Source organism: Pseudoxanthomonas sp. PXM03, assembly GCF_014852005.1.
In the GTDB taxonomy this organism is placed as follows: domain Bacteria; phylum Pseudomonadota; class Gammaproteobacteria; order Xanthomonadales; family Xanthomonadaceae; genus Pseudoxanthomonas_A.
Genome location: NZ_JACVAU010000002.1, coordinates 54736 through 168797, shown reverse-complemented (window position 1 = coordinate 168797; position 114062 = coordinate 54736). Strand labels below are relative to the sequence as shown.

The following is a 114062-nucleotide window of genomic DNA, read 5'->3' as shown; positions in this document are numbered from 1 at the left end:
GTGCGGCTCATGGGGTGCTTCGCGACGGGGGAGCGCGATTATCGCATGGACCGGTGCGCGCCCTTCCTGCGCCCGGAACGCGACGGGCCCGGCATGACCGGGCCCGCAGCACTGCTGGAACAGCGGTTACTGGCGGATCCAGGTCTGCGACTTGCAGATGAAGGCGATGCAGCCGGAGACCTCCAGCTTCTTGCCGCCCTCGATCAGTTCCATCTTCGACTTGTACACCTTACCTTCGTCGGGCTTCAGGATCGTGCCGCCGCTCCATTCGTTGGCACCGTCGGCCTTCATGCCGCGGATGATCTCCATGCCGGTGATGGGCTTGTTCTTGCGGTCGTCCTTGCACTTGTCGCAGACCGGATTCGGCTTGCTCGGATTGAGCAGCTCGATGATCCGGCCGCTCAGCGTACCGTTGGCGGCACGGGTGATTTCCACGATGGACTTGGGCTTGCCGGTATCGCTGTCGATGGTCTTCCAGCGCCCGGTCGCGTCGGCAGCGGCGGCCGACAGCGACAGGCCAAGCAACGGAACGGCCAGGCAGGCGGCCAACAGGGTCTTGCGCATGTTTCCCTCCCAGGGATATTGGTCAGGCCCGTCGACCGGAGCCGGCGGGATGCGGCTGTTATACCGCATCCGTGGGCGTATGGAAGGTGCCGAAAAGAAACCCGGCGCAGGGCCGGGCTGCTTTCAGAGAGGGAAGCGAGGATGGATCAGAGTCCGCCACCGCCACAATCCTTGGTCAGGTAGTCGTCGATCACGCGCAACTGGTCGCCCATGATCTTGCGCGTCCAAGCCGGGCCATGCGCGTAGTCCTTGATCTCGTGATAGACCACGGGCTTGCCTGCGGCCTTCGCTTTGTTCACGAACCACTCGGACTGTTCGATCGGCACGATCTGGTCGCGGTCGCCGTGGTAGACCATCAACGGAATTTGAATTTGATCCGCCTTGGTTAGTGGGCTGAGGCCCTCGACGGTTGGCGCCTGTGCCTGCCGGAAGAATGGGTTTGTGTAGTAACGCGACCAGATACGCTTGATGTCCGACACGCCCGCGCCAGCGATCGCGCACTTGTACAGGCCGTTCGGGCGCACGGCTGCAGCAAAGCTGGAGTAACCGCCATAGGAAAATCCGAACATGGCGATATGGCCAGGCTGTGCGATCCTCTGCTCGATCAGCCATTTCGCACCATCGTCCTTGTCATCCTGCATCTTCTGGCCCCATTCGGCGTCGCCGGCCATCCACAGCTTGCGCCCCCAGTCGGCGGACCCACGGAACTGCGGTTGTAGCACCGCCATGCAGCGCGACGCCATCAGCGGCACCCACATGGATCCATCGAAATCCAGATTGTCGCGTCCCCATGGGCCGCCATGAGGGTGGATGACGGCCTTCCAAGGGCCGGCGCCGCACAGTTCGGTGTTGGGGGTGGTCAGGATGGCGGGAATGTCTAGGCCGTCGCGCGCCTTGTAGTACACCATCTTGCCAATGCCCAGCGCGCGCATGTCAATCTGCGGGTATGCCTTGGCCAGCAGGGAAAGCTGGCCGTTGCGTGCCAAGTAGTATTCCGGCGGATGCGCGGGACCCGTCACCGCGATCAGCAGGGTCTTCATGTCGCGACTGCGACTGATCAGCCGGTAGTTCGCGTCGCTGTCGTATGCGATGTTGGCGGATTCGCCGGTGGCGGGATCGACCACGCGCAAAGGCTCCGGCTCGATCTTCAGCGCCTGGCGCAGCCCCTTGTCCAGCGCCTGCATGTAGCCTGACGTCCAGACAATATCGTCGCCACGCGGACCTGCATAGCTGACGCCCATGATCTCGCCCTGGGCCAAGCCTTCGATGCCATGCTGTCGGTTGACCAACACGTTGCTGGCATCGAACATCTTGTTCTCGAACAGGATCTCCTTTCGCTTCCGCGCCGTAATGTCGTATTCATATATCACTGCCTTGTCGCGACCGGTGTTGCTAAGCAGGAACGCAATGTTGGCGTCATCGGCGAAGCCGATGACTTGGTTAATGTCACGATCCTTCACGTGCGAACGGAAATGTTCTTCCCAAGCATCGGTCGCGACATTGCGGAACTCGGTCGAGATATAGGCGCCAGTACCGTCAATATCGTTGCGCAGGCGTGCGCGCAGTTCACCTTTGAGGTCTGTAATGTACCCCGCCACGCGCTCCTCGGTCTTCTGGATGCGACGCGAGGTGAAGTTGCGCACATTGACCTTGTATACGTCGCCTGAATTGTTGCCCGAGCCGCTGATGACCAGGATGTGGTCAGGATCATTGGGCAGCGTGTCGAGGACGCTGGGATTGGACAGCGCCTGCATGAGCTCTTCCGAGCGGCTGGTGGCGCGTTCTTGCGGTAGCGGCTCCTTCCACTGCTTGCCTTCGATGTCGGTAATGAAGAATTTGTTGACGAAGGTCTTGGTGACGCGGTCCACGCGCAGGTCGTACGGCTGCCACAGTGAAACCGCCAGCAGGCCGTCCTTGATGAACGACACGGACGAGAACTTCATCCGGTCGCTGCCGATACGGGTCGGGGGCTTGTCGAGTGCATCGGTACGGTAGACAACGATGACGCGGTTCTCGCCATTGGCTTCCAGTCCTGCTATACGCGAGCCATCCGGAGACACCGTCAGACTGGTGAGTGCTGGAAAGGCCGACAGTTGGTCGATTGTGGGCACGGCGGGCGGTGCCGTGCGCGCCGGGCTCGCGAACAGGGCGGCTGCGCCTGCTGCAAGGGCAATAACGATTGCTCTCATAGCGAATGGATCCCCATGGATGGTGCTGTCTAGATTAAACGGAAACTGAGTGGCGCGCGCCAACTTGATGGACATTTTTCTTGCGGAAAAGAACTAGCTTCGCAAGCAGTTCTCGTACGACCAGATAACAAGGGTGCATGGAAACGTCGCGATCGACGCGCAAAAAAAACCGCCGCTCCAAAGAGCGGCGGTCTCATTCCTGACTTGACGCCAGATCAGAAGTCCTTCGTGAAATTCACGAAGAACGTGCGGCCAAAATAATCGAGGCCGCTGTAGAGGGGAGCATTACCGACCATGTTGACCGCGCCACTGGCGGAGATGCGCGGCGGTTCCTTGTCGGCAATGTTGCGGACGCCGCCGGTAATGGCCCAATCATCGCCGCTGTACTGCACGGAAGCGCTATGCAGGAAGTAATTGCCCGTCTGCATTTGGTAGGTATCGCGGTAGTCGGTGTCGAAATACTTCTCGTAGTACTCGTAACCGTTGATCGCATCCACCCAGTCCAGGCCATAGCGCACACGCCAGCCACGCAGCTTGTAGGACAGATCCAACTGGCCGGTGAACTCGGGGGCGTTCAGGCTGCCTGCGTAGTCTCGCACCGGATCGGTCGGGAACGTCTGGCCCAACTGCTCGAGGTAATGCGAGACTTGGGCCGTGGCACGGAACTCGCCCTGACCGATGTCGCGCACGTAGCGTGCGGTGAAGTCCCAGCCGCGCACCTTGTCCGTGGCGACGTTGATGTAACCCGTCGTGACGTTCAAGGTGTTGTTGGCATTGCGGACCACCAAGTTGCAGAAGCCTGTGCCGGCGCTGAAATCGGCCGGGTTGCTGCCGTAGCACAGGTTCAGTACCTGCGCGCCGGAGGGCCGTGCGACGCCGTTGTTGACTTGGACGTCGTAGTAGTCGGCAGCGAACGAGAGGTCGCCGAACCACTCCGGGAATTCCGGCTGGATGATGACGCCAGCCGTCAGCGCGGTGGAGGTTTCTGCGGACAAGCCGGTTTCAGCGCCACCACGCGTCAGCACGGTGATGCTGTTGTTCTGCTGGAAGTTGTTCGGCAGACCCAGCGAGGCGCAGTTGTCGCGAACATTGCCGGTCTTGCTCGCCCAGTTGTTGCAAGGGTCGCCCGAACTGGCCGTAAAGCCGCTGGTGGCGCCCAGGTACTGCTCGAACAGGGCGGGCGCACGGAACGACGTGCCGCGGGAAGCGCGGAACGACAGCCAGCTGACCGGCGTGTACAGCATGCCGATCTTCCACGTGGTGTCATCGCCGTAGGAGTCGTAGTCGGTATAGCGGCCGGAAAGGTTGACGGTCAGCTCTTCGGCACCAGGCAGGCCCGACAGCAGCGGGAACTCGATTTCGGCGAAGGCTTCCTTCACGGAGTCTTTGCCGCGGGTCGGCTGCGATGCCGTGAACCCGTAGAGGTTGTTCGCGACCGAGTTCGGGTCCGGGGTATCGTCGATTTCCGCGCGACGGTACTCCACGCCGAACGCGCCGTTCACCGAACCGTAGGGCAGGTCGAACAACGGGCCGTTCACGCCGAAGTTGACGGTCGATTCGGTGTAGACCGTATTGCCGTGGGTGACCTGCATGATGTAATCGCGATAAGCCTGCGGCAGTTCGCCACGCAGCGTTGCCGCGGTGAGCATCGGAGCTGCAACGCAGCCATCCGAGGTGTCGCGGCAGCGGAAACCGCCGTTGCCGTCCGGCACGACATCCAGCGTCTTGGCGTAGCGGTCAGTGAGGCGGTTCTCGGTGTAGTAGTCGGCTTCGGAACGCGCGTGGCTGAAGTAAGCGTCATAGCTCCATTCCGCGCCCAGGTTGCCACGCAGGCCGGTAGTGGCACGGAAGAAGTCCACTTCCTGCCAGTTGTCGTAGAGGCCCCAGCCGATGAAGGCGCGCGCGGCGATCGGGCGGCCGTTGGTGGAGCCGTCGGCCGGCGCAGCGGCATAAGCCGGCAGGAACGAATAGGCGCCCAGCAGGGGACTGCCGGCGGCGTAGTCGATGGTGTGCTGCAGGTAGCCGGTCTGGCGGGACTCGCGACGCGTGGCCAGCAGCTCGAAGTAGAGTTCTGCGTCGCCCATCGCGTTCAGATCAACGCCACCCTGCAGGAAGCCGGTGTAGTTGGTCGTCGGCGAGACGAGCGATTCCTTCTTCATGCGCGGATCAAACGTGTCACGGCCGAAGTAGTCCACGCCCTCGAAACCGGGCAGGTCGCCATCGGTAATGGAGGCGTTGGGGCGCCAGCGGTTGAAGTAGTCGAAGCCGCCCAGCGACGGCAGCACTTCAGGTGCGTAGGTGCCGTAGTAGCCCAGGTTGCCCAGGCCCGGGCGACCCAGCAGGTAAGCGGTGCCCAGGGTATTGATGGTGACGCCGCCGGCATCCAGGCCCCAACACTTCGGCTCACCCGTCACCGGGTCGATGTAGTCATCGGCACCGTAGCGGCCATCTGCACCGCGGCCCACGAGCGGAACCGGACACTTGCTGGCCCAGTCCTTGTCGCCAAGGGTCATCTCGGAACGATCATAGATCTCGAACGAGCCCGATACCCACCAGTTGTCGCCGGTCTTGCCCATCAGCGCGGACCAGCGGGTTTCGTCGCCGCCGCCATTCTGGGTGGCGTTGTGCTGGAACTCCACGGTGGCACCGTCGACTTTGGTCTTGGTGATGATGTTCACCACGCCGGCTACGGCGTCGGAACCGTAGATCGACGAAGCACCATCCTTCAGGATTTCGGTGCGGTCGACCATGATGTTCGGAAGCACGTTCAAGTCGGCCGAGCCGACCGAGCCACGCGAGCCCGCCGGTGCGATGCGGCGGCCATTCAGCAGCAGCAGGGTGCGCGTCGGACCGAGGCCGCGCAGCGACAGCGTGTTGGCGCCCGGACCGCCATCGGTGACATATCCACCAAATGCGTTGTTGATCTGCTCTGAACCACCGGTCACGGTGTTGCTCTGCAGGACGGCCGCGGTCGAATTGAAGCCGGCAAGCGTGGTTTCTTCACGATGGATGAATTGCACCGGCGACACCGAGTTGAACGTGTCCTTCGCGATGCGCGAACCGGTTACCGTCACGCTCTGCAGCGTGGTGGCCTTGGTGGAGCTGGTTTCTTCCTTCTTTTCCTCGGTCTGCTCCGCGTTAGCCGTGGCGTTCTGGGCGTACGCCGCGCCTACGGGCAGCAGCAGCGCAGTGGCAAGTGCCAAAGAGAGAGGGTTCTTATGGGGGCGGTTCTTGATGCGGCTGCTGGTGGGCATCTGAATCTCCATTGAAATCAGCAAGTTAAAGGTTTTTCAGGCTCTTGTTCGAGCACTGGTGGCCGACTGTAACACTAAATTCACGCTGAACACCATGAGCTTTTAACAATATTTTCCCGACATGTGAACATATTCGAGCGTGATGGCCGTCTCGTAAGGCGCGAGCGTCGCAGACTGGAGGCGTTGCATCGCCGCGTATAGACTCATTCACATGAGCAATCGATCCAGCAGTACCGTGGCCGCGGCGGCCACATCCTCCGTCATGCAACACATTGCACAAGGAAATGCTCTGCTGAGGCAGGGAAAGGTCGACGACGCGATCGCAGTGGTGGGGGGGCTTCTTCAAACCTACCCGGACGAAGCTCGCGTCTTCGCATTCCTGGCCGAAGCCAGTCGCGTCAAGGGCGAACTGGACGCAGCCGTCAGCTGGATAGACCGAGCCATCCGGGCCAGTCCGGATCCACAGCACAAGATCAAGAAGGCCTGGTTGCTATCGCGGCTGTTGCGTCGCGACGAAATCTTGCCGCTGGCAGATCAGGTGGCCGCGCAAGCAGGGGATGACCGGACGCTGCGCTGGCAATTGGGCAAGCTGTACTACCACCACAATTTTCTCCGCGAAGCTATCGGGCAATACGAAGTGGCGCTCGCGACAGGACCGGACAACCCGAGTTGGCGCTACGACTTGGCCATCGCGCGCTTCTACGCGGGAGATGCCGACAAGGCGGAAGCCGACCTCAACAGCGTACTGCAGGCCTCTCCACAGGCGGGCGCGGTCATCTATCTGCGTTCCACGCTGCGCCGCCAGTGCCAGGGACAGAATCACGTGGCGGATATCGAGTCGCGGTTGCGTTCGCCCTTCCGCACTGCAGAAGACGAAGCTGGCGCGCTGTATGCGTTGGCCAAGGAATTGGAGGATCTTGGCGAGCACGAGAAGGCCTTTATCTCTTTGCTCGCCGGCGCGAAGAAGAAGCGGAGTACCATCCAGTACGACGCCGCCGCCTTCGACAAGATGACGGAGGAGGTACGTGCCGTGCAGAGCGTTTCCGCCATGGCGGTGCCGGTCGCCGGTCACGATGGAGAAGGGGCGATTTTCGTCCTCGGCTTGCCGCGGACTGGTACCACGCTGGTCGAACGGATCCTGTTGCAATCCGGGAAGGTGAAGGACGCGGGCGAGCTGATGGACTTCGGTTTCCATCTCACTGCTGCGATACAGCGGACTCGAGCGAAGGCGCCGGAGCTGTCGCCTACCGAGGCGACGATGAAAGTGGATTTCGACGCGCTCGGCAGGGACTACATGCGTGGCGCGCGGCAGATGGCGGGGGGGAGCGAACGTTTCATCGACAAGTTGCCCGCCAACTACCTTTACTGCGGGATGATCCACAAGGCGCTGCCCAAGGCGAAGATCATCCACCTGGTACGCGATCCGCTGGACAGTTGCTACGCGATCTTCAAGACGCTGTTCTTCAATGCCTACGATTTTTCCTACGACTTGGAAGAGCTTGCGGCCTACTACATTGCGTATCGCCGCATGATGCAGCACTGGCGTGAAGCCATGCCTGGCGTGATCCTGGACGTGCGGTACGAAGACCTGGTGGCGGATACCGAGGCCCAGGCCAGACGCATCTATGATTGGTGCGGACTGGAATGGACGCCGGAGGCGCTGAGTGTTCCTGATTCAAAGGCAGTGTTCGCGACGGCGAGTGCCGCCCAGGTACGCGAGCCCGTGCATACGCGCTCGGTCAACAGTTCGCGCAAGCATGTTGACGGATTGGCGCCGCTGATCAAGAAGTTGGAAGAAGCAGGTTTTCTCGAGGCTTGAGCCTGGGGCGATCGCTTGCAGTGCTGCCAAACGATGAGAGTGTGATGACTCAGATTATTTCCCATGCCGTGCAGGCCAATCTCCGGCCCCACCCCCGCGTCCGCAACGTCATCGCGGTCGGTTCCGGCAAGGGTGGCGTGGGGAAATCCACCACGGCGGTGAACCTGGCCTTGGCGCTGGCCGCTGACGGGGCGCGGGTCGGCGTGCTGGACGCCGACGTCTACGGGCCCAGCGTGCCGGCCATGCTGGGCCTGTCGGGGCGGCCGGACAGCCCGGACAACAAATCGATCGAGCCCATGCGGGCGTTCGGGGTGGAGGCCATGTCCATCGGGCTGCTGGTGGACCAGGACACCCCCATGATCTGGCGCGGACCGATGGCCACGTCGGCACTGATGCAGTTGTTCAATGACACCCTCTGGGGCGATCTGGACTATCTGCTGATCGATCTGCCGCCGGGTACCGGCGACATCCAGCTGACGCTGGCGCAGAAGATTCCGGTCGCGGGGGCCGTCATCGTGACCACGCCCCAGGACATCGCGACGCTGGACGCCAAGAAGGCACTGAAGATGTTCGAAAAAGTCGAAGTGCCTGTGCTGGGCATCGTCGAGAACATGGCCGTCCACACCTGTTCGAACTGTGGCCACGTGGAGCACCTGTTCGGCCAGGGCGGCGGCGAGCGGATGGCGGCGCAGTACGGCGTGCCGCTGCTGGGGTCCTTGCCGCTGGACATCGCCATTCGCGAGCAGGGGGATGCGGGGCAGCCTGTCGTCGTGGCCGCACCGGATTCGGCGGCGGCGCAGGCCTATCGGCAGACCGCGCGGGTGATGGCGGCGACGCTGGCGCTCAGGCCGCGGGCGACCGTGCCCATCGCCTCGTCGCTGGTCTAGCCGCCAGCCGAAGACGGCGGGCCGGGGCCCGCCCTACAATTCCCCGTCCGTCGCGCGCCGCCCGCGCGACCTTTGTCCTCCAGACCAGGAATTGCATGAGCATCAAGAGCGACCGTTGGATCCGCCGCATGGCCGAACAGCAGGGCATGATCGAACCGTTCGAGCCGGGGCAGGTGAAGCAAGTCAACGGCGAGCGGATCGTCAGCTACGGCACTTCCAGCTACGGCTACGACGTGCGCTGTTCGCGCGAGTTCAAGGTGTTCACCAACATCAATTCCACGATCGTAGATCCCAAACACTTCGATCCGAAGAGTTTCGTGGACATCGAAGCCGACGAGTGCATCATCCCGCCGAACAGCTTCGCGCTGGCGCGCACGGTGGAGTTCTTCCGCATCCCGCGCGACACGCTGGTGGTCTGCCTGGGCAAGAGCACCTACGCGCGTTGCGGCATCATCGTCAATGTCACCCCGCTGGAACCGGAGTGGGAAGGCCATGTGACGCTGGAATTCAGCAACACGACGCCGCTGCCGGCGCGCATCTACGCCAATGAAGGCGTGGCGCAGATGCTGTTCTTCCAGTCCGACGCCGACGACGTCTGCGAGACCAGCTACAAGGATCGCGGCGGCAAGTACCAGGGCCAGACCGGCGTGACGCTGCCGCGCACCTGAGCGTCTCTCGATCACGTTGAAAGGAATCAGCATGCAGACACCGCCGCAGATGCCGCAAGATCCCTACCACGCTCCCGACGCCGACGTTGCCGGTCCGCACGGCGCGGGGGCACCGGATTCCGATTTGCGCTGGCTACGGTTGGCCGCCGTGCTGATCGATGGCTGCATCGGGCTCGTGGCGATCGTGCCGCTGATGTTTGTCGGAGGCTACTGGCAGGCGGCATTCGAAGCGGGACGGTCCGGTGGTCTCGGGCTGATGCCGTTTGGTACGACGCTGCTATGGGCCGTGATTGGCTTCGTCGTGTTCGTGCTCATCCAGGGTTACCCCTTGCACGCGACGGGCCAGACCTGGGGCAAGAAGCTGCTGTCCGTCAGGATCGTCGATCTGCAGGGCAACAAGCCTTCGTTGGTGGACCTGTTGGTGAAGCGCTACCTGCCGACGCAAGCCATCGCCAATATCCCGTGCCTGGGAATGCTGTACGTGCTGGTCGATTCGCTGATGATCTTCCGCCAGGACCAGCGCTGTCTGCACGACCTGATCGCGGGCACGCGCGTCATCCGCGCCAACTGATAGAACGTCGTCGCGTCAGTGCTCCGCGCCGGCCGCAAGGCGGGCATCCATGCGTGTATTCAGCGCCACCTTCACGGCAAGACGGAGCGCTTCGGTCACCGTCTCCACCGCCACACTGGGTGTGCCGGGATGCATGGATGCCTGGGCAGGCGAGTAGGGGATGTGGATGAAGCCCGCGCGGACGATGCGTTGGCGCCGCAGCGCATGCATTAGTCCGTAGAACACGTGGTTGCAGACGTAGGTGCCGGCGGTCTGCGAAACCTCCGCTGGAAATCCCGCTGCGCTCAGCGCGTGGCGCATCGCTTTGACCGGTAGCGTCGAAAAGTAAGCGGCCGGACCCTCCGCGACCACCGGCACATCGACCGGTTGCTGGCCCGTATTGTCGGGAATGCGTGCATCGTCGATGTTGATCGCCACGCGCTCGAGCGAGAGCTGCGCGCGACCGCCGGCCTGGCCGACGCAGATCACCAGCGCAGGGCGCATGTCCCTGAGCGCGGCGCGCAGCGCTTTCAGTGACGCGCCGAACGCGACCGGCAACTCGCGCGCCACCACACGATGCCCGGCGATGCGCGTGCCGTGCAGCGCGGACACCGCCTGCCAGCTGGGATTGACCTGTTCACCACCGAACGGCTGGAAGCCGGTCAGCAGCACAGTGCGCGTCATCGTCATAGGATATCCCGGCGGCGGAGGATCAACGGAAACACAGCCAGGCCATCAGCAGTACGTTGGTGCCCATCAGCCACAGTCCGGTGGCGGCCTGCGCGCGGATCACGCCGTACTGGTCGTCCAGCCCCAGCAGCACCGCCGGCACGATGTTGAAGTTGGCGGCCATCGGCGTCAGCAGTGTGCCGCAATAACCCGTCAGCATGCCGATCGCCCCCAGGCTGGCCGCGTCGGCACCATGCCGTTGCACCAACAGCGGCAGGCCGATGCCGGCCATCATCACCGGGAACGCGGCAAACGCATTGCCCATGATCACCGTGAACACCACCATGCCCAGCGCGAAGGCCAGCAGGCAGGCCATGCGATTGTCGGCGGGAATCACCATCGAGACCAACGACGCCACCGCTTCGCCCACGCCACTGGCCGCGAATACGCCGCCCAGTGTCGCCAGGACGAGCGGCAGCAGCGCCGCCCAGCCCAGGGTGTCCAGCAGCCGTCGGCCTTCATCCGCGGCCCGCAACGGACGCTGGCGCGTCACCACCACCGCCGCGAGCGCAGAGACCGTGCAGGCCAATGCCAGTCCGGTCAGCGTGAGGCCGGCGGAAGCGAACAGCGGCGTTCCGCCGAGTGATACATGCGGTCCGGCCAGCACCACCAGAATGGTCAGCGCGGGTATCAGCAGCGCGGGCAGGAACAGGCGATGTCCCAGTCGCAGCGCGGAGGCGAGGCGTTCGGATTCGGGTGCTTCGTCCTGGGGCTCGCGGCGCATGCGCGTGGCCAGCAGGGCGAGCGCGATCACTGCGGCACCGGCCAACTGCGCGGGCAACGCGTCGCCGGCCTTGCTCGCGCGCAGCACGTGCCCGCCACCCGCGAACAGCAGCGCGATCAGCCCCCAGAAGGCGGCGTGCGAATACCGGTTCTGGCGGAGGTTCCGCCAGCCGGCATAGGCCAGGAAGGCCGCCAGCAGCAGGTAGAACTGGTCAATCGACAGCATCGCTGCGCTCCTTCGGCACGGCGTGGCGATCCAGCCGGCGCTGGAACAGCGCGATGCGCACCGCGTGGATGACGAATGCGGCAATCGCCGTCGGCAGCGCCCAGAGTGCGATCTGCAGTGGCTCCAGCGCGATGCCGTGCTGGGCATAGAAGCCCTGGATCAGCAGCACCGCGCCGAAGGCCAGGAACACGTCTTCGCCGAAGAATCGGCCGATGTTGTCGGTGGCGGCGGCCATCGCATGCACGCGTTGCGCTTCCTCGCGCTGCAGGGGCGCACGGGTCTTTTCCGCGGCCGATTCGGCCATGGGGGCCAACAGCGGGCGCACGGTCTGCGCATGGCCGGCGATGTCGATCAGCCCTACCATGCTGAGTCCCTGACGCACCAGCAGGTAGCCCGCCAGCAGCCGCGACAGTGTCAGCCCGCGCAGCCCCGCGATCCAGCGCAGCGCATGCTCGCGCAGGCCGGCGCGTTCCAGCAGTCCGATGGTGGGCAGGGTCAGCGCAAACATCAGCAGCGCGCGATTGGAGACGAAACTTTCCCCCAGCAACGCCAGCAGGTCGGGGATCGACTTGCCGGCGGCCACGCCGCTGACCAGGCCTGCGCCGACCACCACGATCACCGGGTTGAAGCGCAGCACGAAGCCTGCGACCACCACCGCGATGCCCAGCAATGGCCAGTAGTTCATGCGCGGCGCTCCATGCTGCGCACCGCGAAACCGGCCGCTTGGATGGCTTCGCGCAGCGCACGCGCGAAGGCCGCGGCATCGACGCGGTCGCCATGCAAGCAGATGCTATCGGCCTGCAGGGGTACTAGAGGTCCGGTGCGAGAGACCACTGCACCCTCCCGCAACATCCGAGTGACCTGCGCCACCGATGCTTCGACGGAAGGCAGGCATGCATCCGCATGCGTGCGCGGCGTCAGGCTGCCATCGGATTCGTAGCGACGCTCGGCGAAGGCTTCATGCGCCACCTGCAGTCCCAGTCGTTCACCGGCGGCAGTGAGCGCGCTGCCGGAAAGTCCGTACAGCACCAGGCCGGGGTCGTGGTCATGCACGGCCTGCGCGATGGCGTCTGCGAGTGCCGCATCCTGCGCCGCCTGGTTGTACAGCGCGCCATGCGGCTTGACGTGGTGCAGGCGTCCACCGGCGGCGCGCACGAAGCCATCCAGCGCCGCGACCTGATACAGGGTGAGTGCATATGCGGCGGCGGGTTCGATCGCATGCGCAATGCGGCCGAAGTTGTCGCGGTCCGCATGCGACGGGTGCGCGCCGATCGCCACGCCGTTGGCCAGGCACAGCGCCACTGTCTTCTGCATGGTGAGCGGCGACCCGGCATGGAAGCCGCAGGCGATGCTGGCCGAACTGATGAAAGGCAGGAGCGCGGCATCATCCCCGCAGTCCTCGCCCAAGTCGCAGTTGAAATCGATGTCGCGCGTTGCGTGCATGCGTTGAGCGTACTCCAGGCTTACAGGCGTTGTGCGATGGCCAGCCGCAATCGTGCCAGCCGGTGCTGGTATCCGAGCGCGAGTGCGCGGGCTTGCCGCAGGTCGATGGGTTCGAAGTGGACGGATTCGCCGGGGCGCAGCTGTGCCGCCCGGCCCAGGTCGCAGGCAATCACATGGCCCAGGCGCGGGTAACCGCCCACCGTCTGTGCATCGGCGAGCAGCAGGATCGGCTGCCCGTCGGGAGGAAGTTGCAGCGTGCCCACCGCTACCGGCTCGGAGATGCCGCTGCCGTCCTGGGCTTCAAGCGGCGCCCCGTCCAGTCGAAGACCCTGCCGGTTGCTGTTCGGATGGACGCGCCAGCGCTGCGTGCCGAGCGCCGACGCTGCCGCGTGATGCAACGGGACATAGCGCAGCACGTGGCGATCCACGGTCCACGGATCGTCGGGATCTATCCACCAGGTCGGAAACCGCGGCTGCGCTGTGGCGGCACCGGCGCTGCCCGCCGGCAGCAGATCGCCGGCACGCAGAGCACGCCCCTCATGACCGCCGAAGCCGCCGCGCAGGTCGGTGCTGCGGCTGCCCAGCGTCGGTGCGACATCCATGCCGCCGGTCATCGCCAGCCAGGCGCGCGCGCCGTCACGTACCGCACCCAGTTTCAGCTCTCCGGCCGGCACATGGATCGGTCGACCCATCGGCAAAGGCAGGTCGTTCCACGAGGCCTGCACGTGTGCGCCTACCAGTGCGATGAGGGAGGGTCGGGGCAGGCGAAGGCGTGGCCCCTGCAGCACGATCTCCAGCCCCGCGCAGGATTCCGCGTTGCCAACCAGCCGATTGGCCAAGGCGAGTGCTGACGGATCCAGCGCGCCGGCGCGCGCAACGCCCAGGTGACGCCAGCCGGTGCGGCCCTGGTCCTGCACGGTGGTCTGCACACCCGGTGACAGCACTTCCCAGCGGCTCATGCGGCACCCGCCAGCGCGGCGAAGGCTTGCGCATCGATCGGCACGAAGCGGACCTCATCACCCGGCAGCAGCAACGAGGGCGCATCGCGCCGCGCATCGAACAGCACCAGCGGCGTGCGTCCGAGCAGGCGCCAGCCACCGGGGCTCGCATGCGGATAGATGCCGGTCTGCGCGCCGCCCACGGCCACGGAACCGGCGGGTACGCGTGCGCGCGGCGTCGCCAGTCGCGGCAGCGCGAGCGCGGGATCCAGTCCCAGCAGGTAGGGGAATCCCGGCGCGAAGCCGATCATTGCGACGCGATAGCGCGGTGCGCTGTGGCGCGCGATCAGCTCGGCTTCTGCCAGCCCGAGTTCACGTGCGGCCACCGCGAGGTCCTCGCCGAAACCGGCGCCGTAGCACACCGGGATTTCGTGCAGCGTAGGCATCGCATTCTCGAGGGGCGACGGCGGATCCGACCACCCGGCCACCGCCTGCGCGATCACCTCACGGGGATCCTCGCCCGGCATGTACGCGCTGTCGAAAAACACGCCGAGGCTGGCGTAGGCCGGCACCAGGTCGCGCAGCCATGCGGGTGCCAGGCGGCGCAGGTGAAGGGCCAGCGCATGCACGCGCTGGTTGGTGGCGCCGTCGATGCCATCGCCGAAGCGAAGCAGCAGCGCATCGTCACCCAGCAGTTCGATCAGGGGGCCGCTCATCGCAGCCGTTGCTGCCAGCGGGCGACCTCGTCAGCCAACGCCCCGGGGGCGTACCGGACCGCCGCGCCGCTACCCCACACCGGCCCCGGCCATGCCGCATCGCCCTCATGCCGCCCGACCAGGTGGACGTGCAGTTGCCGCACGATGTTGCCGAGCGCACCGATGTTGAGTTTCTGCACGCCATCCTGAGCACGGATCAGGTTGCCGGCTTGGTTGATCTCCGCCAGCAGCAGGCGTTGCTGGCCGCCGTCCAGTTCCAGCCATTCGGTGACGTCTGCGACGCGCGGCACCAGCACCAGCCAGGGGAAACGCGTGTCGTCCATCAGCCGGACTTGCGACATCGGGCCGTCGGCGATGAAAACACTGTCGGCGGCCAATCGCGGGTCGAGGACGAAGTCGCTCATGAAAGGTGGGTCCTGAAGAAATCTAGCGTTCGCTGGCGCGCCCTCTGGGCACTAGCGGGATCATAGTCGGCGCGCAGGTCGCAGTTGAACCCGTGTCCGGCAGGGTAGGTATGCACAGCCATCTGCGGAAGGGCGTCGCGATGCGCCTGCACCATGTCCGGTGGGATGGAGGCATCTTGTTCGCCGAAATGGAACATTACCGCTGCGCGGGGCGTCTCGCCCAGGAACGGCAGGTTGCGCGCGCCGTAGTAGCTGACCGACGGCAGGCCCAGCCGCAGCGCGGCGAGCAGCGCGACCGTACCGCCCCAGCAATAGCCCACGCTGCCGATCCTGCCCTGGCCCGCCAGCGCATCGGCCGCGGCGCGTGTGATGTCGGATGCGCGCTCCAGGCCCAATGCACCGATCAGGACCTTGCCACGCGCGATGCCGTCGGCATCGTAGTCCAGTTCCACGCCGTGCTCGACCGGGTCGAAGTAGGCCGGTGCCAGTGCGACATAGCCGTCGCGCGCAAATCCTTCGGCCACAGTGCGGATATGCGGATTGACGCCGAAGATCTCCTGCACCACGACCAGCGCGCCGCGCGGTGTTCCCTGAGGATCGGCCCGCCAGGCATGGATGCGGCCATGCGGGGAATCGAAATGGGTCCAGTAGCCCATGCATGCGCTCCGCTCGTGAGGAACGGGACAGTGTAGGGCGCGCGCGGCAGGGCTGTGTGCCGGGGCTGGCTGAACGCTCCAGCCCTGGCCGCCCGTGGCCGGAGGCTATAATCCGCGCCCCGTACATGCCGCCGCCGTACTCCCCATGTCCCTGCAGAACCCCAAGGTGGGCTTCGTCAGCCTCGGCTGCCCGAAGGCCCTGGTCGACTCCGAACGCATCCTCACCCAGCTTCGTGTGGAGGGATACGACATCGTGCCGACCTATGACGCAGCCGACGTGGTGGTGGTCAACACCTGCGGCTTCATCGACTCCGCCGTGGCCGAATCGCTTGACGCCATCGGCGAGGCGATGAACCAGAACGGCAAAGTCATCGTCACCGGCTGCCTGGGCAAGCGCCCGGAGCAGATCCGCGAGCAGTACCCCGATGTGCTGGCGATCAGCGGCCCGCAGGACTACCAGAGCGTCATGGAAGCACTGCATGCGGCGCTGCCGCCCAAGCACGACCCCTTTGTCGACCTGGTGCCGGACTACGGCATCAAGCTGACGCCGCGGCACTACGCCTACCTGAAGATCTCCGAAGGCTGCAACCACCGCTGCAGTTTCTGCATCATCCCGTCGATGCGCGGCGACCTGGTGTCGCGTCCCGTCGACGACGTGCTGCGCGAAGCCGAGCGCCTGGTGCGAGGCGGCGTGAAGGAACTGCTGGTGGTGTCGCAGGACACGTCGGCCTATGGCGTGGACGTGAAGTACGCCGAGCGCGAATGGCGCGGCAAGGCGTACCAGACGCGCATGAAGGCACTGTGCGAAGGACTGGGCGAACTCGATGCCTGGGTACGCCTGCACTACGTCTATCCCTATCCGCACGTGGACGACGTTGTCCCGCTGATGGCCGAAGGCAAGGTGCTGCCGTACCTGGACATCCCGTTCCAGCATGCCAGCCCGCGCATCCTCAAGCTGATGAAGCGCCCCGGCGCCGTCGACAAGACACTGGAGCGGGTGAAGCGCTGGCGTTCCATCTGCCCCGACATCACCCTGCGCTCCACCTTCATCGTCGGTTTCCCGGGCGAGACGGACCAGGAATTCGAGGAACTGCTGCAGTTCCTCGACGAAGCGCAATTGGACCGCGTCGGCGCATTCGCCTATTCGCCGGTCGAAGGCGCCGCCGCGAACCTGCTGCCGGATCCGGTTCCGGAAGAAATCAAGCAGGAGCGCCTGGCGCGCTTCATGCAGAAGCAGGCGGAGATCTCCGCCGCGCGTCTTGAAGCCAAGATCGGCACCGTGCAGCAGTGCCTGGTGGACCTGATCGAGGACGATATCGCCGTGGCGCGCTCGAAGGCCGATGCGCCGGAGATCGACGGCCTGGTGCACATCCAGAATGGCGGCGAGCTGGGTTTGCGCGTCGGCCAGTTCGTCGACGTCGAGATCACCGAGAGCGACGAACACGACCTGATCGGTGATGCCATCGCCGGAACGGCGGGCACGCCGCTCGATCTCAAAGTGCTGTGACCGCGCCAGCGACAGGAGCACACGCGGGCAATGGCCGGCGTCGTTTTGTCGCACCCTTGCGTGAGCAGGTGGATGCCACGTGTTTCCGGCATCCCTTGTTTGGCGGGTATGGCGAGCACCTGGACCTGATGACGGCCACGCGATGGCCGGATATCGAAGCCCTCAATGCGCGAATGCCGCCGTCGGGGCATCGCTTCGTGATGCAGGACGCGGCCTTGCTCGCCGACGGGCTGCACTACGAAGCACGCATCGCACAGGGACGCATCGCCACGCGCGCCGAGAACTGGCACGACCTGTTCAATGCCATGGTCTGGATGCGTCACCGGGCCCTCAAGCACGCCCTCAACCAGCAGCAGTGCCGACATATCGCACGAATGGGGACACGTGAGCGCAGTCCTGCCCAGCAGGCGCTGACCCAGTTCGATGAAGCCGGCGTCATCGTGCAGGTGCGCGAAGCGGCGCTGCTCGATCTGTGGGACCGACACGACTGGGCGTCGCTGTTCCATGCGAATGCCGGGCGCTGGCGCAGCGGCGACATCGTGGTGGCTGCCGTGGTGGGGCATGCGCTGATGGAGCAGATGCTGGTCCCGGGGCGCCTGCTGGTCGGCAAGTGCCTGGTGGTGCTGGGCGATCCGGTCGACGGTGTCGCGCGCGTGGCCGATGCGATTTCAGCCGGTGCGATCCTCGTCACTCCGGCGGAGCTGCGGCCCCTGCCGTTGGCCGGTATCCCGGGGTGGCACTCGGGACAGAGTGAAACGTTCTATGCGCAGGGCGACTACTTCCGGCCGTTGCGGAATGGTCGCGTCTATCCGCGACCGCTGTGAGGATCAGCCCACGTAGCTGACATCCACCAGCACGAAGTGGGTGATGCCGGCGGGTAGCTCCACGGCGAACTCGTCATCGACACGCTTCTTCAGCAGTGCGCGTGCCAGCGGCGAGTCGATGCTGATCCAGCCGAGGGTCGCGTCGGTCTCGTCGGGTCCGACGATGCGGTAGCGCGAGACTTCACCGCTGGCGAGGTTCTCCAGCTCGATGGTGGCGCCGAAAAACACGGCTTCCGGATCGCTGGGTGCGGTGTCGACCACGCGCAGCGCTTCCAGCCGCTTGCTCAGGTAGCGCACGCGACGGTCGATCTCGCCGAGCTGCTTCTTCCGGTACGTGTACTCCGCATTCTCCGAGCGGTCGCCCTCGGCGGCGGCGGCGGCGAGCGCCTTCACCACCTCAGGGCGCCTGATGCGCCACAGATCGTCCAGTTCCGCTTTCAGGCGGTCGTGGCCTTCGCGAGTGATCAGGGCGGTGCTTTTCTCGCCCGGCGGGCGCCAGCGCGACACGTCAGCGATCCCCGGCGGTGTCCGCGCGCCGCAGCGTGCGTCCGCGCGGATCGTCGACCGGTTCGATGCAGCTGCCTGCGGTCAGTGCCAGCAGGTCGTCGTCATGGATGGCGAATTCCTGCGTCGGCTGATCATCGTCCGGCGTGAGCTGCACGCAGGTGCCGTTCCAGGTCACCGACCAGCGGCCGGCATGTGTCGGCGCAGCCTGCAGGTCGTCCTGGCAATGCGCCTGAAGGGTGTAGCGCCCGTCGGCGCGCAGGTCCAGCAGCACGTTCTGCGTCACGCAGCCGGTGGACGGCAGGCTGCCGAAGAACGGACCGGCGAAGGTCGCGGGTGTGGGGTTGGCGGCCGAAGCCGCCAGCGACATGGCGATGCCTGGCAGGGCGAAAAGCCACTTCATGCGCATGCGATCAGCGGCGCCCGCCGAAGATGCTGCCCAGGATGCCGCGCACGATCTGGTTGCCCAGCTTGGTGCCGATGGTGCGGGTGGTCTGCTTGGCCATCGTCTCGATCATCCCCTGGCGGCGCTTGGTGCCGAACACCGCATCCTTCACCGTCTGGCCGAAACCGCCGGCATCCGGATCGTCCTGCTCGGTCTTCGCGGCGGGCGCATTCGCGGTTTCCATCGCCGATTCCGCACGCTTGGCCAGCATCTCGGCGGCGGATTCGCGATCGATGGCGGTGTCGTACTTGCCGCCCACCGGACTGCCGTTGCGCACCTGCTGCCGCTCGCTCTCGTTGATCGCCCCCATGCGGCAGCGGGGTGGCGACACCATCGTCTGCTGCACCGGAGACGGAATACCCTTGTCCTGCAGCGTGGACACCAGCGCTTCGCCGGTGCCCAGCTTGGAGATGGCCTGGGCCACGTCCAGCTTCGGGTTCGGCACGAATGTTTCCGCCGCCGTCTTGACCGCCTTCTGGTCGCGCGGGGTGAAGGCACGCAATGCATGCTGCACGCGGTTGCCCAGCTGGCCCAGGATGTTGTCCGGCACGTCGTCGGGAAACTGCGAGCAGAAGTACACGCCCACGCCCTTCGAGCGGATCAGGCGTACGACCTGTTCGATGCGCTGCTGCAGGGCGGCGGGAGCATCGTCGAACAGCAGATGTGCCTCATCGAAGACGAACACCAGCTTGGGCTTGTCCAGGTCGCCGACTTCCGGCAGCGTCTCGAACAGCTCCGACAGCAGCCACAGCAGGAAGCTGGAATACAGCCGCGGCTTCATGATCAGCTGGTCCGCGGCCAGGATGCCGATCACGCCGCGGCCGTCGGTGTTCGTGCGCATCAGGTCGGCCAGTTCCAGCGCCGGCTCGCCGAAGAACATCTCGCCGCCTTCCTGTTCCAGACGCAGCAGGGCGCGCTGGATCGCGCCCACCGACTGCGTGCTGACCAGGCCGTAACTGGTGGAGATGTCCTTGCGCTCGGCGGCAACCAGGCCCAGCAGCGCACGCAGGTCTTCCAGGTCGAGCAGCAACAGGCCGCGGTCGTCGGCCAGTTTGAACACGATGTCCAGCACGCCGCTCTGGGTGTCGTTCAGTTCCAGGATGCGCGAGAGCAGCGTGGGACCCATCTCGCTGACCGTGGTGCGGACAGGGTGGCCCAGCTTGCCGTACAGGTCCCAGAAAATGACCGGGTTTGCACCGGGGGTGTAATCGGCGATGCCGATGTCCTTCGCGCGCTGCATGACGCGCTCGCTGCCGTCGCCGGCAGCGGCCAGACCGGCCACATCGCCCTTCACGTCGGCCATGAACACGGGTACACCCATGCGCGAGAAGCCTTCGGCCAGCGTCATCAGCGTGACCGTCTTGCCCGTGCCTGTCGCGCCGGCCACCAGACCGTGCCGGTTGCCGAACTTCGGTTGCAGCGTGACCGGAATGTCGTCCGTGACGCCCTTGCCCAGCAGGATGGGATCCATGTTCAACCTCGCGTGATGATGCCCGGATTCTAGCGGCTGGATGCGGCATCCGGGGAAACGTTCCATGACCTACGACCTTGCCCGGGGCGCACGGCGGGGGCTACCCTCCCGACTCACACTCTGGATGCTCACCTGATGTCGTTTGCGGTTCCTTCCTGTCTGCGCTATTGGCCCATTGCGGCCGCCCTTTCCCTGCTGCTGGTCTCGCCTGTGTCACTGGCCCAACGGGTGTCCGCGCGTGACCGCGCTGCCGCCGACGCGCTTGAACAACGCATGGCGGCCGCGGAAAAGCGTTACCGCGATGGCCTGGTGCTGGTCGCCAACAGCGATCCGCGTGGCGCCAGCGAGAGCGATGCGGCGCTGGAGGACATGGAAGACGTGCTGGATGCCTGCATCAAGCAGCGCGGCTGCCAGGTGCCCACCTTGCTGGCAACGTACAAGCGCCTGCTCAAGGGCAACGCCGATGCACAGGGTGAAGATGATGCGAGCGAGGGCGATGCGATCGATGCGCTGGACGACGGTACCGACCACGCCATTCCGGCGGGCACGCCGGTGCCGGAGACGGCCCGCACCACGGCGTTGCTCAACGATCAGCGGCACGCGTTCGATCGCATGGTGGAGTACAACCCGGCGGTCCAGGCCGGCATCCGCCGTTGGCTGACCGACATGCGCCCGGCGTTGATCGACAGCTACGAGAACTACCAGAACATGCGTTCGGACCTGTATCCCGCGTGGGAGCGTAGTGGTCTGCCGGAGGCCTTGCTGTTCGGCATCATGGCCAAGGAGTCGAACGGCCGCGTGCATTCGACTTCGCGCGCGGGCGCGGCGGGCCCGATGCAGTTCATGTTCCACACCGGTGCTCGCTTCGGACTCGGCCGCGATGCGAGCGGCTTCGATACGCGCTACGACCCGTATGCGTCCGGCCAGGCCAGTGCGGAATACATGAACGAGCGCATGCGCGGCCTCAACAACAACATCGAACTGGCGCTCGCGGCCTACAACGGCGGTGAAGGCCGGGCGGCCCGCGTCTATCGCGAGAACAGCGGCCTGGGTTTCTGGGACGACGTGGTCTACAGCCAGTTCCCCGGCGAGACGCGCGACTACGTGCCGATGGTGATCGCGGCGGCGTGGCTGTTCCTGCACCCGCGCCAGTATGGCCTCGAGTTCCCGAGGGTCAACGCGCAGCCGGCACCGCTCAAGCTGGCGCGCGACGCATCCATCTACGAACTGACCATCTGCCTGGGCAATGGCGGCACGCGCGAGGGTTACATGCGCACGCTGCGCAACCTCAATCCGCGCTACCAGCCGGAAAGCTGGATCCCGGCCGGCACCACCTTGAAGGCCAATACACGCATCGTCGGCCTCTACAATCGCCATTGCGTCAGCGGCCCGCGCGCCGAACTGGCCCGCACGCTGGTCAATGCGGATCCCGCCGCCGCGATCCGGCGCACGCGACTGACAGGCAGTGTTGCGGTGGGCGACGTGACGCCGGTGGCGGGCGTACCGACCACGGTCGCCACCGGTGAACCCAAGCCGGCGGAACCCAAGAAAGAGCAGGCGCGCGAGTACCGCGTCGCCAAGGGCGATACGCTGGGCAGGATCTCGCAGCGCTTCCAGTGCGATCTGAAAAAGCTGGCGCGCGCGAACAGCCTGAAGGCGCCGGCGTATGCCGTGCGACCGGGGCAGGAATTGACGCTGGAGAGTTGCAGGAAGTAATCCCGGGTTCCGATGACCCTGGCGGCAGGCGACACCCATTCGGGTGTCGGCGAAGCATCGGGTCGTGTATCTCGCGGATTGTCTGTTCCCGTGCGTGCGTCTTTCGCGTCACTGCTCCTTCCCGATGCGTAAACGCCTGTATGTAAATGGATGAACCGATCGCGACAGCGTGCGGGTGCCACGTGGCGCCTGTGAAATGTGCGCCTGCGCGCATTCGCGGGTGAGGGGCAGGAGTACACATGCACTGCTGACTCGTCAGCGCACCCTTCACAAGGAGATAGTCATGTCTATCAAGACGTTCCTGCTTTCGTCTGCATGCGCGGCCGCATTGGTGCTCGGGTTCTCATTCACGTCGAAAGCAGACGATCCGTGTACCGAATGCTGGCTGGCATGCGATCAGTCCTACAGGATCTGCATGCAGGGCGGGCAATACACGCCCGCCCAGTGTCGGACCAGCCTGAACACATGTCGATTCATCACCTGCGGTAACTGCGAAGTCCCCTGATCCGGCAGCGACACGCCGCGGGGATGGCCCCGCGGCGTACGGAGGTGCATGTGAAAATGAAAAAAATGCTTCCACTCGCGGTGGTCGCGGCGGCCCTTCTGGTGGGACTGGGTGCGGGGCGCGTCTACAGCGCCCACAAACTTGCGAAATCGAATGATCTCGTGGTCACGCGTGGCGACTACGACCTCTATCTCGTGCGCCCTGACCAGGTCGCGTTCTATTCCCTGCAAGCCTGTGGCGGCTGCGAAAAGACTCGCCGATTGCTGCGGGAGCTGGGGGTGGACTACGTGGAGCGGCCTGCCGACACATCGATGGTGCATCGCCAGGAGTTGCACCGGCTCGATGCGAAGCGCGTCCCTGTCATCGTGACGGCGGGCTACAAGCTGGAGGGGTACGACCGGGACAGGACGATCGCGCTGCTGGAAGAGCAGGGATACCTTCGCTCCGGGAGTCGCTGACGGAGCGGAGGGATGTCCGACGTCCGGCGGCGAGGCGGCGATCAGCAGGCGCGCGTCGCAACACGGTCGGCTTCCGCCATCAGGCGGTCAGACGTGCCAGTGCCTGTCCAAGACGCACGGGCGATTCCGCCTTCAGTTCCGGGGCAAGTTCCGCTACCCCCGGCGGCAACAGCACGATCACCGTCGAGCCGTAATTGAACCGCGCCATCTCGGCGAAGCGCTCCAGCGTGACGCCCTTGCCGCGGCAGTCCTTGCGCGTGATCGCGCTGCCGTAGGCGGGGATTTCCTCGCCGCTCCACACTGTCTCCACGCCGGAGACGAGCAGCGCGCCGACCATCACCGACACCATCGGACCGAAATCGGTGTCGAAGTGGCAGACCAGGCGCTCGTTGCGCGCGAACAGGCGCGGCACGTTGGCCACCGCATCGGTGCCCACGCTGAAGAGACGGCCGGGGACATGCACCGTCTCGCGCAGCGTGCCGGTCCACGGCATGTGCACACGGTGGTAGTCGCGCGGCGACAGGTAGACGGTGGCGAACAGACCGTTGCGGAACGGTTCCGCGGCTGCCGCATCGCCCAGCAGTTCGGCGGCGGTGAACGACTGGCCCTTGGCCTGGAAGATGCGGCCGTCCTCGATAGGACCGCACTGGCTGATATGGCCGTCGGCCGGCATCAGCAGCGCGCGCGGATCGGCGTCGGCGACGCGCGCACCGGGCTTCAGCGCGCGGGTGAAGAAGGCGTTGAAGCTGGGGTAGGAACGCGGATCCGGATTCGCGGCCTCATCGAGGTCGACGTTGAACTTCTTGGTCACCGTATCGATCAGCCAGCGGCTGGTGCCCGGCGAGGTGGAATACGCCAGCCGCCGCGCCAGCGAGGAGAGGAAGCGATGCGGCAGGACGTAGGTCAGCGAAGTCAGCAGGCTCATTTCGCCGACGCCTCGGTCAGCGCACGCATGTCCGCGGCGATCGCCTTCGGCTGGAACGGCGGGCGGATCAGGCCGGCCAGGCGTCCCTGCGGGTCCAGCACGCCGATCGCGGAGGAGTGGTCCATGCTGTAGTCGTTCGGATTCTGCTCGAACCCGTCACCGGGCACTTTCATGAAGACGAAGCCCAGCGACTTGGCGAAGTTCTCCAGCGTCGGCACGTCGGCCGTAGCCGCCATCGTGTCGGGATGGAAGGCATGCGCGTACTCGCCGATGCGGGTGGGCGTGTCGCGTTCCGGGTCCACGGAGACGAACAGCACGCGCGGGCGGGTGGAATCGGGCAGGTCCTTCCACTGGGCCTGTGCCTGGGCCAGTTCGGCCAGCGTGGTCGGGCAGACATCCGGGCAGAAGGTGAAGCCCAGGAATACCAGCGTCCAATGGCCTTTCAGCTCGCCGTCGGCCAGCTGGGTGCCGTCAGACTGGCGCAGCGAAAAGGGTGGCAGCGGGCGCGCCTGCGGGAACAGGGTCACCGTCTGCGTGGCCGGCCATGGCGTGGCGGGCGTGACGGGGCCGAAGAACTTCTGTGCGGCCAGCAGGCCCAGGCCGGCGGCGAGCGCCAGGACGAGGATGAGGCCGATCTTCTTGTTGAACATGCAGTGGGATTCCCACGAGGAGGAGGGCACGGCCGGCGGGCCGGAGCCGCATGGGCGCGGCATGAAGGCCGCCATGATACCGGGGCAGCCCCTATAATCGGCGGCCTTCGCCGTCCCGGCGTCTTCACAAGCCTTGCCATGACCGCCGACGTCGCCGCAGAACTGCATACGATCATCGACCTGATCCGCTACGGCGCCAGCCGTTTCAACGCCGCCGGCCTGACCTTCGGCCACAGCTACGACAATGCGCTGGACGAAGCCTCGCACCTGGTGCTGCACACCCTGCACCTGCCACCCGATCTCGGCCCAGCCTATGGCCAGGCACGGCTGACGACGGCGGAGAAAGCGAAGATCCTGGGGCTGTTCGAGCGCCGCGTGGATGAGCGCGTTCCGGTGGCCTACCTGACCGGTGAAGCCTGGTTCGCGGGCCTGAGCTTCAAGAGCGATGCGCGTGCACTGGTGCCGCGTTCACCGATCGCCGAGCTGATCGAATCGGGCTTCGAGCCCTGGCTGGGCGGCCGCGAAGTGAATCGCGCGCTGGACCTGTGCACGGGCTCGGGCTGCATCGCCATCGCGATGGGCCACTACAACCCGGACTGGCAGGTCGACGGCGTCGACATCAGCGACGACGCGCTGGCCCTGTCGGCCGAGAACAAGGCGCGCCTGCATGCCGACAACGTGCACTTCATCAAGTCCGACCTGTTCGGTGGCCTGACCGGCCGCCACTACGACCTGATCGTCACCAATCCGCCCTACGTCACCAACGACGAGACCGATGCGCTGCCGAAGGAATACTCCTACGAGCCGGAACTCGGCCTGCGGGCAGGCGACGACGGCCTGGACCTGGTGCTGAAGATCCTGCGCGATGCGCCGCTGCACCTCAGCCAGGACGGCCTGCTGATCTGCGAAGTCGGCGAGTCCGAGCGTGCGCTGGTGAAGCTGCTGCCCGACGTCGAGTTCGCCTGGATCGAATTCAAGGTGGGGCAGATGGGCATCTTCGCCGTCGAATGCGCGGAGCTGATCCGCCACAGCGCGCGCATCACCGCGCTCGCCGCCACGCGAAAATAACGCGCCCCGGATCCCGCGGCGCCTGCGCAGCGGTTGCGCCTGCAACCGTCGCGGCTGGCGTTGGCGCACTGCACAATAGGGCGGCCGGTATGCGATGCTTCAACGCCCGGCACCGGTGGTTCCATCCGCGGAGCGGCGCTTGAGCAGCAACAGTTTCGGAAAACTCCTCACGGTCACCACGTTCGGCGAATCGCACGGGCCGGCCATCGGCTGCGTGATCGACGGCTGCCCGCCGGGGCTGGAGATCGCGCCGGAGGAATTCCGCCACGACCTGGAACGCCGCGCCACCGGCAAGTCGCGGCACACCTCCGCGCGCCGCGAGGCCGATGAGGTCGAGATCCTCAGCGGCGTCTACGAAGGCCGCACCACCGGCACGCCGATCGCGTTGCTGATCCGCAACACCGACCAGCGCAGCAAGGACTATGCGGACATCGCGCGGCAGTTCCGTCCGGGCCATGCCGACTACACCTACTGGCAGAAGTACGGCATCCGCGACCCGCGCGGCGGCGGGCGCTCGTCCGCGCGCGAAACCACCATGCGCGTGGCCGCCGGCGTGATCGCGAAGAAGTGGCTGCTGCAGCGCTTCGGCGTCAGCGTGCGCGGCTACCTGTCGCAACTCGGGCCGATCACACCCGACGGTTTCGACTGGAGCGCGGTGGAAGACAATCCGTTCTTCTGGCCCTGTGCCGGGCAGGTGCCGGCGCTGGAAACCTATATGGACGCGCTGCGCAAATCGGGCGACTCCATCGGTGCGCGCGTCAACGTCGTCGCCGACGGCGTGCCGGCCGGCTGGGGTGAGCCGATCTACGGCAAGCTCGACGGCGACCTGGCAGCCGCATTGATGAGCATCAACGCCGTGAAGGGCGTGGAGATCGGCGACGGCTTCGCGGCGGTCACCCAGAAGGGCACCGAGCATCGCGATCTGATGACGCCGGCGGGCTTCCTGTCCAACCATGCGGGCGGCATTCTCGGCGGCATATCGACCGGCCAGCAGGTAACGGCCTCGATCGTGCTGAAGCCCACCTCCAGCCTGCGCCTGCCGGGTGCCACGGTGGACGTGGACGGCAACACGGTGGACGTCATCACCACCGGCCGCCATGACCCGTGCGTCGGCATCCGCGCCACGCCGATCGCCGAGGCGATGATGGCGCTGGTGCTGATGGACCAGGCGCTGCGCCACCGCGCGCAATGCGGCGACGTGGGTGACGTGCCGCCGCACGTTCCCGGCGGCGTCGATGGCTGAGCTGCGGCCGCGCGTCTGGGTGTCGCAGCCGCTGTTCGACGACATCGTCGGACGGCTTGCCGCGCACTTCGACGTGCGTTCGACGGCGGAAGTCACCGAGTACACGCCGCAGGCCATCGCCGCGGCATTGCGCGACAGCGCGGGTGCGCTGGTGACGCTGAACGAACGCATCGGCCTCCGGGAAATCGCCGATGCGCCGCAGTTGCGGGCCATCGCCAACGTCGGCGTGGGCTACAACAACCTTGACGTCGATGCGCTGACACGGGCGGGCATCGTCGCGACCAATACCCCGGACGTCTTGACCGAGACGACGGCCGATTTCGGCTTCGCGCTGCTGATGGCGACCGCGCGACGCATCACCGAGGCCGAGCGCTGGCTGCGAGACGGGCAGTGGCAGCAGTGGTCGTTCGGTACGCTGCTCGGCGCCGACCTGCATGGCAGCACGCTGGGCATCGTCGGCATGGGGCGCATCGGGCAGGGCATCGCACGGCGTGCGCGCGGCTTCGACATGCGCGTGCTGTACCACAACCGCAGTCGCTTGCCGCAGGCGATCGAGCAGGAGTGTGGTGCGGCCTACGCCGGCCTCGACGACCTGCTCGCACGGGCCGACCACGTGATGCTGGTGTTGCCGTACTCGCCGCAGGCACACCATCTGGTCGACGCGTCGGCGCTGGCGAAGATGAAGCCGACGGCCACGCTGGTCAACATCGCGCGAGGCGGCATCGTCGATGAGGTGGCACTGGCCGACGCGCTGGCCAGCGGCCGGCTGGCCGCCGCAGGGCTGGATGTCTACGAAGGCGAACCGGCCGTGCGCCCGGAGCTGCTGGCGCTGCGCAACGTGGTGCTGACCCCGCACATCGCCAGCGCCAGCCTGGCCACGCGTCGCGCGATGGTCTCGCTGGCGGTGGACAACCTGATCGCCGCGCTCGGTGAAGGTCCGGACGCGGGCAATCCGCCGACGCCGATCAATCCCGATGCGCTGGCCGTTGCCGGCACCACCAAAACCACCATCGCCAAACGACAGGGAGCCTGAGGCACGCCCGCAGGTTCCCCGAGCACAGCCAACACGTGTCTGCTGTCTTCATTCCCTTCTTCGCGAAAACCCATCCATGAGCAACCAGAACCGAACCTTCAACGTCGCCGTCGTGGGCGCCACCGGCGCCGTCGGCGAAACCATGTTGTCCATCCTGGCCGAACGCAACTTCCCTCTCGGCAAGCTCGTCGCACTGGCCTCGGAGCGTTCCGCCGGCAGCACCGTCGAGTTCAACGGCGAGAAGATCACCGTGCAGGACCTGGCCACCTTCGATCCCGCCGGCATCGACATCGCGCTGTTCTCCGCAGGCGGCGGCATTTCCAAGGAGTTCGCGCCGAAGTTCGCCGCGGCCGGTGCCGTGGTCATCGACAATTCCTCGGCATTCCGCTACGACGCCGACATCCCGCTGGTCGTCAGCGAGGTGAATCCGGAGCAGGTGCAGAACCGTCCGCGCGGCATCATCGCCAACCCGAACTGCTCGACCATGCAGATGCTGGTGGCACTGGCCCCGATCCATCGCAAGTACGGCATCGAGCGCATCAACGTGGCGACTTACCAGTCGGTGTCCGGTGCCGGCCGTTCGGCGCTGGAAGAGCTTGGCCGCCAGACCGGCGCGCTGCTCAACTTCCAGGACCCGGATCCGCAGCGCTTCCCGGTGCAGATCGCCTTCAACCTGATCCCGCATATCGACGAGTTCCTCGACAACGGGTTCACCAAGGAAGAGATGAAGCTGGTCTGGGAGACGCGCAAGATCCTCGGCGACGACAGCATCCAGGTGAATCCCACGGCGGTGCGCGTGCCGGTGTTCTACGGGCACTCCGAAGCCGTGGCCATCGAGACCCGCGACAAGATCACCGCCGCCGAGGCGCGCGCGCTGCTGGAGGCCGCCCCGGGCATCGAAGTCGTCGATGACCGCGCACCTGGCGGCTATCCCACGCCCGTCACCCACGCCTCCGGCACCGACGCCGTCTACGTGGGCCGCATCCGCGAGGACATCTCGCATCCGCGCGGGCTGAACCTGTGGATCGTGTCCGACAACATCCGCAAGGGCGCTGCCCTGAATGCCGTGCAGGTGGCGGAACTGGTGGCGAAAAACGGCTGAGCGGCTATAGTCGTGGCCGGGAAACATGGGGAAGGGCCGTGAAACCGAAGCACAGACCTCGGGCGGCAAGACTCCTGCTGGCCGGCATGATCGGGCTGGGGCTCGCGTTGCTGAGCAACGTGGCCCTCGCGCTCGGCCTGGGGGAGATCAAGGTCAAATCGCAGCCCGGCCAGCCTCTGCTGGCCGAGATTCCGATCATTTCCAGCGAGCCCGGCGAGCTGGAGCAGCTGAGCGCGCGCCTGGCGTCGCCGGTGACGTTCGAGCGCGTGGGCCTGCCGCGGCCACAGGGCCTGGTCAATGAACTGGATTTCACCGTCGCGCTGGATGAGGCGGGGCGCCCGGTGGTGCGCGTCACCAGCCGCACGCCGGTCGACGTGCCGGCAGTCAACTTCCTGATCGAGGTCGATTGGGGACAAGGCCGGCTGGTCCGCGAATACTCCGCGCTCGTGAGTGCGCCAGGAACGCTGGCGGCTGCCGAGCAGCCGGTGATCGACGCGCCCTTGGCGGCGCCCTCGGACACCATCAGCCGACCGGTCGAGCCGGTCGTGGTGGCGACGCCGGAACCTCCGCCAGCGGCGCAACCGGCTGCCGAGGCGCCGGTGCGTGCGGCGCCGGAGCCCGTCGCCACCGCCGCGCCCGCGACCGCGCCGCAGGTTTCCCCGGGCGACACGCTGGCGCCGGTGCGCAGGGGCCAGTCGCTGTCGCAGATCGCGGCGCCACTGGCGCGCGAGCAGGGCTACACCCTGGACCAGGCGATGGTGGCACTGCTGCGCGCCAATCCCGACGCCTTCATCAATGGCAACGTCAACCTGCTCAAGCAGGGCGCGGTGCTGCGCGTGCCCGAAACGGCCGAGGCACAGACGATCCTGGAAAGCGAAGCGGCGGCGCTGGTGCGCAGCCAGATCGCCGAGTGGCGGCGCGCGCGCGCGCCGATTCCGCAGCCCGCGGCCGTGGTCGAACCGATGGCGCCTGCTCCGGCGTCTGCGACGCCCACGCCCCAGGTGGCGGAAGCGCGCCTGGAAATTGCGCCCGCGGCGACGGGCACGTCGGGTTCTGGAACGCAGTCCGGCCTCAACGCCGGTGGTGAGGGCGAGATGTTGGCGAACGAGCAGTTGCAGCAATCGAAGGAAGACCTGGCCGCGCGCGAAGCAGAAGTGCAGGAACTGCGCTCGCAGGTCGCGGACCTGGAGAAGCTCAAGGCGCAGCAGGAAAAACTGCTGGCCATGAAGGACAGTGATCTCGCCGCCGCCCAGCAGCGGTTGGCGCAGAGCAATGGCAGTGATGGCGGCGTACCGGTGTGGGCGTGGGCGGGCTTCGGCCTGCTGTTCGCAGGCGCGCTGGCATGGGGCTTCGCACAGCGTCGCAAGCGCCTGTCGCCAGCGCCGGCACCGCGTAGCGGCGTGTTCGGCGAGGCGCCGGCCGTCAGCCGCGCCGCCGAACTCGCGGCGGGAATGCCGACCGCTCCGGTGGAGGACCCCGCGCCCAGCCCGACGCTGCAACCCGTGATCGTGCCGGCGGCTGCGCCGTCCAGGCCGGCGGCGAAGCCGGCACCGGTCGCGGCCGGTCCCACGTGGCATTCCGGCGGTGCGCCCGCCGCCGTCGCGACGCCTGCCCCGGCACCCGTGGGCCGCGAGCGGCTGGAACTGGCGGTGGCCTACCTTGACCTGGGCGATGTGGTCACGGCGCGCGACCTGTTGAACGAAGTCGCCGCCGGCGGCGACACCGCCGCCCGCGATGAAGCGCTGCAGTTGCTGCGCGAGATCGGATGACCGGGTGATGCGCTGATGCGTTACGCGCTGGGCGTCGAATACGACGGCGGCGGATTCCTGGGCTGGCAGCGGCTGAGCAAGTCCGGCACGCCGGACGACACCACCACCATCCAGGCGGCGCTGGAGGGCGCACTGTCGTCGGTGGCCAATGCCCAGGTGAATACCATCTGCGCCGGCCGCACCGACGCGGGCGTGCATGCGCAATGCCAGGTGGTGCACTTCGACAGCGATGCCGCACGCGACCCGCGAGGCTGGCTGCTCGGCACGACGGCGCGGCTGCCGCCTGCGGTGTGTGTGCGCTGGTGCCAGCCGGTGGCGGAGGAATTCCACGCACGTTTTTCCGCACGCGCGCGCCGCTACCGCTATACGCTCGTGAACCGGTTGGCGCGCCCCGCGCTGGAACGCCAGTACCTCAGCTGGGAACGGATGCCGCTGGACGACGGCGCGATGCATCGCGCCGCGCAGGTACTGCTGGGTGAAAACGACTTCAGCGCGTTCCGTACCGTCCACTGCCAGTCCCCGCATGCGATGCGCAACCTGCATGCGATTTCGGTCACGCGCCAGGGCGAGCGTGTCGTGGTGGACGTACAGGCCAACGCCTTCCTGCACCACATGGTGCGCAACATCGTCGGCTCCTTGCTGGTGGTGGGGCGCGGCGAACGGCCCGAAGGCTGGATCGCGGAACTGCTGGCCGGGCGCGACCGCACGGTGGCCGGCCCGACGGCACCTCCGGACGGGCTGGTCTTCGTCAGTCCGCTGTATCCGCCCCAGTGGAAGATGCCTGCGGAAGTGACGTTGCAGGAAGTACCGGGCAGCTCCGTCATCGCCCTGTAGCAGCGCCCTTCCGCGCGACGCTGGTGTACCGGATCGCGGTAAGCGCCGCACCCGGGCGTGCCCCCACTGAACCTGCCGAAGCGGCTACGCTTCTCCCTCGCCTGATCGCCTGCGCCCACCATGCACACCCGCATCAAGTTCTGTGGCCTCACCCGCGCCGAGGATGTCCGCCTCGCCATCGAACTGGGCGTGGACTACCTGGGGCTGGTGTTCGCGCCGCGCAGTCCGCGCCACCTGCTGCTGGGCCAGGCACGCATGCTGCGCGAGCTGGTGCCGGAAGAGATCGCGGTCGTCGCCCTGGTGATGGATAACCCACGGGGTGAAGTGGAGCAGATCGTCGAGTCGCTGCAGCCGGATGTGTTGCAGTTCCACGGTGCCGAGGACGATGCCTTCGCCGTGTCGTTTGGTCTGCCTTTCTGGAAGGCGATCGCGATGGGCGGGCAGGGCGATGGCGCTTTCGCGACCCTCGCGGCGTATCCCGGCGCGCAGGGGTTCCTGTTCGACGGTCATGCCGCGGGGGAGCAGGGCGGCAGTGGCCAGCGCTTCGACTGGCGGCGCATGCCGGTTGCCACCGACAAGCCGTTCCTGCTGGCGGGCGGCCTGTCGCCGGAGAACGTGGGGCTGGCGTTGCGCACGGCACGTCCTTGGGGCGTGGATGTGTCCAGCGGCATCGAGGCGAGCCCCGGCATCAAGGACGCCGACAGGATGCGGCGCTTCGTTGACGCGGTGCGCGTGGCGGACGCCCGACCTTCGCCGTAGGCGCTACGCGAGTTCCGCGCGCAGCCAGTCGGCCAGCGCTGCGATGCGAGGATCAGGATTGCCGCGTGCGCTGCACAGCGCCCACTCGCCCCCGGTGTCGACGAAACCCCAGGGCGCCACCAGGCGGCCGCTGTCGAGATCGGACTGCACCAGTTCGCGTGGCGCGATAGCGACGCCCAGGCCCGCGATGGCGGCCTCCAGCAGATAGGTGAGGTGGTCGAAGCCGGTGCCCAGGCGCGGCGCGTCCGGCAGTTGCCGGGAGGCGAACCAGTGCGGCCACGCCTGCGGTCGCGAAACGGTATGCAGGAGGGGCTCGTCCCGCAATGCCGATGGCAGGGCATCACGCAGCGCCGCGAAGCGCGCGTGGTGTGGGCTGAGCACGGGACCGATCTGTTCGGGCGCCAGCGTCCGCACCTGCCATGCCGAAGGCCATGGCGCCTCGCCCAGCAGCAGGGCCGCGTCCAGGCCGGCCGTTGCCAGATCGATTCCGCCTTCCTGTGCGGACAGGTGCAGCGTCAGGTCCGGCAGGTCGGTCGCCAGCCGTTCCAGCCGGGGGATCACCCAGCGCGCAAGCAGGCTGCCGGGACAGCCCAGCACCAACGCGGCCGGTCTTCGTTCGCGCTGCAACGCGCCCCAGCCGGCCTGCAGGCTGGTGAACGCGTCGCCGGCCAGGTCGCGCAGGCGCTGCCCATCGGCCGTCAGCGCGAGGCCTCGCCCTTCACGGACGAACAGCGGCCGGCCCAGCGCGTCCTCCAGTGTGCGGATATGGCGACTGATCGCGCCGTGGGTGACATGCAGTTCGCTGGCCGCCCGGCTGAGGCTGCCCAGGCGGGCGGCGACCTCGAAGGCTCGCAGGGCATTGAGGGGCGGCAGGGAACGTGACATTGCGTGAGTTTAAGTCACGGATCGATGATATTTCATCGTTTTTCCGGTGATGACCTGTGCGCTAGAGTGACAGCCCGTGAAGACTGTCCTGCCGCCCATGCCCGCTCCCGCCGACTACCACGCTTACCCTGATGCCGCCGGCCATTTCGGTCGCCACGGAGGCCGCTTCGTCGCCGAGACCCTGATGGGGCCGCTGCAGGAGCTGGCGGCCGCCTATGACGCCGCGCGGATCGATCCGGCCTTCATCGCTGCCTTCGACAAGGACCTCAAGCACTACGTCGGCCGCCCCAGTCCGATCTACCACGCCGAGCGCCTGAGCCGGGAAGTGGGCGGTGCGCAGATCCTGCTCAAGCGCGAAGACCTGAACCACACCGGCGCGCACAAGATCAACAACACCATCGGGCAGGCCCTGCTGGCCAGCCGGATGGGCAAGAAGCGGATCATCGCCGAGACCGGTGCCGGCCAGCACGGCGTGGCCAGCGCCACCGTCGCCACCCGTCTGGGCCTGGAATGCGTGGTGTACATGGGCGCGACCGACATCGAGCGCCAGAAGATCAACGTCTACCGGATGAAGCTGCTCGGCGCGACCGTGGTGCCGGTGACCAGCGGCTCGGCCACGCTGAAGGATGCACTGAACGAAGCGATGCGCGACTGGGTGACCAACGTGCACGACACCTTCTACATCATCGGCACCGTCGCCGGCCCGGATCCGTATCCGCGCATGGTGCGCGACTTCAATGCGGTCGTCGGCCGCGAGGCGAGGGCGCAGATGCTGGCCGACTACGGCCGCCTGCCGGACGCGATCACCGCCTGCGTCGGCGGCGGCAGCAACGCGATCGGCCTGTTCCATGCCTTCCTCAACGATTCGGGCGTGCGCATCGTCGGTGCGGAAGCGGCTGGCGACGGCATCGAAACCGGGCGCCACGCGTCGTCGCTGTCGGCGGGCCGCATCGGCGTGCTGCACGGCAACCGCACCTACGTGATCTGCGACGACGACGGGCAGATCATCGAAACGCACTCCATCTCCGCCGGCCTGGATTACCCGGGCGTCGGACCCGAGCACGCCTTCCTGAAGGATAGCGGGCGCGCGGAGTACGTCGGTGTCACCGACGAGGAAGCGCTTGCCGCGTTCCATCGCCTGACCCGCACCGAGGGCATCCTGCCCGCGCTGGAATCCAGCCACGCCGTCGCGCAGGCGATCAAGCTGGCACGCGACCTGCCGAAGGACCAGCTGGTGCTGTGCAATCTGTCCGGCCGTGGCGACAAGGATGTGCACACCATCGCGGCGCGCGAGGGCATCACCCTGTAACCCTGCAGGAGGGGCTTCAGCCCCGACCGTGGATTCCGAAAGAGGTCGGGGCTGAAGCCCCTCCTGCAACGGCCGACCCATCCAGCACCGTGAGCACGTCATGTCCCGTTTCGAACACAAATTCGCCGAGTTGAAGGTCGCCAACCGCAAGGCCCTGGTGCCCTTCATCACCGCTGGCGACCCCTCGCTGGAATCCACCGTGCCGGTGATGCATGCGCTGGTGGCTGCCGGTGCCGACGTGATCGAGCTGGGCGTGCCGTTCTCCGACCCGATGGCCGACGGTCCGGTCATCCAGCGCAGCTCGGAGCGCGCGCTGGCGCGAGGGGCCGGCCTGCGCTACGTGCTGGAGGCGGTGGAGGTGTTCCGCCAGCAGGACGATGCCACGCCCATCGTGCTGATGGGCTACCTGAATCCGGTCGAGATCCATGGCCCGGCGCGTTTCTCGCGGGAGGCCGTCGCCGCAGGCGTGGATGGCGTGCTGCTGGTCGACCTGCCGCCGGAAGAAGCCGGCGAGACGCGCGCCATCTTCGACGAGCATGGCCTGGCACTGATCGCGCTGGCGTCGCCGACCACCTCGCCGGAACGCCTGCGGATGCTGTGCGATACCGCGCAGGGCTACCTGTATTACGTCAGCTTTGCGGGCGTCACTGGCGCGTCCGACCGTCTGGACATCGGCGCGGCGGGCGAGCGCCTGAAGCAGCTGCGGGCGGACTCCCGTGTGCCAGTGGTGGCCGGCTTCGGCATCAAGGACGCGGCCAGTGCAGCGGCGATGGCTGTCGACGCCGACGGCGTGGTGGTAGGCAGCGCGCTGGTTGCGGCGCTGGCCGAAGCGGGCGCGGACGCGCCGGCCCGGGCCTCCGCCTTCCTGGCCCCGCTGCGTGCGGCAATGGACGGCTGAAGCACCGTACGGCTGTGCATGGACGACTGAGCTAAACTGCCGCGCTAATCCATCAGGCCCCTCCCGGGGCAGGCAGCAAGACCACGCATGAGCTGGCTCAGCAAACTGATGCCGTCGGGCATCCGCACCGAGGGCAACGCAGGCAAGAGCAAACGCAGCGTCCCCGAGGGCCTGTGGGAAAAATGCGACCGCTGCGGCGCGGTGCTTTACCGCCCGGAGCTGGAAGAGAACCTGGAGGTCTGCCCGAAGTGCAGCTTCCACATGCCGATCCGCGCCCGCGCCCGCATGGCGGCGTTGTTCGACCCGGGCAGCACGCGCGAGATCGGCGCGGCACTGGGCCCGACCGATGTGTTGAAGTTCAAGGACCAGAAGAAGTACGCCGACCGCATCAAGGCCGCGCAGAAGAGCACCGGCGAGCGCGATGCGCTGATCACCCTGCAGGGCACGCTGAAGGGCCGTGACCTGGTTGCCAGCGCGTTCGACTTCGCCTACATGGGCGGCTCGATGGGCTCGGTGGTCGGCGAGCGCTTCTCGCTGGGTGCGGAAAAGGCGCTGGAGATCGGCTCGCCGTTCGTGTGCTTCTCCGCCAGCGGCGGCGCGCGCATGCAGGAAAGCCTGTTCTCGCTGATGCAGATGGCCAAGACCTCCGCCGCGCTCGGCCGCCTTCGCGAGGCCGGCCTGCCGTACATCTCGGTGATGACCCACCCCACCACGGGTGGCGTATCGGCCAGCTTCGCCATGCTGGGCGACATCAATCTGGCCGAGCCAGAAGCGCTGATCGGCTTCGCCGGCCCGCGCGTGATCGAGCAGACCGTGCGCGAGACGTTGCCGGAAGGTTTCCAGCGGTCGGAGTTCCTGGTGGCGCACGGCGCCATCGACCAGATCTGCGACCGCCGCGAGCTGCGTGACCGCCTGGCCGACCTACTGGCGTTGATGATGCGACAGCCCAAGCCCGAACAAAGCGACCTGGTGACCGCATGAGCCGCAAATATTTCGGCACCGATGGCATCCGTGGCCGCGTGGGTACCAGCCCGATCTCAGCCGACTTCGTGCTGCGCCTGGGCAACGCGCTGGGCCGCGTGCTGTGCCAGAACGCCGGCGATGCGCGTCCGGTGGTGGTGATCGGCAAGGACACGCGCATTTCAGGCTACATGTTCGAAGCGGCGCTGGAAGCCGGCCTGGTCGCCGCCGGTGCCGACGTGCAGTTGATGGGCCCGATGCCCACGCCTGCGGTCGCCTTCCTGACCCGCACACTGGGTGCGGACGCCGGCATCGTGATCAGCGCGTCGCATAACCCGCACTACGACAACGGCATCAAGTTCTTCTCGGCCGAAGGCGAGAAACTGGATGACGCGACGGAACTGGCCATCGAAGCCGCGTTGGATGCGCCGTTCTTCACCGCCGAATCCGAGAAGCTCGGCAAGGCGATCCGCACCCGCGATGCGGTCGGCCGCTACATGGAGTTCTGCAAGGCCAGCGTGCCGCGCCGTTTCGACCTGAAGGGACTGAAGCTGGTGCTGGACTGCGCGCATGGCGCGACGTACCACATCGCACCGCTGCTGTTCCGAGAACTGGGTGCCGACGTCATCACCATCGGTGCCGAGCCGAACGGCGTCAACATCAACGACGGCGTGGGCTCCATGCACATCGACAGCCTGGCCGCGAAGGTGCGCGAGTCCGGTGCCCATCTGGGCATCGCTTTCGATGGCGACGGCGATCGGGTGCTGATGGCCGACGGGCAGGGTGCGCCGGTCGACGGCGACCAGCTGATCTATCTGCTGGCGCGTGACTGGCAGGCGAGCGGGCGGTTGCGTGGCCCGGTGGTCGGCACGCTGATGACCAACTACGGCCTGGAACGCGCGCTGGCCAAGCTCGAGATTCCCTTCGTCCGCACCAAGGTCGGTGATCGCTACGTGCACCAGGCACTGGTGGAAGGCAATGCGGTTCTCGGGGGCGAAGCGTCAGGCCATCTCCTGTGCCTGGATCGCACCACCACCGGCGACGCCATCATCGCCGCGCTGCAGGTGCTGGAAGCCCTGAGGCGTCGCAAGGTCTCGCTGCGTGATGCGCTCGATGGCCTGGCGATGCTGCCGCAGAAGACCATCAACGTGAAGCTGGCCAACGGCGCCAAACCCACCGAGGCCGCGAGTGTGCAGGCCGCGCTCGCGCAGGCGCAGGCGGCGGTGTCGGGCCGCGGCCGGGCATTCCTGCGCCCTTCCGGCACCGAGCCGGTGGTGCGCGTGACGGTCGAGGCCGATGACGACGCGCTGGTGAAGGACACGCTGGAAACCCTGGCCGAGGCCGTGCGGGCTGCCGCCACTGCTTGAGCCTGATCAATGAACACCTGGCGCGGGAACGCTTCAATGGCGCTCCCGCGCAACACACCTGTTGGAGCAGAACCGCATGAGTGCCCGCATCCCCACCCTGGACATCACCCGTTTCGACACCGACCGCGAGGCCTTCGTGGCCGAGTTGGGCGCGGCCTACCGTGAATGGGGGTTCGCCGGCATCCGCAACCATGGCATCCCGCAAGTGCAGATCGATGCGGCCTACGAAGTGTTCAAGCGTTTCTTCGCACTGCCCGACGAGGTGAAGAAGCAGTACCACGTGGCGGGCGGTGGCGGTGCGCGCGGCTACACGCCGTTCGGCGTGGAGACCGCGAAGGATTCCAAGCACTTCGACCTGAAGGAGTTCTGGCATATCGGGCGCGAGATTCCCGACGACTCGAAGTACCGCGACGTGATGCCGCCGAACCTGTGGCCGGACGAAGTGCCCGGCTTCCGTGAGCACGGCTATGGCCTGTACCAGGCGCTGGACCAGTTGGGTTCGCGCGTGCTGTCGGCGCTGGCGTTGCACATCGGCCTGCCGGAAACCTACTTCGCCGACAAGACGGATTCCGGTAACTCGATCCTGCGCCCCATCCACTACCCGCCGATCACCGCCGACGACATCCCGAACGTGCGTGCCGGCGCGCACGAGGACATCAACCTGATCACGCTGCTCGTGGGTGCCAGCGCCGCGGGCCTGGAAGTGAAGTCGAAGCAGGGCGAGTGGGTGCCGTTCACCTCCGACGCCGACACCATCGTGGTCAACATCGGCGATATGCTGCAGCGCCTGACCAACCACGTGTACCCGTCGACCACGCATCGCGTGACCAATCCGCCGGGCGAACAGGCACGCCAGCCGCGTTATTCCGTACCGTTCTTCCTGCACCCGAATCCGGACTTCCTGATCGACGTGTTGCCGTCCACGGTCACGCCGGACAATCCGAAGCGCTATCCCGAGCCGATCACGGCGCAGGGTTACCTGGAAGAGCGCCTGCGCGAGATCAAGCTCAAGTAGGAGCGCCGCGCAGGCACGAAGCGTCGCGGGGATGGCCCGCTCCCGCAGATTGCCAGGCGCCCTGCGAGCGCCTTGGGCTGGTCGCTCAGTCCAGCGGTCGCACCTTGCGGGAGTTGCGCGCCATCAGCCCCATCGCCCACCGGTACGGCAGCAGCTTCGCGATCGCGTGCAGCAACCGGTAGCGCCATCCCGGCACCACCAGCACCGCGCCACGTTCATTGCCGTCGATGCCGGCCCGCGCCACGTCGGCAGCCTGCAGCCACATCGTCGGTGACACGCGCATGCGTGCGCGGGTGCCGGTGACATCGTGGAACTCGGAATAGGTGAAGCCCGGGCACAATGCGGTCACCTTGACGCCGCGCTCGGCATTCTCCAGCGCCAGCGCTTCGCTGAACTTCACCAGGAAGCTCTTGGCCGGCGCATACAGCGTCTGCCCGTCGGCGGCCGGCATCAGGGCGGCGAACGAGGCGACATTGAGGATGCGGCCCTCGCCGGAGGCCCGGATCGATGGCAGCAGGCGCCATGTCAATTCGCAGACTGCGGTCACCATCACCTGCAGGAATGCCGCGTGATCGGACCAGTCGCTGCTGCGATAGCGTCCCGGCAGGCCATACCCGGCGTTGTTGACCAGGATGCGGACCCTCACCCCGCGCTGCTCCAGTTCGCTGGCCAGCGCGGCAGGCGCCGCAGGGTCGGCCAGGTCGGCGGCCACCACTTCCACGGGCACCTGCGCCTGTAGCTCCTCCGCCAGCGCCTGCAGCCGTTCCGCACGCCGGGCCGTCAACACCAGCGGGACGCCACGGCGGGCATATTCGCGCGCAATCTGCTCGCCGATGCCGCTGGAGGCGCCGGTGACCAGTGCATAGCCCGGGGACTGGGCAGGGGAGGCATCTGGCATGGGCGGATCCTGATCGGGAGGGGCGGGTCGGCAAGCACGATAACGTGGCGGGTAGGTGCGACGGCAAACATCCGCTAGACTGCGCGGCCCCGAACTGGACAGGAATTGGTCTTATGCGCCGCAAGCTCGTGGCTGGGAACTGGAAGCTCCACGGCAATCGCGGTTTCGCCACCGCGCTGATGGACGAGTTGGTCGCCAGCCTCCCGCTGGACGGCGTGGACCTGCTGGTCCTGCCGCCATTGCCCTATCTGGGTGAGCTGATCGAAGACTACGGTCACCGGGGTATCGCGTTCGGCGCGCAGGACGTCAGCAGCAACGAGAAGGGCGCATACACCGGCGAGGTGTCGGCCTCCATGCTTGTCGACGTGGGCGCGCGGTACGGCCTGGTGGGCCATTCAGAGCGCCGCCAGTACCACAACGAGAGCAGCGAGTTCGTGGCGCGCAAGTTCGTCGCGGCCAAGCACGCCGGCCTGATCCCCGTGCTCTGCGTGGGCGAGACCGAGCAGCAGCGCAAGGACGGCCAGACCGAGTTCCGGATCCTCAAGCAGCTGGAAGCCGTGTTCGACCTTGCCGGACCGCAGGCCTTCGCCGATGCGGTGATCTCCTACGAGCCCGTCTGGGCCATCGGCACCGGCCTGACCGCCACGCCGGAGCAGGCGCAGGCCGTCCATGCCTTCATCCGTGGCGAAGTGGCCGCACGCGATGCTAGAATCGCCGATTCGCTGACCCTCCTGTACGGAGGCAGCGTGAAGCCCGACAACGCCGCGGAACTGTTTTCGCAGCCCGATGTCGATGGAGGGCTGGTGGGCGGTGCTTCACTGGTCGCCCGGGATTTCCTGGCCATCGCGCAGGCGGCGGCCGGTCGGGGGTAGCCCCTGGCAAGACCGGACCCTCGCGGGCCGGACGACTCAACCGGTTGAGACTGATTCCGATGCAGTGGATGTTGATCCTGAATGTGGTTTACGTGCTGGTGGCCATCGCCATCATCGCGCTGGTGCTGATGCAGCGTGGCTCGGGTGCCCAGGCCGGTTCCGGCTTCGGCGGCGGGGCTTCGGGCACGGTGTTCGGCGCGCGCGGCGCGTCCAACTTCCTGTCCAAGAGCACCAAGTGGCTTGCCATCGTGTTCTTCGGGATCAGTCTGTTCATGGCGTGGTACGCCACGCACAGCGCGCGTCCGACCACGCAGCAGAATCTCGGCGTGATGTCGCAGCTGCCGGCGGCACCCGCTGCTCCCGCGGGCGAACTGCCGAAGCCGTCGACCGTGCCCAGCACGCCGATCCAGCAGGCTCCCGCGCCGGCCGGCACCGTGCCTGCCGCACCGCAGGATGCAGTGCCCGCAGGCGAACAGGCGCCGGCGACACCGCCGCAGGGCGGCTGAGCCCGGCTACAATGGCGGGGTGCGCGAAGCGCTGCGCAAAGGTTTGATTGCCCAGGTGGCGGAATTGGTAGACGCACTACCTTGAGGTGGTAGCGACGAAAGTCGTAGGGGTTCGAGTCCCCTCTTGGGCACCAATACAGCGGGTCGGCACGAATGTCGTTCCCGCAGCGAAAAACCCGCCATCCGGCGGGTTTTTTCTTGTGTCGACAAGCGCGATATGCGCGGGTAATCGTTTACTAGCGAGTTCACGAACCGTTACAATCCCGGCGATTCATCGGGTGCCCGGTACGTGTTGCGGAAGGGCTCCCGCGGAAGGTGGGCCCGGGCGGCGTCGCCAAAGGGTCGGTCGCGGCGCACACCGTGGCCGGGCGGGCGATGCAAGCCCCATTCATGCCGAGCCGCAGTCATGCGCGCCGGCGGATAGGACAAGAAGAGACAAGCGAGTGCTGGCCAACTACCTGCCCACCCTGTTGTTCCTGATCGTCGCCACCGGCATCGGCATCGCGCTGATGGTGGCCGGCCGCTTCCTGGGGCCGCGTCGTCCGGACGCGCAGAAGCTGTCCCCGTACGAATGCGGCTTCGAGGCTTTCGAAGACGCGCGCATGAAGTTCGACGTGCGCTATTACCTGATCGCCATCCAGTTCATCGTGTTCGATCTGGAAATCATCTTCATTGTTCCGTGGACGCTGGTGTTCCAGGAGCTGGGCCCGCGTGCACTCGTCACGATGGGCCTGTTCGTGGGCATGCTGTTCCTCGGCTTCATTTACGTTTGGAAGAAGGGAGCGCTCGAATGGGAGTGATCCAGACCGTCGACCGTCTGATGAACAACCCGATCCCGGAAGGGCGGGTGGACGACATCCTGCGCCCCGAAGGCGACAACCCGCTGCTGGAAAAGGGCTACGTCACCACCAGCGTCGATGCGCTGATGAACTGGGCGCGCACCGGTTCGATGTGGCCGATGACCTTCGGCCTAGCGTGCTGTGCGGTGGAGATGATGCACGCCGGCACCTCGCGCCTAGACCTGGATCGCTACGGCGTGGTATTCCGCCCGTCGCCGCGCCAGTCGGACGTGATGATCGTGGCGGGCACGCTGGTCAACAAGATGGCCCCCGCGCTGCGCAAGGTCTACGACCAGATGCCCGAGCCGAAGTGGGTGATCTCGATGGGCAGCTGCGCCAATGGCGGCGGCTACTACCACTACTCGTACTCCGTCGTGCGCGGTTGCGACCGCATCGTGCCGGTGGACGTCTACGTACCTGGTTGCCCGCCCACGGCCGAGGCGCTGGTGTACGGCATCCTCCAGTTGCAGAAGAAGATCTGGCGCACGCAGACCATCGCACGCTGATTCCTGCTTCCCCCGACATCCCCCTTCAGAGCACGCCACGCCCCATGGCAGAGCAAGCTGCAAACTTCACCGACCAGCTGCGCGCCCGCTTCGCGGACGCGACGGTCAGCGTGGCCGAGCCGCGCGGCGAAATCACGCTGGAAGTGCCGTCCGCCTCCTGGCACGCCGTCTGTCTGGCGCTGCGCGACGAGTTCGGTTTCGAACAGGCCGTCGATGTCAGTGGCGTCGATTACCTGGGCTACGGCAGCACCGAATGGGACACGGCCGATGTGTCCTCCGAGGGCTTCAGTCGCGGCGTGGAGGGTTTCGGCCCGGGACGTTTCAACTGGGAGCAGCGCCCGCAGGGTGCCTCGCAGCCCAACCGCTTCGCGGTGGTCCTGCACCTGCTGTCGTACCAGCACAACCGTCGCGTCCGCGTGCGCTGCTTCGCGCCGGATGACGGTCTTCCGGTCGTCGCCTCGCTGTGCGACGTATGGCCGGGCCTGAACTGGTTCGAGCGCGAGGCGTTCGACCTGTACGGCATCATTTTCGAAGGTCATCCGGACCTGCGCCGCATCCTGACCGATTACGGTTTCGTCGGTCATCCGTTCCGCAAGGACTTCCCGCTGATCGGCAACGTCGAAGTCCGCTACGACGAAGAAAAGAAGCGCGTGGTGTACGAACCGGTCACTTCGGTCGAGCCGCGCGTCGGCGTGCCGCGCGTGATCCGCGACGACGCGCGCTACCAGACCGCCGCCGGCGAAGCCGCCGCGCGCGAGGGCAAGGCATGAGCAATCCGCAATCCGGCGTCGCGTTCGCCAGCAACCCTGCTGAAGGCAAACAGGAGATCCGCAACTACACGCTGAACTTCGGCCCGCAGCATCCGGCCGCGCACGGCGTGCTGCGCCTGATCCTGGAAATGGACGGCGAGACCATCGTCCGCGCGGACCCGCACGTGGGCCTGCTGCACCGGGGCACCGAAAAGCTGGCCGAGTCCAAGCCGTTCAACCAGTCGATCGGCTACATGGATCGCCTCGACTACGTGTCGATGATGTGCAACGAGCACGCCTACGTGCGCGCCATCGAAACCCTGATGGGCATCGAGGCGCCGGAGCGCGCGCAGTACATCCGCACAATGTTCGACGAGATCACCCGCATCCTGAACCACCTGATGTGGATCGGCTCCAATGCGCTCGACCTCGGGGCGATGGCAGTGATGCTGTACGCCTTCCGCGAGCGCGAGGAGCTGATGGACTGCTACGAAGCGGTCAGTGGCGCGCGCATGCATGCGACGTACTACCGTCCGGGCGGCGTGTATCGCGACCTGCCGGACCGCATGCCGAAGTACAAGGAATCGCCGTGGCGCAAGGGCAAGGCGCTGAAGCAGTTCAACCAGGCGCGCGAAGGCTCCCTGCTGGACTTCCTTGAAGACTTCACCAACGAATTCCCCAAGCGCGTCGACGAATACGAGACGCTGCTGACAGACAATCGCATCTGGAAGCAGCGCACCGTCGGCATCGGCGTGGTCTCGCCCGAGCAGGCGCGCGCGCTGGGCATGACCGGCGCGATGCTGCGTGGTTCGGGTATCGCCTGGGACCTGCGCAAGAAGCAGCCCTACGCCAAGTACGACGTGGTCGATTTCGACATTCCGGTCGGCGTGAACGGCGACTGCTACGACCGCTACCTGGTCCGCGTCGCCGAGATGCGCCAGTCCAACCGCATCATCCAGCAGTGCGTGAAGTGGTTGAAGGCCAATCCCGGCCCGGTCATGGTGCAGAACTTCAAGGTCGCGCCCCCCTCCCGCGAGGAGATGAAGGACGACATGGAAGCGCTGATCCACCACTTCAAACTCTTCAGCGAGGGCTACTGCGTGCCGGCCGGCGAGACCTATTCCGCCGTCGAGGCGCCGAAGGGCGAGTTCGGCTGTTACCTGGTGTCCGATGGCGCCAACAAGCCCTTCCGCGTGAAGCTGCGCGCCCCGGGTTTCGCGCACCTGTCCTCCATGGACGAGATCGTGCGCGGCCACATGCTTCCCGACGTCGTCGCGATGATCGGTACCTATGATCTTGTCTTTGGTGAGGTGGACCGATGAGGGCCACGGGTAATTTCGAGGCGGCGCAGAACGTCGATCCGCTGGTGGCGTTGAGCGAAAAGACGCGCGCGCACATCGATCATTGGCTGACCAAGTTCCCGCCGGACCGCAAGCGCTCCGCGGTGCTGCAGGGCCTGCATGCCGCGCAGGAACAGAACGATGGCTGGCTGACCGACGAGCTGATCGCCGCCGTCGCCAAGTACCTCGACTTGCCGCCGGTGTGGGCGTACGAGGTCGCCAGCTTCTATTCGATGTTCGAGACCGAGAAAGTCGGCCGCAACAACGTGGCCTTCTGCACCAACATCAGCTGCTGGCTCAACGGCGCCCAGGACCTGGTCGCCCACGCCGAGAAGAAGCTGGGCTGCAAGCTGGGCGAGTCCACCGCCGACGGTCGCGTGTACCTGAAGCGCGAGGAAGAGTGCGTGGCCGCGTGCTGCGGCGCACCGGTCGTGGTCATCAACGGCCACTACCACGAGAAGCTGACGCCGGCGAAAGTCGACGAACTGCTGGACGGGCTGGAGTAAGCGCATGGCAGGCCACTCACACTACTCAGAGGGCTACGGCCCGGTCGGCCCTGCTCCCAAGGAGCACCAGGCCGTCTACACCACGCTGCACTTCGACAAGCCGTGGTCGTATGAGAACTATCTGAAGACCGGCGGTTACGCTGCGCTGCGCAGGATCATCGAAGAGAAGATCCCGCCGGCCGACGTCGTCGAGATGGTCAAGCAGTCCGGCCTGCGCGGCCGTGGCGGCGCGGGCTTCCCGACCGGCCTGAAGTGGAGCTTCATGCCCAAGGGCGACATGCAGAAGTACATCCTCTGCAACTCGGACGAATCCGAGCCGGGCACCGCCAAGGACCGCGACATCCTGCGCTACAACCCGCATGCGGTGATCGAAGGCATGGCGATCGCCTGCTACGCCACCGGTTCGACCGTGGGCTACAACTACCTGCGCGGCGAATTCCACCACGAGCCCTTCGAGCATCTGGAAGAAGCGACCGCTGAAGCCTACAAGCACGGTTGGCTGGGCAAGAACATCCTCGGCTCCGGCGTGGACATCGACCTGTACAACGCGCTCGGCGCGGGCGCCTACATCTGCGGCGAAGAAACCGCGCTGATGGAGTCGCTGGAAGGCAAGAAGGGCCAGCCGCGCTTCAAGCCGCCGTTCCCGGCCAACTTCGGCCTGTACGGCAAGCCGACCACGATCAACAACACCGAGACCTACGCGTCGGTGCCGGCCATCGTGCGCAACGGCGCCGAGTGGTTCATGAACCTGGGCAAGCCCAACAACGGCGGCTGCAAGATCTTCTCGGTTTCCGGCCATGTGGCGAAGCCGGGCAACCATGAGATCCGCCTGGGTACGTCGTTTGCCGAGCTGCTCGAGCTGTGTGGCGGCATGCGCGAAGGCCGCAAGCTCAAGGCGGTCATTCCTGGCGGCTCCTCGATGCCGGTGTTGCCGGGCGAGGTGATGATGGGCCTGACGATGGACTACGACAGCATCCAGAAGGCCGGTTCCGGCCTGGGCTCGGGCGCCGTCGTCGTGATGGACGACACCACCTGCATGGTGCGTGCGTGCCAGCGCATCGCGCGCTTCTACTACAAGGAAAGCTGCGGCCAGTGCACGCCGTGCCGCGAAGGCACCGGCTGGATGTACCGCATGCTGACCCGCGTGGCGGAGCACAAGGCCACCCTCGAGGACCTGCAGACACTGCGTGCCGCTGCGGGTCAGATCGAGGGCCACACCATCTGCGCGTTCGGCGAAGCCGCCGCGTGGCCGGTGCAGGGCATGCTGCGCCACTTCTGGCACGAATTCGAATACGCGATCGTGAACAAGCGTTTCCTCGTCGATGACGAGCGCGACGGCACGGTGGTCCGTTCCAACCTGGAGGTGGCCGCGTGAGTGCGCAGCCCGTGAATCCCAACCTGCCGCCGGACCACGTCACCGTCTTCATCGACGGGCAGGAGTTGGCCGCGCCCAAGGGTTCGATGATCATCCAGGCGGCCGACAAGGCCGGTATCCCGATCCCGCGCTTCTGCTACCACGAGAAGCTGCCGATCGCGGCGAACTGCCGCATGTGCCTGGTGGAAGTCGAGAAGATGCCGAAGCCGGCACCGGCGTGTGCCACGCCGGTGATGGACGGTATGAAGATCGCCACGCGCAGCGACAAGGCGTTGAAGTCGCAGCGCAACGTGATGGAATTCCTGCTGATCAACCATCCGCTGGACTGCCCGATCTGCGATCAGGGCGGCGAATGCGAGTTGCAGGACCTGTCGCTGGGTTACGGCCGTTCGGTCAGTCGCTTCCAGGAACGCAAGCGCGTGGTGCCGGACGAGGACATTGGTCCGCTGGTCGCCACCGAGATGACCCGCTGCATCCAGTGCACGCGCTGCGTACGCTTCACCGCGGACGTCGCCGGCACCTATGAGCTGGGCGGCATGTACCGAGGCGAGAACCTGCAGATCGGCACCTACGACGGCAAGCCGCTGACCACCGAGATCTCCGGCAATGTCATCGATGTGTGCCCGGTGGGCGCGCTGACCAACAAGGTGTTCCAGTTCCGCGCCCGTCCGTGGGAATTGATCGCACGCGAATCCGTCGGTTTCCACGACGCGATGGGTTCCAACGTGTTCTACCACTCGCGCCGCGGCCAGGTGCTGCGCACCGTCCCGCGCGAGAACGAGTCCGTCAACGAATGCTGGCTGTCCGACCGCGACCGCTATTCGCACCAGGGCTTGTACGCCGATGACCGCGCGGTTAAGCCCCTGCAGAAGGTCAACGGCGAGTGGCGCGAAGTGTCCTGGGCCGAAGGCCTGGCCGCCGCTGCCGAGATCCTGCGCGCGAACAGGGGCGACAGCCTCGGCGTGCTGGTGCACCCGGCGGTGTCGAACGAGGAGGGCGGCCTGCTGGCAAAGCTCGCCGACGGCCTCGGGACCGGCAACCTGGACCACCGCATCAACAACCGCGACTTCTCCGACGGCGCGGTGGCGGAACCGTTCGCGCTGCCGCTGGCGGAGATCGAGCAGGCCGATGTCATCGTGCTGTTCGGCACCAACATCCGACATGAGCTACCGCTGCTGCACCAGCGCATCCGCAAGGCCGTCCGCAAGGGCGCCAAGGTGCACGTGGTCAACCCGGTCGACTTCGATTTCGCGTTCGGCATCGCCGGCAAGCACATCGTCGCGCCGTCTAAGCTCGGTGCTGCGTTGAACGACGCCGCGCTGCGCGACGTCGCCGAGGCCGCCAACCGCGCGGTCGTGATCGTCGGTGGCATCGTCGAGAACCATCCGCAGGCCGCCGCACTGCGCAGTGCCGCTGCTGACTTCGTCGCCGCGACGGGCGCATCGCTGTGCCGCATCCCGCAGGGTGCCAACGCGCTTGGCCTGGCGCGCCACGGCGTGCTGCCTAGCGGTCGCGACGTGGCGGGCATGTTCGCCGAGCCGCGCAATGCCTATGTCATCTACGGCATCGAGCCGGGCCTGGATTTCGCCGATACACCGGCTGCAACGAAGGCGCTGGTGTCGGCGAAGGTCGTGGCGTTCAGCCACTTCGCCTGCAAGTCGACGCGCGACGTGGCCGACGTGATCCTGCCGATCGGACTGTTGCCCGAGATCGACGCGACGCTGACCAACCTGGACGGCATGGATCAGCGCACGCAAGCCGCCGGCAAGCTGCCGGGCGAAGCGCGTGACGGCTGGAAGGTGCTGCGCGCACTGGGCGGGGAACTGCAACTCGCCGGCTTCGAGTTCACCGATATCACCGGCGCACGCGGTGCTGCCGGAGCGAAGTCTGTCGCCGTGGCGAAGTCTGCTGCGCCGGCCAGCAACGGGCAGGGCCTGGAGCTGGCCGTCACCGCGGCGATCTACCGCATCGACGGCACCGTCCGCCGTGCCGAAGCGCTGCAGGCGCACCCGCTGAACGTGGGTGACCGCATCGTGCTGAACCCTGCCGACGCGCAGGCCGCGGGCGTCGCCGAAGGCCAGATGGCCAAGGTCGGCAACGGCATCGGCACGGCCGCGCTGCCGGTGGTGGTGGATGTCCGCGTCGCCGCGGGCGTCGCCTGGATCGAGAGCGGCTACGGTGCCACGGCGCCGCTGGGCGCCGGACGCGTGACGGTGGTGAGCGCATGAACGAGCTGTTGATCAACGCGGTCGGGCCCCTGCGCGAGTGGTTCTTCGGGCTGGGCGACATCGGCATGGTGCTGTGGATCGTGCTGAAGATCCTGGTGATCGCCATGCCGGTGATCATCTCGGTCGCGTTCTACGTGGTGTGGGAGCGCAAGCTGATCGGCTGGATGCACGTGCGCCACGGGCCGATGTACGTGGGCATGGGCATCTTCCAGGCCTTCGCCGACGTCTTCAAGCTGCTGTTCAAGGAAATCATCCAGCCCAGCAGCGCGCAGAAGACCATGTACATCCTGGCGCCGCTGATCACGCTGGCGCCGGCCTTCGCCGCGTGGGCGGTGGTGCCGTTCGATTACCAGCTGGTGCTGTCGAACGCGAACGCCGGCCTGCTGTACCTGCTGGCGATGACCTCGCTCGGTGTGTACGGCATCATCATCGCCGGCTGGGCCTCGAACTCGAAGTACGCCTTCCTCGGCGCGATGCGCTCGGCCGCGCAGGTGGTCAGCTACGAGATCGCGATGGGCTTCGCGCTGGTGGGCGTGCTGATCGCCGCCGGCAGCCTGAACCTGACCGACATCGTGATGGCGCAGGCCGGCAACGCCGGCTTCTTCGAGTGGTTCTGGCTGCCGCTGTTCCCGTTGTTCATCGTGTACTGGGTGTCCGGCGTCGCCGAGACCAACCGTTCGCCGTTCGACGTAGTGGAAGGCGAGTCGGAAATCGTCGCCGGCCATATGGTCGAGTATTCGGGTGCGGCGTTCGCGCTGTTCTTCCTGGCCGAATACGCCAACATGATCCTGGTCAGTTTCCTGGTGTCGCTGTTCTTCCTGGGCGGCTGGCTGAGCCCGCTGCAGGGCTGGATCACCGCCGACGTATCGCCCTGGATCAACTGGATCTGGACCGGCGGCTGGCCGTGGCTGCTGCTGAAGGTGCTGTTCTTCGCCAGCGCCTACATCTGGTTCCGCGCCAGTTTCCCGCGCTACCGCTACGACCAGATCATGCGGCTGGGCTGGAAGGTGTTCATCCCGCTGACCATCGCATGGATCGCGGTGACGGCGTTGCTGGTGTTCTTCGGCGTGTTCGAGAAGGGTGTGTAAATGAACAAGGTTGTGCACTACTTCAAGAGCCTGATGCTGCTGGAACTGATGCAGGGCCTGTGGCTGACGCTGAAGTACACCTTCAAGCCGAAGTACACGCTGATGTACCCGATGGAGAAGTTCCCGCAGTCGCCGCGTTTCCGTGGCCTGCATGCGTTGCGCCGCTATCCCAACGGCGAAGAGCGCTGCATCGCGTGCAAGCTGTGCGAGGCGGTGTGCCCGGCGCTGGCCATCACCATCGACTCGGCCCCGCGCGAGGACGGCACCCGCCGTACCACGCGCTACGACATCGATCTGTTCAAGTGCATCTACTGCGGCTTCTGCGAGGAAAGCTGCCCGGTGGATTCGATCGTAGAAACGCACGTGCTGGAGTACCACTTCGACAAGCGTGGCCAGAACATCGTGACCAAGCCGCAGCTGCTGGCGATTGGCGACCGGCTGGAAGCCGAAATCGCCGAACGCCGCGCCGCCGACGCCGCCTTCCGCTGAGGTCCAAAGAATGGATTGGGTTTTGATCAGCTTCTACGCCTTCGCCACCGTCGCGGTCGTCGCCGCCGGCGCGGTGATCAGCGTGCGCAACCCGGTGCATGCCGTGCTGTGCCTCATCCTGACGTTCTTCTCGGTGGCCTGCACCTGGCTGCTGGTTGGCGCGGAGTTCCTGGGCGTCGCCCTGATCCTCGTCTACGTGGGCGCGGTGATGGTGCTGTTCCTGTTCGTGGTGATGATGCTCGACATCGACGTCGACGCGCTGCGCGAAGGCTGGGTCAAGTTCCTGCCCGCAGGCTTGCTGGTGGCGATCGTGATGCTGGTGCAGATGCTGGTGCTGATCGGCATCAAGGCGAAGATGGCGGCGCCGTTCCCGGACAACGCCGCCTCGGCTGCTGCCGATGTGTCCAACACGGCGTGGCTGGCGCGCACGCTGTTCACCGAGTTCCTGCTGCCGTTCGAGTTCGCCGCCGTCATCCTGACCGTCGCCGTGGTGGCTGCGGTGATGCTGACGCTGCGCAAGCGCACCGGCATCAAGACGCAGGATCCGGGTGAGCAGTCGCGGGTGAAGGCGAGCGATCGCATCCGCATCATCAAGATGTCCGCGGAGAAGCCGGTGCGTGAAGCGCCGTCCACCCCGGCGGGCGAAGGGGAGGGCACGCCATGATCACGGTCGGTCACCTGCTGGCACTGGGCGCGGTGCTGTTCTGCATCAGCCTGGCGGGCATTTTCCTGAACCGCAAGAACGTCATCGTGCTGCTGATGTCGATCGAGTTGATGCTGCTGTCGGTCAACATCAACTTCGTCGCGTTCTCGCGCGAACTGGGCGACGCCGCCGGCCAGATCTTCGTGTTCTTCATCCTGACCGTGGCCGCGGCCGAGGCCGCCATCGGCCTGGCGATCCTGGTCACCCTGTTCCGCACCCGGCGCACGATCAACGTCGCCGAAGTCGATACGCTCAAAGGCTGATGCACCGATGACCGGTATGGAAGTCCTTCTTTCCAAGAACGTGCTGCTGGCGATCGTGCTGGCGCCGCTGCTGGGCAGCATCATCGCCGGGCTGTTCGGCCGCTTCGTCGGTCGCGCCGGCGCGCACACGGCCACCATCCTGGGCGTGGCGACCAGCTGTGCGCTGTCGTGCTGGGTGCTGTACCAGCTGGTGGCGCAGGGTGCGTCCCCGTTCAACCAGAACCTCTATACCTTCTTCGAGGTTGGCAACATCACCGGCCACGTCGGTTTCATGATCGACAAGCTGACGGCGATGATGATGGTGGTGGTGACCTTCGTGTCGCTGCTGGTGCACATCTACACCATCGGCTACATGGCGGAAGACCCGGGTTATCAGCGGTTCTTCAGCTACATCTCGCTGTTCACCTTCAGCATGCTGATGCTGGTGATGAGCAACAACTTCCTGCAGCTGTTCTTCGGCTGGGAAGCAGTGGGCCTGGTGTCGTACCTGCTGATCGGCTTCTGGTTCAAGCGTCCGACGGCGATCTTCGCCAACATGAAGGCGTTCCTGGTCAACCGCGTCGGCGATTTCGGCTTCCTGCTCGGTATCGGCTGCGTACTGCTGATGTTCGGCACCCTGGACTACGCCACCGTGTTCGCCAACTCGCCGATGCTGGCCGGCAAGGCCGTGCCGGTCTGGTCCGGCGCGCTCACCCTGTTCGGCGAAACCTGGCAGGTGCTCGACCAGCCGGTGATCTGGTCGATGGCCACGCTGACCTGCATCTGCCTGTTCATCGGCGCGATGGGCAAGTCGGCGCAGGTGCCGTTGCATGTCTGGTTGCCTGATTCGATGGAAGGCCCCACGCCGATCTCTGCGCTGATCCATGCGGCCACGATGGTCACCGCCGGCATCTTCATGGTGGCGCGCATGTCGCCGCTGTTCGAGCTGTCGCAGACGGCTCTGGACTTCGTGCTCTTCATCGGCGCGACGACCGCATTGTTCACCGGCCTGATCGGCATCGTGCAGAACGACATCAAGCGTGTCGTGGCGTATTCCACGCTGTCGCAGCTGGGCTATATGACGGTGGCGCTGGGCGTGTCGGCATACTCGGCCGCGGTGTTCCACCTGATGACGCACGCCTTCTTCAAGGCGCTGCTGTTCCTGGCGGCCGGCTCGGTCATCATCGGCATGCACCACGAGCAGGACATGCGGAAGATGGGCGGCCTGCGCAAGTACATGCCCATCACCTGGATCACCAGCCTGATCGGCACGCTGGCGCTGGTCGGCACGCCGTTCTTCTCCGGGTTCTACTCGAAGGACACCATCATCGAGGCCGCCAAGCACCACCAGCACGTGGCGCACGAGGTGGGCAAGGAAGTGGCCGAGATGGGCGTCATGGCCGCGCAGGGATACCAGGGGCCGAGCGAGTGGATCGCCAACTATGGTTACTGGGCGGTGCTGTTGGGCGTCTTCGTCACCAGCTTCTACAGCTTCCGGCTGCTGTACCTGACGTTCCATGGCAAGGAGCGTTTCCGTGACGCGCATGCGGATCATGGCCATGGCCACGATGCCCATCACGACCATGCCCACGATGACCATGGTCACGACGATCACGGCCACCACGGCGCGCATGAGCCGCATGAGTCTCCCTGGGTGGTGACGGTGCCGCTGGTGCTGCTGGCGATTCCGTCGATCCTGATCGGTTTCTTCACCATCGGCCCGATGTTGTTCGGCACCGACTGGACGGGTCACCACGAAGCGACGCCGTTCTTCCTCGGCGCGATCGACTTCCTGCGGATCGATCCGAATCTGGCCCTGTCGCCGCGCGACACCGTGATGGCATTGAAGGCAGAGTTCCACAGTCCGTGGGAATTCGCCGTGCATGGCATGAAGATGCCGCCGTTCTGGTTGGCGCTGGGGGGCTTCGTCCTCGCGACCTTCCTGTACCTGTTCAAGCCGGAACTGCCGGGCAAGGTCCGCAACAGCACGGTCGGCGCCTTCCTGACCAACATCCTGGACAAGAAGTACTGGGCCGACCACCTCTGGATCAACGGCTTTGCCGGCGGTGGCGTGAAACTGGGCAAGGCGTCCCGTGCCTTCGACAGCCACGTGATCGACGGCGCGGCGGTGAACGGCACGGCCAAGCTGGTCGACCTGGGCGCGCACCTGCTGCGCAAGACCCAGTCCGGCTACCTGTACCACTACGCGTTCGCGATGATCGTCGGCCTGATCCTGCTGTTGGGCGTCGTCATCAAGTTTTGGCAGTAACGACCTGACGCCGCCGCTCCGGCGGATCGTCCTGGCGAAGAACTCAACGGATAACACAACGTGTCGAACTGGCCCCTGCTTAGTGTTCTGATCTGGCTGCCCATCCTGGGTGGCGCGCTGGTGCTCGCGCTGGGCAATGCCCGCGCGGATGCGGCCCGCTGGCTGGGCTTCGCGGTGGCGGTGCTGACCTTCGTCTTCAGCGTCGGGCTGCTGACCGGGTTCGACTACGCCAACCCGGGCCTGCAGTTCGTCGAAAACCATGCGTGGATCCCCAGTTTCGACATCCACTACAACCTCGGCGCCGACGGCATCGCGGTGGCGCTGCTGCTGCTCAACACGCTGATCACCGTGCTGACGCTTGCCGGCGCGTGGGGCTCGGTGAACAAGCGCGTGGCGCAGTACGTGGCCGCGTTCCTGATCCTGGAAGGCCTGACCAACGGCATCTTCGCCGCCAGCGACGCGGTCCTGTTCTACGTGTTCTTCGAGGCAATGCTGATCCCGATGTTCCTGATCATCGGTGTCTGGGGCGGTCCGCGCCGTATTTATGCCTCGCTGAAGTTCTTCCTGTACACGTTCCTTGGCTCGGTGCTGATGCTGGTCGGCCTGGTGTATCTGTACATCAAGGGTGGCAGCTTCCAGCTGGCCGACCTGTACGCGATGCCGCTGACGGCGAAGGAACAGACTTGGCTGTTCTTCGCGTTCCTGATCGCATTCGCGGTGAAGATCCCGATGTTCCCGGTGCACACCTGGCTACCGGACGCGCACGTCGAGGCGCCGACTGCCGGTTCGGTGATCCTGGCGGCCATCGCACTGAAGATCGGTGGCTACGGCCTGCTGCGCTTCAGCCTGCCGATCGTGCCGGATGCTGGCCACGAGTGGGCGACGTTCGTCATCGTGCTGTCGCTGATCGCCGTGGTCTACGTGGGCCTGGTGGCGCTGGTGCAGGACGACATGAAGAAGCTGATCGCCTATTCGTCGGTCTCGCACATGGGCTTCGTCACCCTCGGCATCTTCATCGCCTTCAGCCTGGTACGCGACTACGGCAACCTGGACGGCGCGCGCCTGGGCCTGCAGGGCGCGATGGTGCAGATGATCAGCCACGGCTTCATCTCCGGCGCGATGTTCACCTGCGTCGGCGTGCTCTACGACCGCATGCACACCCGCATGATCAAGGACTACGGCGGGGTCATCAACACGATGCCGTGGTTCGGCGCCTTCTTCATCCTGTTCGGCATGGCCAACTCCGGCCTGCCGGGCACCAGCGGCTTCGTCGGCGAGTTCATGGTCATCCTGGCCAGCTTCCAGCAGCATCCGCTGATCGCCTTCTTCGCCGCCACCACGCTGGTGATCGGTGCGGCCTATACGCTGTGGCTGGTCAAGCGCGTGATCCTCGGCGACGTGGCCAATGCCCATGTGGCCGAGCTGAAGGACGTGTCCCTGCGCGAGGCGTTGGTACTGGGCGGGTTCGCCGTCTGCGTACTGGCGCTGGGTGTGTATCCCAAGCCGCTGACGGACCTGATGGAGCCGTCGATCGCGCAACTGGCGATGCAGCTCGCCAACAGCAAGCTGTAAGGAAGAACGATGACGACGCCGATGCCCATCTCCGCCGCCGACCTGCAGCCGCTGCTGCCGGAGCTCACCCTGATCGCGGGCGCGTTCGCGCTGCTGATGCTGGACCTGTTCCTCGACAGCTCCCGCCGCATCATCACCCACGCTCTGGCGCTGGTCGTCATGGTCGCGGTGGTCTGGATGCTGGCGACCGGTGTGGGCGGGCAGGGCAGCGTGTTCAGCGGCATGTTCGTGCGCGACACGCTGGCCGATGTCAGCAAGGTCGTGATCGTCGCCGTCAGCGCGTTGTCGCTGGTCTACGGCTGGCCCTACCTGCGCGAGCGCAACCTGTATCCGGGCGAGGCGCCCGTACTGGTGATGTTCGCCACCGCCGGCATGATGGTGATGGTATCGGCCGGCAGCCTGGTGATGGTCTATCTGGGGCTGGAGCTGCTGGCGCTATGTTCCTATGCGCTGGTGGCGCTGAACCGCGACGACGGCCTGGCGACCGAAGCGGCGATGAAGTACATCGTGCTGGGTTCGCTGGCGTCCGGCCTGCTGTTGTATGGCATGTCGCTGGTGTACGGCGCGACCGGTTCGCTGCAGTTGCCGGCGATCTTCGATGCCACGGGCGCGGCACTGGCAGGCGGCGGTGAGCAGCGCATGCTGTTGCTGACCGGCGTGGTGTTCATGGTGGCGGGTGTGGCCTTCAAGCTGGGCGCGGCGCCGTTCCACATGTGGCTGCCCGACGTCTACCAGGGCGCCTCGACGCCGGTGACGCTGTTCATCAGTGCGGCACCGAAGCTCGCTGCGTTCGGCATGGCATTCCGCCTGCTGCAGGATGGCGTGGGCCCGGCCGCGGCACAGTGGCAATGGCTGCTGGCGGGACTGGCGGCGGCGTCGCTGGTGATCGGCAACGTGATCGCCATCGCGCAGACCAACCTGAAGCGCATGCTGGCGTACTCCACGGTGTCGCACGTCGGCTTCCTGCTGGTCGGCTTCGCTGGCGGCGGGGAGACGGGGTACTCGGCAGCACTGTTCTACGCGATCAGCTACGCGATCATGTCGGCGGCGGCGTTCGGCGCGATCATCGTGCTGTCGCGCCAGGGCTTCGAGGCTGACAGGATCGACGACTTCAAGGGCCTGAATGCGCGCAATCCGTGGCAGGCGGGCCTGGTGCTGTGCGTGATGGCGTCCCTGGCCGGCGTACCGCCTTTCCTCGGCTTCTGGGCCAAGCTGGTCGTGCTGGGCGCGGCGGTCAACGGCGGCTTCCTGTGGCTGGCCATCGTCGGCGTGCTGTGCGCGGTCATCGGCGCCTTCTACTACCTGCGCGTGATCAAGGTGATGTACTTCGACGAGCCGGTCGGCGAGATTCCGCCGCCGCGCGCCGATCGCGTGGTGCCGGTGGTGTTCGGCGTGAACGCGCTTGCGCTGCTCGCGCTGGGTGTCGCGTGGAATCCGATCATGGCGTGGTGCAAGCTGGCATTCGCCGGCTGAGGCGCGGGTCGCCGGAGTTTCCGTCGGCGAGGTCCTGCCGGCGGCGCGTGATGAACGCGATGTTTCAAGTTGGTGCATCACAAGGCTTGCAATGCACCGGCGTATTCATCATAATTTCGCTTCTGCTGCGGGGTGGAGCAGTCTGGCAGCTCGTCGGGCTCATAACCCGAAGGTCGCAGGTTCAAATCCTGCCCCCGCTACCATGTTTGTCCGAGGCCGCCTGAGTACAGGCGGCCGACGAAAAACCTGGGCACGCAACGACGCATGTTCCCGTCGTTGCACCGACATCCAGCGTATCGGACAAGGGGCCCATCGGGCCCCTTGTTTGTTTCAGCGATACGCACGGCACTACCAAACCATCGGCATCGAATCCGTGAGCGAGAAGGCCAACCACATCGCCAACCTGCTGGCACCGACGGTCCAGGCCCTGGGCCTGGAGCTGCTGGGCATCGAGTACCTGCCGGCTCCCGGCAGCGCCACGTTGCGCCTGTATATCGATGTGCAGGAAGCCGAGCGCGATACGCGCCACGTCAACGTCGAGGACTGCGAGGCGGTGAGCCGTGAAGTCTCGGCGCAGCTGGACGTGGAGGATCCCATCACCGGCAACTACACGCTGGAAGTGTCCTCGCCCGGCGTGGACCGGCCGCTGTTCGAACTGGCCCACTTCGCCCGCTTCCTGGGCGAGACGGCCAAGGTGGTGCTCAAGCTGCCGCAGGATCGTCGTCGCCGTCTGCAGGGCGCGATCAGCCGTATCGAAGGCGAGGACATCGTGTTCACCGTGGACGACGCCGAAATGACGGTGGCGTTCGATAATATCGACAAGGCGCGCCTGGTCCCCGACTGGGCGGCGCTGGGCCTGGCGCCCGAGAAACCCGGTGGCGGCCGCAAGGCCGGTGCCAAGGCTGGGGACGCCAAGCGCGCACCGGCCAGAAAAGCCAAGAAAAAACCCAACCAACCGGCGGCCCGCAAGCCGCGCGCGGAGTGATCAATGAGTAAGGAATTGTTGCTGGTCGTGGATGCGGTGGCCAACGAAAAGGGCGTGCCGCGCGAAGTCATCTTCGATGCCATCGAGGCCGCCCTGGCGTCCGCCGCCAAGAAGCGCTACATGGACCAGGACGTGCAGGTGCGCGTCACCATCGACCACAAGGACGGCAGCTACGAGACGTTCCGCCGCTGGGAAGTGGTGGCCGATGACGTGGTGATGGAGTCGCCGGACCGCCAGATCCGCCTGATGGATGCCGAGGACGAAGCCGAAGGCGCCGAAGTGGGCGACTGGATCGAAGAGAAGATCGAGAACCCGGATTTCGGCCGCATCGCCGCGCAGGCCGCCAAGCAGGTCATCGTGCAGCGCGTGCGCGAAGCCGAGCGCGCGCAGGTGGTCGATGCCTGGAAGGACCGCGTGGGCGAACTGGTTACCGGCGTGGTCAAGCGCGCCGAGCGCGGCAACATCTACGTGGACCTGGGCGGCAACGCCGAGGCCTTCATCCCGAAGGACAAGGGCATCCCGCGCGACGTGCTGCGCGCTGGCGACCGCGTCCGTGGCTACCTGTTCGACGTGCGCTACGAACCGCGCGGCCCGCAGCTGTTCATCAGCCGCGCCGCACCGGAGTTCATGATCGAGCTGTTCAAGCTGGAAGTGCCGGAAGTGGGCCAGGGCCTGGTCGAGATCAAGGCCTGTGCACGCGATCCGGGCGACCGCGCCAAGATCGCCGTGCTCGCGCACGACACCCGCACCGATCCCATCGGCGCCTGCATCGGCATGCGCGGTTCGCGCGTGCAGGCCGTGAGCAACGAGCTGAACGGCGAGCGGGTGGATATCGTGCTGTGGAACGACAACCCGGCCACCTTCGTCATCAACGCGATGGCACCGGCGGAAGTGCAGTCGATCATCGTCGATGAAGAGAAGCATTCGATGGACCTGGCCGTGGCGGAAGACCGCCTGGCACAGGCGATCGGCAAGGGCGGCCAGAACGTGCGCCTGGCCAGCCGCCTGACGGGCTGGCAGCTCAACGTCATGACCGCCGACCAGGTGCAGGCCAAGAGCGAGGCCGAACAGGCCGTCGCCCGCCAGCTGTTCATGGACAAGCTGGAAGTGGACGAGGAAATCGCCGCCATCCTGGTCGCCGAGGGCTTCAGCACGGTCGAGGAAATCGCCTACGTGCCGGTCGGCGAACTGCTGGCTGTCGAGGGCTTCGACGAGGACATCGTCGAGGAACTGCGCTCGCGCGCCCGCGACGCGCTGCTGAACGAGGCGCTGGCCGAGGAAGAGGGCCTGGAGGACGACCATCCGGCCGAGGACCTGCTGGCGCTGGAAGGCATGGACGAAGAGACGGCGTTCGCGCTGGCCTCGCATGGCGTCCGTACCAGCGAGGACCTGTCCGACCTGGCCGCCGACGAAGTGGTCGAATTCGGCATCGAAGGACTGGACGAGAGCCGCGCCGCGGCGCTGATCCTGGCCGCCCGTGCCGAAGAGATCGCTCGTTTGGAGCGCGGCGCATGAGCGCCGCCCCGGCCCGCCTGGGACGCGGCGCATGAGCCACCCATGAACACCGCCCTGGCACCCGCAGGGCTTAGAATTCCCCCTCTTGAAAAGGGTTGCCCCACCACCACCGGGGGGGCGCAACACCCAACCTAGGATCCGAATGTCGCAGCAAACCACCATCCGCAAGCTCGCTGAACTGGTCAATACGCCGGTCGAGAAACTCCTGGAGCAACTGGCCGAGGCCGGGATGAGCTTCAGCGGTCCCGACCAGGTCGTGACCAGCATGGAAAAAGTGAAGCTGCTCGGCTTCCTCAAGCGTTCCCACGGCAAGAGCGATGCCGCCGCGGATGATGTCGGGTCGAAGAAGATCACGCTGAACCGCCGCAAGGTGCAGGAAGTGACCGTCGCGGCCGGCCGCAGCAAGACCACGGTGAACGTGGAAGTGCGCCAGAAGCGCACCTACGTGAAGCCGACCGACGCCGAATCCGTCAGCACCAACTGGCAGAACGAACCGGATCCGGAACGCGCCGAGATCCTGCGCAAGCTGGAAGAATCCCGCCAGCGCAACCTCGACGAACAGCAGCGGCTGGCCCAGGAAGACGCCAAGCGCGCCGAAGAGCTCGAGCGTCGCCGGCAGGAAGAAGCCGCCGCACGCGCCGAAGCGGAGGCCGCGCGTGCGCAGGCCGATGCCGAGGCAGCGGCACTGGCCGCCGGTGCCGTCGCCGTGGACGGTGACGAACCCGCGCGCCCGGCGAAGCCTGCGACCCCGGGCCACCACGTGCCCAAGATGGTCGTGCGCAAGGATCCGCCGCGTACCGACGACCGCAACAATGCCGCGGCCGCCAAGCACAAGACCCGTGGCTCGCATGCGATGGTGGCCGGCGTCGAAGACGACGACAACACCAGCCGCTTCGCCGGCCAGTTGCACCTGTCCGCCGCCGACCGTGCCCGTCGCGGCGCTTCCCGCGGCAAGCCCAAGCCGCCGCGCCGTCATGAGCAGAGCCGCGGTGGCGGCGGTGCGCATGGCTTCGAGCGTCCGACCGCGCCGATCGTGCGCGAAGTGGCGATCGGCGAGACCATTACCGTGGCCGACCTGGCGCAGAAGCTCGCGCTGAAGGGTGGCGACGTGGTGAAGGCCCTGTTCAAGATGGGCGTGATGGCCACCATTACCCAGTCCATCGACCACGACACCGCCGCGCTGATCACCGAGGAGCTGGGCCACAAGGCTGTCCGTGCCGACGCCAACGACGTCGAGAACGAGCTGCTGGCGCATTCGGAAGAACAGCAGGGCGAAAAGGTCGCGCGTCCCCCGGTGGTCACCATCATGGGCCACGTCGACCACGGCAAGACCTCGCTGCTGGACTACATCCGCCGCACCAAGATCGCCAGCGGCGAAGCCGGCGGCATCACCCAGCACATCGGCGCGTACCACGTGGAAACGCCGAAGGGCGTCATCAGCTTCCTCGATACCCCGGGCCACGCCGCGTTCACCGCGATGCGTGCCCGTGGCGCCAAGCTGACCGACATCGTGGTGCTGGTGGTCGCGGCCGACGACGGCGTCATGCCGCAGACCCGCGAAGCCATCCAGCACGCCAAGGCGGCCAAGGTGCCGCTGATCGTGGCGGTGAACAAGATCGACAAGTCCGACGCCGACCCACTGCGCGTGAAGAACGAGCTGCTGGCCGAGGAAGTGGTCGCCGAAGATTTCGGTGGCGACACCCAGATGGTCGAGATCTCGGCCAAGACGGGCCAGGGCGTGGACAACCTGCTGGACGCCATCTCCATCCAGGCCGAACTGCTGGAACTGAAGTCGGTCGAAGACGGCCGCGCCAGCGGTGTGGTCATCGAATCCTCGCTGGACAAGGGCCGTGGCCCGGTTGCGACGGTGCTGGTGCAGCAGGGCACGCTGAAGAAGGGCGACTACCTGGTCTGCGGTGTCCAGTACGGCCGCGTGCGTGCGCTGTTCGACGAGACCGGCGCACAGCCACCGTCGGCCGGCCCGTCCATCCCCGTGCAGGTGCTGGGTCTGTCCGGCGTGCCCGAGGCTGGCGATGATTTCGTCGTGGTCGAGGACGAGCGCCTGGCCAAGGACGTGGCGCAGCAGCGCGACACCAAGCGCCGCGAATCGCGCCTGGTGCAGTCCGCCGGCAGCCGCATGGAAGACATCATGGCGCAGCTGGGCAAGGGCGAAGGCCAGCTCAGCCTCAACCTGATCATCAAGGCCGACGTGCAGGGTTCGGTGGAGGCGCTGCGTCATTCGCTGACCGCGCTGTCCAACGAATCGATCCGCATCAACATCATCCACTCCGGCGTGGGCGGCATCACCGAGTCCGACGCCAACTCCGCAGTCACCTCCAAGGCCACCGTCATCGGCTTCAACGTGCGTGCCGACGCCTCCGCGCGTCGCATCATCGAAGCCGCCGGCGTGGACCTGCGCTACTTCTCGATCATCTATGACGTGATCGACCAGGTGAAGCAGGTGGCCTCCGGTCTGCTGGGCGTGGAGATCCGCGAAGAGATCATCGGCATCGCCGAAGTGCGCGACGTCTTCCGCAGCTCCAAGTTCGGCGCGGTCGCGGGCTGCATGGTGGTCGAGGGCACGGTCAAGCGGAACAAGCCGATCCGCGTGCTGCGCGCCAGCACGGTGGTGTTCGAGGGCGAACTGGAATCGCTGCGCCGCTTCAAGGAGAACGTCGACGAGGTGCGCAACGGCACCGAGTGCGGCATCGGCGTGAAGGCCTACAACGACGTCCAGCCGGGCGACCAGATCGAGTGCTTCGAGCGCATCGAAGTGCAGCGCACGCTCTGATCATGCCGACCAAGTCGTTCCACCGCACCGACCGCGTCTCCGCCCAGCTCCGTCGCGAGCTGGGCACGCTGGTGCACGAGGCCGTGCGCGAGCACGGCCTGCCGTCGGTCAGCGTGTCCGACGTGGAAGTCACCCGTGACATGGCGCACGCCAAGGTGTTCGTCACCGCCCTGATGCCCGAGCGTTCCGTGGAAGCCGTGAAGGGCCTGAAGGAACTGGCCTGGGGCTTGCGCATGGAACTGGCGCGTCGGGTCAAGATGCGCCACGTGCCCGAGCTGCATTTCCACTACGACGATTCCGTCGACCGCGGCGAGCGCATCGAGAACCTGCTGCGCGACCTGCCGCCCCCGCCGGACGACGAGTGACCCCGCGTTTCCTGTAGGCGCTGCGACAACAGCGGCACAGGGCTCCCCGGACGTCATCCGAATGCGGCAAGGCCACGGTCGCAGCTTACGCAGCTCCTACAGAAGGTCATCCCGCTTCCGATGTCGCCGCCGAAGCTCAAGTTCCGTTCGCTGGATGGCCTGCTGCTGCTGGACAAGCCGCAAGGGATGAGTTCGAACGCCGCGCTCCAGGTCGCACGCCGGCTGTTCCGGGCAGAGAAGGGCGGGCATACCGGCAGCCTGGATCCGCTCGCCACCGGCCTGCTGCCCCTGTGCTTCGGCGAGGCGACCAAGATCGCCGGCCTGTTGCTGGGATCCTCCAAGGCCTACGACACGGTCGCCGTGCTGGGCGCCACCACCGATACCGACGATGCCGATGGTGCGACGCTGCGCGAGCGGCCGGTGCCGGTGCTGGATGCTGCCACCGTCAAGGCCGCGCTGGTGCCCCTGACGGGCCGCATCCGTCAACGCGCCCCGATCTATTCGGCGCTCAAGCAGGGCGGCGAGCCGCTCTACACCAAGGCCCGCCGCGGAGACGTCATCGAAGCGCCCGAACGCGACGTCGACGTCCACGCGATCGAGGTGCTCGGGATCGCGCCGGACCGGGTCTCCCTGCGGGTCGAGTGCGGTTCCGGCACCTACGTGCGCAGCCTGGTCCGTGATCTGGGCGAGGCGCTGGGCTGCGGCGCCCACGTGGCCGAACTGCGTCGTCTCTGGGTCGAGCCGTTCAGGCAACCGCGCATGTATTCCCTGGACGCGTTGCAGGCGCTGGCTGAACAGGGTGGGGAAGCCGCCCTCGAGGCGTGTCTGCTGCCCATCGAGGCTGGCCTGGCCGGCTTCCCCCGGGTCGACGTCGACGCCCTCGATGCGCGCCGGCTGGCACAGGGCCAGAAGCTGCGCGGACATCCCCCCCGCGACGGCACGGTCGCGATCCACGGGGAGGAAGGCCGCGTCCTGGGGCTGGGCACGGTCGATGCCGACGGCACCCTCTCGCCGCAGCGATTGTTCGCCTGGGCGGTTGCCGGCACCGCCACCAAGGGCGGCAACGGTCAATAAAACCTTGTTTCACAAGGCCCCCGCGGCTACACTACGCCGCCGGTTTCGCGCCGGCATTTCCTTATTTCCCCAGCTTCATCAACGGCGAGCCAGGCGGTGCGCGCGGAGGACAGCCCGCGTTCCTGCAGGCCACGCATCAACAGAGAGAAACCATGTCCGTCGATACCCAGAAAGTGATTGCCGACAACGCGCGCGGCGCCAACGACACCGGCTCCCCGGAAGTCCAGGTCGCCCTGATCACCGCCCGCATCGAACACCTGAGCGGCCACTTCAAGACCCACAAGAAGGACCACCACAGCCGCCGTGGTCTGCTGCAGCTGGTCAACCGCCGCCGCAGCCTGCTTGACTACCTCAAGAAGAAAGACAACGAGCGCTACAAGACCCTGATCGAAAAGCTCGGTCTGCGTCGCTGATATACCCCCCACCGCGGCGCAGAGATGCGCCGCGGTTTGCATTTCAGGGAACGGAATGCGCTGCACCCGCTGGCCGCACCGGGCCCGCCTCCCTCAGCACCACCGGCCGGACGCATCCGGCCAGCCGCACGCGACAAGGGTCGCGTGAGGTCCAACCCGCACAAGGCACCTCAAGGAACCAACGTGGCAAAAATCACCAAAACCTTCCAGTACGGCAAGCACCAGGTCACCCTGGAAACCGGCGAAATCGCCCGCCAGGCGGGCGGTGCCGTCATCGTCAAGTTCGATGACACCGTGCTGCTGGTCACCGCCGTGGCGGCGAAGTCGGCCCGCGAAGGGCAGGACTTCTTCCCGCTGACGGTCGATTACCAGGAGAAGTTCTACGCCGGCGGCCGTATCCCGGGTGGCTTCTTCAAGCGCGAAGGTCGCGCGACCGAGAAGGAGACGCTGATCTCCCGCCTGATCGACCGCCCGCTGCGCCCGCTGTTCCCGGAAGAATTCCGCAATGAAGTGCAGGTCATCGCCACGGTGATGTCGCTGAACCCGGAAATCGACGGCGACATCCCGGCCCTGATCGGCGCCTCCGCCGCCGTCGCCCTGACCGGCGCGCCGTTCAACGGCCCGATCGGTGCCGCCAAGGTCGGCTACGTCAACGGCGAATACGTGTTGAACCCGACCGTCAGCGAACTGAAGGACTCCAAGCTGGAGCTCGTCGTCGCCGGTACGTCCAACGCCGTGCTGATGGTGGAATCCGAAGCCGCCGAGCTGTCCGAAGACGTGATGCTGGGCGCCGTGATGTTCGGCCACCGCGAAATGCAGAAGGTCATCCACATCATCAACGAGCTGGTCACCGAAGCCGGTACCAAGAACTGGGACTGGTCTGCGCCTGCCAAGAACGAGGCGATGATCTCCGCGCTGAAGGAAGCCGTGGGCACCCAGCTCGAGTCCGCCTTCCAGGTGCGCGACAAGCTGCAGCGCCGCGACGCCATCGCCGCCATCAAGAAGGACGTGCTGCAGCAGCTGGCCGGCCGTGCCGAAGCCGATGGCTGGAGCGCCGGTGCGCTCTCGAAGGAATTCGGCGAGCTCGAGTACCAGACCATGCGCGGTTCCGTGCTGGCCACCAAGGTCCGCATCGACGGCCGTGCGCTGGATACCGTCCGCCCGATCTCCTCCAAGGTCAGCGTGCTGCCGCGCGTGCACGGCTCCTCGCTGTTCACCCGTGGTGAGACGCAGGCGATCGTCGCCGTCACCCTGGGCACCGCACGCGATGGCCAGGTGATCGATGCCGTCGGCGGCGAGTGGAAGGACCACTTCCTGTTCCACTACAACTTCCCCCCGTTCTCGGTGGGCGAAGCCGGCCGCATGATGGGCCCGAAGCGTCGCGAAATCGGCCATGGCCGCCTCGCCAAGCGCGGCGTGCTCGCCGTGATGCCGACGATGGAAGCCTTCCCGTACACCATCCGCGTGGTCTCGGAAATCACCGAGTCGAACGGTTCCTCCTCCATGGCCTCGGTCTGTGGCAGCTCGCTGGCGCTGATGGATGCCGGCGTGCCGATCAAGGCGCCGGTGGCCGGCATCGCGATGGGCCTGGTGAAGGAAGGCAACGACTTCGTCGTGCTGAGCGACATCCTGGGTGACGAAGACCACCTCGGCGACATGGACTTCAAGGTCGCCGGTACCGCCAACGGTGTGTCCGCGCTGCAGATGGACATCAAGATCGAAGGCATCACCGAAGAGATCATGAAGCAGGCGCTGACGCAGGCGAAGGCCGGCCGACTGCACATCCTGGGCGAAATGGCCCATGCGATGACCTCGCCGCGCCAGGAGCTGAGCGAGTTCGCGCCGCGCCTGATCACCATCAAGATCCACCCCGACAAGATCCGCGAAGTGATCGGCAAGGGCGGTTCGGTGATCCAGGCCATCACCAAGGAAACCGGCACGCAGATCGACATCCAGGACGACGGCACCATCACCATCGCCTCGGTGAACGGCGCCGCCGGCCAGGCCGCCAAGGCCCGCATCGAGCAGATCACGTCCGACGTCGAGCCGGGCCGCATCTACGAAGGCAAGGTCGCCAAGATCATGGACTTCGGTGCGTTCGTCACCATCCTGCCGGGCAAGGACGGCCTGGTGCACGTGTCGCAGATCTCCAACGACCGCGTCGAGAAGGTCAGCGACGCGCTGAAGGAAGGCGACGTGGTCAAGGTCAAGGTGCTGGAAGTCGACAAGCAGGGCCGCATCCGCCTGTCGATCAAGGCCGTGGAAGAAGGCGAGGGCGTGTCGGCCGAGTAAGCCGCACGACATCGCGACGCGATACGGAAAAGCGGGCTTCGGCCCGCTTTTTCTTTGAGTTGTGCCTACAGGCACCTACCTGCCCTCCAAACTGCTGGACCCCATTTTCTGTGAGGGAATGTTTGAAGCCTTGCTCATTCTTTACAGAACAGGAAAGCATTCTCGACGGAGAGCAGGGCGCTCTCACCATGAGGCTCTTCCTCAACGCGGAACGTGGAAACACGAATACGCGCATGTAAATAGGCTTACAACGGTATAAATACGCTTACCAGCGACAAGGTTGCGATCAAACGATAGATTCAGCCTGCCTGAACGTTCAGGCCAACAAGGACGCTATAGTCATGAAGAAGATTGCGGGTCTTACGCTTTTCTTGGCTTCCCTTTCTCTGGCAGTTGTCGCAATTGCACAATCATTGCCGGACGGTCCTGTCGAGTCGCCTCCAGGCTGGTCCTGCACAGCAAAGGGGGGCAAGGTCACGTGCGTAAGAACAACCTCCCAGGAACCCGAGGGTTGACGCTACGCTCCCGTAACGAGCGGAGGGGCTTTGCCCCTCCGTTCAATGAAGGATGAGATTGTCGTGAGAGAAGTGTTGGGTTTATCGCTGGTTCTCTTGCTGGGTTGCGCTACCACCGAGAGGTCGGTGAGTTCGACTGAGGTCCGCAAGGACATGATTCTGCCCAGCGGTGCGATAAGGGAAAAATTGAGCGCGAATGCAGTTTTTCTTGCTCCAGTACCAATTCTTGAGCCGATGCCAGAGTTTCCGGCCGACTATCCTGCCGATTTGAACGCGGACGTGAATATCTGTGCAGAACTGACGATTTCGGCAGACGGCATTGTCATGTCAGTCGAGCAGATATCCTCTTCACCAGGATGTGAACCAGCTGGCAGCAAGTCCAGTCAACTCCTTTACCCCAAAGTGGCAAGCGCCTTGCGGCATTGGACTTACTTCGGCGCCGCCATATGTCATTACACGAGCAATGAAAGCGAATGCGAAGGAAGCGATGCCAGACACGTCGCATTGCCTGTCAAATTGGCGTACAGATTCAATTTCAAAACGATCCAAGGGCGTCGCGTTGTGCAAAAAACGTCGACGTAAAAGTGTGTTTTCCGTGCACCAGCGATGGTGTGTCGGGGGAGCCAGGATTCACTTGATGCCTGGCACATGAGCCAGGGTCGGTTTCGCGCGCCCATCCGTCGCGGCATGATCGGAAGACGAGTTTTTCCTGGGCTCGCATGGCCTTTCTTGAGGCGGCACCTTTCGATTTGGCGCGTGATGCACGACTGAGGTCAAAGCGGGCGACGCGCAGCGTCTTCCTTGTCTCGCTCACTGGCAATGCCATCGCCGATAATGGCGGGCATGAATTCCATGAAGACGCATTCCACTTCACTCGTGCCGGCATCCCTCTGGTCCGGCCGCGGCCTGGTGCTGCTTGGCATCGTGCTGTCCGCATTCAACCTGCGTACCGCGGTGACCTCGCTCACACCGCTGCTCGACACCTTGGGCGATACGTTCGGCTTCGGCGCCACCATGACAGGCGTATTCGGCATGCTGCCGACGGCAGCATTCGCGGTGTTCGGCGTGGCGACGCCCGCGCTCGCGCATCGCATCGGACTGGAGCGCGCCGCGCTGCTGGCCATGCTGCTGGCGACACTGGGCCTGCTGCTGCGCAGTGGGGCGGGCGATACGGCCGCGTTGATGGCCGCCTCGCTGACGGCACTGGCTGGCATGGGCATCGGCAACATCGTGTTGCCGCCGCTGGTGAAGCGCTACTTCGCCGATCGCGTGGGTACTGTCAGCACGCTCTACATCACCGTCCTGCAGGCAGGCACCATCCTGCCGGCGCTGGTGGCCGTACCTGTGATGGAAGCTGCCGGCTGGCGCCTGTCGCTGGGCCTGTGGGCGGTGTTCGCCGCCGCATCTGCGGTGCCCTGGTGTCTTGTGCTGTGGCAGGAGCGTCGGCGCAACACGCCGCTCGCGCGCGTGCACGACGAAGCGGTCACCGTCGACGACGAAGCCCCCGAGCTGGCCGCGCCGCGACCGCAGGGCCGCGCATGGCGCTCGCCGGTGGCGTGGGGCATGGCGCTGATGTTCGGCATGACTTCCCTGGTGACGTACTCGATGTTCACCTGGTTGCCGAAGCTGCTGGTCGAAGCCGGGGGTACGCCCGCGCTGGGCGGCACGATGGTCGCACTGTTCTCCACGTTGGGCCTGGCGGCCTCGCTCACCATGCCGTTGATCGCGGTACGCATGCGCAATCCTTTCATCGTGGTCGTGGTCTGCGCGGGCTTCTACGCGGCGGCGTTCACCGGTCTGCTGCTCGCACCGATGGCCGCACCCGCCCTATGGGTGGCGTTGCTGGGCCTGGGGCCCAGTACGTTCCCGCTGTCGTTGACGATGATCAATCTGCGCACGCGCACGCCGGAGGGTTCGGCGGCGTTGTCCGGTTTCATGCAGGGGGTGGGTTACACGTTGTCCTGCGCGGGACCGCTGGTCTTCGGCCTGCTGCATGAGTACACGCATGGCTGGATGCTGCCGATGGCGTTCCTCGGCATCTGCGTTCTAGTGCTGCTGGTCGGCGGCTACCTGGCCTGCCGGCCGCGCTATCTGGAAGATACTTGGCACTAATGGGTAGGATGGGTTGAGCCCGCATGCGGTACTCATGATCGTGGCTTCGACGTATCGCAGGATGGGTATCGCTGCGCTCAACCCATGGCGAGCGCCGTTCAACGGGGCGCCGGGGAGGTGTGCGCGTGACCGAACTCCCTCGCGAGCGTTGCGCATGAAAGAATCACACCGATCTTTGGCTGGAGGCGGTCATGAGACTTGGGCAGGGCATATTCATGGGCTTTGCGCTGTCGTTGTGGGTGCCGAACGCGGTGGCTGATCCTCTCTTCCCGCGTGCGAAGGTGACGTACTACTCCGTCGCCGGAGACAATCTTCGGGCGATCCAGCGTGCTTTGCGGACCAACGGGCCCAGGAATGAAGATGGGCGCGTGGTGCATGGGCTGACTCGATGGCAGGTCGAGTGGACATTCGAGGTGGAGGGCGCCGGAAACACCTGCGAGGTGGTTGACCTAACGGTCGCGCTGGACACGACGGTCACGCTGCCACGATGGACGCCCAGTGGCGGTGCATCCCGGGACCTTGCCAAGGCCTGGACGCGGTATCTGGATGCACTACGCCTTCACGAACACACTCACTACCGTCATGGATTGCAGGCGACGGAGGCCATCCGGGCCCTCGCAAAGTCGCTGCCATCCAGTAACTGCGCGGCACTGTCCAGGTCTTTCAATATCAAGGCACTGCGCATCATGGAGATGTACAGGGTGCGCAGCCGCCTCTATGACCAGCGAACGCGACATGGAGCAACCGAGGGTGTCGCCCTGGAGTGAGGTCGGAATTGCCCGGGCTCATCAGGCACGCCCTGTCGGGATTCACTCGCTCACTCCACTGCACAGCCTGGGCACGCCCGGACATCCTAGTGGACCTTCATGGCCCGCTGGTCCCTTCGCACCTGCAGCCCCCAGGATGGGTTGAGCCGAAGGCGATACCCATCAGTGGCGTGATGAGGAAACAGCACGCCGTTCTGTCTTCACGTCATTCCTTCCAGTCGATCACGCTATGAGCGTGGAAGTTGAGACGACGCTGACGGCGGCCCACACGGCGGGCACGGCCCGCAAGCCCGGAAGACTCGTCGGCGACGTCTCGGATCCCTGCGTTGATACGCCCACGCCTTGCGCGCGACCCGCAAACCCTTGCGCGAGAATTCCCGCGCTTCACGGTGCAAACGTTGGTGGGTCGACCGCGCATCTGCGGGTCCCGGTCGCAAGCCCCGGAGACTCACGCTTCATCCATCGAGCATCGGGCGTGGGTCTCGGGGGCTTGAATCGACAAGCCTGTCCGTCTTGCGCACGACGATCTGCGTGTCGCCGGCGAGTGTCTTAGGTTCGCGCGCAAGGCTTTTCCGGCGAGGCCTCACGTTCCGAACCTTGCCGGTGAGGCACCGAGGCTTGGCGACGGAGGTTTTCCATGCGCACCGCAAGCGTCCTGGCGAGGCGCGTGACGCCCGGAGCGTCGGATGCCGGACAAACACGTCGTTATTCCGGGTGCTGGCCGACACCATCGTCTCGCCCATGTCGACGGTTCACAGGAAGTCACAACGACTTCCGGCAGGGGTTTGCGGGCCGCGGCAGTGCTATCTAGTCGCTTTCCTGACCGTTGCTGGGGAGCATCCGCATGACCACCCGTCGTGACCTGTTCAAGCTGGGCGCGCTGGCCGCCGCCGCGGCCGCGCTGCCGTCCTTCGCCTCCGCTGCCAGCGAGGGCAAGCCGGTGGGCAAGGCGGCCAAGCCGCTGAACATCCTGATCCTCGGCGGCACCGGCTTCACGGGTCCGTTCCAGGTCGACTACGCGCTCAAGCGCGGGCACAAGGTCACCTTGTTCAACCGTGGGAAGCGGCCGTCGCCGGAATGGCCCGCCGCCGTCGAACAACTGCACGGCGACCGCAATACCGGCGACCTGGCCGCACTGAAAGGGCGCACGTGGGACGTCTGCATCGACAACCCCACCAGCCTGCCGTTCTGGGTGCGCGATGCTGGCCAGGTGCTGAAAGGCAACGTGGGGCACTACCTCTTCATCTCCACCATTTCGGTGTACGCCGATGGCGGCAAGCCGGGCATCAGCGAGGATTCGCCGCTCGCCGTCTACAAGGGCAAGGATGCGATGGCTGAAACCCAGGAGACCCTGCGCGCCGACATCGAGAACCTCTATGGCTCATTGAAGGCATTGAGCGAAGCCGAAGCCCGCAAGCAGTTCGGCAGGAACGTCACCATCGTGCGCCCGGGTTACATCGTGGGTCCGCGCGACGAAACCGATCGTTTCACCTACTGGCCGCACCGGGTGGCGCAGGGCGGCGAAATACTGGTGCCCGGCCAGGGCAACGATCCCGTCCAGATCATCGACGGCCGCGACCTGGGCGAGTGGATGATCCGCCTGGCCGAAACGAAGACCACCGGCACCTTCAACGCCTGCGGCCCGGATTACACGCTCGGCATGGATGCCATGCTGCATGGCTGCCAGGCCGTCACCGGCGGCGGCATGACGCTGACCCACGTAACGCCCGAGTTCCTCGAGCAGCAGCAGGTCGGCCTGCCGATCTGGGTGTCGCCGACCCACCCGCAGTACGGCGGCTACGGCGCGGTCAGCAATGCGCGCGCCATCGCGGCGGGCCTGACCTTCCGTCCGCTCGCAACCACCGTCACCGATCTGCTGGCGTGGTTCCGCGGCCTGCCCGCCGAGCGCCAGGCCAAGCTCAATGCCGGCATCACCCGCGACAAGGAAGCCGAGCTGTTGAAGGCGTGGCACGCGCGCAAAGGCTGATGGCATCGCTGCCATGCAGGAGGGGCTTCAGCCCCGACCTGTCATTGCAGGCGCGACGCGCGGGGCGGCTGATGGGCAAGCATCGGGGCTGAAGCCCCTCCTACAGGAGCCTTGCTTCAGCGCTCCCGTCGCACCAGCATCCGGTCCACCGGGCCGCGACGTTGCCAGTCGGGGACGGCGCGTTCGGCGGCCGTTACCGGCGTGGGTGCGCCGGTGGCGGCATCCGGCACCACCAGCGACGGGATCGACGTGGCGGTGGTCGCAGCGCCTTCCGACTTCGGAGCCAGATCGGTGCCCTGCATGAGGCCCAGCGGGGCGTAGCCGGTGTAGCCGGGGAAGACCTGGCTGAGGTTGGCGTTGCCCATGCGGCGGATCAGGATCTCCGACATCACGCGGCGGTAGTCGGTGGTCACGGGTACGTCGCCGAAGGTGGGCGAGAGGATTTCCGGATTCAGTCCAGGCCAGCTGCCGTAGAAACGGCGCCCGTTCACCGGCCCGCCCAGCACCAGCATCGGGTTGCCGTAGCCATGGTCGGTGCCGCCGTTGGCATTGGCACGCACGCGGCGGCCGAATTCCGATTGCACCACCACCGTCACGCGCGCCATTTCGCCGGTGCCGTTGAGCTCGGCGTAGAACGCGGCCAGCGCGGCGGAGAGTTCGTTGATCTTGTTCTGGTAGTAGTGGTAACCGCTGCCGGCGGTACCCTGGCCTTCGTGCGTGTCCCAGCCGCCCAGGTCGAGGGTGGCGTAGCGCAGGCCCAGGTTGAAGCGGATGGTCTGCGCGATGGTCCACAGCTGTTGCGCGAAATTGCCGGTCGGCCAGCTGGCCGGCAGGCTGGCATAGCCCTGTTGTCCGATCAGGCGCAGCGCGCCGTCTGCGCGTCGACCGTTGGTCTCCATGCCGGTCTGGCCGTTCCACAGCGACGCGACGGTTTCGCTGACGCCGCGCAGGCCGCTGGGCGAATCGCTGCGCGTGCGCTGCCAGCTCCACGCCGTGGTGTTGAGCGAGAAGTCGGACGGACTGCTCATCGTCAGCGCATCCACTGCGCCCATCAGGCCTGCCGGTTGCGTGCCGCTGACGCCCAGCGCGGGCAGCGTGCCGCTGCCCCCCGGGCGGGTTTCCCACGCGCGCGTCATCCAACCGGTCGGCGAACCGTATTTCCCGGGCGTGCCCAGGTCGATGTACAGCTGCGCATCGAAGTGGCTGCGCGTCACCGTGGTCGCCATGCCGCAGGCATGCACGATGGCCATCCTGCCGTCGTTCCACAGGTCGCGCAGGCCGCTGGCGGACGGGTGCAGGCCGAAGCCGGTGCCGGCACCGCCGGACAGCGTCAGCGGCAAGGCGCCGTAGGCACCACTGGTCTCGATTTTCAGGCTGGGACGCGCTTCCTCATAGAAGCCGCGGTCCACGCCGTCGATCGGCACGACCAGGTTCAGGCCATCGATGCCGCCCCGCAGGAACAGGTGCACGACGGTGTCGTAGCTGTTGACGGCGGCATCGACGGGATCGGCGAACATCAGGCTGCCGCCCGCAGTGCCGACGATGGCGGCTGCGCCGCAGCCTTTGACGAATTCGCGTCGGGTCAGTCGGAAGTCGGTCATCGGGGCCTCAGCGGCTCATGAATTCGGGAGTCATCAGGATCAGCGCCACCAGGCTGCGCAGGCGCTCGTGGTTGTAGTGCCGCTTCAGATCGCTGCCCTGCCACGTGTTGGTATCGGTGATGACATAGGTGTTCGGATCGCCGTTCTGCGCCATGAAGGCGACCAGCGCCTGCTTGCGCGCGGCCTCGGGCTGGTAACCCAGCAGACGGGTGCACCACCACGTCACCAGCGTGTTCGCCGTCCAGTTGGCCACCGGCACGTTGGCGCGCGTGGTGTCCACGATGGGGTGCAGCGGCACGTCTCCATCCTTGCTTTCGGTCAGCCAGCCCAGCAGGCGCCAGGTCATCGCGAAGGAATTGGAACCCGACCACGCCAGGCCTGTGTCCGGGTAACCGTTGGGCGCCGGCCAGTTGTAGGGCGTGTGCCCCGTGAAGCCGTACATCCACATGAAATCGCCGCTGCGGCCGTGGTCCAGGCGGATCGTCCAGTCGCCGCCCAGCGTCCGCATCGCCGCGACCGATGCGTCGAACGGGCGCCGGTTCTTCTGGCCGAAGCTGTTGATGAAGTCGTCGGAGTTCAGGATGTGCCGCAGCACCAGTTCGATCTGGTTCGGCGCGCGCCAGTTGGCGCGGAAGATCGCCGCCGCGCTGTCGATCAGCGCCTGCTTCGGCGTGTCGCTGATGAAACGGCGGATCAATTTCTTGCAGATGAATTTGGCCACGCGCGGATGGCTGGCCAACCGGTCCAGCACGTCGCGGCCGTCCTTCAGCGCGGGCTGTTCGGGGTAGATCAGCATGCCCAGCAGGAACTTCGGGCCGGCGTCGTGCCAGGACTGGCGATAGACGAAGGTGCCGTCGTTCTCGGTGGGAAACTGCCAGTGGCCGTTCTTCGCCGACCAGCCGGTGAATGCGGCCGAGGTTTCGTACACGTCGATGTCGGTGTAGCCGATGGGATACGCCGGATCCTCGGGGCAGGGCGGCACCTGGAACGGGTCCATGAAGCCCAGGTAGTTCTCCGCGCCCAGCGTGTGCAGCTCCAGCAACTCGCGGGCGAAGTTCTCGTTGGGGCCGGAGCGAGAATTGCTGATGTTGTCCAGGTAGTAGAGCATCGCCGTGCTCTGGGCCACGCCTTCCAGCATCGTGCGGAAATTGCCCTTGGCGTTGGCGCGGATCACGTCGCGGTCGTAGTGCACGAACACCGGGCCGACGCTGAAGTCGGTGCCCAGCACGTTGAAGTGGTCGTGCCAGAAGTTCACCAGCACTTCACGCAACTGGCGCCGCGAGTACACCGCACGCACGAAGGCCGCGCGCTGCACCTCATTGGCCGGACGCATGCGGATGTTGTGCTCGGGGTCCGTCACCACGTGGTCGGCCCACAACTGGGTCAGCGACTTGTTCAACGTGGTGTAGCCGGCGGCGTTGAGGCGGTTGGTGACGGCGCTGTCGTCGATGGCGTCCCAGTTGAGCTGCCAGTCCACGTAGTTGGCCAGGCGCTGGCGGTCGCTGCTGCCCAGCGCGTTGAATTCGGCGATGCTGGCGGCGGTGGCGCCGTAGCTGAGGTTGTTGAGCGCCTGCACGGCGAACGGCGGCCGCGCCATCGTCATCAGGGTGGGGTTCGACTGCCCCATCATCACGCGGCCACCGCTGGGTGCGGCCACGGCTGCCGCCTCCGGTGCGGGCGTGGTGTCCTTCGGACTGGCGCGTTCGCCGCCCTTCCAGCCGTACAGGCGGTTCAGGCGTTCCCGGACCTGGGCGCCAAGATCGGGCGCTGCGACGTACGGTTTTGCCTGGACGCGGGCGTCGAGGCGCGCACGCGTGCCAGAGGCCTTGCGTCGCCACGGGCCACGCGCGAACAGCCGACGCCACGGGACGGTGTAGTACGCCATGCGGATTTCCCTGCCTTCCCCGGAATGCGGGAAGTATTGGCCAAGCGCCGCCCGGCGTTTGCGACCGCGCGCACAGGCCGGTCACGCCATGCGTGGCGTCAGACCAGGCCCGTGGCGTAGAACACGCCGATCACCACGAACACGGCGGTGGTCTTGATCAGGGTGATGGCGAAGATGTCCTTGTACGACTGCCGGTGGCTGAGGCCGGTGACGGCCAGGAGGGTGATGACGGCACCATTGTGGGGCAGGGTGTCCATGCCGCCGGAGGCCATCGAGGCCACGCGGTGCAGCACGTCCATCGGGATGCCGGCCGCGTTGGCATTGGCGATGAAGCTGTCCGCCATCGCGGCCAGTGCGATGCTCATGCCGCCGGACGCCGAGCCGGTGATGCCGGCCAGCGCGGTCACCGAGATCGCTTCGTTGACCAGCGGGTTGGGGATGGCCTGCAGCGCGTTGGCCACCACCAGGAAGCCGGGCAGAGCGGCGATGACGGCGCCGAAGCCGTATTCCGACGCCGTGTTCATCGATGCCAGCAGCGCGCCACCGATGGCGCTCTTCGTGCCCTCGGCGAAACTGGCGAACACCGGCTTCCACGCGAATGCGATCACGGCCACGATGCCGACCAGCAGCGCGCCCTGCACGGCCCAGATGGCGGCGACCTTCGAGACGTCCTGCACCACCGGTGCCGGGCTGCCGATCACCGCCGGCACGAACGATTGGCTTTCGCCGTAGAAGCCGGGGATCCATCGGGTGAACAGGAAGTTCGCCACGCCGACGAGCAGCAGCGGCAGGATGGCGATGAGCGGATGCGCGAGCCTGTCGCCCTTGAAGGGTTCCGGTTCATTGCGCAGATCGTCGTTGCCGGCATAGCCCTCGCCGTTGCGCGCGGCCACGCGGCGGCGCCATTCCAGGTAGCACATGCCGACGGTCAGGATGAATACGCCGCCGATGATGCCCAGCACCGGTGCGGCCCACGCGGTGGTGCCGAAGAACGAGGTGGGGATGATGTTCTGGATCTGCGGCGTGCCGGGCAGCGCATCCATGGTGAAGGTGAAGGCACCCAGCGCGATCGTGCCCGGCACCAGCCGCTTGGGGATGTTGCTCTGACGGAACAGTTCCGCCGCGAACGGATACACCGCGAACACCACCACGAACAGCGACACGCCGCCGTAGGTCAGCAGCGCGCACACCAGCACGATCGACAGCATCGCGCGCTGCGCGCCGACCACCTTGATGGTGCCTTGCACGATCGCCTTGGAGAAACCCGATATCTCGATCAGCTTGCCGAACACCGCGCCCAGCAGGAACACCGGGAAGTACAGCTTCAGGAAGCCGACCATCTTGTCCATGAACAGGCCGGTGAACATCGGTGCGACCAGCGAGGGATCGGTCAGCAGCACCGCGCCCAGCGCCGCGATGGGCGCGAACAGGATGACGCTGTAGCCGCGGTAGGCCACGAACATCAGGAAGCACAGCGCGGCCAGCACGATCAGGAACGACATCCACAACTCCTCGGCCAGCGCCGATTGCAAGTGCGGCGAGTATCCGCAGCCGCGCGCCGGCCGGCCCACTGTACGAAGGTACGATGCCGCCCGCGCGGCCCGACCCCTAGTGTTCGCTTCAATCGGCGGCATCCGTCCGCCGCCATGTCATACCCGGGAGGAGGGGAGACCCATGAAGCGCAAGCACCTGAGCCTGGCCATCGGTTGTGTCCTGTTGTCGTCCGCGCCAATGGCGTGGGCGCAGGACAGCACCACGGCCGCCAAAACGCCAGCCACGTCCGCCACCACGCTTGATGCGGTGAAGGTCACCGCACGCAAGCGCGAGGAAACCCTGCAGGACGTGCCGGTGGCGGTGACCGCCTTCACTGCGGAGACTCTCGACAAGATGGCGATCAAGGACATCGGCGACCTGGACGCGCAGGTGCCGAACCTGACCATCTATGCCGCGCGCGGTTCCACCAGCACCGTGACCGCCTACATCCGCGGCGTCGGCCAGGCCGATCCGCTGTGGGGCGTGGACCCCGGCGTGGGCATCTATCTGGACGACGTCTACATCGCCCGCCCGCAGGGTGCGCTGCTGGACGTGTTCGACGTGGAGCGCATCGAAGTGCTGCGCGGCCCGCAGGGCACGCTGTACGGCAAGAACACCATCGGCGGTGCGATCAAGTACATCTCGCGCGGCCTGCCGGAGGAAACCACCGGCTTCGCCTCGGTCACCGTGGGCAACTACAACCAGCTGGACGTGAAGGCGGCACTGGGCGGGTCCATCGGCGGCCAGGACAGCGGCCTGCGTGGCCGCGTGTCGGCGGCCAGCATGAACCGCGATGGCTTCGGCGAGAACACCCATACCGGCCAGGAGGTCAGCGACAAGGAGATCAATGCGCTCCGGATGCAGCTGGGTGCGTTCTCGCAGGACGATTTCGACGTGCAGTTCGCCTTCGACTACATGGACGACCAGTCCGGCGTGCGCGGCGCAAAGATGCTGGCCCCCAATCCGCTGGCCCCGGCCTATCCGCCGACCAGCGACCGCTACGACATCCGCAGCGGCATGAAGAACATCAACGACACCGAGATGAAGGGCGCCTCGGCGACCGTCAACTGGCGTCCGAACGAGGACTGGGCGTTCAAGTACGTGGCGGCCAAGCGCGAGTCCGATACCGAGACCAACATCGACTTCGACACCACGCCGCTGACGCTGGTGGACGTGCGTGCGTTCTACAGCGACAGCCAGGTCAGCCAGGAACTGCAGGCGAACTACGACGGCGGCGGCCGCGCCCGCGGCGTGATGGGCCTGTACTGGTTCAACGGCGATGCCGGCGGCCAGGTGCTGAACCACTTCTGGAACCCGGCACTGGCGAACAGCCTGACCAATCCGCTGTTCGGCGACACCCAGGGCGTGGTCAACACCAAGAGCATCGCGCTGTACGCGGACTGGACCTTCGACCTGACCGACCGCCTGAAGCTGGACGTGGGCGCGCGCTACACCGACGAGGACAAGCATGCGGTGGCCTTGAACCGGTTCTACACCGGCCTGGACTACGCCACCTCGTGGGGCACTGCGGCCAACTTCGACAAGACCGTCAACTTCAAGAACACCTCGCCGAAGATCTCGCTGGACTACCAGATCACTCCGGACATCATGGTGTACGGCCTGGCGTCGCGCGGCTTCAAGTCGGGCGGGTACAACATCCGCGCCAACACCACGTCGGTGCCGCGTTCGGGCGAGCCGTTCGATGACGAACAGGTGGACAGCTTCGAGATCGGCAGCAAGATGTCGCTGCTGGACCAGCGGCTGTTCCTCAACCTGGCGTACTTCCACAACAAGTACGAGGACATCCAGTTGTCGGTGTTCACCTCGTACACGCTGCCGAACGGGTCGCAGAGCTTCTTCGGCGACTTCACCAACGCCGGCAAGGGCACCGTGCAGGGCGTGGAAGTGGAGTATCAGTTCCTGCCCACGCAGAACTGGCTGATCAGCGGCAACCTGGCCTGGCTGGACGCGGAATACGACGAGTTCTTCACCAGCGGCGTCAACATCGCCGATACGCAGTACTTCACCAACGCGCCCGAGTTCTCCGGTGCGATCAACGTGGAGTACCGCACGGACCTGGCCAACGGCGGCAACCTGTCGGCGCGCGTGGGCTATTCCTACCAGTCGGAAGTCTGGCCCACCACCGACCTGAGCCCGCTGATCAAGCAGGAGGGCTACGGCCTGGTCAATGCCGGCGTGATCTGGAAGGCCAACGATGCATGGAGCCTGTCGCTGCAGGGTTCCAACCTGGCCGACGAGGAATACCGCACCACTGGTTACAACATCGGGGCCTATGGCGTGCTGACCGGATTCTACGGTCCGCCGCGCCAGTACAGCCTGACCGCGCGCTACGATTTCTGAGCGCGACACCGGCGATGATGCGGGAACGGCAACGGCGGGCGAAGGCCCGCCGTTGCTGCGTTATGCTCCGGCCCATGCCGATGCTTCGCCCGACATCCGTATTTCCTTGTGGAAGCGGCCTCAGCCGTGACCGCATGCTCGATGAACGCGTCACCTTGCGGCAGATGACATGCCGCAGCCCGCCCGCGCAGCGGGTCGTCTTCCCGGACGCTTCGTTTCCACGGTCGCGACGGAGGCCGCTGCCACGGGGGGCTTCATGCTGAGCGTCGGCATGGTGGTGCTGGCCGGCCTGTTGTGGCTCGGCGTGCTGTTCGGCTCCGCGCTGTATGCCGAGCGTCATCCGCGCGTACTGGCGGTGCAGTGGCCGTACATCTATGCGCTGTCGCTGGCGGTGTACTGCACCTCGTGGACGTTCTTCGGGACGGTGACCCAGGCCGCTCGCTACGGTTGGCCACTGCCGCCCACCTTCGTCGGCACCATCCTGTTGTACGTGTTCGGTGCGTTCCTGCTGGTGCGGCTGGTGCGGATGGCGCGCGAGTCGAATGCCACGTCGCTGGCCGACCTGATCGCCACGCGACTGGGCAAGGACGGCTGGCTGGCGGCCACGGTCACGCTGATCGCCGCACTCGGATTGGTTCCCTACATCGCGCTGCAGCTGAAGGCGGTGGCGATGAGCTTCGCGCTGCTGACCCGTTCGCCGGGCAACGATGCGCTGCCGGCATGGCAGGACAGCGCGCTGTACGTGGCCCTGGCGATGGCGGTGTTCGCGATGCTGTTCGGCACGCGCCGCGCGAGCGCGGTGGAGCACAACCGCGGCCTGATCCTGGCGATGGCGTTCGAGTCGCTGTTCAAGCTGGCGGCGATGCTGGCGCTGGGATTGTTCGTGTGGTTCGGCCTGCCCGACCTGGAGGTGCCGCCCCCGGCACCGGCGCCTGCCTCCACCACCTACGGCTTCCTGCCGCTGGTGGCGCTGGGCGTGCTGGCGATGTTCACCCTGCCGCACCAGGTGCACGTGGGCGTGGTGGAATGCCGGGACGAACGCCACGTGCGGACCGCGCGCTGGCTGTTCCCGCTGTACATGGTGCTGATGGCGGCACCGTTGCTGCCGCTGGCGCGCGCGGGCGGCGCGATGTTCGGCGATGCGGTGCCCTCCGATCTCTACGTGCTGGCGCTGCCGCTGTCGCAGGGGCACCAGGGCCTGGCGCTGCTGGCGTTCCTTGGCGGCCTGAGCGCGGCCACCGGCATGGTGGTGGTCAGCACGCTCACGCTCAGCCTGATGATCGGCAACCACTGGCTGGCGCCGGGCCTGTTGCGGGGCGGCTGGGTGCGCGGTACCGGACGCGACCTGCGCGGGGCCGTGCTGACGCAACGGCGCGTGGGGATCGTGGCGGTGATGTTGCTGGCGTGGGCGTACAGCCGTCTGATCGCGGGCAACGACGCGCTGGCGGACGTGGGCGCGGTGTCGTTCTCCGCATTGGCCACGCTGGCACCTGCGCTCGCGTTTGCCATCTGGCGTCCACAGACATCGCCGCGGGCCGTCATCGCCGGCATCGTGGCCGGGTTCCTGGTGTGGGCATGGCTGTTGCTGCTGCCGGTGGCGATGGATGCACGCGGCGTTTCGCCGACATGGCTGCAGACGGGGCCGTTCGGTCTGGCCGGCTTGTCGCCCGACGGCTTCTTCGGCCTCACAGGATGGAGCCGCCTGGGCCGCGCCGTCGGCGTCAGCCTGTTCGCAGGTGCCGGGGTCACGCTGCTGGTGGCCAGCTGGCGCGGTTCGGCGCCGCGCCGCGCCGACAGCCGGGGCTTCGACGCGAAGACGCTGCGCGATGCCGGCAGGCGCTTCCTGCCGCGCGAGCGCGTGGAGGAACTGCTGGCCGACGCGCCGCGCAACGGACCGGTGCCGGCGATCATCGAGGCGCGGCTCGAGCGCGAACTGTCGGCGGTGCTGGGCTCTGCGTCCGCACGGCTCCTGCTGGATGCGGCACGCCGCGAAACCGGCGACCTGGAGACGGTGGCGGCCATCGTCGGCGAAGCATCGCAGGACCTGCGCTTCAACCAGCAGGTGCTGGAGGCCGCGTTGCAGAACATGAGCCAGGGCATCAGCGTGATCGACCGCGAGCAGCGGCTGGTGGCGTGGAACCGGCGCTATGCGCAGATGTTCGGTTTCCCGTCCGATCTGCTGCAGGTCGGGCGTCCCATCGCCGACCTGACCCGCTGGGCGTTGCAGCGCATGCCGCAGCGCGGACACGACGAGCGTGCGCTGGACCGGCGCCTGGCTTTCATGCGTGCCGGCACGCCGCACCTGACCGAACGCGTGTTCCCGGATGGCAGCATCGTGGAGGTGCGCGGCAATCCCATGCCGGGCGGCGGCTTCGTGGCCACCTACACCGACGTCACCGCATCACGCCAGGCCGAGCGCGGACTCAAGCAGGCCAACGAGACGCTGGAGCAGCGCGTGGTCGAACGCACCGCACTGCTGGAAACCGCCAAGCGCGAGGCCGAGCACGCCAATGATGCGAAGAGCCGCTTCCTGACCGCGATCGGCCACGATCTGCTGCAGCCGCTGCACGCCGCGCAGTTGTTCACCGACGCGCTGTCGCAGCAGCTGCCGGAAGCACGGCAGCGGGAGACGGCGCTGCAGGTGCGTGGTGCGCTGGATTCCACCACCGATCTGCTGACCGGCCTGCTGGACATGTCGCGGCTGGAAGCCGGCGGCCTGCTGCCCGAGCCGCGCGACCTGCCGCTGATGGAAGTGCTGGAGCCGCTGGCGTCCGAGTTCCGCGTGCTCGCGCATGAGCGCGGCCTGTCGTTCGACACCGTGCCGACGCGCGCCTGGGTGCATACCGATCCGCAACTGCTGCGCCGCATCCTGCAGAACTTCCTGGCCAATGCCGTGCGCTACACGGCGCGCGGCGGCGTGCGTCTCGGCGTGCGCTGGCGCCGCACGCATGTACGCATCGAGGTGTGGGACACGGGGCCGGGCATTGCCGAGTCCGACCAGCGCCGGATCTTCGAGGAGTTCCGTCGCGGCGATGATGTGCCCGGGCAGGGCCTGGGCCTGGGCCTGTCGATCGCGGACCGCATCGCCGTGCTGCTCGACGCACCGCTGTCGCTGCGCAGCCGGATAGGGCACGGTGCCGTTTTCGCGGTCGACCTGGTGCGCGTGGCGGCGCCTGCGGCGATGCCCTCGCTGGCCGGCAAGCCCGGCCTGGCCGGTCGCCATGTGCTGGCGGTCGACAACGATCCTGCGGCGCTGGCTGCGTTGCGTCAGGTGCTGGAAGGCTGGGGATGCAGTGTGGCGACCGCCAGCGATGGCGCAGCAGCCGATGCCGCATTGCGCGAGCGGCATGCGGACCTCTGGCTGTTCGACTACCACCTGGATGCGGGCGATACCGGCGTCGCGCTGGTCGAACGCCTGCGTGCCTCGCATGGGCACCGTCCATGCCTGATCCTGACCGCCGACCAGACCGATGCCGTGCGCCGTGCCGTCCGTGATGCGGAACTGCCGCTGCTGGCCAAGCCGGTGCGCCCGCTGGCGCTGAAGTCGGTGCTGGACCGGTTGTTGGCCGCGCGGGCGTCCGCCGCTGTGGGAGCGACGTAAGTCGCGAAATGGGGTTTGCTGGTGCGGCCATCGCGACTCACGTCGCTCCCACGACAGCCAACGCTAGAATGCACGGCCGTTGCACAGGAACCCGCGCATGCCCTACACCCCCATCGTCGCCACCCTCGGCTATGTGCTGTCGCCCGATCGTTCGCAGGTACTGCTGATCCATCGCAATGCGCGTCCGGACGACCAGCACCTGGGCAAGTACAACGGCCTGGGCGGCAAGATCGAACGGGACGAGGACGTGGTGGCCGGCATGCGTCGCGAGATCCACGAGGAGGCCGGGATCGACTGCGAGGAAATGGCGTTGCGCGGCACGATCAGCTGGCCGGGCTTCGGCAAGCACGGCGAGGACTGGCTCGGGTTCGTCTTCGTCATCACGGCCTACAGCGGCACACCCTTCGCCTCCAATCCAGAGGGCACGCTGGAATGGGTGCCGGTGGAGAAGATCCTGGACCTGCCGCTGTGGGACGGCGACCGCCACTTCCTGCCGCTGGTGTTCGACGACGACCCGCGCGGATTCCACGGCGTCATGCCTTATCGCGACGGCCGCATGGTGTCGTGGGGCTACTCGCGCATCTGAGGCTGCCGGAGCGCCGGCTGCCTCTGTAGGAGCGACGTGAGTCGCGACCGGGATGCAGGACGATCACCAGATGCTGGATGAGCATGGATGCTGCGGATCCCGTTTCTCTCGATCCGTGCCCTCCACGAATCAGGTCGCTGCAAGTCTGCGGTCGCGACTCGCGTCGCTCCTACAGATGCACCGCGCGCAGGGAGCGTTCCACGCCCTCCGTTTGTCCACACGCCATGTGGAGAGCGCGTGGGAAACCATGTGGATAACTGCGTCGGCGCCTTGCACCGCAAGCCTGTCAAGATGTGTGGCGAATTTTTGACCAGACGGTGACGGATCGGTGTCCGGGTTGTCCACACCCGGTGTGGATGGTCTGTCGATCAACATGTGGATAAGCGCTGGCACGCGTTGCGGCGCAACGCTGTCAAGGTGTGTGGCGAAAAAATGACCGCACCTCGTCGGGGCTCGCGTCAGCTGCATGTTCCACGCGAAGGGGTTCGTCGTCCCGGCGAACGCTGGGGCCCATGTTGCTTTTGCTCGGCAGTACGCCGAGGCGAAGCAACTGCCGAGTCAAGATGGATCCCAGCATGCGCTGGGATGACGGCCAGGGCGGCGGAGGGTTTCGTCGTCCCAGCGAACGCTGGGACCCATGTTGCTTTTGCTGAGCAGTACGCCGAGGCGAAGCAACTGCCGAGTCAAGATGGATCCCAGCATGCGCTGGGATGACGGCCAGGGCGGCGGAGGGTTTCGTCGTCCGGGCGAACGCTGGGGCCCATGTTGCTTTTGCCGGGCAGCACGCCGAGGCGAAGCAACTGCAGAGTCAAGATGGATCCCAGCGTGCGCTGGGATGACGGCGGGGACTAAGGCACTGTCTCCGCATGCTACGTACGGGATTACTCGATATGCCGCGCCGGATCCGCCAGCTCGAGCTCGCGCAGCACCACGCCGGCCTGGGTGCGGTTGCGCACGCCCAGGCGGTCGAAGATCGCGGACAGATGTGCCTTTACCGTGCGTTCCTGCACGTCGAGGCGATCCGCGATCTGCTTGTTCAACAGGCCCTGCGCTACCAGCGTCAGTACGCGGAACTGCTGCGGCGACAGGCTGGCCAGGCGGCCGGCGAGATCGGTGTCGTGTTCGGATGACTGGGCGCGGGCGACCGCGCCGCGCAGCGAGGCCGGCAGCCATTGCTCGCAGGCCAGCACGCTGCGGATCGCATCCCGCAGTTCGTCCAGGCCGGAACTCTTCGGCAGGTAGCCGGCCGCACCGTGGTCCAGCGCACGCCGTACCACGCGCGGATCGTCATTGGCGGATACCACCACCACCGCCACGGCCGGGAACTGTGCCCGGATCGCAGCCAGGCCTGCGAGCCCATGGTTCCCCGGCATGTGCAGGTCGAGCAGCACCAGGTCGATGTCGTCGTGCGCTTCCAGCGTGGCGATGACGCCGTCCAGCGATTCGGCTTCGCGCACCGACAGCTGCGCCACGGCATCCGCCGCCGCGCCACGCAATGCGGCGCGGAACAGCGGGTGGTCATCGGCGATCAGCAGGTTGGGCATGGACGTTGCTGGCAATCGGGGAGGGGCAATCGTGGATCGAGCGAGCGGGTTGCCTTGAGCGGGGCAACAAAACGGATACAGGCGCTTCCCTTCTCCACTCCCGGTCCACGACTCCCGGCGTTCACTGCACCGTCCAGCCGCCGTCCACCACGATCGTCTGGCCGGTGATGTTGCGCGCGGCGGGCGAGGTGAGGAAGGCGGTGATGCCGGCCAGTTCGTCCAGGCCGATGAACACGCCCTTCGGCATCGGCTTCAGCATCACCTGGCTGACCACGTCGGCCTCGGAGATGCCGCGCGTGCGCGCCTGGTCGGCGATCTGCTTGTCCACCAGCGGCGTCTTCACGTAGCTCGGGCACACGGTATTGATGGTGATGTCGGTGTCGGCGGTTTCCAGCGCGATGACCTTCGAAAAACCGACCAGGCCGTGCTTGGCGGCCACGTAGGCGCTCTTGTACGGACTGGCTACCAGCGCGTGGATGCTGCCGATGTTGACGATGCGGCCGAAGCCGCGTTCGCGCATGCCCGGCATCACCGCACGGGTCAGGCGCGCCACGCCCACCAGCATTACCTGCACCAGGAAGTCCCACTTCTCGATGGGGAAGTCTTCCAGCGGCGAGACATGCTGCAGGCCGGCGTTGTTCACCAGCACATCGACCGGCCGCGAGATCGTCGCCAGGGCGGCATCGATGCTCTCCTGCGACGTCACGTCGAGGGCGACCGCTTCGGCGGAACCGCCGTTGGCGCGGATCTGCGTGGCCACGGTTTCGGCGGCGTCGAGATTGAGGTCGCTGACGATCACGTGGCGTCCGGCTTCGGCCAGTTGCGCGGCGATGCCGGCGCCGATGCCGCTGGCGGCACCGGTGATGAGGAGGGTATGGGTCTGTTGCATGGGGGCTCCTGCGTGCTGCGGCTAGGGTAGCAGGCAGGCGCGACGGGTTCGTGGTACCAAAGTACGATGACGGGGATTCCCGCACAGGGTAGTTTCGTGGCAATGACCGGAACCATGGACGCCCTCCACGCATGAATGCGAACCTGCGAATGTCCTGCGGACTGTTGCTCGGCGCGGCGCTGACCGCCTGCAGCAGCACGCCGCCCAAGCCCGAGGCCGTGGCCCACATGATCCAACCGCAGCGCGTCACCGAGCACCGTGGCAACGACGACCTGCTGACGGCGGGCCTGGGCCTCGACGGCCTGCGCGCGATGGCAGCGCCCGCGTTCGCCGATCCCGCCCATCCCACGCCCGCCGAACTGCGTCGCCGCGCGATCTGGGGCAACTGGCGTGGCATCGCCGACCTCTCGCTGACGGGCGGCTACGGCCAGGCCTATGGCAGCGTGGCTGCAGTACCCGGTCGCGAGTATTCGGCGCTGGCGAAGGTCCCCGGCGCCGCGCAGCCGCACCGCGTGCTGGTGCAGGTGCCGGACGACTTCGACGCCACCAGGCGCTGCGTTGTCGTCACCGCCTCGTCCGGCTCGCGCGGCATCTACGGTGCCATCGCGGTCGCTGCGCCGTGGGGCCTGTCCAAGGGCTGCGCCGTGGCCTACACCGACAAGGGCGCCGGCACGGATTACTTCGATCTGGATGAGCAGAAGGGCGTGCGCGAGGATGGCACGGTTGGCGAACTTGGCGTCGATCCGCTGGCGTTCGTGCCGGATGCGCCGGTCGGTGCCAGCGGCGTCGCCGTCAAGCATGCGCATTCCAAGGACAACCCGGAAGCCGACTGGGGCCGCCACGTGAAGCAGGCCGCGGAGTTCGCGCTGGCAGCGCTGGACCAGGCGTTTCCGCAGGCGGCGCCATTCCGCTTCGACAATACGCGCGTCATCGCCGTCGGCATTTCCAATGGCGGTGGTGCCGTGCTGCGTGCCAGCGAGGAAGAAGGCGAGTGGCTGGATGCCGTGGTCGCGGGCGAGCCGAACATCCTCGCGGCGGATGCGCCGGGCGCTCGTTCGCTGTACGACTACACCACGGAAGCCGCGCTGCTGATGCCGTGCGCGCTGCTGCACCTGCCGGCCGACACGCTGCCGCAGCCGCCCCTGCGCGCGCAGGTGGAACCGGTGTGGACGGCGCGTTGCGCCACGCTGAAAGCGGCCGGCCTGGTCGGTGGCGCGGATGTGAAAGCGCAGGCGGCTTCGGCGCATGCGCAGTTGAAGGCGAACGGCTGGACCGACGAGGCGCTGGTGGCCGGCGCGCTCAGCGTGGGCTTCGACCTGTGGCGGGCGGTGGCGGTGACGTACGCCTCCGCGTACGGCCGTTATGGCGTGGCCGAGCATCCGTGCGGCTTCGCGTTCTCCGCGCAGAACGCCGACTTCACGGCGCGCACGGCCAGCGCCGCCGAGCGGACCGCGTGGTGGTCCGATGGCAGCGGCATTCCGCCGGGTGCCGGGGTGGGCATCGTCGACACGAAGCTGGCCGCGCCGGACTTCACTCTGCCGGGGCTGCAATGCCTGCGTGCGCTGCAGACCGGTACCGGCGAGGATGCGCGTCGCGTGCAGGCCGGCATCGCGCAGACCGCCGCGCGCTTCCCGCGCACGCGCCGTCCGGTGGTGGTGATCCATGGACTGGACGACGGGCTGGTGCCGCCGGCGTTCTCCAGCGCGCCGTATGTGGAAGCCGCGCGCGCTGCCAATCCCGACGTGCGCTACTGGCAGGTGCGGCATGCGCAGCACTTCGATGGTTTCCTGGCGCTGCCGGCCTACGGCACTCGCTACGTGCCGCTGCTGCCCTACGTCTATGCGGCGCTGGACCAGGTCAACGCCACGCTGGATGGAAGCCGGGAGTTGCCGGCGAATGCGCTGATCAATGCCAATCCGCGGGGCGCGGGCAGCGTCGAGCTCAGTCAGCTGGCGATTCCGCGCTGATGAATCCTTCTCCCCGCATGCGGGGAGAAGGTACCCGGAGGGGGGATGAGGGGCGAGCGCGGCAACAATCCTGGCGCACGCGCATCCGGTCTCCGTTCGCCCCTCACCCGCCTTTGGCACCCTCTCCCCGTTCACGGGGAGAGGGAATGCTGCGGCACCTTCACCCGCTTGGCCTTACTCTTGAGACTGGCCCGACACGTACGCCGCCATGTCCCGACACTTTTCGATGATCCGCGACTTCCAGCTGGCCGACTGGTTCACGCTGGGCAATGCCTTCTGCGGCACGGGGGCGGTGTTCGCGTCGATGCGTTTCCTGCAGGAAGGCATCCTGCGCGACCTGATGATCGGGATGGCGCTGATCCCGCTGGCCTTCATCTTCGACGCCCTCGATGGACGCGTGGCCCGATGGCGCAAGCAGGCCTCGGTGCTGGGGCGTGAACTGGACTCGCTGGCCGACGTGATCTCCTTCGGCGTGGCGCCGGCCGCGCTGGCCTATGCCTGCGGCATGCAGGGTGGCTGGGACTGGCTGGTGCTGTCGTACTTCGTCGCCTGCGGTGTCAGCCGGCTCGCGCGCTACAACGTCACCGCCGAGACGCTCGCCGACGGTGGCGACAAGGTGAAGTTCTTCGAGGGCACGCCCATTCCCACCAGCCTGGCGCTGGTCATCGTGCTGGCGGTCGCGGCATACCTGGGCCATGTGGGGCCCGACCTGTGGCTGGGTGCGCTGAAGCTCGGTCCGTGGCAGCTGCATCCGCTGGTGTTGCTGTACGCCATTTCCGGCACGTTGATGATCAGCAAGACGCTGCGGATCCCCAAGCCCTGATCGTGAGGTGAAGGTGCGTCATGCACGCGCCGCCCGCCGCGGCTAGAATCGGTCGGGAAGGGAGGGCACATGACGAATTCCGTTCCACCGTGGCCGGGCGACTTCGAGTCGGTGGCCCAGCAGTACTGGAGTCTCTGGGGTGATGCCCTGCGACAGGCCGGCGGTGCGCCGACCATGTCCATGCCGGGCGCCGTGCCGGGTTGGCAGCAGACCGTCGACTGGTGGTCGAAGCTGGTGCCGGGTGGCCAGCCCCAGGTGGACGAAGCAGTCGGCCGCTTCCAGCGGCAGGCCAGCCAGTGGTTCGGCCAGATGCAGCAGGTGGCTGCGCAGTTCACCGGCCGCGACCACGACGCCACCGATGTCGGCCGTGCCTGGCGCGAGGCGCTGGGCATGGCCACGCCCACGCCTGCGGGCAATCCGTTCGCGGACATCTTCCGCAGCATGCAGGGCGGCGCGCATGGCATGGATGGCTGGATGCAGCAGATGCAGCCCTGGCTGGAAGGCCAGCAGCGCGATGGAGACCGCTGGCTGCACCTGCCGACCTTCGGCCTGGCGCGCGAGCACCAGGAACGCTGGCAGCACCTGGCGCAGGCGCAGAAGGACTACCAGCAGCAACTGCGCGATTACGACCAGCTGATGCTGAAGGTGGCGCAGGATGCGTTCGTGCGCTTCGAGCGCAAGCTGGAGCAGCATGCCGAGCCGGGCCGCCAGTTGCAGAATGCACGCGCCTTGTTCGACCTCTGGATCGATGCGGCCGAAGAGGCCTATGCGCAGGTCGCGATGTCCGATGATTTCCGCCACGTCTATGGTGGACTGGCGAATGCGCAGGCGCGCCTGCGACTGGGCGTGCAGCGCGAAGTGGAGCAGGTCTGCACGCTGTTCGGCATGCCGACGCGGACGGAAGTCGATTCCGCGCATCGCAAGATCGTCGAACTCGAGCGCGCGCTGCGCAAGCTGACGCGCGCGCAGGTCTCGCCCGCGCGCCGTGCCGAGGCACGGCATGTGCCTGCGCCGGTCGAAGCCCCCGTCGTCGCGGAACCGGCGCCGGCCCCAGTGCCCGCGCCCGCAAAGCCGAAAACCGCGAAGACGCGCACGCTTCCCCGCCGCACGCCAGCGAAGGCCGCGCCGAAAAAACGCGTCGTCGCCAAGAAAACGGCGCCGAAGAAACGCGCACGCCGGGCCATCGCTGCGGCGGCGCCGGCCCCCACCCGCAAGGAACCCGTACCCGCAGTGGCGAAGGCAGCCGCGCGGACGCCCGCCAGGACGAAGAAGGCGCCCGCCAGGAAAGCACCGAAGACGGTCGCAGCGAAACCTGCCCCCAAAAAACCTGCCCCCACGGCGCGTGCGAAACCACCGTCGACCTCGGTCGTATCGATGAAGGACTGGGTGGCACGCAACGCCGCGCGCGACGCGACCGTCGACGCGCCCAGGACCGGCAGGAAGACCAAGCGGGGTAGCCGCAAGTGAACGGACCGCTCAACTTCACCGCCGAGGCCCTGGCCCACGAAGCCACCACACTGACGCAGAAGCTCTCCGCCGGCCTGCACACGCTGCCGGAGGTGGAGGATGTGCACTACGGGGCCACCCAGAAGCAGGAAGTCTGGCGCGATGGCAAAGTGGTCCTGTACCGCTTCATCGGCGAGAAGGCCCCCACCGCGAAGGTCCCGCTGCTGATCGTCTACGCGCTGGTCAACCGGCCGTACATGGTGGACCTGCAGCACGATCGCTCGCTGGTGAAGGGCCTGTTGGCGCAGGGTGAGGATGTCTACGTCATCGACTGGGGCTATCCGGACCGCTCGGACCGCTATCTCGAACTCGACGACTACATCAACCGCTTCATCGACGGTGCGGTGGACCACCTGCGCGACAGCAGCGGACGCGATGCCGTCAACGTGCTCGGCATCTGCCAGGGCGGGGCCTTCTCGCTGTGCTATGCCTCGCTGCACCCGGACAAGGTCAAGAACCTGATCACCATGGTCACGCCGGTGGACTTCCATACGCCGGACAACATGCTTTCGCACTGGACGCGCGAGCTGGACGTGGACCTGTTCGTGGATGCGCTGGGCAATGTGCCGGCGGACATGATGAATGCCTGCTACCTGATGCTGAAACCGTTCCGGCTGAACCTGCAGAAGTACGTCGGACTGGTCGACATCCTCGATGACAAGCGCGCCATCGAGGATTTCCTGCGAATGGAAAAATGGATCTTCGACTCGCCTGACCTGGCGGGCGAGGCCTTCAAGCAGTTCATCAAGCAGTTCTACCAGCGCAACGGCTTCATCAAGGGCGGCATCGAGATCGGTGGCGAGGCCGTGGACCTGGGCTTCGTCGACATGCCGGTGCTGAACATCTATGCCGAACAGGACCACCTGGTGCCACCGGATGCGTCGCGTGCCTTGAAGGACGTGGTGGGGACCGCCGACTACACCGAACTGAGCTTCAAGGGTGGCCACATCGGCATCTACGTGTCCAGTCGTGCACAACGCGAAGTGCCTTCGGCCATCCATCACTGGCTGGGCCAGCGCGCGCGCTGACTGCGCGCGCTGCGCTCGATGCAGGCGCGACTTGAGTCGCGACCGCACGCCGATAGATCCTGGGTATCGCGATAATGGACGCGTCGCAACGCGCCCGGTGGGCGAACGATGGGATGCTGGAGCATCGGGCCGTGCGGTCGCGACTTACGTCGCTCCTACAAGAGAAAACGGCGTGCTTGCTTCACTTGTCTTGCGCTAGGGTAACCACATGCTGTCACGATTCACCGTCGCTGCCGTTCTGCTTGCCTTCGTCTGGCCGGTGCTGTCTGCACCTTCATCAATCGCCAAACGAGAGATCCAGGGATTGATGGATGCGCTGTCGGCCTCGTCCTGCGAATTCCAGCGCAATGGCGCGTGGCACGGGCGCGAGGAAGCGCGCAAGCACCTGCAGCGCAAGTACGACTACCTGCTGAAGCGTGACCTGGTCGATACCGCCGAACAGTTCATCGAGCGTGCCGCCAGCAAGAGCAGCATGAGCGGGCGTGCCTACCAGGTGCGTTGTCCGGGACAATCGGCGCAACCGGCGGCGACGTGGTTCAGCCTGAAGCTGGACGCGCTGCGTGGTTCAGGCGGCCCCGGCCGCTGACGCGATAGACTGGCCGCGAACAACCGTGGGGAGTTGCCGGCGATGAACAACACCACTTCCAAGCCCTTCGCGCGCTCGCTGAACGACCGCATGATCGCGGGCGTCATGGGGGGCATTGCACACCGTTATGGATGGAGCCCCACGCTGTTGCGGGTGATCTTCGTGATCGTGTCGATCGCGTCCGCGGCGTTTCCGGGCATGCTGGTCTACCTGATCCTCTGGTTGTTGATGCCCAACGAACAGGACTGAACCGTGGCCTCGACGATGCTCTGGGTCGCGCGTGCGCTCGGCATCGTCTGGGCCGTTCCCAACACGCTCATCGGGGCCGTTGCCGGCGTTGTCGGCATGGCATTCGGGGCACGCGTCGAATGGAGCCGGCGTGATTTCGCGCTGGTGTTCCACCGCTGGCCGTGGGGCCCGGGGGGCGCCATCACCTTCGGCAACAGCATCCTGCACACCGGTGACACGCTGGAGGCGGAATGCATCACCTACGAACACCGCGCCGGCCGCATGCAGCATCCGCCCATCCGCCTGGGCGACCACGAACGCGCGCACGTCTACCAGTACATGGTGCTGGGCCCGCTGTTCCTGCCGGTGTACCTGCTGTGCGGCGGCGTCAGCGTACGCAATCCCTTCGAACGTGCCGCCGACCGCTACGCGCTGACCGGCGAGGGCTGGTGGCCTTCGCGTTCTCTCTAGTTCAGTGGGGCTTCGCGCGACGGGAACCGGACTTCTTGCCGCCACCGTCCTGCTTGTTCACGGTGGCCCATGCGATGCGTTCCGCATCTTCCTTTGAACGGCCGCGTTCGCGTTCGCTTTCCTCGATGTGTTCCGCCTGGCGTTTCTGCTTGCCTGTATAGGCGGATTTGTCGCCACGGGGCATGACGGTGCTCCGGTGTGGATGAATGGCCAGCGTGCGGCTTCCCGCGTAATCGCCGCATGACGGCCACGTCAACGGTGCGCAACATCGCTGCCCCGGGTCATCGTTCCAGGCGTTCGAAGGAAAACAACGGCCACAGTGGATGCTTGCGGCGCTCGATCAGCGCGCGCAGCAGGCCGGCACCGAGCATGCTGTAGGTGATGCCGTTGCCACCGTAGGCCATGGCGAAGTGCACGCGCGGCCCCCATTGCTTGTGCGGGCCGAAGAAGGGCAGGCCGTCGGCGGTCTCGGCGAACGTGCCGGCCCATGAGAAAGCCGGCGTGACCTCCCACTCCGGGAACAGATGGTGCAGCCGCTTCAGCAGCGTCCGCGCCTTCTTCTCGACGCGCGCATCGCGTTTGGCCGGGATGTCCACGGCATCGTCCTCGCCGCCCAGCAGCAGGCGACCATCGGCGGTGCTGCGCGCATAAAGATAGGGGCGTGCGGTTTCCCACAGCAGCGTGTCCCGGAGGAAGCCGAGCTGCTCGTCGGGCAAGGGATCGCTGATGACGGCATAGCTGCTGTGGTTGCGCGCCACGTTCTGCCGCAACCAGTGCTGGCTGGCATACCCGGCCGCGACCACGAGATGCGCGGCGCGTACGCTGAAACCTGTCACCGTGCGCAGCGTCACGCCACGCGATGTCGTATGCAGGTCGGTCACGCGCGTGCGGTCGAACACCGCGGTGCCCTGGCGATGCAGGCGTTGCAGCAACCGGTGGGTCAGGCGGTAGGGATCCACCTGCGCGGCCTGGGTGCTGAGCAATGCCGCTGCCGCCTCGAAGCCGTAGTCTTCCTGTACCCGGTCCGCCGACAGCAGTTCCACCTCCAGTCCGTGGCGCAGGCGCAGGGCATGCTCGTCTTCCATCGGCCGCACGTCGCGACGCCGGCTGGCGTAGTAGAGGCTCTTGTTGCGCGCGAAGCCAACATCGCGCCACGGCGCGGCGACCTCGCGCAGCTGGTCGATGGCCGCGGCGCAGGCAAGGTAGGCGAGGGCGGCATCGTCTTCGCCATAGCGCTTGGCCAGGTCGACCATGTGGGTGTCGATTTCGTACTGCAGCAGCGCCGTACTGGCGGCCGTGCTGCCCCAGCCGATGTCCCGCTGTTCCAGCACCGCGACATCGAAACCATGCTGCGCCAGTTCATCCGCAATCAGCGCACCGGTGATGCCGCCACCCAGCACGGCGACATCGCAACGATGGTCGGACGCCAGCGGCGGGAACGCCTGCATCAGGCCATTGCTGACCGCCCAGAAGGGGTACCCGCTCTTGAGATCCATGCCTGTCCCGCGCCGTGACGACGACGCCATGCTGGCAGGCAAGGCGGGACGGAACGGTGAAGGCGTGGTGTTCCGTCAGCGCGGCAATGCGCCCTGCAGGAACAGCTCCACCGACGCGAGCGCCTGGGCTTCCAGCGTGTCGACATCCGGCAATTGCGGGCTGCCGGCCGCCAGCCGGAATATCTGGTCGCCGAACAGGCTCATGTAGAACTGCGCCGCCGCCGCCCTGGGCGACGCCAGTTGCATGCGTCCGGCGGCCACCTGCTGTTCGAAATAGTCCGCAAGCGTGGCGCGGATGGACGCCACCGCGTGGTCCAGGAACCAGTCGCGCAGGGCGGGGAAGGATTGTCCCTCGCCGATCACGATGCGGTAGACCACCTGCGAATCGGTACGCGCCATCACCTGCGCCATGCGGATCGCCACCCGGCGCAGCGCCTGTTCGGGGGGCAGCTCGGTCAGGTTGAGGTCGCTGAGCAGGTGGATATGCATGTCCAGCCGGCGCTCGAGGATCGCGCTGGCCAAGCCTTCCTTGTCGCCGAAGATCCGGTACAGGGTGGCCAGCGAGCCTCCGGCGCGGGCGACGATCTCGCTCAGTCGCGCATGCTGGTAACCCTTCTCGGCAAAGACTTCGGTGGCGGCGTCGAGGAACTTCTCCGCGCGGATCTCGCCACGCCGGCACAGGTCCACCTGTGGGCGGGGACGCAGCGGCGAAGCCGTCGAGGATGCATCGTTGAAAACGTTTTCCAGGTATTCGGAAGAAATGCTCACGGGAACTCCCTGCGCACGTCTGGTTGCGACGATCTTCGCAGCCTAGCAAAAAGGTCATGCGACTGTTGCAACCGCGTGACATCGGCATGGCACTCAGGCGTCCGTCAGCGGGCGTGACGCCTCGCGCGCCTGACCTGGACTGGGTGCCGGGGCCGACGGGCCGACAGACGGGCGGGAAGATGCGGCGGATATCGGGATGGCAGCTGGGCTGCCTGCCGGGTATTTGCGTGGCCCGACGACCGCATCGCGCCTGGCATGGACGCGGACCTGCTGCTGGGCACGACCCCGCCACCGATGTGCTGGCGCTGGCCGACGTGGTGTGGGTGATGCGCGCGCGATCCAGTACGAAGCCGCCGAGTAGCGGCGCGCGGCTCAGAGGTAGCGCGTGATTGCCGGTGCCTGCTGCCAGTTGTCGTGCGCCCCGTCCACGTAGGTGATCGGCGCGGCGTCCAGCTCCTCGGGAGTGGCGTCTTCCAGGCACCCCAGGTTGACGCCGTAGATCCGCTGCCCGTCCGGCACGTTGTTGCCGATCCCGAACGGTCGCACGCCGCAGATGCGGCAGAAATGGTGCGAGTTGCGCAACGCATTGAACCGGTACTCGACCAGCTCGCCTTCGCCCGCCAGCAGGCGGAAGGCGTCCGGCATCACGATGGCCGGCCAGAACCGGTTGCGCCGGCACACCGAGCAGTTGCAGCGATAGGTGGGCCGGGTCAGGTCAATGTCCGCCTCGAAGCGGACCGCGCCGCAATGGCAGCTTCCCCGATAGGTCTTCAGCATGCGGCCTCCCGTGCCGATATCGTTCCGGGGGCTGACGGGGTCGCCCCGCCGTGCCTGGCCCATGGGCGGGAGCATACCGGACCCCTCCACTCCCGGAGCCGTGCATGCTGCAAACCGTCGACGTTGCCGAGCTGCGACCCGGCATGTACGTGCAAAAGCTGCTCGGCCCATGGATGCAGCACCCGTTCTGGCGCACCTCGTTCGTCCTGGACGAGGCACGCCTGGCGCAACTGCAGGATAGCGGCGTGGAGCAGGTGGTGGTCGACCTGTCGCGCAGTCATGGAGACGCACAGGACGGAGGCGAAGAAGAGGCCGTTCCCGCATCCGTCGACGCCCCACCCGTCGCCGAACCTGCGGAAGCGCGACGACGCCCCGTCGTGCACGACAGCACCGTCAGTCTGGCCTCGGAACTGGTCCGCGCCCGCCGCATCTGCGACGAAGGGCGCGAGGCCGTGGAGGCCATGTTCCGTGAAGTGCGGCTGGGCAACGGCGTGGATGCCGGCCGCGTGCTGCCGCTGCTGGACGAGATCACCGGTTCGGTCGATCGCCACCCCACGGCGCTGGTGAGCGTGGCGCGGCTGAAGGACGCGGACAGCTACACCTACTTGCATTCGATCGCCGTCGGCGCGCTGATGGCCATGCTGGCGCGGCAGCTGCAGTTGCCGGAGGAGCAGGTGCGCGATGCGGCGCTGGGCGGGCTGCTGCACGACATGGGCAAGGCCATGCTGCCGCAGGACGTGCTGAACAAGCCCGGCAAGCTGACCGACGAAGAGTTCGACATCGTCCGCCAGCACCCCGTGCACGGCGAACGCCTGCTGCGCGAGGGCGGCGTGAGCCAGGAAGCGGTGCTGCATATCGCCCGCCACCATCACGAGAAGATCAACGGCGGTGGCTATCCGCAACGCCTGTCCGGCGCGGAGCTGCCGCTGCTGACCCGCATGAGCGCCATCTGCGACGTTTACGACGCCATCACCTCCGACCGCCCATACAAGGCCGGCTGGGACCCGGCCGAATCGCTGCGCCGCATGGCCAGCTGGCAGGGGCATTTCGACGACAGGCTGATGAAGGCCTTCGTGCGCAGCATCGGCATCTACCCGATCGGCGCCCTGGTGCGGTTGTCCAGCGACCGGCTGGCGGTGGTGGTGGAACAGAACCCGGCCACGCTGCTGGCGCCGCGCGTGCGCGTGTTCTATTCCGCCAAGTCGCGCACGCACCTGCTGAGGGTCGACGTGGACCTGGCCACGGCCGGTGAGCGCGAGCGCATCGTGGGCGTGGAGTCGCCCGCCAACTGGGGTTTCCGCGACCTGGAGAAACTCTGGCTGCCCTGATCACCTGTCGTTGTCGATCCCGGCCGCACCCGTTCGTCGCAAGGTCAGTGTCCAATGCCCCGGGAGGCAGACCATGCGATTCCTTTCGATGATCCGGATCGACGAAACCACCGGCCAGCAGCCCAGCGAGCGGCTGATGACCGACATGATGGCGCTGATCGGCGAGATGTCCGCCGCCGGTATCCTGCTCGACACCGCAGGCCTGCTGCCCACCGCGCAAGGTGCCCGCGTCCGCTCGCGCTTCGGCGAGATCCGGATCACCGACGGCCCGTTCACCGAGGCGAAGGAGGTCATCGGCGGCTATGCCATCCTGCGTGCCGATTCGCTCGACGACGCCATCGCCCACACCCGCCGTTTCCTCGACATACATGGCGATGAATGGGACATCGAGTGCGAAGTACGGCCCATCGAGGAACCGCCCGCCGACGCCCTCATCGCCCGCTGACCGGAGGAGAAGCCCCATGCAGACCTACACCGGCAGTTGCCATTGCGGCGCCGTGCGCTTCGAGTGCGAGCTCGACCTCGCCGCCGGCACGCGTCGCTGCAACTGCAGCTTCTGCCTGAAGACGCGCATGTGGAAGGTGTTCGCCCTCGGCGAGGGCTTCCGCCTGCTCCACGGCGCCGACGCCCTGTCGGACTACCAGGCCCACGCTTCCGAATGGCCCGCCGGCCATGTGCACCACTACTTCTGCCGCCATTGCGGCGTGCGCGGTTTCAGCAAGGGATACCTGGAGATGGCGCCCTTCAACGGCTGGTTCCACGCGGTCAACGTCGCCACCCTGGACGGAATGGACGATGCACGGTTCGCTGCCATCCCCGTGCAATACGAGGATGGGCGCCACGACGACTGGGACCATCCGCCGGCATCGCCGTCGTACCTGTAGATGCCGGCCCGCCGTGGACTTCCGGCACGTGTCCCGCGCACGGACCTCCCCCCATGATCGCCTTCCATCGATGATGCGACCGAAGGCGAACGCCATGTCACTGCTGTCCCTCGTCCTGGCTGCCGCCAGTGCTTCCGCCCCGGCCGCGCCTGCAGCCGATCCCGCCACGCTCGCCGCCATCGAGGCGACCTGCTTCGACTACGTCGACGGCCAACTGGAAGGCGATCCGGCGCGCGTGGCGCGCGCGCTGCATCCGGACCTGGCCAAGCGCGCCGTGATCGGCGATACGCCGGACGAGCGCCTCGGCCTGCGCCGCATGTCGAAGGAAGAACTGGTCAGCCTGACCCGGCAGGGCGTGCTGAAAACGCCGAAGGATGCGTGGAACCGCACCTGCCGCGTACTCGATGTCACCGCCGAGACGGCCGCCGTGCGCCTGGAGACCCCGTGGTTCGTGGACCATTTCCACATGGGGCGGTTCGATGGACGCTGGATCATCGTCAATGCGCTGTGGCATTCGAAGCCGCGCTGATGACGGGCGCGCGCGGTGATGCGTTGGAGGGACAGAGATCGTGCCGCACGGCATGGTGGCAGACGTCGTCGCATCCGGCGCCCATGTGCGAAGAGATTCCCACCCGGTAGTGTTCCTGCGTGAGCCGTTCGACCATCAGGTGGATCCGCATGGGCGTACCCCGCGTGTAGACCAAGAGGACGCGGTCATCTGGGGCCGCGATCCCGTGCAGGTACATCGATCGGCTCCGCGCGAACGCGTCAACCTGATCGAAGAGTGCAGGGAGGGCGCGCGCTTCAAGCGTGCAGACCTGCACATGGCCCAACTCGAAGATGTCCGGCTTGTCGCCATTCGCATCAGGGTGGTACTCGATGTAGGCGGGGTCTCGACCACACCCCATGCATGCCATCATCGCAAGGGCCATCAGTACGCGCGCCATGCCGGTGGCCGGGATCATGGTGCGCCGATGGGCGAGCGCGCTGCCTTTCTGAAGAGTGCGGACGACAGTAGCCAGATGGCCGTGCAGAGGCCGGTAACCGCCAGCACGGAGACCGCGGACTCATGCGCCTGCATCAGTAGTGCGATGGCGCCCACCACCATCTGCGCCAGGGCCATGGCCGCCAACATGCACGCCATCCCTCGTGGTTGCAGGCGGACCAGGAGAGCGCCCACGCCCCCCATCACCAGCACCCCCATGAACAGCAGGTTCGCCGGGTCCTCCGGTTCACCCACGATGCCCACGGCCAGGTTCGCCCACACCAGCAGGAACGCCGCACCGATTGCGATCACGCTCGCGGCCAGGTAGGCCGGCACGCGCGCGACCCGCGCCATGGCTTCGAAGGCGAGGCAGGCGGTCAGCAGCATGGCGCCGAACAGTGCGAAATCGAATGCCGTCCACACGACGTCGGCGGTGAACTGCATCGCCACCCAGGGCAGCAGCAACAGTGCAGCGGCACCACCCCACGCCAGGGAGCGCAGCAGGCGGATCCAGCGTGTCGCGTCAAGCAGGGTGTCGCTCGTCATCGTCATGTCTCCCGGGACCCCGTCGAGGTCGCGGGGACATGCTGGGCCGGGGTGATGGGCAGCTGGCGGAGGCTGTGTGAAGCCAGTGCGAAGTCGACATTCAGATCATCGAAACGCCAGCGCAAGAGGTGTCGTCTTCTGATCCGCGGGATCAGGGAGTCTCGGGCAGCACATCGCCATCGGGCGTCTCCCGCTGGTCCCAATGCGTCTTAACCTGGAGGATTCGTGGCATGCATGCGAGGAACGCGTCGACCATCCGCGGCTCGAAGTGACTGCCGCTGTCCTCGGTGATCTTGGAGATCACGACGTCGAGCGGCCAGGGGTCCTTGTAAGGGCGTCGTGTAGCGAGGGCATCGAAGACATCTGCGACGGCGACGATGCGTGCGGACTCGGGGATCTGGCTGCCGGACAGGCCGTGCGGATAACCCGATCCGTCCCAACGTTCGTGGTGGTTCAGTGCGACCTCCGCCGCGAGTTGGAACAGCGGGGCCTTGCTGCGACTCAGGATCTCGAAGCCAATCTCGGTGTGTCGCTTCATGGTGTTCCACTCACGCGGGCTCAACTTCCCCGGCTTCTTCAGGATCTCATCGGGTATCCCGATCTTGCCGGTATCGTGCATCGGGGCGGCCTGTTCAAGGAGTCGGGCACGCTCGGGGTCCCAGCCTACCGTCTCGGCCAACACGCGGGCGTAAGCCGCCATCCGCCAGATATGCACGCCGGTATCGGAATCGTTGTAGTGGCCTGCGATGCCGAGCATCTGTATCGCATCCTGGTAACTCCTGTTCAATGCCGAGGTGCGCACCAGCGAGAGATGCGTGTTGACGCGTGCGCGCAGGATGAAAGGCGACACAGGTTTGGTGATGTAGTCCACGCCGCCGGAGGCGAAGCCGGTGCGTTCATCCACTTCCCGATCGAGCGCAGTGACGAAGATGATAGGGATGTGCTCGGTGCTGCCCTGCGCCTTCAATGCCCACGCGACTTCGTACCCATCCATGCCAGGCATCTCAACGTCCAGCAGGATAAGGCTGGGCGAGTGTTTTTCCGCTGCACGCAGGGCCTGCAGGCCATCACGGGCGAGCACGAGGCGATGGTCCTCGCCCAGGATCTGCCGGAAAAGCGCCAGATTGTTGGGCTCGTCGTCGACGCAGAGGATAGGTCCGGTGGGCATGCATCATTCCTCTGGCGTGTTCGGCGGGATGTCGCCGCGCTGCCAGGCATCCAGCAGTACGCGGGCATGCTGTTCCGCCGCACGATAGTCGAACTCTTCGACAAGCAGCGTCAGCCGTTCACGCTCGATCCGTGGCAGGCGGACGGAGAGGCAGGCGAGCGATGCTTCGATGGCTTGGGGATCATCGCCGTCGAGGTTGCGGAGAAGGTCCTGCAACGAGGCCGCCGGGTCCACATCCGGCCCGGCCGGCGCTATGTCCCCGGCATTCCCGCCGTGAGAGACGTATTGCGCGACATCTTCTAGCGTCTCCTTCAAGGTCAGTCGCAGGCTCGGCAGCAGGTCAGCCACGCCGCTGCCCTGGCGCAACTGCTCCTCGATCTGCGCGCTGATCGCCACCACGCCGGGCAGGGCGAGCGACGCCGCCGCACCCCGCATGCGGTGGATGTCCGAGCATGCCTGCATCGTGTCGTGCCGCTCCAGGCTCGCCTGCAGCGCATCTGCCGCTCCTCCGTAGCGACGGGAAAACTGCAGGAGATATCGCTTGTACGGCGTCTCGTCGCGCCAGTAAGCCAGGCCTTTCTCCACATCCAGAAGTTGCGGATCCAGTCCCTCGGGCGCAGACCCGACAAGCGTCGTCGGGCCCGCCATCACCTCGCCATCAGGTTGCATGCCGTACCTCCCCGGCGCGCAGCGCACGATGGTTGCGATCAGGTCATCGACCTCGAAAGGCTTGGCGACGAAGGCGGTCATGCCGGCGTCGAGCGCGGCGTCCTGCTGTGGCTTGAAGGCGCCGGCAGTCAAGGCGATCACGGGCAGTCCGGCCAGCGCGGACGAGGCGCGAATGCGCCTGGTCGCCTCGTATCCGTCCATCTCCGGCATCTGCACATCCATCAGCACCGCGTCGAAGCGATCGGCGTCGGCATGCAGTCTCGCCAGCGCTTCGCGACCATCGGAAGCCTGCTCCACCAGCGCACCTTCGCCTTCGAGGATACGGTGGGCCACTTCCAGGTTGATTTCGCTATCGTCGACCACCAGCAGCCGGTAGCCTGCCAAGCGCCGACTGCCGGGCACAGGCGCGCGCAGGACGGCCAGTCCCGGATCACGGCGTGCCAGCACCTCGTTGATCACGTTGTAGAGCACCGAGGCTGTGACGGGCTTGGTGAGCACGGCGTCCACGGGTGCGCGATGCGCCTCGTGATCCACCAGCTTCCTCTCGAATGCAGTGACCATGATGATGATGGGCTGGCGCGAAGTCCTCAGCCGGCGTCGAATGTCGGCCGCAGCCGTCAGTCCGTCGACGCCGGGCATCTGCCAGTCCATCAGCACCACGTCGTAGTCGACCGCATCCGGGTGAGCGATCATGGCCAGCGCACGCTCGCCCGAGTCCGCCGCTTCAGCCGTCCATCCGAAGCCCTTGATGATCAGGCCCAGGTTGTCGCGCGCCACCTCGTGGTCGTCGACGACCAGCACGTGATAGGCGTTCCTTGGCGCCGTATCGGTGCCGGGCAAGTCGGTGATGGGGAAGACGACCTCGAAATGGAACCGGCTGCCTTCATCCTGCTCGCTGTCGACGACCAGCGTGCCGCCCATCAGCTGGACGAGTCGATGGCAGATGCTCAGGCCCAGGCCCGTACCGCCGTACTTGCGGGTGGTCGAGGAATCGACCTGCGAGAACGGAGAGAAGATCATCTTCCGTTTCACTGCGGGGATGCCGATGCCAGTGTCGACGACCATGAAGTGCAGGCGCGCGACACCACTGTCCTCGTGCGCCAGCCGATGTACCGTCAGGGCGACTTCCCCACGCTCGGTGAACTTGATCGCATTGCTTACCAGGTTCACCAGTACCTGGCCCAGGCGCAGGGCATCGCCCCGGAGATAGCGTGCGCCCTCGGGCGCGGGCGACACCAGCATTTCCACGGCCTTGATGTCGACCGCCGACGCCATCAGGGCGGCGACGTTGTCGAGCACTTCCGCCAGATCGAACGGCGCTTCCTCCAGCTCTATGCGCCCGGCCTCGATTTTCGAGAAATCCAGGACATCATTGATGATGCTGAGCAGCGAGCGCGCGGCAACGTTGATCTTGCGGGCCATGTCCATGGCCATCGCAGGAAGTTCCACCTTGTCCAGTAGATAGAGCATGCCCAGGATCGCATTCATGGGGGTGCGTATCTCGTGGCTCATGTTGGCCAGGAAGTCGCTCTTGGACCGATTGGCCTGCTCGGCTGCGCTTATCGCTTGGTGGAGCTCGGAATCCCGCCGTTTCTGCTCGGTCAGATCTGACGCCATGATCAGGAATCCCGACGCCTCGCCTTGCTCGTCGCGCAGGGCGCTGACATTCAACGCGACCGGCAGGTGCGTGCCATCGCTCCTCACATAGGTCCATTCCGCGATATCGCTGCCGCTACGTGTCGCGATGGAGGCGATCTGCGCGAACGAGGCGGGGACATGCCGGTCCAGCAGCGCCGACAATGCCAGCGAGCGCGACCATAGTTCGGCATCGTCATGCAATCCATCGATGCCGGCACCGCCAGTCATATCGGCGGCGGCGTGGCCCAGCATCCGCTCGGCCGCGGGGTTGAACAGCGTGATCCTTCCCTCCAGGTCGATGGCGATGATCGCGTACCCGGCATGTTCGAGAATCGCACCCAGTCGAGACGAATACGTACGTATCTGCGCCGTACGCTCGAGCACCTGCTGCTCCAGCGTGGCATTGAGGCGCATGATGCTCTCTTCCTGCCGCTTGCGTTCGGTGATGTCGATGATGAATGCCAGTGCGTAACGCCCGTCCGCCATGTTGATCGGATTCAATCCGATCTCGACCGGTACCCGCGTGCCATCGCGGCGCAACCCGTACAGATCGCGGCCGGCGCCCATGGGCCGGGCTTCCGGCAGGTTGAAATAGCGTTCGATGTAGCCGGCATGGTGCTGCTTCACGTCGTTCGGCAACAGGCGGTCCATCGGCTGTCCAAGCAGCGCTTCCCGCGGATAACCGAACAGCTCCTCCGCCTTGGCGTTGGCCAGCTGGACCATTCCTGCGTGGTCGACCATCAGGATCGCGCTGGGCGAGGCTTCCACCACGCGGCGGAACTGCTCCTCCGCACGGACGTGACGCGTGATGTCGTGGAGGAACAGCGACAACCCGTGGGTGTCGCCGCTGGTATCCCGTACTTTCGACACGCTGACCACCGTGTCCAGCACGCTGCCGTCCTTGTGGCGCACGCGGCACGGGGCACTGGACGCCTCCGCGGTCAGCGCGGGAATCGCGGGGCGCGCCTGGTCATCCACCAGCAACGCCTGCAAGGGTTGGCCGAGCGCTTCGGATTCCGCATATCCCAGCATGCGTTCCGCCGCCGCATTCCAGAGTGTGATGCGGCCATCCGCACCGCACGCGATGATCCCGTCCGTTGACCCGGAGACGAGCGCCGCCAGCTTGGCATGGTCGAGGAAGGCGGTGCGGCGGCGTTCCCGTGACTGGGACGCCATGTACCACAGCGCAACGGTCAACAGGCCAAAGAAGGCGGTCACCGCGCCTGCCAGCCATGGCGGCGCGAACGCCATGCTGGCCGGATAACCTGGTCGTGCCCGCACCTGCAGGCGCCACTCGCGCCCATGGACATCCAGTCGGCGCTCGGCCGCAAGCGGCGAGTCCGCGAGCGCATCGAAGCCGTGCGTTGAAAGAAAGGGGGGTGACTGGCCGCTTTCGCCCGGATCCGATATCGAGAGGGCGTACGGCTGCGCCTCGCTTCCAAGCTCACCCAGTACCGTATCGATCGTCAAAGGAGCATAGGCCCAGCCTCGCGTGGCTTCCCAGCGCTCATCGTCGCTGGCCGGATGCGCGTCTTCACGGTATACCGGCAACAACAGCAGAAATCCCTGCCGGACCAGGCCTTCCTGCTGGACAAGGGTGATCGGTGGCGTGAGCGTGGCCTTTCCGGTCCGCGCCGCAAGAATGGCCGACTGCCTGCGCATGCTTTCGGACGCAATGTCGAAGCCGATCGCTGCGCGATTGGAAGCAGACGGTTCGATGTACAGGATGATGAACCGGTCATCCTGATGCGGCACGAGCGCGTGTGTGTCGAAGCCGGGCTTACCGTCTTCGCGGGCCAGCTGTACGAATTCCGCCTCGTCACCGGGCGCGACGCGCTGGATGTAGCCAAAGCCGCGGACCCCGGGAAACTCGCGCGCGTAATCCCGCGAACGACTGTAGGCGAGGAAGCGTGCACGACTGAGCTGCGGGCCGGCAGCGATCACCGCACCGCGTGCACCTCGCAGGCCATGCTCATAGGCGCCCATCCGCTCCAACAATGTGCCTGACACTTGGTCTGCCACTTGTCGGAAGCGGTGCGACTGGCGTTCGGTGTTCGCACGCTGACAGACCCACGCCGCCAGCAGGGCGAGGCCCATGACGGCCAGCAGCAGTCCACAGAGGACCCAGCGGCGAACAATCGGCCGCATGAGCGTGGGGCGACTTCCACTTCCTTCTGGCATGTACCCACCTCATGTCCCCTGACATGGACGGACCCGCGGATGCTGTACGGGCCCGGATAAGCACGACCCGGGCACTCTAGGGTAGTGTGACTTGAGTCACAAGCACCCGGTCGGGGGGGGAGGGGGCGACCGCGCAGCGTGGGCTTCAGTGCGACACGTCAGTCGCACGATGCGCATAGCTCAGCACCCGGGTGACCTGCCAGCGGCCGTCGCGTTCGCGCCAGACCATCACGAAGTCGGCTTCGCCCGTGCATTCTGTTGCCGTCATCGCGCAGAACCGGTGCGTGCCCTGTGCGATCGCGCCGAAGCCCTTGATCGGAAATACCTCCAGCGTGCCCGGTACGCGTTCGCGCCGATAGCGGCCGCAGACGTTCTCGCGGGTCCGGCCGATCATGTCCTCGCGCGTCCAGGTGACGCCGCCGTTGTCGTGGTAGAACTCCACGGCCTCGTCGAAGTAGGTGGCGTGCTTCACCAGTTGCGCGGGGTCGGCGCAGGTGTTGAAGGTATCGAACACCGCCGTATCCAGTGCATCGATCACCTGGGTGAGCTGTTCGGGCGTGCGCTCGGCCGCAGCGGCGGATTCCACCGCACCGAATAGCAGCACGGTGCCCATCGAGCCCGATAGCGCGGCCTTCGCCACGCGTGACCGAACGGCGCTCATGCCGACACCAACGGTGCGCGCGGACGCCCGCCCAGCAGCCGCGCCGGCAGCATCAGCACGGCGTGCAGGAACGAGAACAGGGCGGAGAAGGTGATGCCCACCAGACGGAACGGCAGCGACAGCAGCCACACCAGCGGCCACGCCACCAGCGCCAGCAGGGCGAGCGGCCAGCACAGCAAGAACAGCAGGCACCAGGCGAGCAGGGCGATAAGGGTCTTCACGGACAGGCTCCTTCGGTCGGCGCGCCACCAACGGGCGACATGCGGACAGCGTGCCGGGGCAGGATGCGGCGGACAATGCGCGCGCGACGAAAGCACGGCGCGGGCGACCAAGCCCGGCGCACGGTGGACGAAAAGCCTGCGCGCAGGCGCGCCTCCGCGACCCGGTGTTCAGTCCGCAGCGTTGATCGTCTGCAGCAGCTGGGTGACCCGGTAGGGCTTGGGCAGGTAGCGCACGCGGTCCGGCAGCGGCGGCAGTTCCGCGCGCGGATGGCCCGAGGCGAGGATCACGCGGGCATCGGGATGCAGGGCAGCGGCTTCCCGGGCCACATCGATGCCGGAGATGTGGCCCGGCATGGCCACGTCCGAGATCACGACATCGAAATGCGTCCCGTCATGCAGGCATGCCATGGCCTTCTGGCCATCGATGGCCGTCACGACCTCGAACCCGGCGATCTCGAACGCATCCGAGAGGATGTCGAGCAGGTCGGCTTCGTCGTCGATCAGCAGCAGGCGTCTGGCATCGGTCATTCGGAATCTCGTGGGACGGGAAGGCAAAGGGAAACGGTGGTGCCCTCGCCGGAAGCGCTTTTCAGTTCCGCGAATCCGCCGGACTGGCGCGCGAACCCGAACACCTGGCTCAAGCCCAACCCGCTGCCCTTGCCCACCTCCTTCGTGGTGTAGAAGGGCTCGAACACGCGTGCCTGGTCTTCCACCGGAATGCCTTCGCCGTCGTCGCTGACCTGGATGCAGATGAAGCGACTGGGTGGCGCATCCGCAGCGTGCGGGAGCGCGCAGTCTCGCAGCGTCGCCGTGATCGCGATGTGACCTCCGGCGGGCATCGCATCGCGGCTGTTGGACACCAGGTTGAGCAGGGCGGCCTCCAGTTGTTCGCGGTCGACATCGATCCCAGGTAGGTCGTCATCGAAGCGGGCATGCAGGGTCACGCCGTCGTGGCATGCGCGCCGCAACGTATCCATCGCGTCGTGGATGACGGTGGCCACGGAATGCCGTTCCGATACCAGCACGCGTCCGGTGCCGAAGGTCAGCAACTGCCGGGTGAGCAGCGCGCCACGCTCCGCCGCCCGCATCGCGCCCTGCAGATGCTTCTTCGCCTTGGGCTGCATCGTGTAGTGATCCACGAGTTCCAGGCTGTTGATGATGATGTTGAGCAGGTTGTTGAAGTCATGCGCCAGGCCCAGCGTCAGCTTTCCGATGGCTTCAAGCTTGTGCGACTGCAGGAGGGCATCGCGGGATTGTTCCAGCCGTTCCTGGTGTTCGAGGCGGTCGGTGATGTCGCGCGTGACCTTCGCGTAGCCGACCAGCACGTCGTCCTGCCAGATGGGGTCGATCACCACGCTGGCATGGAACGCGGAGCCATCCTTGCGCACGCGCCAGCCCTCTGCGGTGAAGCGTCCTTCCGCCCGTGCGATGCGAAGTCCCCGTGCGGGTGCGCCACTGGCGATGTCATCCGGGGTGTAGAAGCGCGAAAAGTGGGTGCCGATGACTTCATCCCGGGTGTAGCCCTTGATGCGCTCGCCGCCGGTATTCCAGCTGCGCACATACCCTTCGGTATCCAGCATGTAGATGGCGAAGTCGACGACGCCATCGATCAGGCGCTTGAGCTGCCTTTCTTCGATGTCCGGAAGCTGGTCAGCGGTCCCGCTGTCCGGCATGGGATCCATATGCGCGGAGTCGCGATCGGAATCGGGAGCTTCGCGCTGATCGGTTCGGGCTGCGGATTTCGACGTGTCGGGCATGGCCGGCGAGCACTGGCGTCAGGACGCGGGGGGCAGTTCCGCGACCGCACGGAGCAGGGCGGTCTGGCGTTCCATCATCCAGCGTGCGGCCCAGCCTGCGCCGGCATCCAGTGAGCGCACCGCGACCTGCTCCTGCGAGATGCCTTTGCCGGAGATCAGGATCCTCGCCATCCATCCCTGTCGTTCCGGGCCGATTTCGACGATGGGCTGGCCATGGCAGAAGAGGGTTCTTCGTTGATCTTCCACCTGCCACGAAAAGCCATCGGGCAGCGGAGCGGATATGCGCGTGGACACGGTGATTTCCCCTCAGGCGTGCGCCACCCTCGCATGAATGGCGTTCCTGACGCGTGACGATGCGCACCGCAGAGCACGCGGCACCGCACAGGAACGCGGGCTTCACCTGTGCCCCCGCGTGCCTGAACGCCCGCGCCCGGTCACGTGGGTGGCGTGTAATCCGCCAGCACTTCGCCATCCACCGAGACCAGCCGGTCCAGGCGGATGCGTTCGCCGGTGTCGAGTTCGGCGTACTCGCTGCCCCCGTTCGCATACAGCGCGATGATCCGTGCATTGCGTTGCTGCTGCACGCCGTCTTCATCCATGAACCGGATCGAGGCCGTGCTGCGCCGGGTCGCCGTGGCTTCCAGTACGTCGTGGAATTCGCAGTTGATCGGTGCGTAGGGCGGGGAGGGCCGGGTCATGGCGGGGCGCCTGGCAGGTGGGCGCGCAGGGCGCGGGGTGGAGTATCGTGCGCCCGGAAACGCCGGGAAGGGAACCGCCAGCCATGGAACACGACACGTGAGCACGCCGGTACAAGGCCGCACGGGCCAGGATCCCGATCTGCTGCGCCGCCTGTTGCGCGCGAAAGACCGGATGGATGCCGCCTCGCACGAGGCGTGGCCGGTGCAACGCCTCGCGCGCGTGAGCCATGTGTCCGAAGCGCACTTCGCGCGCTCGTTCAAGGAAGCGTTCGGCATTCCTCCGCATCGCTACCTGCTGACGCGCCGCATCGAGCGCGCCAAGGCGCTGCTGCGCGATACGGAGACCCCCATCCTCGACATCGCCCTGCAGACCGGCTGGAACAGCCTGGGCACGTTCGGCCGCACCTTCCGCGACATCACCGGCGAGAGCCCGGGTGAACTGCGAGCACGCGAACAGGCCGCCCGCCACGCGCTGGAATGCGTGCCGCACTGCTATGTCAGCGCCGCCTACCGGCCCGGCCTCACCACCGCAGTTTCGGAGAAGCGGCGGCAGGAGGGCGGTGATACAAAAGCGCCCTCAACCAGACAGGAGGTTCCATGAGTCAGGGTATCGGCGTGGTCGGTCTGTATGTCCGCGATCAGGATGAAGCACTGGCGTTCTATGTCGGCAAGGTCGGGTTCCGCGTGCATACCGACGTACGCAACGGCGACTACCGCTGGCTGACCGTGCAGCATCCCGACCAGCCATCCGTGCAGCTCGGCCTGTTCAGGGCGCAGCCGCCGGTGCTGGACGACGCCACCGCACAGGCGGTCAACGCGATCGTCGCCAAGGGCGCCATGCCGCCGCTGGTGCTCAACGTGTACGACTGCCACGGCGAATACGAGCGCATGCGCGCCAACGGCGTGGAGTTCACCCAGGCGCCCGAAGCGCGCTACGGCAATGTCGATGCCAACTTCCGCGACCCTTCGGGCAATGGCTGGAAGATGGTCGAGTCCCGGCGCGCGGCGCACTGAGCGTCCACGCCATCGTGTCGCTTGCACAGGAGATCGCAATGAACGGGAACGCGTGGATCCGTCAGTTCCATCGTTGGCTGTCCATCACCTTCACCCTGGCCGTCATCGCCAACCTGCTGGTCATGGGGCAGGAAAAGATCGCACTGTATGTCGGCCTGTTCACGCTGCTGCCGTTGGCGTTGCTGCTGCTCACGGGCCTGTATCTGTTCGCGCTGCCGTATCTCGGCAAGCGCCGCAGCGGTGCACGCAGCGGGTAAGCGGATACGCGACTGGCAAACGCGGCATCGTCAACCTCGCTTGATCGCCTCGATACGTTGCCGCGCCAGGTGGGCGAGGTGGTCGCGCCTCGTCTGGTGTTGTCCGGCCTCAAGGATGGAGATCATGCGGGGCGCTGCGCAGGCTTGGGTTGAGCGGTTGTGCGGGGGAGGATAGGTTGCATTGCAAGCGCCGTCGCGAGTCCACCTCGTCGCGACCGGTTCCGTCACCCCGCCCAGCAGAGGACGCCCGATGAAGTATCTGATTTCCTTTCCCAGTGCTGCGATGGTCGTATCCGGCGACGAACTTGAAGCGGCCGGCCGCGATTCGCGCGCGGTGATCGAGCAGGCGAAAGTCGCGGGGGTGTACGTCTTCGGCGGAGGCATCGACGAGAGCGTGGCGCCGGTGCTCGTGTCGGGCGATGGCGCTTTCGCCGAAGGCGGATACCCGTGGGCGCCGCCGCTCAACGGCGGCTTCACCGTACTCGAACTGTCATCCCGCGAGGAGGCCATCGCCTGGGCGGCGCGCATCGCGAAGGCGTGCCGATGCGATCAGGAGTTGCGGGTGTTCATGTTCGATCCGGCGTCTTGAGGCGGTGGATGCGCGGTCAGCGGGATAGGTTGGGCTGAGCCTGCGAAGCCCAACATCGGAGCGTCGGACGATGTGCGATGTTGGGCTTCACTTCGTTCAGCACAGGCTATGGCGTGTGCTTTCCGCTAGATGCGCACTATGCGGAGGCAGTCGCCCTCAGTCCTCGATGGCTTCCACGCCCTGTCGATCCAGTTCCGCCAGGCGATCGCGCATGGTGGTGAGTTGTTCGGGCGTGTGGCCGATCCAGCCCTTCACTTCGGCGACCACGCGCAGCGGATCGCGCGTCCGATAAGACCGGGTGGGATTGCCGGGGAAGCGCTGGTTGGTGAGGTTGGGATCGTCCTCGAATGGGCCCGTCGGTTCGACGATGTAGATGTGTCGGCGGCCTTCTCCGACGGCGAGTTCCGCGCCCCATGTGGCCGCTTCCAGCATCGCGGTCAGGTAGACGTACCTGGCGATGCGGCGCTTTCCGAAGTTTGAAGTGCAGCCCGCGACGATCAGATCGCCGGGAGCCAGTTTCGCCTTGGTGCCGTGGTAATAAATCTCGGTATCGCGCATGGGGGTGGTGTTCCGGTGGCCTGCCGTATCGACAGGCCGGCGATACTGCAGCCCGCACCGGGCCTTGCCGCAAGCCCCCGGGCGTTATATAAATTGAGGGTGGGAGGCGCAGCGCGTCTCCCTTTTTTGTGCGCTTTGCGATGGCACGAATGGCTGGCAGGATGGGGGCAGGAGTGTCGTGTCGCCTAGGAGTCGGTCAGTCATGAAGCAGCTGTCCCGCGTCGTGGTTTCGTGTGTGTTGCTGTGCGGCCTGACCGCCTGCGGTTGTGTGGACGAATACGTCGACACGCTGCCATCTTCCGACGGTACGCTGAAAGCCGAGCTGCGCCATTGCGGCTGCAGCCTGACCACCTACCGGCGCACGCAGGTGACGGTGCTGGAGTCTTCGCGCAAGGCCGAGTGCATGGCCTCCACCGGCGTTGCCGGGTTCGATGCCCCCTTCGACCACGCACCGCTGAAGCTGCGTTGGCGGTCCAACGACACGTTGCATGCGAGCTACCCGGACTATCCCGACTTTCCGCAGACGCAGTACAGCGCGGGTGACCCGGCGAGGCCCAAGGTGACGCTGGTGTTCCAGGGCGAGCCTTAGAGGGCGCTTGGCTGATGACTGACACCCGGCATGCGCGGTGCTACGGCGTCGCGAGGTTCACCGGTCGTCCGGAAGCAATTGCACTCTGCCCCCAGTTTCGTGGCCCAACCCAGGGTTCTACTCAACTTGGCGAGAGGCCCAGTCACCTGCACGGCGGGCTTCTTCAATCCAATCCAGGGCTTCGCGGTAGCCGTCTTCGCTTTCCAGGACGCGGTCCGTCAGGGGCCGCCCCGTCAGTGTGAAGTACGCACCGAAGTCCGCAGGCGTGAGTCCGGCGGCCTCGGCGGCTTGGTGGAACAGGTGCCAGCGAATCGCGCGCTTCTCGAGTTCGTAGCGCGGCCAGAACTCTGGAAGGACCTCTGCACCTGCGCGTACGCGACTGACCGGCTCTCCCGGACTCTTGTCCTTGGGGGCGAGGCGCTTGGCGACGGCGAGGAGCAGGTGTGCCATATCCTGGCGCTCTATGGTCCCATTCGCCGTCTGGAGTCGGCCTGCACATCGATGCAGGGCAGCGGATAGCTCGCGGAGCGAGGCCTGGAGGTACGGATTGGGGTGGTCTTTGATCATCGTTCGACAGTGCACGGGTCGCGAATAGCGCCCATCCACCACGGTAGACGTGTGGCGGGGCCATTTCCCTATGGTGATGGGCGTGATATCTCCCACGGCGATGAACCCGATGGTCGCGAAGTTGACCTGTGGTACTGGCCCGGTACGAAGTGGCGCATCTCGAAGGGCTTGGAGGGCTATCAGCAACTCGAGCTCGCCGGCAAGAGCGCCAGACTGGATTCGTAGCGCAGGTAGCTCTGGGCGCGCTTCAAGACCAAGCGGGCGAGGGGAGAGTCGGAAGAGGAGGAGGCAGCCGTGGAGCGTGCGGCTTCGGCGTCAGGCATGCCGATTTCAGTGGGGTAAGTGCACACCAAAGGCACCGTATGGCCCCTTTGTTTGATCGCAGCACGATAGGTCAGGCTGAGTCTGCGAGGCACAAAATCGGAAAATCGGGCCATACACTTTGTTGGGCTTCACTTCGCCCCCGCCAAACGTATGGCCCTGATGTTATTGTCAATTATCTTGAGGTTGTCTCTTATCGACCAAAAGCGGAGCATGTCGTTGGATCCGGTTATCCGTCGCCTTGCTAACCGGGGGCAGCCGCCCTAAGATCGAGCCGCATCATGAGGATAGCTCAGTACACGGTGTGCTGCGGGGAGATCGTATAGCTGGATCTAGGGATTCGGCTATTGGATATTTAGGGCGCAAGGATAGATGCGAGGCGGCGGGATGCTTGATGTCGTAGCGACGTCGTTCTACATCAAGGCACCGGCCTTCGATAAGGCAGCATTTGAGCACCACTCTTCTGAGCTTTTCGATGAGTGGGAGGCGCAAGTAGAAGCCCACTTGCTGCTACCTGACTATGCCTTAGCGCTGGTACTTGAAGAGGGCTCCATAAAGGGCAGAGGGAAGGTCGCCGCCTATGCGGCCGCTGTCTATTTTGGCATTGGAGCATACGGTGACTTTATGTCTGGTCTCGGAACCATCCGAGACCAAGCTGCCTACGTCAGCAACGTCTTGTTCGAGCAGGCAAAGAACGAGTTTTCCTGTAGCAGTGAGCGTGGCAACACAAAGCGAACTGGTGGAGAGATCATCTATTTGCAGCGCCTCTTCGAGCGAGTGCAGCAGGGCGTCCTTACTCCCGACCAAGCAATTCGAGAAGTAGAAGGGCGTTGGGGAAAAGAGGCTGCATCTTCTCCGTTGTTCATGCGCAAGTTGGCGGAGAACTTGGAGGTCGCGCCCAGATTTCCTGAGCAGCTTTCGCTATCTGATGAATCTTGGCCCGACTGTCTAGATGCTGGGCCGCTTGATAAGGAACCCAAGCCGAGATCTCCTCGTCCCCCCGACCCACCGATCCCGCAGCACTATCGGATCGAGATATGGCGACCAAGCCGCGGTCAGAAGAAGAAGGTCAAGCTCACCAGGGTGCGGTAACCTTGTGCCCTAACAAACCATCTAGGCCGATTCCGCTCGCGGCACGGCTCAACTCAAACGTTACGTCTCACGCGAGCAATGTCTAGATTTGACAAGAGAAATTTCATCGTCTCTACGATCGCGCTCATTGTCGCGATCGGGAGCCTCGTACTGACGCATCTCGCGATCAGTGCATCCTGGAGAATTGCAGAGTTAAGCGGAAGCTTCGATAGAGCGGGCGTTGAAGTTGGCATAGGCGATCAGTTTCTGGATGCAGGGCGACCAAACTTTGTGATGGTTGGCGCAAGTGAGATGGCGTCTGTCAGCACGCCTATAGTTATAGGCGCAATTCCTTTTACATTTAGATCGTCAGGCCAGAAATCGCTAGATTCACTGCATATTTCTTTTCAGTATAAGAAGATCTTTCAACGCCAGCTACTCGAATCCGCTGAGCTTGACATTTCAGGTGCGTTTTCAAATGTTGAAGTTAGAAAGTCGACATCATCTGAAGCTGATCAGTTCTATGTCTCCTACTCTGCAACAGACCTGAACCCCGGCATCTCTCTTCGGATCGCTGAGCCAATTTTTCTTGAAGAGACCTATGTTAGCGGCGTCGTTCCGTTCAAGACTAAGGATGGCGTGGCAGCAACGATTGACTACGGCATCAGTTACTCGAAGAACTTTGGTATGGCCGTTAGCGCGCCAGATGCGGCGGTGTTGGTCTATCCAATTCAGGTGTCGGTGCAGCAAGCTGACTCATTGCAGCAACTCGCAGGCGGTCGTATACAAGAGCATGTGCTAGAGCGTCAGAAGTTTGTTCGTTCAGGGCTCGGATTCATGTCATATCTGGTTGCTCTACTGACATCATCTCCTGCTGAGACTGTTCACTTGGTCTATGTGCCGCTCAAGAGAGTCGACCACGGTAAGGATGGTGCGATTCTGTTCGCGGATAGCAGTCAGCAAACTGCACTAGTAAAATATCCCTTGCTTTCGTGGCGATACTTAATTGCACGCGGTGGCGTGCAATAACTCGTTCAAGTCAACACACTTCGCAGGCCGGCGGAAACCGGCGAAGTGCCTTGGGTGAGTCGAGTGAACTGATCCTTATCGGCAGGGGCTGTCACGCCGCGATTGACGCTAGAGCCGGGCTCGTCGTTGGAAACTGCCCGCAGCTCACCCGTCCTACGGAATACCTAGGCGCCACAAACGAAAAAACCCCGGAAGCC

General features: G+C 66.0%; 108 protein-coding genes and 2 tRNA genes (1 of these 110 running past the window's edge). 70 read left to right on the top strand and 40 right to left on the bottom strand.

Annotated features, from left to right (window positions below):
* The 4 genes from metG to IB223_RS09535 form a co-directional block, all read right to left on the bottom strand.
* On the bottom strand, positions 1–11 hold the 5' portion of the coding sequence (metG, locus tag IB223_RS09550) for a methionine--tRNA ligase (protein ID WP_192201454.1). 2050 nt of this gene lie to the left of the window's left edge; 11 of the gene's 2061 nt are visible here — the first part of the coding sequence; it begins with the start codon at positions 9–11; its stop codon lies off the left edge, out of view.
* 115 nt (positions 12–126) lie between these two features.
* On the bottom strand, positions 127–564 hold the full coding sequence (locus tag IB223_RS09545; RefSeq protein WP_192201453.1) for a DUF2147 domain-containing protein: 438 nt from the start codon (positions 562–564) through the stop codon (positions 127–129).
* A 146-nt stretch (positions 565–710) separates the two neighbouring features.
* Positions 711–2828, bottom strand: coding sequence for a prolyl oligopeptidase family serine peptidase (locus IB223_RS09540; protein WP_225590988.1), 2118 nt, complete (start codon positions 2826–2828; stop codon positions 711–713).
* 140 nt (positions 2829–2968) lie between these two features.
* Entirely contained in the window at positions 2969–6007 is a 3039-nt protein-coding gene (locus tag IB223_RS09535) for a TonB-dependent receptor (RefSeq protein WP_192201452.1), read from the bottom strand.
* 211 nt (positions 6008–6218) lie between these two features.
* On the opposite strand from IB223_RS09535, the gene IB223_RS09530 reads away from it, so the two are divergent.
* The 4 genes from IB223_RS09530 (at position 6219) to IB223_RS09515 (ending at position 9952) form a co-directional block, all read left to right on the top strand.
* Positions 6219–7826 (top strand): sulfotransferase, encoded by a 1608-nt coding sequence (locus IB223_RS09530; protein WP_192201451.1) that lies wholly within the window; start codon positions 6219–6221, stop codon positions 7824–7826.
* 44 nt (positions 7827–7870) lie between these two features.
* Positions 7871–8713 carry an iron-sulfur cluster carrier protein ApbC gene (apbC, locus tag IB223_RS09525; RefSeq protein WP_192201450.1) on the top strand — a complete coding sequence of 281 codons (843 nt, stop codon included), beginning with the start codon at positions 7871–7873 and terminating at the stop codon, positions 8711–8713.
* Positions 8714–8808: 95 nt separating this feature from the next.
* Complete coding sequence (dcd, locus tag IB223_RS09520) at positions 8809–9381, top strand: dCTP deaminase (protein WP_062353420.1); 573 nt, start codon at positions 8809–8811, stop codon at positions 9379–9381.
* Positions 9382–9412: 31 nt separating this feature from the next.
* Positions 9413–9952: an RDD family protein gene (locus IB223_RS09515; RefSeq protein WP_192201449.1), complete on the top strand. Its 540-nt coding sequence runs from the start codon at positions 9413–9415 to the stop codon at positions 9950–9952.
* A 15-nt stretch (positions 9953–9967) separates the two neighbouring features.
* On the opposite strand, the gene pcp is transcribed toward IB223_RS09515, so the two are convergent.
* Genes pcp through IB223_RS09475 form a run of 8 tightly spaced genes read right to left on the bottom strand, consistent with a single transcriptional unit; the run spans position 9968 to position 15766 of the window.
* Positions 9968–10615, bottom strand: coding sequence for a pyroglutamyl-peptidase I (gene pcp, locus IB223_RS09510; protein ID WP_192201448.1), 648 nt, complete (start codon positions 10613–10615; stop codon positions 9968–9970).
* Between the two features lie 28 nt (positions 10616–10643).
* The gene (locus IB223_RS09505) at positions 10644–11609 is read right to left on the bottom strand and encodes a DUF979 family protein (RefSeq protein ID WP_192201447.1); all 966 of its coding nucleotides are present in this window, start codon (positions 11607–11609) and stop codon (positions 10644–10646) included.
* Positions 11596–12294, bottom strand: coding sequence for a DUF969 domain-containing protein (locus tag IB223_RS09500; RefSeq protein WP_192201446.1), 699 nt, complete (start codon positions 12292–12294; stop codon positions 11596–11598). Before IB223_RS09500 ends, IB223_RS09505 begins: the two co-directional genes overlap by 14 nt.
* Entirely contained in the window at positions 12291–13052 is a 762-nt protein-coding gene (locus tag IB223_RS09495; RefSeq protein ID WP_192201445.1) for a 5-oxoprolinase subunit PxpA, read from the bottom strand. The genes IB223_RS09500 and IB223_RS09495 overlap by 4 nt, the downstream gene beginning before the upstream one ends.
* Positions 13053–13072: 20 nt before the next feature.
* On the bottom strand, positions 13073–14011 hold the full coding sequence (locus IB223_RS09490) for a biotin-dependent carboxyltransferase family protein (RefSeq protein WP_192201444.1): 939 nt from the start codon (positions 14009–14011) through the stop codon (positions 13073–13075).
* Entirely contained in the window at positions 14008–14706 is a 699-nt protein-coding gene (gene pxpB / locus IB223_RS09485; protein WP_192201443.1) for a 5-oxoprolinase subunit PxpB, read from the bottom strand. The genes IB223_RS09490 and pxpB overlap by 4 nt, the downstream gene beginning before the upstream one ends.
* Complete coding sequence (locus IB223_RS09480; protein WP_192201442.1) at positions 14703–15110, bottom strand: HIT family protein; 408 nt, start codon at positions 15108–15110, stop codon at positions 14703–14705. The genes pxpB and IB223_RS09480 overlap by 4 nt, the downstream gene beginning before the upstream one ends.
* Positions 15107–15766, bottom strand: a complete 660-nt coding sequence (locus IB223_RS09475) for a dienelactone hydrolase family protein (RefSeq protein ID WP_192201441.1) — start codon at positions 15764–15766, stop codon at positions 15107–15109. The genes IB223_RS09480 and IB223_RS09475 overlap by 4 nt, the downstream gene beginning before the upstream one ends.
* 145 nt (positions 15767–15911) lie before the next feature.
* On the opposite strand from IB223_RS09475, the gene rimO reads away from it, so the two are divergent.
* Together rimO and IB223_RS09465 are read left to right on the top strand one after the other, a co-directional pair.
* A complete protein-coding gene (gene rimO / locus IB223_RS09470) occupies positions 15912–17273 on the top strand; it encodes a 30S ribosomal protein S12 methylthiotransferase RimO (protein ID WP_192201440.1) in 1362 nt (453 codons plus the stop codon).
* Positions 17270–18097: a DUF3025 domain-containing protein gene (locus tag IB223_RS09465; RefSeq protein ID WP_192201439.1), complete on the top strand. Its 828-nt coding sequence runs from the start codon at positions 17270–17272 to the stop codon at positions 18095–18097. The genes rimO and IB223_RS09465 overlap by 4 nt, the downstream gene beginning before the upstream one ends.
* A gap of 3 nt (positions 18098–18100) precedes the next feature.
* Here IB223_RS09465 and greB read toward each other — a convergent pair whose 3' ends face one another.
* From greB to IB223_RS09450, 3 genes are read right to left on the bottom strand one after another with little or no spacing between them, the layout of a single operon-like run.
* Complete coding sequence (gene greB, locus IB223_RS09460; RefSeq protein ID WP_192201438.1) at positions 18101–18604, bottom strand: transcription elongation factor GreB; 504 nt, start codon at positions 18602–18604, stop codon at positions 18101–18103.
* 1 nt (position 18605) lies between these two features.
* Positions 18606–19004 carry a copper resistance protein NlpE N-terminal domain-containing protein gene (locus tag IB223_RS09455; RefSeq protein ID WP_192201437.1) on the bottom strand — a complete coding sequence of 133 codons (399 nt, stop codon included), beginning with the start codon at positions 19002–19004 and terminating at the stop codon, positions 18606–18608.
* 10 nt (positions 19005–19014) lie between these two features.
* Complete coding sequence (locus IB223_RS09450) at positions 19015–20517, bottom strand: helicase HerA-like domain-containing protein (RefSeq protein WP_192201436.1); 1503 nt, start codon at positions 20515–20517, stop codon at positions 19015–19017.
* 135 nt (positions 20518–20652) lie between these two features.
* On the opposite strand from IB223_RS09450, the gene IB223_RS09445 reads away from it, so the two are divergent.
* Positions 20653–22233, top strand: a complete 1581-nt coding sequence (locus IB223_RS09445; protein WP_192201435.1) for a transglycosylase SLT domain-containing protein — start codon at positions 20653–20655, stop codon at positions 22231–22233.
* Positions 22234–22794: 561 nt separating this feature from the next.
* Positions 22795–23196, top strand: a complete 402-nt coding sequence (locus IB223_RS09440) for a glutaredoxin family protein (RefSeq protein WP_225591053.1) — start codon at positions 22795–22797, stop codon at positions 23194–23196.
* Positions 23197–23275: 79 nt separating this feature from the next.
* Here IB223_RS09440 and asd read toward each other — a convergent pair whose 3' ends face one another.
* The gene (gene asd, locus IB223_RS09435; protein WP_192201433.1) at positions 23276–24121 is read right to left on the bottom strand and encodes an archaetidylserine decarboxylase; all 846 of its coding nucleotides are present in this window, start codon (positions 24119–24121) and stop codon (positions 23276–23278) included.
* A complete protein-coding gene (locus IB223_RS09430) occupies positions 24118–24771 on the bottom strand; it encodes an SCO family protein (RefSeq protein ID WP_192201432.1) in 654 nt (217 codons plus the stop codon). The genes asd and IB223_RS09430 overlap by 4 nt, the downstream gene beginning before the upstream one ends.
* 138 nt (positions 24772–24909) lie before the next feature.
* On the opposite strand from IB223_RS09430, the gene prmB reads away from it, so the two are divergent.
* From prmB to IB223_RS09395, 7 genes are all read left to right on the top strand, one after another.
* A complete protein-coding gene (prmB, locus tag IB223_RS09425) occupies positions 24910–25839 on the top strand; it encodes a 50S ribosomal protein L3 N(5)-glutamine methyltransferase (RefSeq protein WP_192201431.1) in 930 nt (309 codons plus the stop codon).
* Between the two features lie 139 nt (positions 25840–25978).
* Positions 25979–27082, top strand: coding sequence for a chorismate synthase (gene aroC, locus IB223_RS09420; RefSeq protein ID WP_192201430.1), 1104 nt, complete (start codon positions 25979–25981; stop codon positions 27080–27082).
* Positions 27075–28115: a D-glycerate dehydrogenase gene (locus IB223_RS09415; RefSeq protein ID WP_192201429.1), complete on the top strand. Its 1041-nt coding sequence runs from the start codon at positions 27075–27077 to the stop codon at positions 28113–28115. The genes aroC and IB223_RS09415 overlap by 8 nt, the downstream gene beginning before the upstream one ends.
* Before the next feature lie 76 nt (positions 28116–28191).
* On the top strand, positions 28192–29217 hold the full coding sequence (locus IB223_RS09410; RefSeq protein WP_192201428.1) for an aspartate-semialdehyde dehydrogenase: 1026 nt from the start codon (positions 28192–28194) through the stop codon (positions 29215–29217).
* Between the two features lie 38 nt (positions 29218–29255).
* The gene (locus tag IB223_RS09405; protein WP_343227183.1) at positions 29256–30986 is read left to right on the top strand and encodes a FimV/HubP family polar landmark protein; all 1731 of its coding nucleotides are present in this window, start codon (positions 29256–29258) and stop codon (positions 30984–30986) included.
* Between the two features lie 15 nt (positions 30987–31001).
* Positions 31002–31820 carry a tRNA pseudouridine(38-40) synthase TruA gene (truA, locus tag IB223_RS09400; protein WP_192201427.1) on the top strand — a complete coding sequence of 273 codons (819 nt, stop codon included), beginning with the start codon at positions 31002–31004 and terminating at the stop codon, positions 31818–31820.
* A gap of 120 nt (positions 31821–31940) precedes the next feature.
* Complete coding sequence (locus IB223_RS09395; RefSeq protein WP_192201426.1) at positions 31941–32579, top strand: phosphoribosylanthranilate isomerase; 639 nt, start codon at positions 31941–31943, stop codon at positions 32577–32579.
* Positions 32580–32582: 3 nt separating this feature from the next.
* Here the strand turns inward: IB223_RS09395 and IB223_RS09390 are convergent, their stop codons facing one another.
* Positions 32583–33464 carry a LysR family transcriptional regulator gene (locus tag IB223_RS09390; protein WP_192201425.1) on the bottom strand — a complete coding sequence of 294 codons (882 nt, stop codon included), beginning with the start codon at positions 33462–33464 and terminating at the stop codon, positions 32583–32585.
* A 97-nt stretch (positions 33465–33561) separates the two neighbouring features.
* On the opposite strand from IB223_RS09390, the gene trpB reads away from it, so the two are divergent.
* The 5 genes from trpB (at position 33562) to IB223_RS09365 (ending at position 39013) form a co-directional block, all read left to right on the top strand.
* Entirely contained in the window at positions 33562–34773 is a 1212-nt protein-coding gene (trpB, locus tag IB223_RS09385; RefSeq protein WP_192202367.1) for a tryptophan synthase subunit beta, read from the top strand.
* 100 nt (positions 34774–34873) lie between these two features.
* Positions 34874–35671, top strand: coding sequence for a tryptophan synthase subunit alpha (gene trpA / locus IB223_RS09380; protein WP_192201424.1), 798 nt, complete (start codon positions 34874–34876; stop codon positions 35669–35671).
* An 87-nt stretch (positions 35672–35758) separates the two neighbouring features.
* Positions 35759–36652 carry an acetyl-CoA carboxylase, carboxyltransferase subunit beta gene (accD, locus tag IB223_RS09375; RefSeq protein WP_192201423.1) on the top strand — a complete coding sequence of 298 codons (894 nt, stop codon included), beginning with the start codon at positions 35759–35761 and terminating at the stop codon, positions 36650–36652.
* Entirely contained in the window at positions 36649–37998 is a 1350-nt protein-coding gene (glmM, locus tag IB223_RS09370; protein ID WP_192201422.1) for a phosphoglucosamine mutase, read from the top strand. The genes accD and glmM overlap by 4 nt, the downstream gene beginning before the upstream one ends.
* Before the next feature lie 76 nt (positions 37999–38074).
* On the top strand, positions 38075–39013 hold the full coding sequence (locus tag IB223_RS09365) for an isopenicillin N synthase family oxygenase (protein WP_192201421.1): 939 nt from the start codon (positions 38075–38077) through the stop codon (positions 39011–39013).
* An 85-nt stretch (positions 39014–39098) separates the two neighbouring features.
* On the opposite strand, the gene IB223_RS09360 is transcribed toward IB223_RS09365, so the two are convergent.
* Complete coding sequence (locus IB223_RS09360) at positions 39099–39911, bottom strand: SDR family NAD(P)-dependent oxidoreductase (protein WP_192201420.1); 813 nt, start codon at positions 39909–39911, stop codon at positions 39099–39101.
* Between the two features lie 113 nt (positions 39912–40024).
* On the opposite strand from IB223_RS09360, the gene tpiA reads away from it, so the two are divergent.
* The 29 genes from tpiA to IB223_RS09215 all read left to right on the top strand — a co-directional run bounded on the left by tpiA (position 40025) and on the right by IB223_RS09215 (position 71484).
* Positions 40025–40783, top strand: a complete 759-nt coding sequence (tpiA, locus tag IB223_RS09355) for a triose-phosphate isomerase (RefSeq protein WP_192201419.1) — start codon at positions 40025–40027, stop codon at positions 40781–40783.
* A 68-nt stretch (positions 40784–40851) separates the two neighbouring features.
* Entirely contained in the window at positions 40852–41289 is a 438-nt protein-coding gene (gene secG / locus IB223_RS09350; RefSeq protein WP_192201418.1) for a preprotein translocase subunit SecG, read from the top strand.
* A gap of 49 nt (positions 41290–41338) precedes the next feature.
* Positions 41339–41423, top strand: a tRNA-Leu gene (locus tag IB223_RS09345).
* Positions 41424–41732: 309 nt separating this feature from the next.
* Positions 41733–42089: an NADH-quinone oxidoreductase subunit A gene (locus IB223_RS09340; RefSeq protein WP_055943822.1), complete on the top strand. Its 357-nt coding sequence runs from the start codon at positions 41733–41735 to the stop codon at positions 42087–42089.
* A complete protein-coding gene (locus IB223_RS09335; RefSeq protein WP_093299488.1) occupies positions 42080–42634 on the top strand; it encodes an NADH-quinone oxidoreductase subunit B in 555 nt (184 codons plus the stop codon). Before IB223_RS09340 ends, IB223_RS09335 begins: the two co-directional genes overlap by 10 nt.
* 44 nt (positions 42635–42678) lie before the next feature.
* Entirely contained in the window at positions 42679–43404 is a 726-nt protein-coding gene (locus tag IB223_RS09330; protein ID WP_192201417.1) for an NADH-quinone oxidoreductase subunit C, read from the top strand.
* Positions 43401–44705, top strand: a complete 1305-nt coding sequence (locus IB223_RS09325) for an NADH-quinone oxidoreductase subunit D (protein ID WP_142124253.1) — start codon at positions 43401–43403, stop codon at positions 44703–44705. Before IB223_RS09330 ends, IB223_RS09325 begins: the two co-directional genes overlap by 4 nt.
* Positions 44702–45229 carry an NADH-quinone oxidoreductase subunit NuoE gene (gene nuoE, locus IB223_RS09320; protein WP_192201416.1) on the top strand — a complete coding sequence of 176 codons (528 nt, stop codon included), beginning with the start codon at positions 44702–44704 and terminating at the stop codon, positions 45227–45229. Before IB223_RS09325 ends, nuoE begins: the two co-directional genes overlap by 4 nt.
* 4 nt (positions 45230–45233) lie before the next feature.
* A complete protein-coding gene (gene nuoF, locus IB223_RS09315; protein WP_192201415.1) occupies positions 45234–46604 on the top strand; it encodes an NADH-quinone oxidoreductase subunit NuoF in 1371 nt (456 codons plus the stop codon).
* Positions 46601–48832 carry an NADH-quinone oxidoreductase subunit NuoG gene (nuoG, locus tag IB223_RS09310; protein ID WP_192201414.1) on the top strand — a complete coding sequence of 744 codons (2232 nt, stop codon included), beginning with the start codon at positions 46601–46603 and terminating at the stop codon, positions 48830–48832. Before nuoF ends, nuoG begins: the two co-directional genes overlap by 4 nt.
* Entirely contained in the window at positions 48829–49920 is a 1092-nt protein-coding gene (gene nuoH / locus IB223_RS09305) for an NADH-quinone oxidoreductase subunit NuoH (protein ID WP_192201413.1), read from the top strand. Before nuoG ends, nuoH begins: the two co-directional genes overlap by 4 nt.
* Positions 49921–50409, top strand: coding sequence for an NADH-quinone oxidoreductase subunit NuoI (nuoI, locus tag IB223_RS09300; protein WP_055943845.1), 489 nt, complete (start codon positions 49921–49923; stop codon positions 50407–50409). It abuts the gene before it with no gap.
* A 10-nt stretch (positions 50410–50419) separates the two neighbouring features.
* Positions 50420–51073, top strand: coding sequence for an NADH-quinone oxidoreductase subunit J (locus tag IB223_RS09295; RefSeq protein WP_192201412.1), 654 nt, complete (start codon positions 50420–50422; stop codon positions 51071–51073).
* Positions 51070–51375: an NADH-quinone oxidoreductase subunit NuoK gene (gene nuoK, locus IB223_RS09290; RefSeq protein ID WP_192201411.1), complete on the top strand. Its 306-nt coding sequence runs from the start codon at positions 51070–51072 to the stop codon at positions 51373–51375. The genes IB223_RS09295 and nuoK overlap by 4 nt, the downstream gene beginning before the upstream one ends.
* 16 nt (positions 51376–51391) lie before the next feature.
* Positions 51392–53623: an NADH-quinone oxidoreductase subunit L gene (nuoL, locus tag IB223_RS09285; RefSeq protein WP_192201410.1), complete on the top strand. Its 2232-nt coding sequence runs from the start codon at positions 51392–51394 to the stop codon at positions 53621–53623.
* 60 nt (positions 53624–53683) lie between these two features.
* Entirely contained in the window at positions 53684–55195 is a 1512-nt protein-coding gene (locus IB223_RS09280) for an NADH-quinone oxidoreductase subunit M (protein ID WP_192201409.1), read from the top strand.
* 9 nt (positions 55196–55204) lie between these two features.
* Positions 55205–56668 (top strand): NADH-quinone oxidoreductase subunit NuoN, encoded by a 1464-nt coding sequence (gene nuoN / locus IB223_RS09275; protein ID WP_192201408.1) that lies wholly within the window; start codon positions 55205–55207, stop codon positions 56666–56668.
* Between the two features lie 126 nt (positions 56669–56794).
* A tRNA-Met gene (locus tag IB223_RS09270) sits at positions 56795–56871 on the top strand.
* Between the two features lie 170 nt (positions 56872–57041).
* Positions 57042–57653: a ribosome maturation factor RimP gene (gene rimP / locus IB223_RS09265; RefSeq protein ID WP_192201407.1), complete on the top strand. Its 612-nt coding sequence runs from the start codon at positions 57042–57044 to the stop codon at positions 57651–57653.
* A 3-nt stretch (positions 57654–57656) separates the two neighbouring features.
* Positions 57657–59168, top strand: a complete 1512-nt coding sequence (gene nusA / locus IB223_RS09260; protein ID WP_192201406.1) for a transcription termination factor NusA — start codon at positions 57657–57659, stop codon at positions 59166–59168.
* A 142-nt stretch (positions 59169–59310) separates the two neighbouring features.
* Positions 59311–61959 (top strand): translation initiation factor IF-2, encoded by a 2649-nt coding sequence (infB, locus tag IB223_RS09255; protein WP_192201405.1) that lies wholly within the window; start codon positions 59311–59313, stop codon positions 61957–61959.
* A gap of 2 nt (positions 61960–61961) precedes the next feature.
* A complete protein-coding gene (rbfA, locus tag IB223_RS09250) occupies positions 61962–62324 on the top strand; it encodes a 30S ribosome-binding factor RbfA (protein WP_192201404.1) in 363 nt (120 codons plus the stop codon).
* A 120-nt stretch (positions 62325–62444) separates the two neighbouring features.
* Positions 62445–63398 (top strand): tRNA pseudouridine(55) synthase TruB, encoded by a 954-nt coding sequence (gene truB / locus IB223_RS09245; protein ID WP_192201403.1) that lies wholly within the window; start codon positions 62445–62447, stop codon positions 63396–63398.
* A gap of 152 nt (positions 63399–63550) precedes the next feature.
* Positions 63551–63811, top strand: coding sequence for a 30S ribosomal protein S15 (gene rpsO, locus IB223_RS09240; RefSeq protein ID WP_192201402.1), 261 nt, complete (start codon positions 63551–63553; stop codon positions 63809–63811).
* 183 nt (positions 63812–63994) lie between these two features.
* Positions 63995–66103: a polyribonucleotide nucleotidyltransferase gene (gene pnp / locus IB223_RS09235; RefSeq protein WP_192201401.1), complete on the top strand. Its 2109-nt coding sequence runs from the start codon at positions 63995–63997 to the stop codon at positions 66101–66103.
* A gap of 641 nt (positions 66104–66744) precedes the next feature.
* Complete coding sequence (locus tag IB223_RS09230; protein ID WP_192201400.1) at positions 66745–67200, top strand: hypothetical protein; 456 nt, start codon at positions 66745–66747, stop codon at positions 67198–67200.
* 270 nt (positions 67201–67470) lie between these two features.
* Positions 67471–68730 (top strand): MFS transporter, encoded by a 1260-nt coding sequence (locus IB223_RS09225; RefSeq protein ID WP_192201399.1) that lies wholly within the window; start codon positions 67471–67473, stop codon positions 68728–68730.
* A 191-nt stretch (positions 68731–68921) separates the two neighbouring features.
* Positions 68922–69497: a DUF922 domain-containing protein gene (locus IB223_RS09220; protein WP_192201398.1), complete on the top strand. Its 576-nt coding sequence runs from the start codon at positions 68922–68924 to the stop codon at positions 69495–69497.
* Positions 69498–70341: 844 nt separating this feature from the next.
* The gene (locus tag IB223_RS09215) at positions 70342–71484 is read left to right on the top strand and encodes an NAD-dependent epimerase/dehydratase family protein (protein ID WP_192201397.1); all 1143 of its coding nucleotides are present in this window, start codon (positions 70342–70344) and stop codon (positions 71482–71484) included.
* Positions 71485–71600: 116 nt separating this feature from the next.
* On the opposite strand, the gene IB223_RS09210 is transcribed toward IB223_RS09215, so the two are convergent.
* The 3 genes from IB223_RS09210 to IB223_RS09200 form a co-directional block, all read right to left on the bottom strand.
* Positions 71601–73085: a DUF1501 domain-containing protein gene (locus IB223_RS09210; protein ID WP_192201396.1), complete on the bottom strand. Its 1485-nt coding sequence runs from the start codon at positions 73083–73085 to the stop codon at positions 71601–71603.
* Positions 73086–73092: 7 nt separating this feature from the next.
* A complete protein-coding gene (locus tag IB223_RS09205) occupies positions 73093–74970 on the bottom strand; it encodes a DUF1800 domain-containing protein (protein WP_192201395.1) in 1878 nt (625 codons plus the stop codon).
* 98 nt (positions 74971–75068) lie between these two features.
* Complete coding sequence (locus tag IB223_RS09200) at positions 75069–76472, bottom strand: GntP family permease (protein ID WP_192201394.1); 1404 nt, start codon at positions 76470–76472, stop codon at positions 75069–75071.
* Between the two features lie 172 nt (positions 76473–76644).
* Here IB223_RS09200 and IB223_RS09195 point away from each other — a divergent pair, with 172 nt between their 5' ends.
* The 3 genes from IB223_RS09195 (at position 76645) to IB223_RS09185 (ending at position 83051) form a co-directional block, all read left to right on the top strand.
* Complete coding sequence (locus IB223_RS09195) at positions 76645–78864, top strand: TonB-dependent receptor (RefSeq protein ID WP_192201393.1); 2220 nt, start codon at positions 76645–76647, stop codon at positions 78862–78864.
* A gap of 256 nt (positions 78865–79120) precedes the next feature.
* On the top strand, positions 79121–82465 hold the full coding sequence (locus IB223_RS09190; protein ID WP_192202366.1) for a PAS-domain containing protein: 3345 nt from the start codon (positions 79121–79123) through the stop codon (positions 82463–82465).
* 97 nt (positions 82466–82562) lie between these two features.
* Positions 82563–83051 (top strand): 8-oxo-dGTP diphosphatase, encoded by a 489-nt coding sequence (locus tag IB223_RS09185; RefSeq protein WP_192201392.1) that lies wholly within the window; start codon positions 82563–82565, stop codon positions 83049–83051.
* A gap of 881 nt (positions 83052–83932) precedes the next feature.
* On the opposite strand, the gene IB223_RS09180 is transcribed toward IB223_RS09185, so the two are convergent.
* Positions 83933–84595, bottom strand: coding sequence for a response regulator transcription factor (locus IB223_RS09180; RefSeq protein ID WP_192201391.1), 663 nt, complete (start codon positions 84593–84595; stop codon positions 83933–83935).
* Positions 84596–84716: 121 nt separating this feature from the next.
* A complete protein-coding gene (locus IB223_RS09175; protein ID WP_192201390.1) occupies positions 84717–85484 on the bottom strand; it encodes a 3-hydroxybutyrate dehydrogenase in 768 nt (255 codons plus the stop codon).
* Between the two features lie 131 nt (positions 85485–85615).
* Between IB223_RS09175 and IB223_RS09170 the strand changes: the two genes are divergently transcribed.
* The 7 genes from IB223_RS09170 to IB223_RS09140 all read left to right on the top strand — a co-directional run bounded on the left by IB223_RS09170 (position 85616) and on the right by IB223_RS09140 (position 92093).
* Positions 85616–87451, top strand: coding sequence for a D-(-)-3-hydroxybutyrate oligomer hydrolase (locus IB223_RS09170; protein ID WP_225590986.1), 1836 nt, complete (start codon positions 85616–85618; stop codon positions 87449–87451).
* A gap of 208 nt (positions 87452–87659) precedes the next feature.
* Complete coding sequence (locus IB223_RS09165; protein WP_192201389.1) at positions 87660–88274, top strand: CDP-alcohol phosphatidyltransferase family protein; 615 nt, start codon at positions 87660–87662, stop codon at positions 88272–88274.
* 69 nt (positions 88275–88343) lie between these two features.
* Positions 88344–89741 (top strand): class III poly(R)-hydroxyalkanoic acid synthase subunit PhaE, encoded by a 1398-nt coding sequence (phaE, locus tag IB223_RS09160; protein ID WP_192201388.1) that lies wholly within the window; start codon positions 88344–88346, stop codon positions 89739–89741.
* A complete protein-coding gene (locus IB223_RS09155) occupies positions 89738–90808 on the top strand; it encodes a class III poly(R)-hydroxyalkanoic acid synthase subunit PhaC (RefSeq protein ID WP_192201387.1) in 1071 nt (356 codons plus the stop codon). Before phaE ends, IB223_RS09155 begins: the two co-directional genes overlap by 4 nt.
* A gap of 208 nt (positions 90809–91016) precedes the next feature.
* Complete coding sequence (locus IB223_RS09150; protein ID WP_192201386.1) at positions 91017–91394, top strand: DUF5329 domain-containing protein; 378 nt, start codon at positions 91017–91019, stop codon at positions 91392–91394.
* Positions 91395–91436: 42 nt separating this feature from the next.
* The gene (locus IB223_RS09145) at positions 91437–91643 is read left to right on the top strand and encodes a PspC domain-containing protein (RefSeq protein ID WP_192201385.1); all 207 of its coding nucleotides are present in this window, start codon (positions 91437–91439) and stop codon (positions 91641–91643) included.
* Between the two features lie 15 nt (positions 91644–91658).
* Positions 91659–92093 carry a hypothetical protein gene (locus IB223_RS09140; protein WP_192202364.1) on the top strand — a complete coding sequence of 145 codons (435 nt, stop codon included), beginning with the start codon at positions 91659–91661 and terminating at the stop codon, positions 92091–92093.
* 1 nt (position 92094) lies between these two features.
* On the opposite strand, the gene IB223_RS09135 is transcribed toward IB223_RS09140, so the two are convergent.
* The 4 genes from IB223_RS09135 to IB223_RS09120 form a co-directional block, all read right to left on the bottom strand.
* Complete coding sequence (locus IB223_RS09135) at positions 92095–92277, bottom strand: hypothetical protein (RefSeq protein WP_192201384.1); 183 nt, start codon at positions 92275–92277, stop codon at positions 92095–92097.
* Between the two features lie 97 nt (positions 92278–92374).
* A complete protein-coding gene (locus IB223_RS09130; RefSeq protein ID WP_192201383.1) occupies positions 92375–93589 on the bottom strand; it encodes an FAD-dependent oxidoreductase in 1215 nt (404 codons plus the stop codon).
* A gap of 75 nt (positions 93590–93664) precedes the next feature.
* The gene (locus IB223_RS09125; protein WP_192201382.1) at positions 93665–94357 is read right to left on the bottom strand and encodes a TetR/AcrR family transcriptional regulator; all 693 of its coding nucleotides are present in this window, start codon (positions 94355–94357) and stop codon (positions 93665–93667) included.
* 372 nt (positions 94358–94729) lie between these two features.
* Positions 94730–95134: a GFA family protein gene (locus tag IB223_RS09120; RefSeq protein ID WP_192201381.1), complete on the bottom strand. Its 405-nt coding sequence runs from the start codon at positions 95132–95134 to the stop codon at positions 94730–94732.
* Between the two features lie 104 nt (positions 95135–95238).
* On the opposite strand from IB223_RS09120, the gene IB223_RS09115 reads away from it, so the two are divergent.
* The 4 genes from IB223_RS09115 to IB223_RS09100 all read left to right on the top strand — a co-directional run bounded on the left by IB223_RS09115 (position 95239) and on the right by IB223_RS09100 (position 97875).
* The gene (locus tag IB223_RS09115; protein WP_192201380.1) at positions 95239–96462 is read left to right on the top strand and encodes an HD-GYP domain-containing protein; all 1224 of its coding nucleotides are present in this window, start codon (positions 95239–95241) and stop codon (positions 96460–96462) included.
* 73 nt (positions 96463–96535) lie between these two features.
* Positions 96536–96907: a YciI family protein gene (locus IB223_RS09110; protein WP_192201379.1), complete on the top strand. Its 372-nt coding sequence runs from the start codon at positions 96536–96538 to the stop codon at positions 96905–96907.
* 16 nt (positions 96908–96923) lie between these two features.
* Positions 96924–97346: a GFA family protein gene (locus IB223_RS09105; protein ID WP_192201378.1), complete on the top strand. Its 423-nt coding sequence runs from the start codon at positions 96924–96926 to the stop codon at positions 97344–97346.
* Positions 97347–97440: 94 nt separating this feature from the next.
* Entirely contained in the window at positions 97441–97875 is a 435-nt protein-coding gene (locus IB223_RS09100; RefSeq protein WP_192201377.1) for a nuclear transport factor 2 family protein, read from the top strand.
* Here the strand turns inward: IB223_RS09100 and IB223_RS09095 are convergent.
* The 10 genes from IB223_RS09095 to IB223_RS09050 all read right to left on the bottom strand — a co-directional run bounded on the left by IB223_RS09095 (position 97844) and on the right by IB223_RS09050 (position 107870).
* The gene (locus IB223_RS09095; RefSeq protein ID WP_192201376.1) at positions 97844–98311 is read right to left on the bottom strand and encodes a hypothetical protein; all 468 of its coding nucleotides are present in this window, start codon (positions 98309–98311) and stop codon (positions 97844–97846) included. The two genes, IB223_RS09100 and IB223_RS09095, sit on opposite strands and share 32 nt — an antisense overlap.
* On the bottom strand, positions 98308–98877 hold the full coding sequence (locus IB223_RS09090; protein ID WP_192201375.1) for a hypothetical protein: 570 nt from the start codon (positions 98875–98877) through the stop codon (positions 98308–98310). The genes IB223_RS09095 and IB223_RS09090 overlap by 4 nt, the downstream gene beginning before the upstream one ends.
* Positions 98878–99028: 151 nt before the next feature.
* Positions 99029–100045 carry an HD domain-containing phosphohydrolase gene (locus tag IB223_RS09085; protein WP_192201374.1) on the bottom strand — a complete coding sequence of 339 codons (1017 nt, stop codon included), beginning with the start codon at positions 100043–100045 and terminating at the stop codon, positions 99029–99031.
* Positions 100046–100048: 3 nt separating this feature from the next.
* Complete coding sequence (locus IB223_RS09080; RefSeq protein ID WP_192201373.1) at positions 100049–104500, bottom strand: PAS domain S-box protein; 4452 nt, start codon at positions 104498–104500, stop codon at positions 100049–100051.
* A gap of 178 nt (positions 104501–104678) precedes the next feature.
* Complete coding sequence (locus IB223_RS09075) at positions 104679–105194, bottom strand: nuclear transport factor 2 family protein (protein ID WP_225590985.1); 516 nt, start codon at positions 105192–105194, stop codon at positions 104679–104681.
* The gene (locus IB223_RS09070; protein ID WP_192201372.1) at positions 105191–105415 is read right to left on the bottom strand and encodes a hypothetical protein; all 225 of its coding nucleotides are present in this window, start codon (positions 105413–105415) and stop codon (positions 105191–105193) included. Before IB223_RS09070 ends, IB223_RS09075 begins: the two co-directional genes overlap by 4 nt.
* Positions 105416–105583: 168 nt before the next feature.
* Complete coding sequence (locus IB223_RS09065; RefSeq protein ID WP_192201371.1) at positions 105584–105943, bottom strand: response regulator; 360 nt, start codon at positions 105941–105943, stop codon at positions 105584–105586.
* Positions 105940–107088: a PAS domain-containing sensor histidine kinase gene (locus IB223_RS09060; protein ID WP_192201370.1), complete on the bottom strand. Its 1149-nt coding sequence runs from the start codon at positions 107086–107088 to the stop codon at positions 105940–105942. Before IB223_RS09060 ends, IB223_RS09065 begins: the two co-directional genes overlap by 4 nt.
* A 102-nt stretch (positions 107089–107190) precedes the next feature.
* Positions 107191–107466 (bottom strand): hypothetical protein, encoded by a 276-nt coding sequence (locus tag IB223_RS09055; protein WP_192201369.1) that lies wholly within the window; start codon positions 107464–107466, stop codon positions 107191–107193.
* 140 nt (positions 107467–107606) lie between these two features.
* A complete protein-coding gene (locus tag IB223_RS09050) occupies positions 107607–107870 on the bottom strand; it encodes a hypothetical protein (RefSeq protein WP_192201368.1) in 264 nt (87 codons plus the stop codon).
* 172 nt (positions 107871–108042) lie between these two features.
* Here IB223_RS09050 and IB223_RS09045 point away from each other — a divergent pair, with 172 nt between their 5' ends.
* The 4 genes from IB223_RS09045 (at position 108043) to IB223_RS09030 (ending at position 109730) form a co-directional block, all read left to right on the top strand.
* Positions 108043–108471, top strand: a complete 429-nt coding sequence (locus IB223_RS09045) for a helix-turn-helix transcriptional regulator (protein ID WP_225591046.1) — start codon at positions 108043–108045, stop codon at positions 108469–108471.
* On the top strand, positions 108468–108884 hold the full coding sequence (locus tag IB223_RS09040) for a VOC family protein (protein ID WP_192201366.1): 417 nt from the start codon (positions 108468–108470) through the stop codon (positions 108882–108884). Before IB223_RS09045 ends, IB223_RS09040 begins: the two co-directional genes overlap by 4 nt.
* Before the next feature lie 38 nt (positions 108885–108922).
* Positions 108923–109141, top strand: a complete 219-nt coding sequence (locus IB223_RS09035) for a hypothetical protein (RefSeq protein ID WP_192201365.1) — start codon at positions 108923–108925, stop codon at positions 109139–109141.
* Positions 109142–109391: 250 nt separating this feature from the next.
* Entirely contained in the window at positions 109392–109730 is a 339-nt protein-coding gene (locus IB223_RS09030; protein ID WP_192201364.1) for a YciI family protein, read from the top strand.
* A 156-nt stretch (positions 109731–109886) separates the two neighbouring features.
* On the opposite strand, the gene arr is transcribed toward IB223_RS09030, so the two are convergent.
* Positions 109887–110288 carry an NAD(+)--rifampin ADP-ribosyltransferase gene (arr, locus tag IB223_RS09025; protein WP_192201363.1) on the bottom strand — a complete coding sequence of 134 codons (402 nt, stop codon included), beginning with the start codon at positions 110286–110288 and terminating at the stop codon, positions 109887–109889.
* A 202-nt stretch (positions 110289–110490) separates the two neighbouring features.
* On the opposite strand from arr, the gene IB223_RS09020 reads away from it, so the two are divergent.
* Complete coding sequence (locus tag IB223_RS09020) at positions 110491–110877, top strand: hypothetical protein (protein WP_192201362.1); 387 nt, start codon at positions 110491–110493, stop codon at positions 110875–110877.
* Between the two features lie 117 nt (positions 110878–110994).
* On the opposite strand, the gene IB223_RS09015 is transcribed toward IB223_RS09020, so the two are convergent.
* Entirely contained in the window at positions 110995–111327 is a 333-nt protein-coding gene (locus tag IB223_RS09015) for a hypothetical protein (RefSeq protein ID WP_192201361.1), read from the bottom strand.
* An 825-nt stretch (positions 111328–112152) separates the two neighbouring features.
* Between IB223_RS09015 and IB223_RS09010 the strand changes: the two genes are divergently transcribed.
* Both IB223_RS09010 and IB223_RS09005 read left to right on the top strand, forming a co-directional pair.
* Entirely contained in the window at positions 112153–112857 is a 705-nt protein-coding gene (locus IB223_RS09010; RefSeq protein ID WP_192201360.1) for a hypothetical protein, read from the top strand.
* Between the two features lie 78 nt (positions 112858–112935).
* Positions 112936–113865, top strand: coding sequence for a hypothetical protein (locus tag IB223_RS09005; RefSeq protein ID WP_192201359.1), 930 nt, complete (start codon positions 112936–112938; stop codon positions 113863–113865).
* The last annotated feature ends 197 nt before the right edge of the window (positions 113866–114062 follow it).

Excerpts from the sequence above, each read along its gene's own strand:
- IB223_RS09545 (WP_192201453.1), bottom strand. The coding sequence starts at position 564 with ATGCGCAAGACCCTGTTGGCCGCCTGCCTGGCCGTTCCGTTGCTTGGC.
- IB223_RS09540 (WP_225590988.1), bottom strand. The coding sequence starts at position 2,828 with ATGTCCATCAAGTTGGCGCGCGCCACTCAGTTTCCGTTTAATCTAGAC.
- IB223_RS09535 (WP_192201452.1), bottom strand. The coding sequence starts at position 6,007 with ATGCCCACCAGCAGCCGCATCAAGAACCGCCCCCATAAGAACCCTCTC.
- IB223_RS09530 (WP_192201451.1), top strand. The coding sequence starts at position 6,219 with ATGAGCAATCGATCCAGCAGTACCGTGGCCGCGGCGGCCACATCCTCC.
- apbC (WP_192201450.1), top strand. The coding sequence starts at position 7,871 with ATGACTCAGATTATTTCCCATGCCGTGCAGGCCAATCTCCGGCCCCAC.
- dcd (WP_062353420.1), top strand. The coding sequence starts at position 8,809 with ATGAGCATCAAGAGCGACCGTTGGATCCGCCGCATGGCCGAACAGCAG.
- IB223_RS09515 (WP_192201449.1), top strand. The coding sequence starts at position 9,413 with ATGCAGACACCGCCGCAGATGCCGCAAGATCCCTACCACGCTCCCGAC.
- pcp (WP_192201448.1), bottom strand. The coding sequence starts at position 10,615 with ATGACGCGCACTGTGCTGCTGACCGGCTTCCAGCCGTTCGGTGGTGAA.
- IB223_RS09505 (WP_192201447.1), bottom strand. The coding sequence starts at position 11,609 with ATGCTGTCGATTGACCAGTTCTACCTGCTGCTGGCGGCCTTCCTGGCC.
- IB223_RS09500 (WP_192201446.1), bottom strand. The coding sequence starts at position 12,294 with ATGAACTACTGGCCATTGCTGGGCATCGCGGTGGTGGTCGCAGGCTTC.
- IB223_RS09495 (WP_192201445.1), bottom strand. The coding sequence starts at position 13,052 with ATGCACGCAACGCGCGACATCGATTTCAACTGCGACTTGGGCGAGGAC.
- IB223_RS09490 (WP_192201444.1), bottom strand. The coding sequence starts at position 14,011 with ATGAGCCGCTGGGAAGTGCTGTCACCGGGTGTGCAGACCACCGTGCAG.
- pxpB (WP_192201443.1), bottom strand. The coding sequence starts at position 14,706 with ATGAGCGGCCCCCTGATCGAACTGCTGGGTGACGATGCGCTGCTGCTT.
- IB223_RS09480 (WP_192201442.1), bottom strand. The coding sequence starts at position 15,110 with ATGAGCGACTTCGTCCTCGACCCGCGATTGGCCGCCGACAGTGTTTTC.
- IB223_RS09475 (WP_192201441.1), bottom strand. The coding sequence starts at position 15,766 with ATGGGCTACTGGACCCATTTCGATTCCCCGCATGGCCGCATCCATGCC.
- rimO (WP_192201440.1), top strand. The coding sequence starts at position 15,912 with ATGTCCCTGCAGAACCCCAAGGTGGGCTTCGTCAGCCTCGGCTGCCCG.
- IB223_RS09455 (WP_192201437.1), bottom strand. The coding sequence starts at position 19,004 with ATGAAGTGGCTTTTCGCCCTGCCAGGCATCGCCATGTCGCTGGCGGCT.
- IB223_RS09450 (WP_192201436.1), bottom strand. The coding sequence starts at position 20,517 with ATGGATCCCATCCTGCTGGGCAAGGGCGTCACGGACGACATTCCGGTC.
- IB223_RS09445 (WP_192201435.1), top strand. The coding sequence starts at position 20,653 with ATGTCGTTTGCGGTTCCTTCCTGTCTGCGCTATTGGCCCATTGCGGCC.
- IB223_RS09440 (WP_225591053.1), top strand. The coding sequence starts at position 22,795 with ATGAAAAAAATGCTTCCACTCGCGGTGGTCGCGGCGGCCCTTCTGGTG.
- asd (WP_192201433.1), bottom strand. The coding sequence starts at position 24,121 with ATGAGCCTGCTGACTTCGCTGACCTACGTCCTGCCGCATCGCTTCCTC.
- IB223_RS09430 (WP_192201432.1), bottom strand. The coding sequence starts at position 24,771 with ATGTTCAACAAGAAGATCGGCCTCATCCTCGTCCTGGCGCTCGCCGCC.
- prmB (WP_192201431.1), top strand. The coding sequence starts at position 24,910 with ATGACCGCCGACGTCGCCGCAGAACTGCATACGATCATCGACCTGATC.
- IB223_RS09415 (WP_192201429.1), top strand. The coding sequence starts at position 27,075 with ATGGCTGAGCTGCGGCCGCGCGTCTGGGTGTCGCAGCCGCTGTTCGAC.
- IB223_RS09410 (WP_192201428.1), top strand. The coding sequence starts at position 28,192 with ATGAGCAACCAGAACCGAACCTTCAACGTCGCCGTCGTGGGCGCCACC.
- truA (WP_192201427.1), top strand. The coding sequence starts at position 31,002 with ATGCGTTACGCGCTGGGCGTCGAATACGACGGCGGCGGATTCCTGGGC.
- IB223_RS09395 (WP_192201426.1), top strand. The coding sequence starts at position 31,941 with ATGCACACCCGCATCAAGTTCTGTGGCCTCACCCGCGCCGAGGATGTC.
- IB223_RS09390 (WP_192201425.1), bottom strand. The coding sequence starts at position 33,464 with ATGTCACGTTCCCTGCCGCCCCTCAATGCCCTGCGAGCCTTCGAGGTC.
- trpB (WP_192202367.1), top strand. The coding sequence starts at position 33,562 with ATGCCCGCTCCCGCCGACTACCACGCTTACCCTGATGCCGCCGGCCAT.
- trpA (WP_192201424.1), top strand. The coding sequence starts at position 34,874 with ATGTCCCGTTTCGAACACAAATTCGCCGAGTTGAAGGTCGCCAACCGC.
- accD (WP_192201423.1), top strand. The coding sequence starts at position 35,759 with ATGAGCTGGCTCAGCAAACTGATGCCGTCGGGCATCCGCACCGAGGGC.
- glmM (WP_192201422.1), top strand. The coding sequence starts at position 36,649 with ATGAGCCGCAAATATTTCGGCACCGATGGCATCCGTGGCCGCGTGGGT.
- IB223_RS09365 (WP_192201421.1), top strand. The coding sequence starts at position 38,075 with ATGAGTGCCCGCATCCCCACCCTGGACATCACCCGTTTCGACACCGAC.
- IB223_RS09360 (WP_192201420.1), bottom strand. The coding sequence starts at position 39,911 with ATGCCAGATGCCTCCCCTGCCCAGTCCCCGGGCTATGCACTGGTCACC.
- tpiA (WP_192201419.1), top strand. The coding sequence starts at position 40,025 with ATGCGCCGCAAGCTCGTGGCTGGGAACTGGAAGCTCCACGGCAATCGC.
- secG (WP_192201418.1), top strand. The coding sequence starts at position 40,852 with ATGTTGATCCTGAATGTGGTTTACGTGCTGGTGGCCATCGCCATCATC.
- IB223_RS09335 (WP_093299488.1), top strand. The coding sequence starts at position 42,080 with ATGGGAGTGATCCAGACCGTCGACCGTCTGATGAACAACCCGATCCCG.
- IB223_RS09330 (WP_192201417.1), top strand. The coding sequence starts at position 42,679 with ATGGCAGAGCAAGCTGCAAACTTCACCGACCAGCTGCGCGCCCGCTTC.
- IB223_RS09325 (WP_142124253.1), top strand. The coding sequence starts at position 43,401 with ATGAGCAATCCGCAATCCGGCGTCGCGTTCGCCAGCAACCCTGCTGAA.
- nuoE (WP_192201416.1), top strand. The coding sequence starts at position 44,702 with ATGAGGGCCACGGGTAATTTCGAGGCGGCGCAGAACGTCGATCCGCTG.
- nuoF (WP_192201415.1), top strand. The coding sequence starts at position 45,234 with ATGGCAGGCCACTCACACTACTCAGAGGGCTACGGCCCGGTCGGCCCT.
- nuoH (WP_192201413.1), top strand. The coding sequence starts at position 48,829 with ATGAACGAGCTGTTGATCAACGCGGTCGGGCCCCTGCGCGAGTGGTTC.
- nuoI (WP_055943845.1), top strand. The coding sequence starts at position 49,921 with ATGAACAAGGTTGTGCACTACTTCAAGAGCCTGATGCTGCTGGAACTG.
- IB223_RS09295 (WP_192201412.1), top strand. The coding sequence starts at position 50,420 with ATGGATTGGGTTTTGATCAGCTTCTACGCCTTCGCCACCGTCGCGGTC.
- nuoK (WP_192201411.1), top strand. The coding sequence starts at position 51,070 with ATGATCACGGTCGGTCACCTGCTGGCACTGGGCGCGGTGCTGTTCTGC.
- nuoL (WP_192201410.1), top strand. The coding sequence starts at position 51,392 with ATGGAAGTCCTTCTTTCCAAGAACGTGCTGCTGGCGATCGTGCTGGCG.
- nuoN (WP_192201408.1), top strand. The coding sequence starts at position 55,205 with ATGACGACGCCGATGCCCATCTCCGCCGCCGACCTGCAGCCGCTGCTG.
- nusA (WP_192201406.1), top strand. The coding sequence starts at position 57,657 with ATGAGTAAGGAATTGTTGCTGGTCGTGGATGCGGTGGCCAACGAAAAG.
- infB (WP_192201405.1), top strand. The coding sequence starts at position 59,311 with ATGTCGCAGCAAACCACCATCCGCAAGCTCGCTGAACTGGTCAATACG.
- rbfA (WP_192201404.1), top strand. The coding sequence starts at position 61,962 with ATGCCGACCAAGTCGTTCCACCGCACCGACCGCGTCTCCGCCCAGCTC.
- truB (WP_192201403.1), top strand. The coding sequence starts at position 62,445 with ATGTCGCCGCCGAAGCTCAAGTTCCGTTCGCTGGATGGCCTGCTGCTG.
- rpsO (WP_192201402.1), top strand. The coding sequence starts at position 63,551 with ATGTCCGTCGATACCCAGAAAGTGATTGCCGACAACGCGCGCGGCGCC.
- IB223_RS09225 (WP_192201399.1), top strand. The coding sequence starts at position 67,471 with ATGAAGACGCATTCCACTTCACTCGTGCCGGCATCCCTCTGGTCCGGC.
- IB223_RS09220 (WP_192201398.1), top strand. The coding sequence starts at position 68,922 with ATGAGACTTGGGCAGGGCATATTCATGGGCTTTGCGCTGTCGTTGTGG.
- IB223_RS09215 (WP_192201397.1), top strand. The coding sequence starts at position 70,342 with ATGACCACCCGTCGTGACCTGTTCAAGCTGGGCGCGCTGGCCGCCGCC.
- IB223_RS09210 (WP_192201396.1), bottom strand. The coding sequence starts at position 73,085 with ATGACCGACTTCCGACTGACCCGACGCGAATTCGTCAAAGGCTGCGGC.
- IB223_RS09205 (WP_192201395.1), bottom strand. The coding sequence starts at position 74,970 with ATGGCGTACTACACCGTCCCGTGGCGTCGGCTGTTCGCGCGTGGCCCG.
- IB223_RS09200 (WP_192201394.1), bottom strand. The coding sequence starts at position 76,472 with ATGTCGTTCCTGATCGTGCTGGCCGCGCTGTGCTTCCTGATGTTCGTG.
- IB223_RS09195 (WP_192201393.1), top strand. The coding sequence starts at position 76,645 with ATGAAGCGCAAGCACCTGAGCCTGGCCATCGGTTGTGTCCTGTTGTCG.
- IB223_RS09190 (WP_192202366.1), top strand. The coding sequence starts at position 79,121 with ATGCTGAGCGTCGGCATGGTGGTGCTGGCCGGCCTGTTGTGGCTCGGC.
- IB223_RS09185 (WP_192201392.1), top strand. The coding sequence starts at position 82,563 with ATGCCCTACACCCCCATCGTCGCCACCCTCGGCTATGTGCTGTCGCCC.
- IB223_RS09180 (WP_192201391.1), bottom strand. The coding sequence starts at position 84,595 with ATGCCCAACCTGCTGATCGCCGATGACCACCCGCTGTTCCGCGCCGCA.
- IB223_RS09175 (WP_192201390.1), bottom strand. The coding sequence starts at position 85,484 with ATGCAACAGACCCATACCCTCCTCATCACCGGTGCCGCCAGCGGCATC.
- IB223_RS09170 (WP_225590986.1), top strand. The coding sequence starts at position 85,616 with ATGAATGCGAACCTGCGAATGTCCTGCGGACTGTTGCTCGGCGCGGCG.
- IB223_RS09165 (WP_192201389.1), top strand. The coding sequence starts at position 87,660 with ATGTCCCGACACTTTTCGATGATCCGCGACTTCCAGCTGGCCGACTGG.
- phaE (WP_192201388.1), top strand. The coding sequence starts at position 88,344 with ATGACGAATTCCGTTCCACCGTGGCCGGGCGACTTCGAGTCGGTGGCC.
- IB223_RS09150 (WP_192201386.1), top strand. The coding sequence starts at position 91,017 with ATGCTGTCACGATTCACCGTCGCTGCCGTTCTGCTTGCCTTCGTCTGG.
- IB223_RS09145 (WP_192201385.1), top strand. The coding sequence starts at position 91,437 with ATGAACAACACCACTTCCAAGCCCTTCGCGCGCTCGCTGAACGACCGC.
- IB223_RS09140 (WP_192202364.1), top strand. The coding sequence starts at position 91,659 with ATGCTCTGGGTCGCGCGTGCGCTCGGCATCGTCTGGGCCGTTCCCAAC.
- IB223_RS09135 (WP_192201384.1), bottom strand. The coding sequence starts at position 92,277 with ATGCCCCGTGGCGACAAATCCGCCTATACAGGCAAGCAGAAACGCCAG.
- IB223_RS09130 (WP_192201383.1), bottom strand. The coding sequence starts at position 93,589 with ATGGATCTCAAGAGCGGGTACCCCTTCTGGGCGGTCAGCAATGGCCTG.
- IB223_RS09120 (WP_192201381.1), bottom strand. The coding sequence starts at position 95,134 with ATGCTGAAGACCTATCGGGGAAGCTGCCATTGCGGCGCGGTCCGCTTC.
- IB223_RS09115 (WP_192201380.1), top strand. The coding sequence starts at position 95,239 with ATGCTGCAAACCGTCGACGTTGCCGAGCTGCGACCCGGCATGTACGTG.
- IB223_RS09110 (WP_192201379.1), top strand. The coding sequence starts at position 96,536 with ATGCGATTCCTTTCGATGATCCGGATCGACGAAACCACCGGCCAGCAG.
- IB223_RS09105 (WP_192201378.1), top strand. The coding sequence starts at position 96,924 with ATGCAGACCTACACCGGCAGTTGCCATTGCGGCGCCGTGCGCTTCGAG.
- IB223_RS09100 (WP_192201377.1), top strand. The coding sequence starts at position 97,441 with ATGTCACTGCTGTCCCTCGTCCTGGCTGCCGCCAGTGCTTCCGCCCCG.
- IB223_RS09095 (WP_192201376.1), bottom strand. The coding sequence starts at position 98,311 with ATGATCCCGGCCACCGGCATGGCGCGCGTACTGATGGCCCTTGCGATG.
- IB223_RS09090 (WP_192201375.1), bottom strand. The coding sequence starts at position 98,877 with ATGACGAGCGACACCCTGCTTGACGCGACACGCTGGATCCGCCTGCTG.
- IB223_RS09085 (WP_192201374.1), bottom strand. The coding sequence starts at position 100,045 with ATGCCCACCGGACCTATCCTCTGCGTCGACGACGAGCCCAACAATCTG.
- IB223_RS09080 (WP_192201373.1), bottom strand. The coding sequence starts at position 104,500 with ATGCGGCCGATTGTTCGCCGCTGGGTCCTCTGTGGACTGCTGCTGGCC.
- IB223_RS09075 (WP_225590985.1), bottom strand. The coding sequence starts at position 105,194 with ATGAGCGCCGTTCGGTCACGCGTGGCGAAGGCCGCGCTATCGGGCTCG.
- IB223_RS09065 (WP_192201371.1), bottom strand. The coding sequence starts at position 105,943 with ATGACCGATGCCAGACGCCTGCTGCTGATCGACGACGAAGCCGACCTG.
- IB223_RS09060 (WP_192201370.1), bottom strand. The coding sequence starts at position 107,088 with ATGCCGGACAGCGGGACCGCTGACCAGCTTCCGGACATCGAAGAAAGG.
- IB223_RS09050 (WP_192201368.1), bottom strand. The coding sequence starts at position 107,870 with ATGACCCGGCCCTCCCCGCCCTACGCACCGATCAACTGCGAATTCCAC.
- IB223_RS09045 (WP_225591046.1), top strand. The coding sequence starts at position 108,043 with ATGGATGCCGCCTCGCACGAGGCGTGGCCGGTGCAACGCCTCGCGCGC.
- IB223_RS09040 (WP_192201366.1), top strand. The coding sequence starts at position 108,468 with ATGAGTCAGGGTATCGGCGTGGTCGGTCTGTATGTCCGCGATCAGGAT.
- IB223_RS09035 (WP_192201365.1), top strand. The coding sequence starts at position 108,923 with ATGAACGGGAACGCGTGGATCCGTCAGTTCCATCGTTGGCTGTCCATC.
- IB223_RS09030 (WP_192201364.1), top strand. The coding sequence starts at position 109,392 with ATGAAGTATCTGATTTCCTTTCCCAGTGCTGCGATGGTCGTATCCGGC.
- arr (WP_192201363.1), bottom strand. The coding sequence starts at position 110,288 with ATGCGCGATACCGAGATTTATTACCACGGCACCAAGGCGAAACTGGCT.
- IB223_RS09020 (WP_192201362.1), top strand. The coding sequence starts at position 110,491 with ATGAAGCAGCTGTCCCGCGTCGTGGTTTCGTGTGTGTTGCTGTGCGGC.
- IB223_RS09015 (WP_192201361.1), bottom strand. The coding sequence starts at position 111,327 with ATGGCACACCTGCTCCTCGCCGTCGCCAAGCGCCTCGCCCCCAAGGAC.
- IB223_RS09010 (WP_192201360.1), top strand. The coding sequence starts at position 112,153 with ATGCTTGATGTCGTAGCGACGTCGTTCTACATCAAGGCACCGGCCTTC.
- IB223_RS09005 (WP_192201359.1), top strand. The coding sequence starts at position 112,936 with ATGTCTAGATTTGACAAGAGAAATTTCATCGTCTCTACGATCGCGCTC.